Source organism: Streptomyces sp. TRM68416 (assembly GCF_014596915.1).
Lineage (GTDB): Bacteria > Actinomycetota > Actinomycetes > Streptomycetales > Streptomycetaceae > Streptomyces.
Genome location: NZ_JACVWU010000009.1, coordinates 1 through 112,348 on the forward strand (window position 1 = coordinate 1; position 112,348 = coordinate 112,348).

Below are 112,348 nucleotides of genomic sequence, written 5' to 3' on the forward strand. Positions count from 1 at the left end.
TTACTCGGGTCGCGGAAGCACGACACTGACCCAGAAGCGGGCGGCCCACACCGAGACACGGGGCCCCGTAAACGGGGTTCACCGGTCCGGCCAACCCTCCGTTCACCTCCTGATCACCCCTCACATCCCATCCTTAATCGGCAATTGGGTCAGTTCAGGTGTGAACAACCCCCAACCTACCGATCCTTATGACATGAACCTGCCGCTCGGGCGACGGCGACGGCGACGGCGACGGCAACGGGTGGTGGGCAATGGGCAACAGCCTCACGGAGGTGTGGGATGCACCGCAGACTCGGCACCGCACTTGCAACCTCGACCCTGACCCTCGTCACCGTGGTCGCCACGGCGACGGCGGCCGACGCTGCTCCTGCCGACAAGGCGCAGGTGCTCGCGAGCTGGACGCAGACCAGTTCGTCGAGTTACAGCCAGTGGGCCGCGGCTCGGGCCAACCAAGGCGCTTGGGGCGCCTACGGGTTCGACTGGTCCACCGACTACTGCTCCTCCTCGCCGGACAACCCCTTCGGCTTCCCCTTCTCGCTCTCCTGCGCGCGCCACGACTTCGGCTACCGCAACTACAAGGCGACGGGCACGTTCAGCGCCAACAAGTCACGTCTGGACAGCGCCTTCTACGAGGACCTCAAGCGCGTCTGCAACAACTACTCCGGCGCCACCAAGACCGCCTGCAACAGCACCGCCTGGACGTACTACCAGGCCGTCCGCGCCTTCGGGTGAGCCCAGCCGCACGCAACGGCACAACAGGGGCGCCGGTCAGCCGCCAGCGCCCCTCAGCTCCCCCTTCACCACCTTCCCGCTCGCGTTCCGCGGTAGTTCCCCCACGAATTCCACGGCCCTCGGCACCTTGTAGTTGGCCATCTCGCGCCGGGACCATGCGATGAGGTCGTCCGCGGTGAGGACCGAGCCCGGCCGTCGGACCACGTAGGCCTTGCCCACCTCCCCCAGCCGGGCGTCCGGTACGCCGATCACCGCCACGTCCGCCACATCGGGGTGCAGGCCGAGGGTGCGCTCGATTTCCGCCGGGTAGGCGTTGAAGCCGCCGGCGATGAACATGTCCTTGAGGCGGTCGGTGACGCGCAGGTTGCCGGCTTCGTCCAGGACGCCTACGTCGCCCGTGCGGAGCCAGCCGTCCTCCATGACCGTCTCCGCCGTGGCCGCCGGGTCCTCCCAGTAGCCCCGCATGACGTTGAAGCCGCGGACCAGGATCTCGCCCGGGGTGTCGGCCGAAGGGCAATCCACGCGCACCTCCACCCCCGGTATCGCCCGTCCCGACGTCGACGCGATCACCGACGGGTCGTCGCCGCGGCGGCACATCGTCACGATGCCGCTCGCCTCCGAGAGGCCGTAGGCCGTCAGGACCGTGGCGACCCCGAGTTCCGAGCGCAGTCGCTCCACCAGTCGCAGCGGCACCACCGCCGCCCCCGTCACCACCAGCCGGAGTGCCGAGAGGTCGTACGCGGCCCGGCCCGGGTGGTCCAGCAGGGACTGGAGCAGCGTCGGCGGGCCCGGCAGCACCGAGACGCGTTCCGAGGCGACGTTGGCGAGCACGGTGTTCACGTTGAAGACCGGCTGCGGGATCATCGTCGCGCCGCGCGTCAGGCAGGCGATGACGCCGGCCTTGTAGCCGAAGGTGTGGAAGAAGGGGTTGACGATCAGGTAGCGGTCCCCGCGCTCCAGCCCCGCGAGGTCGGACCATGTCTCGTACGCCCGCAGGGTCTGCTCGTGGGTGATCATCGCGCCCTTGGGGCGGCCGGTCGTGCCCGAGGTGTAGATGATGTCCGACAGCGACCCCGGCCCCACCTCCGCCGCCCTCGCCCGCACCTCGACCTCCCCCACGCCGTCCCCGCTCGCGAGGAAGTCCTTCCAGGTGCGGAAGTCCGCGGGGGCGTCGTCGGAGAGGACGACCACGTTCTCCAGTCGGGGCAGCCCCGAACTCCCCGCGGCCCGCCGCAGGGAGGCCACGTAGGACGTGCCCAGGAACGTGCCCGTCACGAACAGCAGCCGTGCGCCGCTGCGGCGCAGTACGTCGGCCGCCTCGGTTCCCTTGAAGCGGGTGTTCAGCGGGACGAGTACCGCACCGGCCGAGACCGCGCCGAGTGCCGCCACGATCCAGTCCAGGGTGTTGGGCGCCCAGATTCCGACGCGGTCGCCCGTGCGTACGCCGTTCGCCAGGCATGCCGCCGCCGAGCGTTCGACCCGGGCGCCGAGTTCCGCGTACGAGATCCGGGTGCGGCCCTCTGCCACCGCCTCGGTGTCCGCGTACCGTTCGGCCGCGTATCGCACGAGTTCCGGAATGCTGCCCCACTCCATGTCACCGCGCACAACAGCCCCCAAACCACTAGCTGACTGTCCGTCAGATTAGCTGTAACCTGACGCCCTGTCAGCCGATGGGGAGGGCAACAGCATGGGTACGAACGGGATCAAGGACGCCACCGCCATCGTCGGAATCGGGCAGACCCCCTTCGCCAGGCACCTCCCCGAGGACGAGCGCACCCTCGCCTGCCGAGCCGTGCTCGCCGCGCTCGACGACGCAGGCATCGCGCCCGGCGAGGTCGACGCGCTCGCCTCCTACACGATGGAGGAGACGGACGAGGTGGAGCTGGCGAAGGCCGTGGGCTTCGGCGACCTGACCTTCTTCAGCAAGGTCGGCTATGGGGGCGGCGGTTCGTGCGCGACGGTCGCTCACCTCGCCGCCGCCGTCGCCTCCGGGCAGGCGACCGTCGGCGTGGCCTGGCGGTCGCGGAAGCGGGGCAGCGGGCCGCGGCCGTGGACCAACACGACCGTCCAACTGCCCACGCCCGCGCAGTGGACCCGGCCCTTCGGGCTGCTCCGGCCCGTCGACGAGATCGCCATGCTGGCCCGCCGTTACATGCACGAGTACGGCGTGACCCGCGACCACCTCTTCAACGTCGCCCTCGCCTGCCGCAACCGGGCCAACCAGAACCCCGCCGCCGTGATGTACGACCGGCCCCTGACCCGCGAGATGTACATGACCTCCCGCTGGATCAGCGAGCCGCTCTGCCTCTTCGACAACTGCCTGGAAACCGACGGGGCGCTGGCCTGTGTGATCACGAGCAGCGAGCGCGCCCGGGACTGCCGCCGCACGCCCGTCTACGTGCACTCCGCCGCCCAGGGGCTGCCCGCCCAGCACCACGGCATGGTCAACTACTGGAACGACGACCCGCTCACCGGCCCCGCCTGGACCGCCGCCCGACACCTGTGGAAACACGCCGACTTCACCCCGCAGGACGTCGACGTCGCCCAGATCTACGACGCGTTCACCTGCCTCGTACCGCTCTCCCTGGAGGGCTACGGCTTCTGCGGACGAGGCGAGGGGGGCGCCTTCACGGAGGGCGGCGCGCTGGAGATCGGCGGCCCGCTCCCCCTCAACACCGGGGGCGGAGGGCTCTCCGAGGCCTACGTCCACGGCTTCAACCTCATCAACGAGGGCGTCCGGCAGCTCCGCGGCAGCAGTACCGCCCAGGTGCCGGGCGCCGCCACCTGCCTCGTCACCGCGGGCGAAGGCGTCCCCACCTCCGCGCTGCTTCTGAGGAGTTGACCGCAGATGCTGTCCCCCGTCACCGATGCCGACGGCGCCCCCTTCTGGCAGTACGCCGCCCGGGGCGAGCTCCGTGTCCAGGCCTGCGCCGACTGCGGCGAGCTCCGCTTTCCGCCCCGCCCGTGCTGTCCGCACTGCCAGTCCTTCGCGAGCGAGTGGCGGCCGGTCAGCGGGCACGGGCGGGTGTGGTCGTACGTCGTGCCGCATCCGCCGCTGCTGCCGGACTACGCCGAGCAGGCGCCGTACGGGGTGATCGTCGTCGAGCTGGCCGACCATCCGCGCATCCGGCTGGTCGGCAACCTCGTCACCGGTCCGGACGCGCCGCTCAACTCCTTCTCCCCGGACCGGATCCGGATCGGTGCCCGGGTGCGTGTCGTCTTCGGCCGGGACGGGCTGCCCCGGTGGATGCTGGAGCGGCCATGAGTCTCGGCGTCGGCAGGGAAGGGGCCGTGGCCGTCGTCACCCTCGACCGGCCGGAGCGGCTCAACGCCATCGACCTGGCCATGGCCGAGGAACTGCGGGAGGTCTGGCGGGAGTTCAGGTTCGACGACTCCGTACGGGCCGTCGTGCTCACCGGCGCCGGGGAGCGGGCGTTCTGCACGGGGATCGACCGGGACGCGGTCGTGGCGCAGCCGAACTCGCCGTACATGCAGGACGATCCGCTGCTGCGGGTGGGGCCGAAGGCCAACGACCTGTGGAAGCCGGTGATAGCGGCCGTGCGCGGGGCGGCCTGCGGCGGGGCCTTCTATCTGCTCGGCGAGTGCGACTTCCTCGTGGCCGAGCCGTCGGCGGTCTTCTTCGATCCGCACACCACCTACGGCATGGTCAGCGCCTACGAGTCGATGCTCATGGCGCTGCGGATGCCGTACGGGGAGGCGGCGCGGATGATGCTCATGGGCACCGCCGAGCGGATGTCGGCGCGACGGGCCCATGAGGTCGGGTTCGTCTCGGAGGTCGCGGAGGACGCGGTGGCGGCGGCCGTGCGCTGCGCGACCGTGATCGCCGGGTGTCCCGCCGAGGCCGTACAGGGGACCGTGCGGTCGCTGTGGGCGGCCCAAGAAGCCGCCCGTGCGCAGGCGTTCGCGCAGGCGCCGCACCTCATCGCCCTGGGGAACCTGCCCGTGGAGCGGCAGGCGGAGTTGTTCGCCGGCCGGCGTTCCGGGGAGTTCCGCGTGAGGTGACCGGTGACCGGCGGTCAGACGGAGGGCATCAGCTCCGCCTCGCAGTGGTCGACCTTGGCCGGGTCGACGTGCTGGGAGAGGTCGACCTGGACGGTCACCGTCCGGTTCGCGGGCACGTGCTCGTCCACCGACTGCATGTCGACGACGGCGGACTGGGCGTCCAGGAAGTGGAAGACGACGGTGACGTCGGTGCCGGTGGTGTTCGGGTTGGTGACCTCGACGGTCGCGTACGGGCTGGTCTCGGTCGCGCAGCTCACCAGCTTGACCGTGGTCTCTCCCTGGAGTTCCGCGGAGCCGTCCGGACCCGGGCCCGAGCCCGAACCGTCGTCGTCATCGTCGTCGTGGCGCGAGCCCGAGGAGCTGTCGTGGTTCTGGCTGGAGCTGCTGCATCCGCCGCCCGAGTCGCCGTCGCCGCTGCCGCCGCCGTGGCCGCGGCCCGTGGAGAAACCGGTCAGGGCCAGGACCACCAATGCGGTTACCGCTGTGAGTTTGAGTTTGCGCCCCCGAAGATCCATAACGCCACCCTAGCGATCACCTGTCACGGTCATGTCACCACGTGGCGACCGGGGCGTCCCCGGCGTAGCGTCTGGGGAGAGAGCACCCCTCGGAGCCCCGTGGGCACGCCTGGGGGGCCGCTCCCCGCACCGGCGGCCGCCGTCCGGAACCCTTCCGTGCCCCGGTACGACGGCCGTCCCCGGATCCGACCTCGGGCGGTCAGGGCCGACCCCCTCAAGCAGTCCGGGCCGTCCCCGTCCCCTTCTCCGCGTCCAGCGCGTACACGCAGCGGTCCTTGCTGCAGGCGTAGACGACGCCGTCCTGGACGACCGGGGAGCCGGTGATCTCGCCGCCGGTCGCGAGCTTCCAGCGGAGTCGGCCGTCGTCGGCCTTCAGGGTGTAGAGCAGGTGGTCGGTGGAGCCGAAGTGGATGCGGCCCTCGGCGACCGCCGGGGCACCGACGATGTCGCCGCCCGCCTGGAAGCGCCACTTGGGCGTGCCGGTGACCGCGTCCAGGGTGTAGAGGCCCTTGCCGCTGCCCACGTGGACGTGGCCGGCGGCGACCAGGACCGGCTCGGTGGAGGAGCGGGCCTCGGTGGCGATGCGCCAGCGGTCGCGGCCGTCGGTGGCGTCGAGGGCGTAGACCGTGCCGAGGTAGTCGGCGAGGTAGACGCCGCCGCCGGTGACCGCGGGGCCGGGGACGAAGGCGGGCGGGCTCAGGAAGGCGGCCGGGGCCTCGAAGTGCCAGCGGACGTGGCCGCCCGCGACGTCGAGGGCGAGGACACGGGTGCCGGCGCAGACGTAGACGTAGCCGTCGGGGGCCTGCGCGACGCGGACCGGGACGCCGCCGCAGGAGGCCGCGTCGCCGATGGGGTACGACCAGCGCTCGTCGCCGGTGCGGGCGTCGAGGGCGCGCAGCCGGGCGTCCTGCCAGACGTAGACCGTGCCGTCGTGCAGGGCGGGTCCGGCCTCGGGGGACTCGAAGTCGGTCTGGGCGCCGGTGATCTCCCACAGCTTCTGGCCGGTGGAGGCCTCCCAGGCCTGGACGCCGCCGCCGCGGGTGCCGGTGACGACCGTGCCGCGCTCGGCCTTGAGGGAGTACACCCAGGCGTCCGTCGGCAGCCGCCACAGGTCGCCGCCCTCGCGGCAGTCCAGGGCGAAGAGAGTGGGCCCGTCGGAGGCGTGGATACGGCCGTCCGCGACCGCCATCGACCAGGCGACGTCCCGCGTCTTGAAGCGGCGCCGGCCGGTGCCGACGTCGAGGGCGTGCACCTCGAAGGAGGTGACGTAGACGAGGTCGCCGGCGACGGCCGGGGTGCCCCACACGTCGTTCGACATGCGGAACCGCCAGGGTCGCCAGCCGCTCGCCGCCTCCGGGGGCGCGGCGGGCGCCGGGGGTACGGCGGGGCCCACGGCGGAGTCGGCGCCGTTGACGCCGGGGCGGGGCTTGGACCAGGAGGCGACCAGGCCGGCCTCCGGGGGCGGCGCCTTCACGGCGGCGGCGCGGGCGTCGGCGACGCGCGGTCCTGGCCCGATCGGCACCTGGGCGCCGGCCAGGCGCACGGGCCCGGTGTCGGGCGCGCCGACGGGGACGGCGGGGGCGGGCGGGGTGGGCACGACGGGGTCGTGCGGGGGCGGGGGCGGTACGGGGGCGCCCCGTCCGCCGCTGCTGCGGCCGGTCTGTCCGGGCTTGGCGGGCGGGCGGCCGTTGCGGCGGCCCTCGATGAGGCTGACCGCCCGCTCGGGCAGCCAGGCGGACGCCGTGCCGCTGTCGTCGGAGCCGGAGCCGAAGAGGTGGGGGGCGAGCTGGGCCTGGAGGTCGGCGGGGTTGGGGCGGGCCGTGGCCTCCATCTGCATGCAGGACTCGATGAGGGGGCGCAGCTCGTCCGGGAGGCCCTCCAGGTCCGGGCCCTCGCGCAGCAGCATGAAGACCGTCTCGACCGGGTTGGCGCCGTGGAAAGGCGGGTGTCCGGTGGCGGCGAAGACGAGCATCGAGCCGAGCGAGAACACGTCGCTGGCGCCGGTGACGCTGCGGGAGTCCTTGGCCTGCTCGGGGGACATGTAGGCGGGGGTGCCGACGGCCACGTTGGTCATCGTCAGACGTGTGTTCGAAACGCCGGACGCGATGCCGAAGTCGATGACGCGGGGACCGTCCTCCACGACGAGGACGTTGGAGGGCTTCAGGTCCCGGTGGACCAGACCCGCGCCGTGGATGGACTGCAGGGCCTCCGCCACGCCGGCCGCCAGCCAGCGCACCGCCTGGGCCGGCAGCGGCCCGCACTCGTTCACTATCTCTTCGAGGGAGGGCGCCGGAACGTAGGCGGTGGCCAGCCACGGCACGGCCGCGCGCGGGTCCGCGTCGACCACGGCCGCCGTGTAGAAGCCGGAGACGGCGCGGGCCGCCTCCACCTCGCGCGTGAAGCGGACCCGGAACAGCTGGTCCTCGGCGAGTTCCGTGCGCACGGTCTTGATCGCCACGCGCCGGCCGGACGCCGACCGCGCGAGATAGACCAGACCCATGCCGCCGGCCCCCAGCCGTCCCAGCACCTCGAACGGCCCGATGCGCCGCGGATCGTGCTGTGTCAGCTGATCCACCACTTGCCTGCCACCTCCCCGTACGGGCCGCGTCACCCACTTATGCACGCGGCCGAAGTGCAGCGTCTCACCACCGCACCGCCATGGCTGCACGCACCCCGATTCTTCCTGTACCGGGGCGCGGTTGCGAACCCGGGGCCGAATCGGGGTGTCTCCGGACAAAAGACCGCCCTGAGTTCCGAGGCGAGCCCGCTACGAGCGTTGCAGCAGGGCGAACGACGCCCCCTGATTGTCCGTGACGACGGCCACAGTGCCGTAGGACGTCTCGAAGGGTGGCACCTGGACGCGTCCGCCGAGCCTGCGGACCGCGGCGAGGGCGCTCTCGCAGTCCTCGACGCCGAAGTGGACGAGGAAGTGCGGGGGCATCACGGCCGGGAAGACGTCGGCGACGGGGGCGCGGCCGAAGTCGGGTTCGGCGTCCTGCCCGAACAGGGCGTCGTGGAAGAGGCCGCCGTAGAAGGCGTTGGCGACCTCGGTGTCCCGGGCGTACAGCTCGGCCCAGGCGAAGGTGCCGGGCTCGTGGCGGCGGCCGAAGCCGGGGTGGGTGCCCGCCTGCCAGAGGCCGAAGACAGCGCCTTCCGGGTCGGTGACCAGGGCGGTCGTCCCCTCGTCCGGGCCGGCCGGCACCGGGGCCGTGACGATCTGGCCGCCCGCCTCCCGGATCCGCCGGACCAGCCCCCCGATGTCCGGGGTGGCGAAGTACACCGTCCAGACGGTCGGCATCCGTCCGTCCGTCTTGGGGACGAGGGCGGCGACCGGCTCCCCGTCCTTCAGCGCGTACAGCGCTCCCCGCTCCTCGAAGGTCCACCCGAAGAGCTCACCGTAGAACCGCCTGCCCGCATCGATGTCGGGGAGCTGTGCGTCCACCCAGCAGGGGACGCCCTCCGCATACCCGGATGCCCTGTTTTCGGCCATGTCGCCAAAGTAACGGCCCCTCACGCACCCCGCAGACCAGGCACACCTGTCCCCGACCCCCCGTGCACCCCATTTGCAGTCGGCCGAATCGCGCTCCGATCACCCCTCGGTAAGCTGACGGCATGACAGGACAAGTGCGTACCGTCGACGGCCGCGTGGCCGGCCGGCGTGGGCAGGCGACGCGGCAGAAGCTGCTGGACTGCCTCAGCGAGATGCTCAGCTCCTCTCCCTACCGGGACGTCAAAGTCATCGATGTCGCCCGGAAGGCGGGCACTTCGCCCGCCACCTTCTACCAGTACTTCCCGGACGTCGAGGGCGCCGTCCTGGAGATCGCCGAGCAAATGGCCGCCGAGGGCGCCGGGTTGACCGAGGTGGTCGCCGGGCGCAGCTGGGTCGGCAAGGCCGGCTGGCAGACCGCTCAGGAACTCGTCGACGGATTCCTGGAGTTCTGGCGCAGGAACGAGGCGATCCTGCGCGTGGTCGACCTCGGGGCGGCCGAGGGCGACAAGCGCTTCTACAAGATCCGCATGAAGATCCTGAACTCGGTGAACAACTCCCTCGCGGACGCGGTGGCGGAGTTGCAGTCCAAGGGCCGGGTCGACAAGGACGTCAACCCGGCGGCCGTGGCGGGTTCGCTCGTCGCGATGCTCGCGGCGGTGGCCTCGCACCAGAAGGGCTTCCAGAGCTGGGGCGTCAAGCAGGCCGAACTCAAGCCGAACCTGGCGCTGTTGGTGCACCTGGGCGTGACGGGCAAGAAGCCGACGAAGTAACGTCCCCGGCTTCTCCGGTCCCGCAAGTCCTGTCTGGCAGGCGGCTGTTCACTCATGTGGGCGGCCGCCTGCCGTGCTATGCGGGCAGCGGACGGTCCTTGACGACGTGCTTCATCACCAGCGTCGAGGTCAGCCGCTGCACGCCCGGCAGCGCGGCGAGCCGTTCGTCGTACAGGCGCTGGAAGGCGGCGAGGTCGGCGGTGGCCACCCGCAGCAGGTAGTCGGGTTCGCCGAAGAGCCGCTCCGCCTCCAGTACGTGGGGGATGTCCGCGAGGGCCCGCTCGAACTCGGCGACCGTGTCCCGGTCCTCCTGCCGCATGGAGACGAAGACCAGCGCCTCGAAGGTCAGCCCGACGGCGGCCGGTTCCACGACGGCCCGGTATCCGCTGATCGCGCCCGACCGCTCCAGCTCCCGCAGCCGCCGGTGGCACGGCGAGACACTCAGCCGCACCCGCGCGGCGAGTTCGGTCACGGTCAGCCGCCCGTCCTGCTGAAGCTCGGCAAGGATTTTCCGGTCCACGTCGTCCATGGGGTAGATCTTCCCCTGAAATCGCTGGTAGAGGGCAAATTCCGGGAACACTTTCGGGCCATTCACGCCTAATGTCCCCTCCATGGACTCCGCGACCCTCCTCTCCTTCCTCGCCATCGACCTGCTGCTGGTCTGCGTACCGGGCGCCGACTGGGCGTACGCGATCTCCGCCGGTCTGCGCGGCGGCTCGGTGGCGGCGGCCGTGAGCGGCCTGGTCAGTGGGTACGCCCTGCACACGGTGCTGGCGGCGGCGGGTCTCGCGGTCCTGGTGGCGGGTTCGCCGACGCTGCTCACCGCGCTGACGGTGGCGGGGGCCGGGTATCTGGTGTGGCTGGGGTGGGGGGTGCTGCGGCGGCCGGGGGTGCCCGGGGCCGGGGAGAGGGTCCAGACGAGTGGCGTACGGGTCTTCCTGCGCGGGGCCACGATCAGCGGCATGAACCCGAAGGGGCTGCTGCTCTACCTCTCCGTACTGCCGCAGTTCCTGACGACGAGGGGCGACCACCTCCCCGTAGCCCTCCAGACCACCGTCCTCGGCCTGCTCCACATGGCGTGCTGCGCGGCCGTCTATCTGGCGGTGGGCGTCGGGGCCCGCGCGGTCCTCGGCGCCCGCCCGGCCGCGGCGCGTGCGGTCACCCGCACCTCGGGCGCGGCGATGCTGGGAATCGGCGCGTTCCTGCTGGTCCAGCGCCTGGCGACGCTGTGAGCGGCGGCCGGGCGCCGGCCACCGCCCGCGGCCCGGCCTTCGCTACGGCCTCCGCACGATCCTGAACAGCCGTATCTCCCGCTCCACCCGCGCCTGGTACGTGGCATACGGCGGCCAGAAGGCCAGGACCGCCTTCCAGGCCGCCGCGCGTTCCTCTCCGGTGAGGAGACGGGCGGTCACCGGGATGTCCTCGCCCTTCCAGTTGATCTCGGCGTCGGGATGGGCGAGCAGGTTGGCGGTCCAGGCGGGGTGGCCGGTGCGGCCGAAGTTGGAGCCGACGAGGATCCAGCTGCCGCCGCCCTCCTCCGGCATGCAGGCGAGCGGTGTACGGCGGGGCAGTCCGCTGCGGGCGCCGGTCGCGGTCAGCACCACGCCGGGCAGCATCTGGGCGCTGAGCAGCACCTTCCCGCGGGTGAGCCGGTGGACGGCCCGGTCGAGGGCGGGGATGACGTACGGGGCCACCTTGGCGAAACCGCGCGTCGACGACACCTTCTGCACCACCCGTACGCCGATCACACCGCCACCTCCGGCGCCAGGAAGAGCCGCGCCGCGTCCGCCGCGTGGGCCCGCAGCCGGTGCACGGGTCCGAACAGCAGCTCGTCCCCGGCGGCCCGCTTGAAGTACAGGTGGGCCTGGTGCTCCCAGGTGAACCCGATGCCGCCGTGCAGCTGGATCGCCTCGCCGGCGGCGGTGCGCAGCGCCTGGAGCGCCTGGGCGAGGGCGAGCCCGCCGACGGTTTCGCGGTGGGCGGTGGCCCAGGCGGCGTAGTAGGCGGCGGAGCGGGCGGCCTGCACCTGGACGTAGACGTCGGCCAGCCGGTGCTTGACGGCCTGGAAGGACCCGACCGGCCGCCCGAACTGCTCGCGCTGCTTCACGTACTCGACGGTCAGCTCCAGTGCCCGGTCGGCGGCGCCGACGGCCTCGCAGGCGAGCACGGCGGCGGCGGTGTTCCCGAGGCGGGCGAGGGCGCCGGGCACGTCCGCGCCCTCCTCGCCCAGCAGCTCGGCCTGGACGTCCCGTAGTTGGAGGCGGGCCCGGGGGCGGGTGGCGTCGAGGGCGGTCTGCCGTGCCCGGACCAGCCCTTCCGCGTCCCCCGGGACGAGGAAGAGGTCGGTGCGGGACCGGGCGAACCCCCCGCTGTGGGCGGCGACGAGCAGGAGCTGCGCGCTGTGCCCGTCGAGGACGTGCGTGACCTCCCCGTAGAGTCGCCAGCCGTCCCCCGCGCGCCGGGCCTGTACGCCTCCGGCCCGCCCGCCGCCGGCCCAGTCGCCGCGGTTGTCGCAGGTGAGGGCGAGGGCGGTGGCGGGTGCGGCGAGGGCGGCGGTGAGGGTGCCCGCGGCGATCCGGGGCAGCAGGTCGGCCCGCTGGGCGTCGGTGCCGAGGGCGAGGATCAGCGGGGCGGCGAGGACGGCGGTGGCGAGCAGCGGGGTCGGTGCGAGGGTGCGGCCCGTCTCCTCGCAGGCGAGGGCGAGTTCGGTGGCGGAGCAGCCGACTCCGCCGTAGGCCTCGGGGAGGGCGAGTCCGGGCAGGCCGAGTTGTTCGGCGAGGGCGGTCCACAGGGCGGGGTCGTGCCCGGCCGGGGTGTCGAGGGCGGCCCGCACTTCCTCCGGTCCGGACCGCTTGTGCAGCAGTTCGCGCAGGGTACGGCGGATCTCGTCCTGTTCGGCGGTGAAGCCGGCGTCCATCGCTACCCCTTCCCTCCAGATCTGACGGTCCGTCATATTAGGAGTCCCGGATCCAGTTGCCCAGAGGGATGAGGCCTGTCATGAGTGCCGGACACCGGAAAGTCGCCGTGGTCGGCGTCGCCCTCTCCGACTGCGGCCGGGTGGACGACGCCACCGCCTACGCCCTGCACGCCCAGGCAGCCCGCCGGGCACTGGCGGACGCGGGGCTGGAGCTGCGGCACGTCGACGGGTTCGCGTCGGCCGGTCTCGGCACCCTCGCGCCCGTGGAGGTGGCCGAGTACCTGGGGCTGCGCCCGACCTGGGTCGACTCCACCTCGGTGGGCGGCTCGACCTGGGAGGTGATGGCCGCCCACGCGGCCGACGCGATCGCCGCCGGGCACGCCAACGCGGTCCTGCTGGCCTACGGCTCGACCGCCCGCGCCGACATCAGGGCGGGCCGGCGGACCGGGAACCTCTCCTTCGGCGCCCGCGGCCCGCTCCAGTTCGAGGTCCCCTACGGCCACACCCTCGTCGCCAAGTACGCGATGGCCGCCCGCCGCCACATGCACGAACACGGCACCACCATCGAGCAGTTGGCCCAGGTCGCGGTGCAGGCTCGGGAGTACGCGGCGCTGAACCCGGAGGCCATGTTCCGGGAGCCGGTCACCGTCGACGACGTGCTGTCCGGCCCGATGATCGCGGACCCCTTCACCAAGCTGCACTGCTGCATCCGCTCCGACGGCGGGGCGGCGGTGCTGCTCGCGGCGGAGGAGTACGTACGGGACTGCCGCACCCGGCCCGTGTGGATCCTCGGCACCGGCGAGCACGTCTCGCACGCCGCGATGTCCGAGTGGCCGGACTTCACGGTGTCCCCGGCGGCCGTGAGCGGGCCGCTGGCGTTCCGGCGGGCGGGGGTGCGGCCGGAGGAGATCGACTTCGCGCAGATCTACGACGCGTTCACCTACATGACCCTGGTGACGCTGGAGGACCTCGGGTTCTGCAAGAAGGGCGAGGGCGGGGCGTACGTGGCGGCCCGCGCGCTGCCGGTCAACACGGACGGCGGCGGCCTGTCGGCCCAGCACCCCGGGATGCGCGGGCTGTTCCTGCTGGTGGAGGCGGTGCGGCAACTGCGGGGCGAGGGCGGGGCGCGGCAAGTGCGCGGGCGGGACGGTGAGCTGCCCCGGTTGGGCGTCGCGTGCGGCACCGGGGGGTGGTTCTGCTCGGCGGGGACGGTGGTGCTGGGCCGGGACTGAGCAGGGGGCCGACCCGGTACGCCCGTCGGGGCCCTGGGGGTGGGGCCGGGAACGCCTGCGCCCGGGTGGGCGTTGTGAGGTTCAGCCGGACTGTCGATGTGGACTGGGAGACCGAGATGGCCCTGAACCGCGAAGAACGTTCCGCATTCCTGGCCGAGCCGCACGTGGCGGCGCTGTCGGTGGACGCGGGAGCCGGGCGCGCCCCGCTCACCGTGCCCATCTGGTACCAGGTCGAGCCCGACGGCACCGTGTGGATCATGACCGGACTGGACTCCCGCAAGCACCGGCTGATCAGCGCCGCGGGACGGTTCACGCTGATGGTGGACCGGCTGGAGCCGACGATCCGGTACGTGTCGGTGGAGGGGCCGGTCATCGGGACCGAACCGGCCTCGATCGAGCAGCTCAGGGAGATGTCCGCGCGCTATCTGCCCGCCGAGAAGGTGGACGGGTACGTCGACTTCGCGTGGAAGAACCACGGGGAGCAGGTGGTCGTACGGATGCGTCCGGAGCGTTGGGTCTCGTCCGACCTGGGAAGCGTCTGACAATCACCGTATGGGAACGGATCTTCATGAGCTGCTGAGGTCGCTGCGGGTGTGGGACCCGGAGGTGACCGCGCTGCCGCCCTTCGACCCGGCGGCGGCCCCGGCGGAGCCGCTGGCGCTGTTCACGGCGTGGTTCGCCGAGGCGGTGGCGGCGGGCCAGCCGGAGCCGCACACCATGTCGCTCGCGACGACGGACGCCGACGGCCTGCCGGACGTGCGGACGGTGATGCTGCACGGCGCCGACGCGGACGGCTGGTCGTTCGCGACGCATGTGACGAGCAGGAAGGGCCGCCAGCTCACCGCCCGCCCGTACGCGGCCCTCGGCTTCTACTGGCCGGCGCAGGGCCGCCAGGTGCGGCTGCGGGGGCCGGTCACGGCGGCGCCGTCCGCGGAGAGCCAGGCCGACCTGCACGCCCGCTCCACGGGTGCGCTGGCGGCCGCCCTGACCGGCCGGCAGAGCGAGGTGCTGGGCTCGGTGGAGGAGCTGCGGGCGGCGTCGGAGGCGGCCTGGGCGCGCGCCGGGAGCGACCCGGACGCACCGGTCCCGACCTGGACCCTCTACCACCTGCGCCCGCAGGAGGTGGAGTTCTTCCAGGGCGACGCCGCGCGCAGACACGTACGGCTGAACTACCGGCGCACGGAGGGAGGCTGGGAGCGGGAGCTGCTCTGGCCCTGACGCCGCCCGGCTAGGAGGCCGTGCCGCCCCGGTAGTCGTAGACCTCGAAGTCGGCCACCGCGCGGTAGCCGAGGCGCTGGTACAGGCCGTTGCTGGTCGGGTTGGAGAGGTCCGTGAACAGCAGGACCTCCTCGGCGCCGGCGCGCAGGGCGGCGCGGCTGATCTCGACCGTCACGGCACCGGCGTAGCCGTGTCCGCGCAGGTGCGCCGGGGTGTAGACGGGAGCGACCCGGACCTGGCCGGCGACCATCGGGGTCACTCCGGCCATGGAGACGGGCGTGCCGTCGGGGCCCTCCCAGAAGGCGATGCCACCGGAGGCGATCTTCTGGTCCGCCCAGGTCTCGGGGTCCGCCGAGGACAGTTCGCCCACGCTCTCGACGTACTCGCCGTACCAGCGCACCAGTTGGTCCCGGTCCTTCTCGTTCGCCATCCTCGCCCGACCCGGCGGGACCGGCTGGGGCATGGTCAACGTGCCGAGGCGGTAGAGCCGTTGACGCTGACGCAGGGTCGCGGTCGCGCCGGTGTGGCGCTGCCAGGAGGTGTTGAAGGCGGCCGCCGTCTCGCGGGTGCCGATCAGGCCCGGCACCGGCTGGCCGGAGGCGACCAGGTGGGCGGCGAGGGCGTCGGTCTCGTCGGCGGTGAGGGGGGTGACGTTCAGCCGGAAGGGCGGGGTGCGGAAGTAGGCGCCGCGCACCTGCCCGTCCCGTTCCATCACGCCGAAGACGGGCGCGCCGTCGCCGTAGGCGCGCAGGCCGCGTGCCCGCAGCGTCTCCGTCACCGTCAGGGCGACAGTGTGCAGATCGGGCCTTGACCGCAGGAATCCTCCCGCGTGGGCGAGGAAGTGTTCGAGGTCTTCCGTGACGTACCAGTCGTCCGAGCGCATGTCTCATGATCCCGCGTCTGTACGGGAGTTGGCCACCGTTATCGCGAGTGAACGCACGGTCGTCACGTAGACGCCTTCTCCTTCATACCGCGTCCGGCGGCTCCGGGTCACCGGCGAGGCGCGCGTGCAGGTGCATGTCCCGGTACGCGTCGTGCCGCCCCGCCTCCCACATCGCGCCGCGCAGGGTCCCCTCGTAACGGAAACCGCAGCGCTCGGCGATGCGACAGGAGGCGTCGTGGCCGACGGCGTGGTCCAGTTCCAGGCGGTGCAGGTGCAGTCCCGGGTCGCCGAGGGCCCAGGGGGCCACCAGGGCGAGCGCGCGGGTGGCGACGCGGTGGCCGCGCGCCTCGGGCAGGACCCAGTAGCCGACGCGGCCGGAGCGCATCACGCGGTTGATGAGGTTGACGCCGATGTGCCCGAGCGGACGGCCGGTCTCCCCGTCGGTGATGCAGTACGGCGCCGACGTCCCCTCCGCCGCACTGCGCGCCGAGCCCAGCAGCGACTCGCGCGCGCTGTCGAGGTCCCTGGTGATGACGAGCGGCGTGTTCCAGCGTTGGAACTCCGGGTCGGTGCGCCCGCGCAGCCAGGCGTCGACGTCCGTCTGCGACCCCGCATCCCAGGGGCGCAGTCGCAGCCCGTGTCCGTGCAGTTCGGGGAGGGGCGGGGCCGGGGGGCTGTCGTGGTCCAGGCGCGTCATGGGGCCATTGAAACCGGGGATCGGCGGTGCCGCTCGTTCCGGTTGCGGCTGGGGGGCGGGGGCTTCTTGTTTCCCCCGCTGCGGTCACCCTCGCACCCGGAACACCGGCATCCCCTCCCGGAAGGTTGCCTCCAGGTCCATCCCGGCCCGCAGCTCCTCCCCCGCACTCCCGACGATCTCCGTCATCATCCGCGGCCCCTCCGCGAGGTCGACCACGGCGGCGACGTACGGAGTGCGCCGGTCGAAGGGCGGGAGGTCGTTGCGGTGGACGACGGACCAGGTGTAGAGGGTGGCGTGGCCGCTGGCGGTCTCCCAGGTGACGTCCTCGCTCCAGCAGTGCGGGCAGAACTCTCGGGGGTAGTGGTGGGCGCGCCCGCAGGCGCCGCAGCGGCGGATGAGCAGGCGGCCGTCGGCCGCCGCGTCCCAGTACGGCCGGGTGAAGGCGTCCGGTTCCGGGAGGTCGTGGCGGCCGTCCATCAGAACAGCCCCAGCGCGCTGTCCAGCGACCAGGTCTGCCAGGACATCCCGAACAGCGCGACGACCGAGATCAGCGCCATCATCGAGTTCTGCCCCTGCTCGGCCCAGTCGTGGATCATGAGCGTGAAGTAGAGGCCGTTGAGGAGCAGCCCGCCGACGAGCGCGACCGGTGTGAGGAAGCCGGCGATCAGGCCGAGGCCCAGGGCGAGTTCCGCGTAGGCGACGAGGTAGGCCATGGCCCGGGGACGGGGCACGACCACGGTCTCGAAGCCGGACCGTACGGCGTTCCAGCGGTGCTTGGCGGCCATGTCGGCCGCCCAGGCGATGCCCGCACCCTCGAACCAGGTCTTCTTGTCCTTGTGCCGCCAGCTCTCCAGCCACCACAGGCCGAGACCTATGCGCAGCACCGCCAGCCACTCCGCACCGCCGAGCCAGACCGTCTCCATGCATCTGACGGTACGTCAGATAATGGGCCCCGGGAAGCCGTCCCTTTCGCCGCCTCCACACAAGCGGGCGGCCTACGTCACCGACCCCACCCACTCCTCCTACAGGCGTGATCAATCCGCAACCAATTCCGGTCTTGACCGAGACCCATCAACGGGGCAGGTGATTACGCTCGCGCACATGGCCGACTCCACAGCGCATTCATCAGCCGCCGCGGACCGCCCCGTGTACGTCATCGGCGGCGGCCCCGGCGGGCTCTCCGTCGCGTACGCACTGCGCGCCCAGGGCATACGCGCGGTCGTCCTGGAGAAGTCCGACCGCGTGGGCGCCTCCTGGCGCCGCCACTACGACCGGCTGCACCTGCACACCACCCGGCGGCTGTCGGGACTGCCCGGGCTGCCGATGCCACGCCGGTTCGGGCGGTGGGTGTCCCGGGACGACGTCGTGCGGTACCTGGAGAAGTACGCCGAGCACCACGAGCTGGAGATCGTCACCGGCGTCGAGGTCTCCCGCGTCGAGCGCACCTCCGACGGCGAGGGCTGGCTGCTGCACGCCACCGGCGGCCGGGAGCTGACCGGCGCCGCGGTCGTGGTCGCCACCGGCTACAACCACACCCCCCTGCTGCCCGACTGGCCCGGCCGCGAGGCCTACACCGGCGAACTGCTGCACGCCTCCGCCTACCGCAACGCCCAGCCCTACGCCGGACGCGACGTCCTGGTCGTCGGGGTCGGCAACACCGGCGCCGAGATCGCCGTGGACCTCGTCGAGGGCGGGGCCGCGCGGGTACGGCTGTCCGTGCGCACCGCCCCGCACATCGTGCGCCGTTCCACCGCGGGCTGGGCCGCCCAGTACACGGGGGTGCTGGTACGGCGGCTGCCGGTCGGCCTGGTCGACCGGCTGGCCCGTCCGCTGGCCAGGGTCAGCGTGCCGGACCTGTCGGCGCACGGGCTGCCCCGCCCCGACACCGGCCTCTACACGCGGGTGACCGAGGGGGCCGTCCCGGTGCAGGACGTGGGCCTGATCGACGCCGTGCGCAAGGGCCGGGTGGAGGTCGTGGCCGCCGTGGACGGCTTCGAGGGCGGCAAGGTGGCCCTCGCCGACGGCAGCCGGATCGAGCCCGACGCCGTCATCGCCGCCACCGGGTACGCCCGCGCCCTGGAGGGCCTCGTCGGCCACCTGGACGTGCTGGACGGGCGGGGCAGGCCGGTGGTGCACGGCGCGCGCACCCCGGCGGGCGCACCCGGCCTGTACTTCACCGGCTTCACCAACCCCATCTCCGGCATGTTCCGGGAGCTGGCGATCGACGCGGAGAAGATCGCCAGGGCCGTCGCGAAGAAGAGCGGGGCCCGGGTGTCCCGGCTGCCGGTGGGCTGAGAGGAGCGCCGCCCCGGGCGTCCCGGCTGCCGGTCGGCCGAGAAGAGCACCGCGCCGGTGCCCCGGCCGCCGGCCGGCCGCGAGGAGCGCCACCCCGGCGTCCCGGCCGCCGGCCGACCGGGAGCAGCCCCGCCCCGGACGCCCCGGCTGCCAGCCGACCAAGAGCAGCCCCGCCCGGCCCGCCGGGCGGTCGCCCGCTCCAACTTTGCGCGCACAGCCGTTCCTGACGTCGCGTCAGTTCAGTAATCTGACAGTGCGTCAGTTAATCGCTGTCACACAGGAGCGGGCGGACCGATGCTTGGATCAACCCGAGGCACCCTTACCACCGACTCCCGCCGGACCCGGGTCCTCGCCTGCGGCGAGCAGCCCGGGCCCGCCGTACACGGTCGGCCGGCCGAGGTCGACGATCTCGACGTCAGCGGCCGGCCGCTCTATGCCGACGTCCCCGATCTGGACCGCTTCTTCCGCCCCGAGTCCGTCGCCGTGATCGGCGCCTCGGACGCCGAGGGGCGGCCGAACACCGGCATCACCCGGCAACTGCTCGCCTGGTCCGAACGGGTCGGGGCCCGGCTGCACCCGGTGCACCCCAGCCGCCCGTCCGTGTTCGGCATCCCCTGCTCCCCTTCCGTCGCCGACCTGCCCGAACAGGTCGATCTCGCCGTACTCCTGGTCGCCGACCCCCTTCCAGTGATCGAGGAACTGGCCGAGGCCAAGGTGAAGTTCGCCGTCGTCTTCGCCTCCGGCTTCGCCGAGACCGGCGAGGAGGGCGCCGCCGCGCAGGCCCGGCTCGCCGCCGCCGTCGGCGAGTCCGGGATGCGGCTGCTGGGGCCCAACACCAACCTCAACGCCTTCGAGGAGTTCCGCACCGACCTCGACGGCCCGGCCATCGCCCTGATCACCCAGTCCGGCCACCAGGGGCGGCCCGTCTTCGCCCTCCAGGAACTCGGCGTCCGCCTCTCCCACTGGGCGCCCACCGGCAACGAGGCCGACCTGGAGACCGCCGACTTCCTGTCCTACTTCGCGCAGCGGCCCGAGGTCGGGGCCATCGCCTGCTATCTGGAAGGCCTCAAGGACGGCCGCTCCTTTCTCCTCGCCGCCGACCGGGCGGCGCGGCGCAAGGTGCCGGTCGTCGCGGTGAAGGTGGGCCGCACCGAGACCGGCGCCCGCACGGCCGCCTCCCACACCGGCAAGCTGACCGGCGCGGACGCGGTGGTGGACGCGGCGATGCGGCAGTACGGGGTGATCCGCGTCGACGGCCTGGACGAACTCCAGGACACCGCCACCCTGCTGGCCCGGGCCCGGCCGCCGCGCGCCGACGGGGTCGCCGTCTGTTCCATCTCGGGCGGCACGGGCGCGCACTTCGCGGACCTGGCGACCGAGGCGGGGCTCAGGCTGCCCACCCTGTCGGCCGCCAAGCAGGCCGAACTGCACCAGTGGATACCCGAGTACCTGAGCGTGGCCAACCCGGTCGACAACGGCGGCCACCCGGTCGGCGACGAGCGCGGCCGGAAGATCATCGACGCGATCCTCGCCGACCCGGAGGTGGGCGTCCTCGTCTGCCCGGTCACCGGGCCCTTCCCCCCGCTGAGCGACCGGCTCGTGCAGGACCTGGTGGACGCCGCCGAGCGGACCGACAAGCTGGTCTGCGTGGTGTGGGGGTCGCCGGTCGGCACCGAGCGGGCCTACCGCGAGGTGCTGCTCGGCTCCTCGCGCGTGGCCACCTTCCGGACCGTCGGCAACTGCATCACCGCCGTCCGTGCCTACCTCGACCACCACCGCTTCGTCACCGGCTACCGCTCCCCCTTCGACCGGGCCCCGCGCCTGCCCTCGCCCTCCTTCCGCAAGGCACAGGCCCTGATGCGGCCGGGGCAGCAGCTGAGCGAGCACGCGGCGAAGCAGTTGCTGCGGGCGTACGGAATCCGCGTACCGCGCGAGCAGTTGGTGAGCAGCGCGGCGGCGGCCGTGCGGGCGGCCGGGCTGGTCGGCTACCCGGTGGTGATGAAGGCGTCTGGCGCGCGGATCGCCCACAAGACCGAGCTGGGTCTGGTGAAGGTCGGCCTGACCTCGGCCAGCCAGGTCCGCGACGCCTACCGGGACCTGACCGACATCGCCCGCTACGAGGACGTCTCCCTGGACGGCGTACTGGTCTGCCAGATGGTCGAGCGGGGTGTGGAGATGGTCGTGGGCGTGACGCACGACGAACTCTTCGGGCCCGCGGTGACGGTCGGGCTCGGCGGTGTGCTGGTCGAGGTGCTGCGCGACACCGCCGTACGCGTGCCGCCGTTCGGCGAGGAGCAGGCGCGGGACATGCTCGCCGAACTGCGCGGGCGGGCCCTCCTCGACGGGGTCAGGGGGCGGCCTCCGGCGGACACGGACGCGCTCGTCGAGGTCATCCTCAGAGTGCAGCGCATGGCGCTGGAACTCGGGGGCGAGCTGGCGGAGTTCGACATCAATCCGCTGATGGTGCTGGAGCGCGGGCAGGGTGCCGTGGCGTTGGACGCGCTGGCGGTGTGCCGCTGACATGAACGTCCCCGACAAGAACGCTCCCGACAAGAACGCAGCTGAAATGAGCATGCCCGATTCCCCCCAAGAGCCGGAAAAATCCGCTGACTCATTGATACGGCACGCCACTGACAATCACGTCTGCCGCATCACCCTCAACCGCCCCGAAGCCCTCAACGCCATCACCCCTGACCAGCGGGAACGCCTCATCCACCTGCTCGGCGACGCCTCCGGCGACCCGGAGGTGCGAGCCGTGCTGCTGACCGGTACCGGCCGCGGGTTCTGCGCAGGCGCGGATCTCCGGGGAGCCGCCGCGGGCGGCGAGAGGATCCCCGGAGACGTGGCCCGCACCATCCGCCTGGGCGCGCAACGCCTGATCGCCGCGGTCCTGGACTGCGAGAAGCCGGTGATCGCGGCGGTGAACGGTACGGCGGCCGGGCTCGGTGCCCATCTCGCCCTCGCCTGCGATCTCGTACTGGCCGCGGAGTCCGCGAGGTTCATCGAGGTGTTCGTCCGTCGCGGGCTGGTCCCCGACGGAGGCGGCGCCTATCTCCTCCCCCGTCTGATCGGCCCCCAGCGCGCCAAGGAGCTGATGTTCTTCGGCGACGCGCTGAGCGCGGCCGACGCCGAACGCCTCGGCCTGGTCAACCGGGTCGTCCCGGACGGCGAGCTGCACAAGACGGCCCGCGAATGGGCGGCCCGCCTCGCCGCGGGCCCGACCCGCACCCTCGCCCTCACCAAGCAGCTCGTCAACGCCTCCCTCGACACCGACCGGGCCACGGCCTTCGCGGCGGAGGCGGCCGCGCAGGAGGTCAACATGACGACCGAGGACGCGCGGGAGGGGGTGGCGAGTTTCGTGGAGCGCAGGAGTGCGGAGTTCAGGGGGCGCTGAACGGGCTCAGTCCCGGGTGAGGATCCGCAGGTCGCCCGCGTCCGGATCGCCGAACAGCACGAACAGCTCGGGGTCGCCCTCCGTACCGCCGATCCTCCAGAGCGTGGGCTGCCCGCATCCGCCGCCGACCGTCAGACCGACGCCGTCGCGCTCGATCTCCTCGCTCTTCCGCACCAGTTCCCAGCTACCGGTGCCCTCGCACACGGTGTAGGGCGGGTCGGCGAACCAGTCGACGGACTCCGACTCGGTGGGCAGCGCGGTCAGTTCGGCCCGACCGCCCGAGTGCAGGCTCAGCACCTCGCCGTCCTCGCCACGCCATACGCCGGTGAGCTGCCCGGCGGACAGCCGCGGAGGCTCGTACTCCTCGACGATCCCGGTCTCGGTGGCCAGGACGGCACCCCCGAAGACGACCACGAGCAGCACGAAGGACAGGCCCGCCGAGACGATCCAGGTTCCCGAGCACCCCCATGCCCGCTCGGGGGACCGGCTGCTGCGCCTGAAGTACGCCACACCGAGGACCGGGAGAACCCCGAGGGCCACGAGGACGGCGGCCGTGGCCCCCAACGGCCACCCCCACAGCACGGCGGCAACCGCTGCCCAGACCACCCCGAGCGCCGCCGCCCACGCCAGGTGCCACACCCACTCGGGTCCCCGCACGCGGCGGATCGTGAGCCGCGCCGGCACGGCGGCCGGCAGTGTCTGCACGCACGCGTGGAGCAGTCCCAGGGCCGGCAGCCACAGCGGCGCGAAGAAGAGCAGGCAGGCCAGTCCCCACGCGCCGCCTCCGGCGCCGTAGTCATCGCCCGTCGTGACGGCGACGTACCAGACCAGACCGGCCGCAGGCAGCTGTGCCGCCCCCACCGCCGCACCCGCGTGGACGGCGACCGAGTCCCAGGCCGACCGGGCGCGCCCGAGCTCCCGCCGTATGTCTCCCCACCCCATGCCGGCAGCGTACGCAGACGCTTTGCCCGCCCCCGCGCACCCCTTCCCATCTGACGAACCGTCAGCTTCAATGGGAATGTGATGGGACAAGCAGGTATGGCCGAAGCCGCCGTCCGCTACCTCAGACTGGTGGACGCACCCCCCGTGCAGGCGCCGCCGCGCCCGCGGTTGCGCTGCGTCCGCGAGGACGAGCGCGCTCCGGTCGGGCAGGCCGAGTTCCGGCGGGTGCTCGGGAACTTCGCGACCGGCGTCACCGTTGTCACCGCCGAAGGCGGTGACGGGGGGCCCGCCGGATTCGCCTGCCAGTCCTTCTCCGCCCTCTCCCTCGACCCGCCCCTGGTCGCCTTCATGGTCGGCCGTACGTCGACGACCTGGCCCCGTATCGCCCGCGCCGGGGCCTTCTGCGTCAACGTCCTCGCCGCCCACCAGGGCGAGCTGTGCCGCGGCTTCGCGGTCAGCGGCGCGGACAAGTTCGCCGGGGTCACGTACGACGCCGCGCCCGTCTCCGGCGCACCGCGTCTCGCGGGCACCCTGGCCTGGATCGACTGCACGATCCAGGCGGTCCACACCGGCGGCGACCACCTCATCGTGGTCGGCCGGGTGGACGCACTCGGCACGGGCGACGAGAACGCCGCCCCGCTGCTGTTCCACAGGGGCCGCTTCCTCTAGCCCGCCACGGGCGCCGCCTCCCGCCCGCGCCGGATCACCAGCGCCATCAGTGCCGCCGCCGCGCACAGCGCGCCGGACGCGTACCAGACCGGGTCGTAGGTGCCGAAGGCATCGCGCGCGACGCCGCCGAGGAAGGCCACCAGCGCGGCGCCGACCTGGTGGGAGGCGAGGACCCAGCCGAAGACGATCGCGCTGTCCTCGCCGTAGTGCTCCCGGCACAGGGCGACGGTGGGCGGGACGGTGGCGACCCAGTCGAGGCCGTAGAAGACGATGAAGAAGAGCATCGGGGGGTGGATGCTCGGCGCGAGCAGGATCGGCAGGAAGAGCAGGGAGACGCCGCGCAGGGCGTAGTAGACGGCGAGCAGGCGGCGGGCGTCGTAGCGGTCGGTGAACCAGCCGGAGGCGATGGTGCCGACGACGTCGAAGACGCCGATGACGGCGAGCAGGGAGGCCGCGGCCGTGACGGGCATGCCGTGGTCGTGGGAGGCGGGCACGAAGTGGGTCTGGATCAGGCCGTTCGTGGAGGCGCCGCAGATCGCGAAGGTGCCGGCCAGCAGCCAGAAGGGGCCGGTGCGGGCGGCGGAGAACAGGACCGTCACCGCCCTGCGCGCGGCGCCCGGCGCGGGGGCGGGCTTGGGCACGAACTCCCGGGATCCGTACGGCTTCAGGCCCACGTCGGCGGGGTGGTCGCGCAGCAGCAGCCAGACGAAGGGGACGACGACGAGGGCGGCGAGCGCCACCGTGACCGCCGCCGGGCGCCAGTCGTGCCGCTCGACCGTCCAGGACAGCACCGGCAGGAAGATCAGCTGGCCGGAGGCGGAGGCGGCGGTGAGGATGCCGGTGACCAGTCCGCGCCGCTCGGTGAACCAGCGGTTGGTGACCGTCGCGGCGAAGGCCAGCGCCATCGAGCCGCTGCCGAGGCCGACCAGCAGGCCCCAGTACAGCATCAGCTGCCAGGCCGCCGTCATCCACACGGTCAGCCCGGCGCCGACCGCGATCATGGTGAGCGCGACGGCGACGACCCGGCGGATGCCGAAACGGTCCATCAGCGCGGCGGCGAAGGGCGCGGTCAGACCGTAGAGCGCCAGGTTGATGGAGACCGCGGCCCCGATCGTGCCGCGTGACCAGCCGAAATCCTGATGCAGCGGGTCGATGAGGAGACCGGGCAGGGAGCGGAAGGCGGCGGCGCCGATGATCGTCACGAAGGTGACGGCGGCGACGAACCACGCCCGGTGGATACGGGGCTGTCTGCGGGTGTCCTCGGCGGCTGCCGTGATCTGGCTTGTCTGGGTCACGCCATAGAGCCTCCAGGCAGCGACCACCTCCATCGAGTGGCCCGAAGGACAGCCTTCGCTAGGATCGGGCCATGACCTCGGAGACCACGGACACGCGCGCGGACGCGGACTTCCGCCCGCACCGCGTCGTAGTCCTCGCCCTCGACGGCCTGCTCCCCTTCGAACTGGGCATCCCGCACCGCATCTTCGGCCGCCCCAAGGACGCCCGGGGGCGGCATCTGTACGAGGTCGTCACCTGCTCGGTCCGCCCGCCGGGCCCGGTCCTGACGGACGCCGACTTCGCCGTCATGGTCGAGAACGGGCCCGAGGCCCTGGCCACCGCCGACACCGTCGTCGTCCCGGCCTCGTACGAGCTCGGCCCGGTCTACGAGCAGGGCCTGCTCACCGACGAACTGGCCGCCGCGCTCGCCCTCGTCCGCCCCGGCACCCGCCTGGCCTCCATCTGCACCGGCGTCTACGTCCTCGCCGCCGCCGGATACCTCGACGGCCGCCCCGCGACCACGCACTGGGCCGACGCGGAGCGCCTCCAGCGGCTCTTCCCGCGGGTCAGGGTCGACGCGGACGTGCTGTTCGTCGACGACGGCGACGTGCTGACCTCCGCGGGCGTCGCGGCCGGCGTCGACCTGTGCCTGCACATGGTGCGCCGGGACCACGGCACCGCGGTCGCCAACGAGGTGGCCCGCCGTACGGTCGTCCCCCCGCACCGCGACGGCGGTCAGGCGCAGTACATCCAGCGGCCGGTCCCCGACCCGCAGCAGGCCACCACGACCGGCGCCCGCGCCTGGGCCCTGGGCCGCCTCCACGAGCCCATCCAGCTACGGGACATGGCCGCTCAGGAAGCCATGTCCGTACGCACCTTCACCCGCCGCTTCCGCGAGGAGGTCGGCGTCAGCCCCGGCCAGTGGCTCACCCAGCAGCGCGTCGAACGCGCCCGCCACCTCCTGGAGTCCACCGACCTCTCCGTCGACCAGGTAGCCCAACACGCCGGCTTCGGCACCGCCCAGTCCATGCGCCAGCACCTCCAGACGGCCCTGGGGGTCACCCCGACGTCGTACCGACGCACGTTCCGCAGCGGGGCGACGGCGGTTCAGTGGCCGTAGAGCCAACTGCCGTAGGACGCGTCGTCGACGAGGTGGTACAGGCCGAAACCGGCGAGACCGACGACAAGGGCGAGCACACCGACGCGCACGAAGGCGGGGCCGGTGATGAACAGCGCGCTGTGCTGGCCGGTGAGGGTCCGCCAATCGCGGAACCGCCGGATGTCCTTCCGGGACAGCGCCCAGAAGAACAGTCCAGCGAGCAGGAACCCCCCGCCGAAGACCAGCGAGAGGCCGCCGAGGACCGCGAGGAAGTCGAGCCGGTCGCCGTGGTCCCCGATGAGGAGCTGTCCGGCGAAGAGGAGCAGGGAGCCCACGAGGCCGAACAGCAGGCCGCGCAGCAGGACATCGCGCAGCCGCAGGCGTGGCGTGATCACTCCGTCTTCGTCCAGGGCCATGGCGGCACCCTAACGGGCGGCAGAACCGGTCCCTTCAGAAGGTGAGCACCCCCCGCGCCACCCGCCCCGCCTCCGCGTCCGCCGCCGCCTTCTCGAAGTCGTCGATCGGGTAGGTGCGGGTCACCAACTCGTCGAGGAGGAGCCGGCCCTCGCGGTAGAGGTCGGCGTACAGGGCGATGTCGCGCTGGGGGCGGGAGGAGCCGTAGCGGCAGCCGAGGACGGACTTGTCGAGGTAGAGGGAGGAGACGCGGAAGGAGGCCTCGGCGGCGGCCGGGGGCACGCCGAGGAGGATCGCCTGGCCGTGGCGGTCGAGCAGGTCGACGGCCTGGCGGATCAGCTCGACGCGGCCGACGCACTCGAAGGCGTGGTCCACGCCGGTGGGCAGGAGGTCCTTCACCGCGTCCGTCGAGGTCAGGAAGTCGGTGGCGCCGAAGCGGCGGGCCGCCTCCTCCTTCGCGGGGTTGGCGTCGACGGCCACGATGCGCAGGGCGCCCGCGATCCGCGCGCCCTGGACGACGTTGAGGCCGATGCCGCCGACGCCGATCACCAGCACGCTGTCCCCGCGCTCCACACGCGCGCGGTTGAGCACCGCCCCCACCCCGGTCAGCACCCCGCAGCCGATCAGCGCCGCGGACGGCAGCGGAACGTCCTTCGGCACACGCACCGCCTGCACGGCCCTGACCACCGTCCGCTCGGCGAAGACGGACGTCGACGCGAACTGGTACACCGGCTCCCCGCCCCGCAGGAACGGCCGCCCCGGCCGCCCGATCGCCCGTCGGCACATCGTCGGGCGCCCCCGGTCGCAGTCGGCGCAGGTGCCGCAGTTGGCCAGCGTGGACAGGGCAACGTGGTCGCCGGGCCGGACGTGCGAGACGCCCGCGCCGACCGCCTCCACCACCCCGGCGCCCTCGTGGCCCAGCACCACGGGAACGGGGAAGGGGATGGTCCCGTCCACCACCGACAGGTCGCTGTGGCACAGCCCGGCCGCCGAGACGGCCACCCGTACCTCCCCCGGCCCCGGTTCCCGTACCTCCAGATCGTCCACGACCCGGACCTGCTTGCCGTCGAACAGCACGCCTCGCATCACACAGCCCCCTTGGGCTCCCTGGGCAGACCGAGCACCCGCTCGGCGATGATCGTGCGCTGGATCTGGTCCGAGCCGCCGTAGATCGTGTCGGCCCGGGAGAACAGGAACAGCCGCTGCGCGGCATCGAGTTCGTACGGTGTCGTGGTCGTCCAGTCCGAGGGGCCCACCGTCGCTCCGGCGCCCCGCACCTCGACCGCCAGTTCCCCGAGGCGCTGGTGCCAGCCGGCCCACAGCAGCTTGGCGACGGCGGCCGCGCCCGGCTGCGCGCCGGTACGGCCCAGGGTGCGCAGGGCGTTCCAGCGCATGGTGCGCAGCTCCGCCCACTGCCGGACGAGCCGGTCGCGCAGTACGGGATCGTCCGCCGCGCCCGTCTCCACGGCCGTGCGCAGCACCTGTCCCAACTCCGCCGCGAAGCCGATCTGCTGGGCCAGCGTGGCGACGCCCCGCTCGAAACCGAGCAGGCTCATCGCGACCTGCCAGCCGCCGCCCTCGTCCCCCACGAGGTGCTCCGCGCGCGCGTGTGCGCCGTCGAAGAACACCTCGTTGAAGTCGCTCGTCCCGGTCAGCTGCCGGATGGGCCGCACCTCGATCCGCCCCGGCTGGTCCATGGGCACGAGCAGGAAGCTCAGGCCGTGATGGCGCCGCGACCCCGCTTGCGTGCGGGCGAGCACGAAGCACCAGTCGGCCTCGTGCGCGAGGGAGGTCCAGATCTTCTGCCCGGTGATCCGGTAGCCGTCGCCGTCCCGTACGGCGGCGGTCCGCACCCCGGCGAGGTCGGAACCGGCTCCGGGCTCGCTGTATCCCTGGCACCACAGCTCCTCGCCGGCGGCGACGGGCGGCAGAAAGCGGGCCTTCTGCTCCTGCGTGCCGTGCGCGATGAGCGTGGGCGCCAGCAGGTTCTCCCCGATGTGCCCGGAGCGCGGCGGCGCCGGCGACCGGGCGTATTCCTCGGCCCAGACGACCTGTTGGGTGAGGGGGACGGTCCGGTTCCCGTACCCGGCCTCCCGCCACCCGAGCCCGATCCATCCGGCGGCCCCGAGGGTGCGTTCCCATTCCCGCCGGTCCGCGTCGGGGTCGGCGTGCGCGGAGAGCCACCCCCGGGCTTCGGAACGGAAGGCTTCGTCTTCGGCGGTGAATCCAAAGTCCACAGGGGGCCTCCTCACAACGCAGGGCAGTCGACCTACTCAGGGGCGCGGGGAACTGCGCGACATGCCACGACGGCCCCGCACCCGCCCATCCACACCCCGCCCCGAGCTATGGGGCGTTCGGCTTCAGCAACGGCATGGGATCCACCCCCACAGACCCCCAGAACACGTCAGCGATCAGCTCCGGAGTCCAAGAGCCGCCGCACGCGTACGCGGCCCGCGCCTCCCTCGGCTGCGCCCACACCGCGATCTTCCGCCCCGCCACGGTGTACACCTGCCCGGTGATGCCCTGCGCCCGGTCGGACAGCAGGTACACCACCATCGCGGCCACGTCCTCCGGCTCCCCGATCTCCGCCAGTTCCGCGGGAACCTTCGCCGACATCCGCGTACGCGCCACCGGCGCGACCGCGTTCGCGCTCACCCCGTACTTGTTCAGGCCCAGCGCGGCGCTCCGCACCAGCGAGATGATGCCGCCCTTGGCGGCGCTGTAGTTGGCCTGCGAGTACGAGCCCTGGTGGTTGCCGCTGGTGAACCCGATCAGCGTCCCGGACCGCTGCTGCCGCATCACCGCGGACGCGGCCCGGAACACGGTGAACGTGCCCTTCAGATGCGTGGCGAGGACCGGGTCCCACTCCTCCTCGGTCATGTTGAACAGCATCCGCTCGCGCAGGATCCCGGCGACGCACACGACCCCGTCGATCCGCCCGTACGAGGACACGGCGACGTCCACGACCCGCTGGCCGCCCGCCATGGTGGAGATGTCGTCGGCCACGGCGACGGCCTCGCCGCCGCCCGCCTCGATCTCCTTGACGACAGCCTCGGCGACCTCGCTGGTCGGTGAGGCGCCGTCGACGGAGACCCCGTAGTCGTTGACGACGACGCGGGCCCCCTGCGCGGCCGCGGCGAGGGCCACCGCCCGTCCGATCCCCCGCCCCGCGCCGGTGACGGCGACGACCTTGCCTGCCAAGAAGTTCCCCACGACCGGCCCCTTCCCGCGGTTTCTGACGGACCGTTAGATTTTATGTCCCGTCGGACAGCCGGAGACAAGCCCCGGGGAGGACCCATGTCGCTGCCGGACGCGTTCCACGAGATCGCCAAGCGCGTCAACAACTGGGGGCGTTGGGGAGCGGACGACGAGATCGGCACCCTCAACCTGATCACCGACGAGGTGGTCCGCGACGCCGCCGCCTGCGTCCGCACCGGGCGCCGCGTCCCGCTCGCGCTGCCGCTGCGGCAGGACGGCGTGCAGACCGGGATGATCCCGGGGCGGATCAACCCGCTGCATGTGATGGTGCAGATCAATCAGGAGCTGTTCGGGCCGGGCACCGTGGCGTGCAGCGACGATGCCGTGACGATGGGACTCCAGGCGGCCACCCACTGGGACGCGCTCACCCATGTCTCGCACTCGGGGCGGCTCTACAACGGCCGTCCGGCGAGCCGTGTCACCGCACACTCCGGCGCCGAGTTCGCGGGGATCGACAAGGCGCGGCACATCGTCTCGCGCGGGGTACTGCTGGACGTGGCACGCGCGCGCGGGGTGGGGCGGCTGGACGGGGGGCACGCCGTGACGCCGGAGGACCTGGAGGCGGCCGAGGAACTCGCGGGCACGCGCGTGCGGGCCGGCGACATCGTGCTCGTACGCACCGGGCAGATGCAGGTGTTTCTCGGCGGGGACAGGCACGGGTACGGCTATCCGTCGCCGGGGCTGTCGATCCGCACGCCGGAGTGGTTCCACGCGCGCGATGTGGCGGCGGTCGCGAACGACACCCTCACGTTTGAGATATTTCCGCCCGAGATCGAGGATTTGTGGCTGCCGGTGCATGCGCTCGATCTGGTGGAGATGGGGATGATGCAGGGGCAGAACTGGAATCTCGAAGAGTTGTCCACAGCCTGTGGAGAAGAGGGACGGTACGCGTTCCTGCTGTCCGCGATGCCGGAGCCGTTCGTCGGCGCGACGGGAACCCCGGTGGCACCGGTGGCCGTTCTGTGAGCGGCCGGCGGCGCGCAACTGCCCGCCCCGAACACGGCAGCGCGCACCGCCATCCCACTTCGGCGTACCCACCCCAGCTCTCCGGGCCCTTGAAGGAGCCCACGCCGAATCACGACCCACACTCGTCGAGGGCCTCCGTCACCGAAACCCTCGTCGTCCCCTCGCGGCGAATCGCTGACCACAAGCGTGATCAAACGGACACGCTTCGTCAACACCCAGTCGGCGATTAATCACTTAAGTCCTGTTTGCAGCAGGCGCACGATGAAGCATGTCCGGGCGCACCGCGCCGCGTCCGGCGCAGGGAACGGCCGGCGCCCTCACACCGCCTCGAAGGCCAGCCCCTCGTACGCCGCGACGCCACCGCCGTAGACCTCGGCCGGCACCTGTCGCTGGGCGCAGCGGTCCAGTTCGCACCAGATGCGCTTGCCGGTTCCGTCGGGGCTCCAGCCCCAGCGGTCGGCGAGGCCGTCGACGAGGGCGAGGCCCCGGCCGCCGGTCTCCTCCTTGTCGGCGCAGCGCGGCACCGGGGCACGGCAGCTGGCGTCGGCCACCTCCAGGCGCACGGTGGCGGGTTCGGACCCGGCCGGCACCAGCGGCAGGAACAGGCGCAGTACGGCCGGACAGCCGGTGTGCACGACCGCGTTGGTGACGAGTTCGGAGACGAGGAGCGTCAGCGTCTCGGCGAGCGACTCGTCGGCGCCCACGCCGGTCCCGGCCAGCCGCGAACGGGCCCATCTCCGGGCACGCCCCACTTCTGCGGGGTCGGGCCGGACCTCCAGCTGCACTTGAAGCACCTGCACCGCTCACACCATCCGAACCGGCGGACACATAGCCCCGCGCCGTGCGAGGGCCACGATCGTAGCCATTTTTTGCATGACCAGGACAATGGCCGGAGCCAGGGTCACGGAATGTGAATCCCTTATGAGAAAGCATGGTTGACGTACAGTCACCCGAACAAGCGCTTCGGGCATATTCCAGCGCGAAGGAGTACCCGTGCGGCATACTGTGCGACGCTCGCGAGGGGAAGTCGAACAGGCGGGGGCCGCAGCCTCTCCCACCCTGCGAGAACGGGCGCGCACCGCCGGATCCGGAGCCGCCTCAAGGGCAACTCCGGCATGGCTCGTGCTCGGAACCACTCGCATCCCACACAAGGTACCGGAGCGGTACGCCGACTCCAGACCGTGACGAGTCACGCCTAGGACACAACCCGATATCAACGCTACGTAGTTCCGGTATGCCACAATCCGCGACACCCGCACCGGCGGGCGGGACGAGCCGCAGGCCAGCGGGCTCTTCGCCCCCTTCGGCCCCTCACGCCACGAGATCGGCCGCGAGCAGCTCCTCGCCCTCCGCACCGCCGCCGCCCCGCCGGGAGCGCACCCACGCCCGCTTCAGATGCAGGTGCACCGAACACTCCCAGGTGAAGCCCATGCCGCCGTGCACCTGGAGGCAGTCGCGGGCGCCGCGCACGGCGGCCTCGTCGGCGAGCAGCCGGGCCGTTGCGATGTCGGCGGGGTCGGCGGTGACCGCGGCGGCGTAGACGGCTGCGCGGGCCGTTTCGGTGCGCACCAGCATCTCGGCGCACAGGTGCTTGACGGCCTGGAAGGCGCCGACCGGCCGGCCGAACTGCTCGCGGGTCCGGGCGTGTTGCACGGCCAGCTCGCCCACGCGCGCGGCTGTGCCGAGCTGCTCGGCGGCGGTGAGGAGGGCGGCGACGGGATCCGGCCGTCCGGGCGCGGGCACCCGGTGCAGCGGCGTGAGAGGGTCCACCGACCGCAGGGGTACGGCTCCGGAGGCGTCCCCGCGTACGAGGTCCGCCTCGGCCAGCCACTCCACCAGCGGGCCGTCCACGGCCGCCACGACCGTCTCTCCGGTGGCCGCGCCCGGCACCGCGCCCGCCGCCAGGTGCGTGGCCACCAGGGGGCCGGGCAGCAGGGCCCGGCCCGCCTCCTCGAACACCAACACCGCTTCGGGCAGCCCGAGTCCGACTCCGCCGTCCGCCTCCGGCAGGCGCAGCGCGAAGAAGCCGGCCCGGCCCAGCTCGCGCCAGAGCCTCCGGTCTAGGCGCGGTGCCGCCACGGCGGCGCGCAGGGCTTCGTCGTCGAAGCGCCGGGCGAGCAGCTCCCGCGTCCCGTCCCGCACGGCCCTTTGGTCATCGGTCAGTTGGAAGCGCACGTCACGGTCCCTTCGGCAGGCCCAGGACCCGTTCGGCCACGATGTTCCGCTGGATCTGCGAGGTGCCGGCCGCGATGGTGTAGGACAGCGACGACAGCCGGTCGAGGACCCAGGGGCGGCCGAGGTCGAGGGCGTCGGGGCCGAGGACGTCGGCGGCGGCGTCGTAGAGCTCCTGGCGGGCGTGTGAAAATCTCAGTTTGAAAATCGAACCCGAGGTTCCGGGCGCCCCGGCGCTGACGTTCCACTGGGTCAGCCGCCACAGGGCGCGGAACTCGGCGTTGAGGCGGCCGAGTCTGCGGCGCAGCGCCGGGTCGTCCCAGCGGCCGTTGTCGCGGGCCTCGGCGGCCAGTGCGCGCAGGGTGCGGCGGCAGGCCACCACCTCGCCGACGAAGGCGGTGCCCCGCTCGAAGGACAGGGTCACCATGGAGACGCGCCAGCCGTCGTTCTCCTCGCCGACCCGGTTGGCGGCCGGCACCCGGGCCTCGTCGAGGAAGACCTCGGCGAACTCGGCGGATCCGGCGAGGGTGCGCAGCGGCCGTACGGTGACGCCCGGGGTGTCCATGGGCAGGGCGAGCCAGGTGATGCCGCGGTGCTTGGGCGCGGCGGGGTCGGTGCGCACCAACAGCTCGCACCAGTCGGCGACTTCGGCGTGCGAGGTCCAGATCTTGGACCCGCTGACCACGTAGTCGTCGCCGTCGCGCCACGCGCGCGTGCGCAGCGCCGCGAGGTCGGACCCGGCGCCGGGTTCGCTGAAGCCCTGGCACCAGACCTCCTCCCCGCGCAGGATCGGCGGCAGCCAGCGGGCCCGCTGTTCCGGGGTTCCCTCGGCGGCGATCGTGGGGCCCGCGTGGAGCAGCCCGACGAAGCCTGCGCCCACGTAGGGGGCGCCCGCGTTCTCGGTCTCCTCCAGGAAGATCAGCCGCACGGTCGGGGAGGCGTCCCAGTGCACCTCGCCGTATCCGGCGTCGTGGAGCATCCGCTGCCAGCCGAGGTCGTAGGCGCGCCGCGCGGGCCAGTCCGCGGGGGACGGCGGGGGCGGCAGCGAGGGGAGGGTCTTGTCGAGCCACTCCCTCAGCCGCGCCCGGAACTCCTCCTCCTCCGGCGTGTACGTGAGGTCCATGCGCCCCCTGTCTGACGATCCGTCAGTTCCCTTCGCAGGCTAGCCCCGCACCCCTGGACCGACAAGGCGTGGCACCCTACGCTCTGGCCACCATCTGACGAGCCGTCAGCAAAAGGGGTAGTCATCGTGAACGACACCGCCCACGCCCTGAGCTCCGCCGGCACCCTGTGGGAGCTGCTCACCCGCCGCGCCGCCCTCACCCCGGACCGCCCGGTCCTCTTCCAGGACGACCGCTCCCTGAGCTTCGGCGAGCTGCACGCGCGCGCGGAGCGGGCCGCGGCGGGCCTGTACGGCATGGGCGTGCGCCCCGGCACGGTCGTCGCCTGGCAACTGCCCACCCGCATCGAGACGGCCGTGCTGTCCTTCGCCCTGGCCCGTCTGGGCGCCGTGCAGAGCCCGGTCATCCCCTTCCACCGGGACCGCGAGGTCGGCTTCGCGCTGCGCGAGTCCAAGGCCGAGTACTTCGCCGTACCCGGCCGGTGGCGCGGCTTCGACCACACGGAGATGGGCCACCGGCTCGGCGCGAAGGGACTCTTCGAGGCCTACGACCGCCTCCCCGACGGCGATCCGGGCGTCCTGCCCGCCCCGCCCGCCGACGGCACCTCCGTCCGCTGGATCTACTGGACCTCGGGCACCACCTCCGACCCCAAGGGCGTGCTGCACACCGACCGTTCGCTCATCGCGGGCGGCTCCTGCCTCGCCCACGCCCTGCGCCCCACACCCGCCGACGTCGGCTCGATCGCCTTCCCCTACGCCCATATCGGCGGCCCGGACTACATGGTGATGCTGCTGCTGTACGGCTTTCCGGCGGTGATGTTCGAGAAGTTCGCGCTGCCGGACGCCCTGGCGGACTACCGCGCGCGCGGGGTGACGATCGCGGGCGGGTCGACGGCGTTCTACTCGATGTTCCTGACCGAGCAGCGCAAGACCCCCGGCACCAAGGTGATCCCGACGCTGCGGCTGCTCGCGGGCGGCGGCGCGCCCAAGCCGCCGGAGGTCTACCACGCGGTCGTACGGGAGCTGGGCGTGCAACTGACCCACGGCTACGGCATGACCGAGGTGCCGATGATCACGATGGGCGACCCGGACGACGGTCCCGAGCTGCTCGCGACCACCGAGGGGCGGCCGCCGGAAGGGATGGAGATCCGGATCGTGGACGGGGAGGTGCGGCTGCGCGGGGAGGCCGTGTGCCGGGGGTACCTGGACCCGGCGCAGACGGCGGAGGCCTTCGACGAGGAGGGTTTCCTGCGCACGGGCGACCTGGGACACCTGACCGCCGGCAGGCATCTGGTGCTCACCGGACGCCTCAAGGACGTGATCATCCGCAAGGGCGAGAACATCTCGGCCAAGGAGATCGAGGACCTGCTGGCCGCCCATCCGGCCGTCGGGGACGTCGCCGTGATCGGCCTGCCGGACGCGGAGCGCGGGGAGCGGGTCTGCGCGGTCGTGGAACAGCCCGCCGGGGCCGGGGAGCTGACCCTTGAGGCGGTGACCGCGTATCTGCGCGCGGAAGGGCTGTCGGTGCACAAGCTGCCGGAGCAGCTGGAGGTGGTGGACGCCCTTCCGCGCAACGACACGCTGCGCAAGGTGCTCAAGTACAAGCTGCGCGAGCGCTATGCGGCGGGGGCTACTCGGGAACGGTGAAGTAGCGGGCGAAGGCGGTCACGATCTCCGTCTCGCCGATGCGTCCGTCGCCGTCCTGGTCGAGCGCGGCGGCCGCGTCCTGCGCGAGGTCCTCGCGCACCCCGAGGGCCTTCAGCACGCGCGCGGTGTCCGCGACGGAGGCCGCTCCGTCCCCGTCCAGGTCGGCGACGACGAGGGCCGCGTGCAGGAAGGGGCGGGCGATCTCGGCGAACCGGTCCGGGTTGTCGCGCAGCCGCTTGACGGCGCCGCCCACGAACTCGTCCCGGCTGATGCGCTGGTCTCCGTCCCGGTCCGCTATGCCCGCCATGCCCTGCCAGAACGCCTCGGCGCCGATGTACAGGGCCTGGCCCTTGTCCGACCGGGCCGCCGTACCGAACTCCGTCAGGACCGCCTTGGCCGCCGCGTTGAAGTCCTCGCGGTCGATGCAGCCGTTGCCGTTCTGGTCGAAGGTGGCGAACCGGGCGGCGATCCTGCGCTCGTACTCGCTGCTCACCATGTCTTTTCTGCCGCCTTTACGTCACGTCGGGGTGCGTCTGGCACGGAGCGTACGACGCCGGCGGCCACCGGGGAGCGGGAAAGCGGCGCTTGTGCCAAGACCGGAGGAATTTTGGGACAACGGTGTGGCGCGGCGGGGTGTCCGCGGTGCTCCCCCAGGGGGGGTACACCCAGCCGTATGGAAACGGTTGCGGCAAGTGTCATCGCGGTGGCGGGAACGCTGCTCGGCGCGGGGGTCACGCACGCGTTCCAGCGGCGCGCGCAGGACCGGACGGAGTCGACGGCGCGGCAGGAGCGGCTGCGGCAGGAGCGCATGGACGCGTACTGCGCGTACGCCGGCCTCCTGGTGAGCCTGCGCCGCGTACTGATGACCCGCTGGTTCTGCGCCCACGAGAACCGCCCCGCCGACGAGGCCGAGCAGGCCCGTCATCATTCCTACAGCCTGCGCAACGAGGCACAGGAGGCCTTGTTCAGGGTCATGATGCTCACGGCCGACGAGAGCCTCGTACGGCAGGCGAAGGCGGCGTTCGACCAGGTGCTGGAGCTGCATCACACGGACGGGGCCGGGGAGTTCGCCGAGCGCCGTCGGGTGACGAAGGAGCTGGTCGAGGCGTTCGTCGTCGGTGCCCGGCGGGATGTCGGCGGGCGCTGAGGGGCGGTTCAGGCGGACAGCGGGCCGGCGTCGTCGACGACGGCGTCCGTGACGTCCGGGTAGATGTCGAACAGCCGACGGACGCCCAGCGCGCCGAGGACCCGGTTGACGTGGGAGCCGTCGGCGGCTCCCCGGGCCGGCAGTATCAGGCGCAGGCTGCCCTGGCAGGAGCGGATGAGCCGACGGGCGGCGATGAGCACGCCGACGCCGCTGGAATCGCAGAACAGGACCTCGGAGAGGTCGAGGACGAGACTGTGGCGGCCCTCGGCCACCGCGTCGTGCACCCGCTGCCGCAGCACCGGCGACGTCACCAGGTCCAGCTCGCCCGACACATGGAGCACGGCCCAACCACCCTGCTCGCCATCGGTCACATTGAGCGCCACCACCAAGCCTTTCATCCGCCGGATCCCAAACGGAAGCCATTCCTTCGCTTCCTTGCAGCGCGGCTGCCCAGCGGCCGTTCCCCGAAACGCGGAGGGAAAAACTGCAATCGATCAGAAAGGGCTTGTTTTCGTCATCTTCGATCCTGTTCGATCGGGGTGCGATCGAGTCTGATCAAGCACAAGGGGGGTAGGCGACGAAAGTCCCCTTATCACCCGGCACATCTCAGGGGGCGCACATTGCAGCAAAGGGGCGTGCGCTGTCAGAGGTGCCGACTACATTCGAGAAGACGGTGGGAGCAGGCTTGACTCGGGCACAGGCACGGTGAGGGGGCCGCATGGCGAAGAAGGACGCACCGCCCCGCTGGGACCGCAAGATGCAGCAGCGGCTCGCGCGCGGTGAGGCCGCGGCCCTCGGCGAGCTCTACGACCGCTTCGCCTCCCTGGTCCACGGCCTGGCCCACACCGTCCTGGGCGACGAACGCGCCGCCGACGGCATCACCCGGGACGTCTTCACGCACGTCTGGGAACACCCCGACACCTACGACCCCAAGCAGGGCCCGCTGCGCTCCTGGGTCGCCGGCCTCGCCCACCGCCTCGCCGTGCAGCGCCTGCGCGCCACCGAGACCGCCGCCCTGGCCCAGGGCGGCCACGGCACCACCGAGGAACTGGAGCGCAAGGTGCGCCACGCCTCGGTCGCCGCCCGCGCCGACTACATCGTCCAGTCCATGCCGGTGCCGCTGCGCGCCGCGCTGGAGCTGGCCTACTTCCAGCGGCGCGACTACCGCCAGACCGCCACCGACCTCGGCGTCACCGAGGACGAGGCCCGCCGCCGCCTCCGCCTCGGCCTGCAACTGCTGTCCACCGCCCACGACGCCGGCACCCCCGGGGGCCCACCCGGATACGGGGGTGCCGTGTGAACGAGGCGGGCCGCTTCGAGGCGTACGACGAACACGACGCAGGGGGTGACGAGGCGAACGAGGAGCACCGGGAGTACGACAGGCCCGGCACGGACGGCCCCGGCCGGGGCGACGGCGCCGGCCGAGGCGACGGCGCGGGCCGAGGCGACGGCATCGGCTCCCGTGGGCCCGGCGGGCCGGACGGGCCGGATGACGGCGGCGGCGACGGCCCGCACCCGGACCCCGACCGGCCGCGCCGCATACCGCTCCCCCGCGCCTCCGTCGAGGACAGCGGCAGGCCCCTGCCCGTCCTCCCCGACCCGCCCCGGTCCGCCCCGCTCGTGCTGGAGCACCGCGTCCTGAAGGCGCTGCTCGGCGCCTGGGCGCTGGCCGCCTGCTCGCCCGAGGAGACCGCGGCCGTCGAGGAGCACCTCGGCGAGTGCGGCTCCTGCGCCGACGAGGCGCTACGGCTGCGCGGCGCCGTAGGCCTGCTGCACCGGGCCGAGACCCTCGACCTCGACCCGGGCCTGCGCACCCGCGTCCTGGAAGGCTGCCTGGAACGACGCCCGCCGCGCATCCCGGTCCCGAACTGGGCGGCGCCCTACGACGCCGAGACCGCGCGCCTCGACGCGCTGCTGCAGGACTTCGGGGACGCCGAATGGCACGCGCCGGTGCGGCTGCGCTGGTTCGAGACCGACGCGGCGACGAGCCGCCGCACGACGGTCGCCGGAGTGATCGCGCACCTGCTGGCCGTCGACGGGCTCGTCGCCGTGGCGCTCGGCCTCGACGACCCGCTCGGCGAGGTACCGGCCGAACGCCCCACGCCGTCCTCCCGGACCGAGGCCTACTGGCGCGCCTCCCACTTCCCGCCCACCCGCTCGGTGCGGGCGCCCTGGCGGGAGCAGAGCCACGACCTGGTGCGGACGGTGTCCTTCACCGGCGGCGGCGCGGGCCGACTGGCCGTCCCCTACGGCGACTTCGAGCTGCCGCTGCACGACGCGATGCTGGACCGGGCGTTCGAGTGCTGGGTGCACGCGGAGGACATCGCCGAGGCGGTGGACTACCCGTACCAGGAGCCCTCCGGACGCCACCTGCACGACATGTTCGACCTCGCGGCCCGCATGCTGCCCGCCGCGCTGGCCCGCCGACGGCGGGCCGGTCTCGCGTCTCCCGCGCGCGGCCGTCATCTGGGGCTGGCCGGTGAGCCCGGCCGCAGCCTGCGCCTGGAGATCGAGGGCCGGGGCGGCGGCGAGTGGCTGATCCCCCTGGACTCCCCCGCCGCGACGGGCTCCGCCGAGTACGAGGTGGCGCACGTGGCGCTGGACGGCGTGGAGTTCTGCCACTTGGCCGCGGGCCACGTGTCTCCTGCGGAGGCGGCCGCCGGTCAAGTGGGGGATCGTGAGGCCATCAAGGACGTGCTGTTCTCGGTGGCGTCGTTGAGCCGGATGTAGGGGTCGGCCGGGCGGTCGTCGGCGGCTGCGGGTGAGTGGGGGCCGGTCGCGCAGTTCCCCGCGCCCCTGCTCAACGCACGTCGATTCCAAGGGGCGCGGAGCTGCATCAGTGTGCGGCTTCGCCGAGCAATCACAAGCCACCCGCGGCCGCCAACGAAACAGCCGCCCCCGAGCTGCTAGGCGAACACGACCGTCCGGCGCCCGTTCAGCAGGATCCGCCGCTCCGCGTGCCACTTCACGGCCCGCGCCAGCGCCTGGCACTCCACGTCCCGCCCGATCGCGACCAGTTGGTCCGGCGTCACGTCATGGGCGACGCGCTCGACCTCCTGCTCGATGATCGGCCCCTCGTCGAGGTCGGCGGTGACGTAGTGCGCCGTCGCGCCGATCAGCTTCACGCCCCGCGCATGCGCCTGGTGGTACGGCTTGGCGCCCTTGAAGCTCGGCAGGAAGGAGTGGTGGATGTTGATGATCCGGCCGCTGAGCTGCTTGCACAGGTCGTCCGAGAGGACCTGCATGTAGCGCGCGAGCACCACCAGCTCGACGTTCTCCTCGCGCACGATCTCCAGCAGCCGCGCCTCGGCCTGCGCCTTGGTGTCCTTGGTCACCGGGATGTGGTGGAAGGGGATGTTGTACGAGCTCACCAGCTCGGCGAAGTCCGTGTGGTTGGACACCACCGCCGCGATCTCCACCGGCAGCGCCCCGATCCGGGCGCGGAACAGCAGGTCGTTCAGGCAGTGGCCGAACTTGCTGACCATCAGGACGATGCGCATCTTCTCGTCGGCCCGGTTGATCTGCCAGTCCATCTGGAAGGAGTCACCGATCGCCGCGAAGCTGGCGCGCAGCTTGTCCACCGTCACCGGCGCGTCCGCCGAGAAGTGGACGCGCATGAAGAACAGACCCGTGTCGTGGTCGCCGAACTGCTGGCTGTCCTCGATGTTGCAGCCGGTCATGAACAGATAGCTGGACACGGCGTGCACGATGCCCTGCTTGTCGGGGCAGGCGATCGTGAGGACGTACTGGTCGGAGGGGACCGCGGCTCGGGTGGACTGCTCGTTCATGCAGGACAGGGTCCCATATCCGGCGCGGCGGCCGGGCCGCCGTCCGTCAGGCGGTCCGGGTCATGATCCGCAGTACTTCGAGCGTGCTCGGCGCCGCGTCCGGGTCGTCCCCGTCGCTCACCGCCATCCGCACATGTGCGTCCCGGGCGGCCCGTACCGCCTCGGGCCACGCCTGGTGGTCGAGGTAGGCCGAGACGGGCGCGTCGGGCCCCACCTGGTGCATGATCCGCAGCACCCGCAGGACGGCGCTGTCGACGAGCGCCGCCTCCTGGGAGTCCCGGAAGATCGTGCCGACGTACTTCTCGGCGGACCAGTTGTCCAGCCAGGTGTCCTCGACCAGCCGGTACACGGCGTCGGTGACGTCTCCGTAACCGTCGACGCCGGCCAGCCAGACGTCCGTCTGGAACACCGGGTCGGAGAGCATGTGCAGCGCGGAGCGCACATTGCTGCGCCAGCGCCACCACGGCATGTCGTTCAGTGGCATGCCGCCCATGGTGGATGAGCGACGCCCGCGACGGGAAGAGTTCTCCGAACCTTGCACGGTCATCGATCGTACGTTCCCCCTCCGGGGCGCTTCACCGCCCCCCGCAATTCACCTTTACGTCACCGGCCAATAACCGTAGGTCACTCCCGGGTTAGTGATGTGACGGAAGCGTGTGGGGACATGACCGGCAAGCGACGCGCCCGCAGCCCCTTCCCTCTCAGGTTCACCAAGCCCCTACAGAGCACGGCGCTCCGTGCGGGAGCACTGTTGGCGTCCGCGTCGCTCACCGCGGGATGCGGGGTCGTCTCCGCCGTCACGGGGGGCGCCGGGGACGACCCGATCACCGTAATGACATGGGCACCACAAGATACCGGCGCCACCAACAAGCCCGGCATGCCCGCCCTCGCACTGGCCTACGCCCGCTGGGTCAACGCCAACGGCGGCCTGGGCGGCCGCAAGCTCAGGGTCCTGAACTGCAACGACCACAACGACCGCGTGTCCGCCGCGAGGTGCGCCAAGCGCGCCGTCGAGGAGAAGGCCGTCGCCGTCGTCGGCTCCTACAGCCAGCACGGGGACTCCTTCTTCCCGACCCTGGAGAGCGCGGGCATCCCCTACATAGGCGGCTACGGCATCACCAAGGCCGAGTTCACCAGCCCGCTCTCCTACCCCGTCAACGGCGGTCAGCACACCCTGCTGGCCGGCCTCGGCCGGGAACTGGCCAAGACCTGCGGGCCCGTCGCGCTGGTCCGCCCCGACAGCATCGCCGGCGACGAACTGCCGCACCTGCTCAACTCCGGCCTGGAGGCGGGCGGCCACGCGAAGGCGGGCGACCAGCTCGCGGCGGAGGACGCCACCGAGTACGCGGGGCAGGCGGACCGCGCCCTGGACTACACGACCTCCGACCCGTCCGGCACCGGCTGCGTGGTGCCCGCCCTCGGCGACCGCACCAGCACCTTCATGGACTCCTTCCGGCGCGTCGGCCAGGGATCCGGCGTGCGCACCGCCACCGTGCTCGGCAGCGTCGACCAGACGGTGATCAATGCCTCCGGCGGCAAGTCCGGCCCGTACGAGGGCGCGTACATCACCGGCTGGTACCCCGTCTCCAGCGACAAGCGCTGGGACGGGATGAAGAAGGTGATCAGCGAGCAGGCCTTCGGCGACAACCGCATCGACCCCTCGGACGCCGGCGTGCAGACCACCTGGATCGCCTACACCGTCCTCAAGGCGGTCGTCGACTCCCTCGACGGCGGCGAGGTCACCGCCCGCACGGTCCGCCGGGCCCTGGACGGCGGGCTCAGGATCGAGACGGGCGGACTCACGCCCACCCTCAGCTGGAAGTTCCGGGAGACCCTCGCCTCCGCAGGCTTCCCGCAGCTGGTCAACGCCGACGTGACCCTCCAGGTGGTACGGGACGGCCGACTCGTCTCGGCCAGGAAGGGCTTCATCGACGTGACGAAGACCCTCCAGGACGCCGACCTGCTCTAGGGCCTGCCGTCAGATTCCCGCCTGCCGGGGCTCCGCGTCCCTAGAGCTGGACCGGCTGCCGCTCGGTCAGGCCGTACGTCTTCGCGATCGTGTTCCACAGGCCCGAGGCCTTGGTCTTCTCGCTGCTGGCGGTGCCACTGGCCTGGTTGCCCGCCTGGGTCTGGCCGGTGCTGCGGGCCTGGCCCTTCCGGCAGAGCTTGCGCTTGTTCTGCGCCACCTGCTCGGCCCAGGCCGCGTAGTGGTTGTCGGCGGAGGCGGACGCCTGCCACGCCTTGGTCAGGGCCTCGGTCAGCGCGACGTGCTCGGGCAGCTCGTCCACGGAGAGCTTGGACAGCTCGGTCACCAGGTCGTTGCGCTGCTTGGCCGCGTCTCTCAGGTCCTTGGCCGCCTGGCCGAGGTTGGTGCAGGACCTCACATTGGACACCGCGTTGATGACCATGGTCCGGCTGTTGCCGCTGACGGCCAGCAGCTTGTCCAGTTCGACGGCCTGCTGCTCGGCCGGATCCACCGACGGCGACGGCGACGGCGAGGCGGACTCGCTCGCGGGGGCCGCGGCCGCGACGGTCTTGTTGTCGTCGCCCTGATCACCCGCGCCGCCCCCGCCCAGCAGCGCGCCCGCCCCGATGCCGACGACCGCGATGGCCACGCCGGCGGCCGCGAACAGCGGCACCCGCGAGCCGGTACGGCCACCGCGCCCGCGCGGCTCCTCGCGGTCCTCCCGCTCGGCACGGCGCGGGATGATCGGGGCCTGCTGGGCGCCGTGGGGAGCGTGCTGCCGGTGCGGCTCGAAGCGCGGCATCTGCTGGGTGGACGCGGCCGGGCTCTCACCGCCCGGGTCGGTCCGGAACAGGTTGTCGAACTCGGCGGGCGTCTGCCGGTCCTGGCCCCCGCCCGTCACCGGCGGGATGTACTGCGTGGCGTCGGCGTCGGAATGCGCGGCCGACGGCATGTCCCCCGGCCCCGGCCGGCGCACCCGCCCGAGCGCCTGCGTGCTCTCGGCGGGCGTCTCCGCCCGCACCTCGGGCGGCAGCGCCCCGCTCCCGACCGGCGGGATGTACTGCGTGGCCCCGTCGTCCACGGGAGCGCCGCCGACGGGCGGAAGGTAGGCGGTCGCCTGATCGCCCGGGGGTGTGTCCGTGACAGGCGGTATGTACTGGGTCGCCTGGTCACCCTGACCCGCGTCCGCCACCGGCGGGATGTACTGAGTCGCCTGATCGCCCGGGGGTGTGTCCATGACCGGCGGTATGTACTGGGTCGCCTGGTCACCCTGACCCGCGTCCACGACCGGCGGGATGTACTGCGTGGCCCCGTCGTCCGCGGCGGCCGTGGCCCCGTAGGGCACGGCGGGCGGCAGCGGGGCGCCTCCGGTGTGCGTGCCGTGGGGCGGCGGCAGCGGGGCGCCCGCACCGCCGTCTCCGGCGCCCTGGGTGCCGTAGCCGTAGCCGTACTGTCCGGCGGCGGGCGGCTGCGCGGTCCCCTGGGAGGGCGGGGCGTACCGGTCCGCGTACGGCGTGTTCTCCGGCGGGAGGGGCTGGGAGGGGGTGCCCCAGGTCTGGGCGGGCGGAGGTGTCCAGCCCTGGCCCTGCGCCGGGGCCTGCTGCTGCTCGGGCCCCCAGGAACCGTCCCAGGCCTGACCGCCGGGCGGCGCCGCCGGGGCGGGCGGCGCCTGGTGGCCGTACCGCTGTCCGCCACCCTGGGTACCCGTCATGCCCGGAAGCAGGGGCTCGCCTCCGTCGGAGGGCAGCACGATGCCTTCGCGCGCGGGTCGCGCCGAGGGCTCCTCGCCCTGTCCACTCTGCGTCACCGGGACTCCTACGAATGGGGGACCTACGGAATCGTCGGCTCACGCTACCGGGTCATGTCAGCCGCATGCCACGCAGCTCAGAACGTGACGCACATCCCTGTGACCGCGGTAACAGAACCGGCCCCCTTCCGCGGACCGTTTCCCCACCTCCCCTTCGCCGGCCGCGTTTTCCGCCCGTTCACGCTCTCGCAGCGGTCTCTTTCACGCCGCCGCCTGAAGATCCATCCGCGCCCCGAACTCCCTTACCACGGGCTCGTCCCGGTACGGCTCCAGCCGCTGCTGGAAGTCCTCCAGGTATTCGGCGCCCCGGTTGGAGCGCAGGGTCTCCAGCAGTTCCACGGCCTTCAGCCCCGTGTGGCAGGCCTGCTCGACCTCACGCTGCTGCACCAGGGCCGTGGCGAGCAGCACATAGCCGATCGCCCGCCGCCGCGCCTTGGTCTCCGGCAGCCCCGCCAGCGACTCCTCCGCGCGCCGCGCCGCCGCCTCGGCCTGCCCCAGGTCGCGGTGGCAGTGTGCCAACTCGTCGGCCAGATAGGCCTCGTCGAAGTGCGTGATCCACGCCGGGTCGTCGCCGGAGGACGGGTCCGCGGACTCCAGCGCGTGCACCGCCCGCCCGGACGCCGCCTGCGCCGCCCGCGCGTCACCCATGAGCGCGTGCCCCCGCGCCTCCGCGGCGAAGAACATCGCTTCCGCGCGCGGGGTGACGCGCCCCCGCGCCCCCTCCTGCGCGGCACGCGCCAACTGCGCGATCTCCCGCGGGTTTCCGAGCTGCGCGGCCAGGTGGCTCATGGAGGCGGCGAGCACGTATCCGCCGTAGCCGCGGTCGCCCGCCGCCTGGGCGAGCCGCAGGGCCTGGATGTAGTACCGCTGGGCCAGGCCGGGTTGGCCGGTGTCGACCGCCATGTAGCCCGCGAGCTCGGTCAGTCGGGCGACCGCGGCGAAGAGTTCGCGCCCGACGGCCTCCCGGTAGGAGCCGGCCAGCAGCCCGGAGACGACGCTGTTGAGGTAGTGCACGACGACCGGGCGCACATGCCCGCTGCCGTACTGGTGGTCCAGGTCGACCAGCGCCTGTGTCATCGCCTTCACGGCCGCGACGTCGGACTGGCCCACGCGCGGCCCCGCCGAACGCGCCACCTGCGAGTCGGGCGACGAGATCAGCCAGTCCCGGCTGGGTTCCACCAGCGCGGACGCGGCGACGGACGAACCGGACAGGAAGTCCCGGCGCCCCACGTCACTGCGCCACAGCTCACACACCTGCTCGATGGCCCCCAGCACGGTCGGCGAGAACTGCAGGCCGACTCCGGAGGCGAGGTTCTTGCCGTTGGCCATGCCGATCTCGTCGATCGTGACCGTACGGCCGAGTTTGCGGCCGAGCGCCTCCGCGATGATCGCCGGGGCGCGTCCGCGCGGCTGCTGTCCGCGGAGCCAACGGGCCACGGACGTCTTGTCGTAGCGCAGGTCGAGGCCGTGCTCGGCGCCGCACATGTTGACCCGGCGGGCCAGCCCGGCGTTCGAGCACCCCGCTTCCTGGATGAGCGCCTGCAGCCGTTCGTTCGGCTGTCGCGCGACGAGAGGCCTTGCGGCCATGGCGTACCCCCTGTGGCTGCGGTGCCTGCCCACGCACCGAGTTGGTTGTGTCTTCCCACCGGTCCCGACGGTCCCACCGGGTTCACCTGTTTCGCCTGTTCCACCGAGGCGAACCGGGGAGAACCGAAAAGATCCGGCCGTGAAGATCAATGCCCCGCCGCCATACCGAAAATGCGGGACATGCGAGGATTGCCGGGGTAAGAGCCTCTTAGGCGGAAGCCGACCCCATTCCTGGCTACCCGCTCCCGCCGCGGATCCTCCCGCGCGCCCCCACACATGCACCCATGCGCCCCAGGTGCCGAATCGATGCTCCTCCCCCGCGCGCGCTACGCCCGTAACCCGAGGTGGGCAGGGGAGTTGTGTTCTTCGTGGAAGAGACGATCCCGGGCACCGAAGCCGCTCAGATTCCGAAGCAGCGCGGGGAATCGCTGCTGGAAAACGCCGTTCGCTATGCCGAGGAGCGCCACTGGGACGTGTTCCCCGGCACCTGGCTGGAAGCCGCCGACGGCGTGCAGCGCTGCTCGTGCGGCGACGCCGGGTGCGGTGCGCCCGGCGCGCATCCCTCGCGCGCGGACTGGGCGACGCAGGCCACAGGCAGTGCGACCGTCGCGCGCCGGCTGTGGTCGAAGCAGCCGCTGGCGTCGATCCTGCTGCCGACGGGGCGCACGTTCGACGCGATCTCCGTCCCGGAGACGGCCGGGTTCCTGGCGCTGGCCCGCATGGAGCGCATGGAGTTGACGCTGGGGCCCGTGACGTTGACGCCGGATCGCCGGATGCACTTCTTCGTGCTGCCGGGGGCCTCGGTGAAGGTTCCCGAGCTGGTCCGCAAGCTCGGCTGGTCGCCCGCCTCGCTCGACCTCACGGCGCTCGGCGAGGGCAGCTATGTGGCTGCGCCGCCCACGCGGTACGGGTCGCAGGGGGCCGTGCAGTGGGCGTGCCGTCCGACTCCGGCGAATCGGTGGCTGCCGGACGCGGAGGAGTTGATCTCGCCGCTGGCCTATGCGTGCGGGCGGGACCGGTAACCTGCGCCAACACCGCGGAACCGTAGGGTTGGCTTCCATGACGTCAGCCGTGAAGGTCCGTGGTCTTTGGAAGCGGTTCGGGCAGCAAGTGGCCGTGGCCGGGGTCGATCTCGACCTGCCTGCCGGGAAGTTCATCGGTCTTGTCGGGCCGAACGGGGCCGGGAAGACCACCACCCTCTCCATGGTGACCGGACTGCTCCGGCCCGATCAGGGGTCGGTCGAGATCGTCGGGCACGACGTGTGGCGCGATCCGGTCGAGGTCAAGGCGCGGATCGGGGTGCTGCCCGAGGGGCTCCGGCTCTTCGAGCGGCTGTCGGGGCGCGAACTGTTGAGCTATTCCGGGCGGTTGCGCGGGCTGCCCGGCGCCGAGGTCGACAAGCGGACCACGCAGCTCCTCGACGTACTGGACCTGGCCGGCGCCCAGCACAAGCTCGTCGTCGACTACTCGACCGGGATGCGGAAGAAGATCGGGCTCGCGGCGGCCCTGCTGCACAATCCCGAAGTGCTCTTCCTGGACGAGCCGTTCGAGGGGGTCGACCCGGTCTCCGCCCAGACCATCCGCGGAGTGCTGGAGCGCTACACCGCCTCCGGTGCCACCGTCGTCTTCTCCTCCCACGTCATGGAGCTGGTGGAGTCGCTGTGCGACTGGGTGGCCGTCATGGCCGCCGGGCGGATCCGGGCGCACGGCCCGCTCACCGAGGTCCGCGGCGACGCACCCTCCCTGCAACAGGCGTTCCTGGAGCTGGTCGGCGCGAACGGACGCGACGCCGCCTCCGACCTCGACTGGCTGGGCGGCGGGGCCCGATGAGCGCTCCCACGATCACCCCCGTCTTCGTCCGGCTGAAGCTGTCCCTGCTGCGCAACGGCCTGCGCCAGTCCACCGGCCGCCGCGCCGCCTACATCGCCTCCGCCGTCGCCGCGCTCCTGTTCGCCGCGTTGCAGCTGATCGGCCTGATCGCGCTGCGCGGCAACGAGCACGCCGAGTCCGTGGTCGTGCTGCTGGTGGGGGTGCTGGCGCTGGGCTGGGCGGTGATGCCGCTGTTCTTCCCCAGCGGCGACGAGACCCTCGACCCGACCCGGCTGGTCATACTGCCGCTGCGCCCCCGCCCCCTGGTGCGTGCGCTCCTCGCGGCCTCCCTGGTCGGCATCGGCCCGCTCTTCACGCTCTGCCTGCTGACCGGCTCGGTGATCGCGGTCGCGCACGGCGGTGCGGCCTACGCGGTGGGCGTCGTCGCGATCCCCCTGGCGCTGCTGGTGTGCGTGGCGCTCGCGCGGGCCGTCGCCGCCGCCAACATCCGGCTGCTGACCAGCCGCAAGGGCCGTGATCTGGCGGTGCTCAGCGGTCTGGTCATCGCCGTCGGGGCGCAGGTCGTCAACTTCGGGGCGCAACGGCTCGGTTCGTCGGGGCTCGGGCAGCTCGATCCGGCGGCGGAGGTGCTGCGCTGGGTGCCGCCCGCGTCGGCGGTCGGGGCGGTGGACGCGGCGAGCGAGGGTGCGTACGGTGCCGCCGTCCTGCAACTGGCGCTGACGGCCGGGGCGCTGGCCGCGCTGCTCGGTGTGTGGTCGCGGCATCTGACGCGGCTGATGACCGCGCCCGACGGTTCCACCCTCCAGGCCGTCACCGCCTCCGCCGTACGGGAGCGGAAGCCGACCGGGCTCGCCCGGCTGCTGCCCGCGGGGCGCACCGGCACGGTGATGGAGCGCAGCCTGCGCTATGTGTGGCGCGATCCGAAGACCAAGGCGGCCTGGGTGACCTCGCTGGCGATCGGCCTGATCGTCCCTGTCTTCAACGCCCTGCAGGGCACCGGCTCGATCTACTTCGCCTGCTTCGCCGCCGGGATGCTCGGCATCCTGATGTACAACCAGTTCGGGCAGGACACCTCCGCGTTCTGGATGGTCGCGATGACCATCTCCTCGCGCCGGGACGCCTACGTCGAGCTGCGCGCCCGGGCGCTGGCCCTGCTGGTGATCACCCTGCCGTACGCCACGCTCGTGACCGTCCTGACGACCGCGCTGCTCGGCGACTGGCCCCGGCTGCCCGAGGTGCTCGGCCTGTCCTTCGCCCTGCTCGGCGCGATGCTGGCCACCGGCGCGTGGAGCTCGGCGCGCTTCCCCTACTCCATCCCGCAGGAGGGCTACAAGAACGTCGCCCCGGGCCAGAGCAGCCTGGCCTTCCTCTCCATCTTCGGCGGCATGGTCGCCGCTTCCCTGCTCTGCGCCCCGGTCATCGCGGTGACCGTCTGGCTGAACGTCACACCGAACGGCGACCACTGGACCTGGATCCTCCTGCCGGCGGGCGCGGCGTACGGGGCGCTGGTCACATGGCTGGGACTACGGCTGGCGGCTCCGAGGACGGCGGAGAGGCTGCCGGAGATCCTCACGGCTGTCAGCAAGGGGTGAGTGAAGGCGCCCCCAAGGGGCGCGGGGAACTGCGCGGGGAACTGCGCGAGCAACCACTACGGGCCCGCAGCCGCCACCAAAGTTCCACCGAGCAGACGAAGGAGGCGGAACCTCACCTCAGCCCGCGAGAACCCCGTCAAGAAACGGCTCGACAGCACCCCGCCAAGCCTCCGGCTGGTCGTAGTGCACCAGATGCCCCGCGTCGGCGACCTCCGCGTACTCCCCCCGGGGAAGGACCCGCACCATCTCCTGCGCCTCGGCCCGCCCCAGCTCCCCGTCCAGCCCGCGCACGACCAGTGCCGGGCACCGGACCTGTGCCAGTTCCTCCCAGTGCGCGTCGTACACCCATGTCTCGCGGGACGTGAGCATCTGCTCCGGCTCGAACACCGGCCGCCACCCGTCCTCGCACTCGTGCATGACCTCGGCGTAGAACGCGCCCCGGGCCGGGTTCGGCCGCTCCACCCAGGGGTCGTCCTCCCCGAACCACTTGCGCACGTCGGCGAGCGTGGCGAACGGGACGGGCCAGGACTTGAACCAGTCCGCCCACTCCCGCTGCGAGGCGGCGCCCAGCGCGGAGGCCCGCATGTCGCAGATGACGACGCCGGCCACCAGGTCGGGCCGTTTCGCGGCGAGCTGCCAGGCGGTGAGCGCTCCCATGGCGTGGCCGATGAGGACGGCCGGGGCGAGCCCGAGCTGTTCGAGGGCGGCCTCGGCGTCCTCGACGTAGGCCTCGCGGGTGAACGCGGCCCGCGCCGGCTTGTCGCTGCGGCCGTGGCCGCGCTGGTCCAGGGCGATGGCGCGGTGGCGCTCGGAGAGCCAGCGGGCGGTGGACGCCCAGTGCGAGGCGCGCCCCATCAGCCCGTGGAGTAACAGCACGCCGTGGCCCGGTTCGGGCTCGGCGGCCGTGGCCGGACCGGGCGGTCCGGACTGTTCGGGTACGAGCTTGGCCGGGTCGGTCTTGGGAGGGTCGCCGAACTCCCAGGCGGCAAGGCGTACGCCGCCCGCCCCGGTCACGTCGATGCGCCGCGCCATAGGTCCTGGCACCCCCCTAGCTCCGCTCGGACCGCTCGCTCCCGCTCGTCGAGTCGGCCGGTCCCGAGAACCGCGTCCTGCCGTGCCGTGCAGTTGCCTTCGCTCACCTGGGCCCCGTCCGTATGCGCCACTTGTGCAGCGCATCTCCCACGTGACCCGTCACTCGCAGAGTATCGAATACAGGTTCGAGGATTCCGTTTCCGCTCTCAACACCCCTCGTTCGAGTGACCCTGCTCAAGGAATGATCGCCGCTGCCGAGGGGAGATCTTCAGCGGGAGGCGGACCGGTCGGGGAAACCGGCCCGAAGGGGATGACCCTGGGAGCTCGGGGCTCCGGGTCAGCACAGGGGAGGACAGGCCCCGGCGCCACACGGCGCCGGGGCCCTCCGCACGTCTACGGCACATCCCACCGGCCCCCTCAGTCAGGTCATATGCCTCACGCGACAGCCTTGCACGCGAAGCGTCGAAGCGCTGCGATTCGGCGGACTGAATCTTGGAAACGACGAGATCCATCCGGGCGCTCAACTGCCTCCGAGACAACGGGAGTTACCGGCCTCTCGGGCTGACCGGGGACGCTCAGCGCTTGGCGACGAACACATGGGAGGCGACGTCCGCCTCCAGCTCGGCCGCCTCACCGCCGCTGCCCACCAGCACCCCGCCCGCCGACTCCGTCACGCTCACCACCGAACCGGGCTGCACACCCGCCCGGCGCAGCGTGTACATCAGCTGCGCGTCCGTCTGGATCGGCTCACCGATCCGGCGGACGACGACCGTCTTGCCCTCCGGGCCCGGGGCCAGCTCGGCCAGCGACACCATGCCCTCGTCGAGGAACGGGTCCGCGCCGTCCTTCTCGCCCAGCTCCTCCAGACCCGGGATCGGGTTGCCGTAGGGCGACTCGGTCGGGTGCCGGAGCAGTTCGAGCACGCGCCGCTCCACGGCCTCGCTCATCACGTGCTCCCAGCGGCAGGCCTCGGCGTGCACCTGCTCCCACTCCAGGCCGATCACGTCGACGAGGAGACACTCCGCGAGGCGGTGCTTGCGCATCACGCGCGTCGCCAGCCGACGGCCCTCGTCCGTGAGCTCCAGGTGCCGGTCGCTGGCGACGGCCACCAGGCCGTCCCGCTCCATCCGCGCCACCGTCTGGCTGACCGTCGGTCCGCTCTGGTCGAGGCGCTCGGCGATCCGGGCGCGCATGGGGACCACACCTTCCTCCTCCAGCTCGAGGATGGTGCGGAGATACATCTCCGTGGTGTCGATCAGTCCGGACATACGTGCCCCTTGATGAGATCTGCCGGAAGCACGACAGCTTCGCGGCGCGTGCGCTGGCCCTGGCCCCAATTCTGACGCATCCCACTGACAACCGTGCCGCGCCGTGGGAACCACGGTGTTACACGGCCCGAACCCGGGGCGCCCGCGGGGCCGGCGCCCCGGCCCCGCGGGCACGGAACGCCGTATTGACACCGCACTGGTCCAGACCGCACGGTGATCCGCGACACGGACACGAACGCCGGGCGGCACAGCACCGTACGCCCGGCGGCTCTGACCCGTCCGCCCGGACGGACACCCACGGCAAAGGGGCCCCGCGCATGAGCGACCGCAAGCTCGCCGGCCAGTTCTTCGACGCCGCGATCGACCTGCTGCAGCGGGTGCGCGACGAGGAGGACGGCACCATCGAGGCGGCCGGGACGCTGCTCGCCGACACCGTCGCCGACGGCGGCCGGCTGTTCGCCTTCGGCGCCGGCCACTCCTCGCTCGCCGCCCAGGACGTCGTATACCGCGCGGGCGGCCTGGCGCTGATGAACCTGCTGGCCGTCCCCGGTGTCGTCGGCGTCGACGTGATGCCGGCGACGCTCGGCTCCGCCCTGGAACGGGTCGACGGGCTCGCGAGCGCCGTACTGGACAGCTCGCCGCTGCGCGCGGGCGACGCCCTCGTGATCATCTCGCTGTCCGGACGCAACGCGCTGCCCGTGGAGATGGCCATGAACGCGCGCGCCCTGGGCGTGAAGGTCATCGGCGTGACCTCCGTGGCGTACGCGTCCGAGACCCGGTCCCGGCATGTCTCCGGCACCCATCTGAAGGACCACTGCGACGTCGTCCTCGACTCCAAGATCGCCGTGGGCGACGCGGAACTCACCCTCGACGCGGTGCCGGCGCCCTTCGCGCCCGCGTCCACCGTCGTCACCGCGGCGCTCATGCAGGCCGTGATGGCGACGGCGGCGGGCACGCTGGCCGAGCGGGGCATCGAACCGCCGCTGCTGCGCTCGGGGAACGTGGACGGCGGCCACGAGTGGAACGGGCGGGTCTTCGAGAAGTACGCCGACCGGATCTTCTACCGCCGCTGAACGACGGCCCTACAGCGCGCTCGCCAGGTCCAGGGCCGCGGCGATCCGTGCCGCCACGTCCTCCGCGTACGTCGCGTCGGAGCGTTCGAAGGGGCTGCGGCCCGCCGCGCGCAGGAACGTCACCACGCCGAGCGTGCGGCCGCGGCTGCGCAACACCGCGCACAGGGCGTGCACCGCGTCCGGCGGCCACTGGCGGGACTCCGCCCAGGAACGGACCTGGTCGGCCGGGACGGAACCCGCACTCGCCCGCACCGAACCGGCCCGCGCCACACACTGCAGCGCCGGATGGTTCTCCGCGTACCGGGTGGGCAGCCCGGCCGCGCCGGTGGACACGCTCGGTCCCGGCGCGCCGGAAGGCGTGGCGGCGATCCGGGCCAGCCGTACCGGCCCGGCCGCGTCCGCGTCGCTCAGCGAGCCGCCCACGACACCGTCGACCAGCGCGTGGTCGGCGAAACCGGCGAGCGCGAAGTCCAGGTGGACGGTCGCCGCCTCCGCCGGGTCCTCGCACTCGGCGGCCGCCCGCGCGGCCCGGTGCAGCTGGTTCGAGCGGAACCGCAGCAGCGCCGCCTCCTGCTCGCCCTGCTTGGCCTCCGTCACGTCCTGGAACAGCCAGCCCACGCCCAACGGCACCGGCTCCTCCGCCAGCGGCGACGCCAGCCGTACGAAGCCGCACCGCCAGCAGCGCCGCTGCTCGCCCTCCGGGGTGCGCACGCTCACCCAGATCTCGGCCGGCGCGGGCGGCGCGCCCTCCGCCAGGACGTGCGTCAGCGCGCTCTCCAGCTCCTCGACGCCCTGCGCGAGCAGCTCCCCCAGCGGCCGGCCCAGCACCGACGTACGCCCGAGGCCCAGGGCACGTGCCGCGTGCGCGTTGACCACCGCGGGCCGCAGATCCGCGTCGACGAGGACGACACCCCAGCTCGCGTCCTCGAACAGCGCCTCGCTCAGCGCGATGGACCGCTCCAGGTCGATCTGCGCGTGCACCTCGCTGAACGCGCAGTACACACCCGCGGGCTTGCCGTCCGGGCCGCGCACGGCCGCGGACTGGGTCCGTACGAGCACCCGCCCGCCGTCCTTGGTGAGCAGCGCGAACTCGTGCACCTGCCGGCCCGGGGCCTGCATCGCGGACAGCAGCCGCCCCTCGACCTCCTCGGCGTCCGCCTTGCGCACCGCCCACCCGGCGAAACCCTGCCGGCCCACCGCCTCGGCCGCGGTCCATCCCAGGATCCGTTCGGCCTCCCGGTTCCAGTGGGTGACGACCCCGTCGGCGTCGAACGCGCACAGCGCCGCGTCCATCCCGTCAAGGAGCGCGGCAAGCAGATCGGAGCCGCCGTCCGAGCCGTCCGGACCCTCCCGCTCGGGTTCGTCCGGCCCCAGCTCGTCGGTGGTCCCACTACGCCGGGAAGCACTCACCTGGACCCCCTGCCAAGCTACGTCCGCACATACGGCGCGTCGGTTCGCTCACTGGTCATCATTCAACTCGAACGTGACGCAGCACACACCGGGTTCCCGCAAGATTGAGGGAATCGTTGTAGGCCGGAGACCCGGCACCGCGCCCGGCCGCACGTCAGGCCGCCCGCCGCAGCGTCAGCCAGACCTCGGTCTCGTCCTCCGGCGCCACATACCGCTCCACCTCGACGAACCCGCGCGCCTCGGCGTACCGCAGCCCGTCCGCGTTCGCCGCCAGAACGACCGTCTGGATCACCCGCGCCCCCATCCCCAGCGCCTGCGCCACCCCCTGCTCGTACAGCGCCGTCCCGAACCCGCGCCCCCGGTACTCGGGCAGCACGCGCGCGATAACGGTCGCCACCCCCTCCTCCCCGCCCGGCGGCCGCACGGTCGAGCACCCGACGAGCACATCCCCGAGATACGCGTTCTCCAGCCGATGCCGCCCACTGCGCTCCCGCACCTCGTCGGCACTCAGCTCGTCCGGCGGAACGATCACGTTGTGCACATACCGCCACTGCTCCAGCATGGCCTCACCGGCCACCGGCGCTATACGAAGATCGGACACAAGAGCCACCTCCCCACCGTGCGCCTACATCAATCTTGATCTTCACACACGGATCCGCGGGCGCCTCTCCCTCCGGCCGGACGAAAAAGCGGTTGATTCCGGGGAGGGCCCGTTCTTAGTGTGTGAGGCACACAGAAGGGAGGTGGTTCGGCAGATGTATGAATACCGGACGCGTGAGGTGGCTGCGGGCTAGCGGCCCGACACCCCACCCAGTGCGGTGCCGGACCAGCACGTGAGAGACGCGTGCAGCCGGCCCAATCCCAAGCAGTCACCCGACCCGTGAGCTCGCCGGTACGTCCGGCCGGCTCCTCGCCGTCAGGCGGGGGACCCGAGCTCGCGGGTCGTCTGCGTTCGTGGGGGAATTCCCGGAGGGGTTCCGGGGTTGTGGAGGGCATGATCACGCTCGTTCGACGCCGCCACGTGGACTACGTCCGCGTCACGAGCATGGGCTGTCGACGCTCCGTCTGAGCATTCCGGCCCTCTCTGTCTTCTCTTTGCGCAGTTACCGCTGCCGTTTCTCTTCATCGCCCATCAGGCGCACGCCCGTGCCCGTACACCACCGCGGACGCATCATGACGAACATGACGGCAAACCCGTCGTACCAGTACCAGCAGCTTCCGATCATCGATCTCTCCGCCGCCGATCGCGGCCCCGAGGCCCGTGCGCTGTTGCATGCGCAGTTGCACGCCGCCGCTCACGACGTGGGGTTCTTCCAGCTCGTGGGGCATGGGGTGACCGCCGGGGAGACCGAGCGGCTCGGGTCCGCCATGCGGCGGTTCTTCCGGCTTCCCGAGGCGGAGCGGCTGGCGCTCGACAACGTCAACTCGCCTCACTTCCGCGGTTACACGCGCACGGGCGACGAGCGGACGGGTGGGGCGCGGGACTGGCGGGACCAGTTGGACATCGGGGCCGAGCGGGCTGCGCGGACACCGGGGCCCGGTGAGCCCGCGTACTGGTGGCTCGAAGGGCCGAACCAGTGGCCGGAGTCGCTGCCGGAGCTGCGGGCCGTCTCGCTGGCCTGGATCGAGCGGCTCAGCGGGGTCGCCGAGCGGCTGCTGCACGAGCTGCTCGCCGCCATCGGGGCGCCGGCCGACTTCTACGACCCGGTCTTCGGTGAGCGGGCCCATCCGCATCTGAAGCTCGTGCGGTATCCCGGGAGCGCCGGGGACGGGGCCGGTCAGGGCGTGGGCGCGCACAAGGACTACGGGTTCCTGACGCTGCTGCTGCAGGACCGGGTGGGGGGCCTTCAGGTGCAGCGCGAGGACGGGCTGTTCCACGACGTGCCGCCGCTGGAGGGGGCGTTCGTGGTCAACCTCGGTGAGCTGCTGGAGGTGGCCACCAACGGGTATCTCGTGGCCACGAACCACCGGGTGGTGTCGCCGGCGGGTGCCACCGAGCGGTTCTCCGTGCCGTTCTTCTACAACCCGCGCCTGGACGCGCGCATTGAGCCCCTGCCCTTCCCGCACGCGTCCGTGGCGCCGGGGGTAACGGACGACCCGGCGAACCCGCTGTTCGCCGAGTACGGCTACAACGAGCTGAAGGGGAAGCTGCGGGCGCATCCGCTGGTGACGGAGCGGCATCACGCCGGGCTGCTGACTCCGGCGTGACCGTGCGGGGCGCGGGTGACCGCGCCCCTCGGGTCAGCGTCTCAGTGGGCGATGTCCTCGTATCCCTCGATCTCCCGCGGGTTGCGCGAGCCGGGGCCGACGTAGCGGGCGGAGGGGCGTACGAGGCGGCCGGTGCGCTTCTGCTCCAGGATGTGCGCCGACCAGCCGGCCGTACGGGCGCAGGTGAACATGGACGTGAACATGTGGGCCGGGACCTCGGCGAAGTCGAGGACGATCGCCGCCCAGAACTCGACGTTGGTCGCCAGGACGCGGTCGGGGCGGCGGGCGTGCAGCTCGGCCAGGGCCGCCTTCTCCAGGGCCTCGGCGACCTCGAAGCGGGGGGCGCCGAGCTCGCGTGCGGTACGCCGCAGCACGCGCGCGCGTGGATCCTCCGCGCGGTACACGCGGTGGCCGAATCCCATCAGCCGCTCGCCCTTGTCGAGGGCCTGCTTGACGTAGGCCTCGGCGTCGCCCGTGCGCTCGATCTCCTCGATCATGTGCAGGACGCGCGAGGGGGCGCCGCCGTGCAGCGGCCCGGACATGGCTCCTACGGCGCCGGAGAGCGCGGCCGCCACGTCCGCGCCGGTGGAGGCGATCACGCGCGCGGTGAAGGTGGAGGCGTTCATGCCGTGCTCGGCGGCGGATGTCCAGTAGGCGTCGACGGCGGCGACGTGCTTGGGGTCGGGCTCGCCGCGCCAGCGGATCATGAAGCGTTCGACGACGGACTGCGCCTTGTCGATCTCGCGCTGCGGGACCATGGGCAGGCCCTGGCCGCGGGCGGACTGGGCGACGTAGGACAGGGCCATGACGGCGGCGCGGGCGAGGTCCTCGCGGGCCTGTTCGGCATCGATGTCGAGCAGGGGTTTGAGGCCCCAGACGGGGGCGAGCATGGCGAGCGCGGACTGGACGTCGACGCGGATGTCGCCGGAGTGCACCGGGATGGGGAACGGCTCGGCGGGCGGCAGGCCGGGGTTGAAGGCGCCGTCCACGAGCAGGCCCCAGACGTTGCCGAACGAGACGTGGCCGACGAGGTCCTCGATGTCGACGCCCCGGTACCTGAGTGCGCCGCCCTCCTTGTCGGGTTCGGCGATCTCCGTCTCGAACGCGACGACTCCTTCGAGTCCGGGTACGAAGTCGGACATCAGGCGGCTCCTCGTGATGTGTGCGACAGATGGTGTTGTGGGGGTGTGGCTCTCGGTGGGACGGACCATGTGTCGAGCGGCAGGGACGGACGCACGCCCCGTGGATCCGCGGTCGTGGCTCGGTTGCGGACTCGCGGTCCCGGGCGGGTATCCCAGTGATGCCCCGTGCGGCCGGCGGTCACCCAACGGGAACGGCACCAGCACGATATCCCCGAGTGCCACCTTTGGGGAGGGATCGCGGCACTGAGTGCCACGCAGTGATGAAGGACACCATGGCGAACGGGCCCCGCGGATACGGCAGGATGACGGCGTGACCGACCGAGACTCCGTGCCACTGGACCCCGCCGCGATGCGCAAGCAGTACCGGGCCGAGGGCCTCGCCGAGACCGACCTGGCCGCCACTCCGGTGGAGCAGTTCGCGCGCTGGTTCAAGCAGGCCGCCACGGAGGCGCACCTGTTCGAACCGAACGCCATGGTGGTCTCCACGGCGGACGCCGCGGGCCGGCCCAGCTCGCGCACGGTGCTGCTGAAGCAGTTCGACGAGCAGGGTTTCGTCTTCTACACCAACTACGACTCCCGCAAGGCCCGTGACCTGGCGGAGAACCCGTACGTCTCGCTGCTGTTCCCCTGGCATCCGATGGCCCGCCAGGTCATCGTCCAGGGCGTCGCGCGGCGCACCGGACGGGACGAGACGGCCGCCTACTTCCGTACCCGGCCGCACGGCTCGCAGCTCGGGGCGTGGGCCAGCGAGCAGTCGGCGGTGGTCGCCACCCGCGCCGACCTCGACGCCTCCTACGCCGAGCTGGCGGCCCGCTATCCCGAGGGCGAGCAGGTGCCCGTACCGCCGCACTGGGGCGGTTTCCGGGTGGCTCCGCAGTCGGTGGAGTTCTGGCAGGGGCGGGAGAACCGGCTGCACGACCGGCTGCGGTACGTGGCGCGGGCGGACGGGAGCTGGCGGGTGGAGCGGCTCAGTCCCTGAGATCGAGGGCGGTGTCCAGCAGGGCCGCCCACTGGGCGACCACCCTTTCCCGGCGCCCGGTGTCGTCGGTGAGCAGGTTGGCCAGGCCGAGTCCCCGGGCCATGTCGAGCAGCCCCTGCACGGTCTCGCGCACGCCCGGCCGCGACTCGTCGGCGCCCAGCAGTTCCACGGCGATGCGGTGGCTCTCGCGGCCGACGCGGGCCTCCAGTTCGGTGACCCGCGCGCGCAGTTGCTCCTCGTTGGAGGCGGCGACCCACAGGTGCAGGGCGGCGCGGAAGAGGGGGCCGGTGTAGAGGTCGACGAGGGCGGCGACCACGGCCCGGCGGTCCCCGGCGGCGCCTTCGGGGAACAGTGCGCGCAGCGCGGTGGAGCGTTCCTCGGCGACGTACTCGACGGCCGCGGTGAACAGGTCCTCGCGGGTGGGGAAGTGGTGCTGGGCGGCGCCCCGGGAGACGCCGGCGCGTTCGGCGACGACGGAGACCGTGGAGCCCGCCCAGCCGTGTTCGGCCAGGCAGGCCACGGCGGCCTCCAGGAGGCGCTGCCGGGTGGCCCGGCTGCGGTCCTGTTTGGGGGTACGTTCCACACGGTCGCCGACCGTGCTCACAGCGCCCATGCGGGATCCCGTCGTTCGAGGAAGGCCGTCATCCCCTCGCGGGCCTGCGGGGAGGAGAACAGCCGGGCCGAGAGCGCGGTGAGGTCGGCCGCGTCCCGGTCGAATGCCTCCAGCACCCTAGCCGTGAGCAGCCGCTTCGTCTCGGCCAGGGCCTCGGGTGCCGCCCTGCGCAGTCCGTCCAGGACGGGTTCGAGTACGGCGTCCACGTCGTCGCCCGCCGCGGTGAGCAGGCCGATGCGGGTGGCCTCGGCGGCGTCGAGGCGCTCGCCGGTGAGGTAGTAGCGGGCGAGGGCGCGCGGGTCCGTGCGGGGCAGCAGGGGCAGGGAGATGACCGCGGGGGCCACGCCGATGCGGACCTCCGTGAACGCGAAGGTGGCCGTGGTGGCGGCGGCCGCGATGTCGCAGGCGGCCAGCAGGCCCAGGCCGCCCGCCCGGACGTGGCCGGTGACCCGGGCGACGACCGGCCGGGGCAGTTCCACGATCTGCCGCAGCAGGCCGACCAGCGCGTCCGGGGCGGGCGGGTCGCGCAGGTCGGCGCCCGCGCAGAAGGTGTTGCCGGTGTGCGTGAGCACGACCGCGCGGACGTCGGCGTCCTCGGCGCAGTCCGTGAGCGCGTCCGCGAGGTCGCCGACGAGCGCGGCCGACAGGGCGTTGCGGGTGTCCGGCGAGTCGAGGCTGAGCGTCTCGACACCCCGCGCGCGTGTGCGGCCGACCGACGTCATGTGTGCTCCCTGAGCTGCCGTTGCAGGGCCTGCCCCGCAGCGGACCGGGGCGCCCCGCTGGCGGTCTCGACGCCCCGCGCGCGCGTGCGGCCGATCGACGTCATGCGTGCCCCCTGAGCTGGCGGCGGAGGATCTTGCCGGAGGCGGCTCGGGGGACTCCGTCGATGAAGGTGACCTGGCGGACGCGCTTGTAGGGGGCGACGCGTTCGGCGACGTACATCATCACCTCTCCTTCGGAGAGTTCGGTGGCGGTGGGCTGGCGGACGACGTACGCGCGCGGGACCTCGTTGCCGTTGTCGTCCTGGACGCCGATGACGGCGGCGTCGGCGATGCCGGGGTGGGTGAGCAGGAGGGCTTCGAGTTCGGCGGGGGCGACCTGGAAGCCCTTGTACTTGATGAGCTCCTTGACGCGGTCGACGACGAAGAGCCAGCCGTCGGCGTCGACATGGCCGACGTCGCCGGTGTGCAGCCAGCCGTCGGTGTCGATCATCGCGGCGGTGGCGTCGGGGCGTCCGAGGTAGCCCTTCATGACCTGGGGGCCGCGGATGAGGATCTCGCCGTCCTCGCCGACGCCGAGGTCCTTGTCGGGGTCGTCGAGGGAGACGATCCGCATCTCGGTGCCGGCGATGAGCCTGCCGACGGTGCCGGGGGGTGCCTCGCGCATGGCGTCCAGGGGGACGACGTGGGTGCCCGGGGACAGTTCGGTCATGCCGTAGGCCTGGCCGACCGGGGGCAGGTTCAGCCGCCGGGAGCAGGCCTCGGCGAGCCGGGCGTCGAGCGGGGCGGCGGCGCTGACGACGTGCCGGAGGGACGACAGGTCGTACTCGGCGACCAGCGGGTGCTTGGCGAGGGCGAGGACGATCGGCGGGGCCACGAACAGGTCGGTGATGCGGTGGTTCTGAACGGCCGCGAGGAAGGTCTCCAGGTCGCAGCGGGGCAGGACGACGACGGTGGCGCCCTGGCGCAGGGGCGCGTTCATCAGGGCGGTGAGGCCGTAGATGTGGAAGAAGGGCAGGACGGCGAGGATGCGGTCGCCGGGTTTCGCGGGCATCGCCGGTTCGAGCTGGGCGAGGTTGGTGGCGATCTGCCGGTGGGTGAGCATCACGCCCTTGGGGATGCCGGTGGTGCCCGAGGAGTAGGGCAGGGCGGCGACGTCCTCGGCGGGGTCGATGTCGATGTGCGGCTCGGGGGCGGTGGAGGCGAGCATGTCGATGAGGGAGCGGTGGCCGGGCGCGCTGTCGCAGACGAAGATCTCCTGGACGCCGCCCGCGAGTTCGGCGGCCCGGCGGGCGGTCTCCAGCAGCGGGGAGACGGTGACGATCCAGCGGGCGCGGCTGTCGCCGAGCTGTTTGGCGAACTCATCGGGCGTGGCGAGCGGGTGCACGGTGGTGACGGAGGCACCCGCGCGCGTGGCGGCGTAGAAGGCGGTCGGGAAGGCGACGGTGTTGGGGCTGTGCAGGGCGAGTACGTCGCCCTTGCGCACGCCCGCCTCGGCGAGCGCGGCGGCGACCCGGCGGTGGAAGCGGTCCACCTGGTCGTAGGTGAGGGTGGTGCCGTCGGTGCCGTCGATCAGGGCGGGCGTGTCGCCGAACTCGGCGGCGCGGCCCAGTACGGCCTCGTGGCTGGGCAGGTCGACGGGCGGGACGTCTGCGTACTCGCTGCGGAACATTCGGTTCCTCCTCGCACAGCGCTGTGCCGGACGCGGTCAGTACGACTTGGGCAGGCCCAAGGTCTGGTGGGAGACGTAGTTCAGAATCATCTCCCGGCTCACCGGAGCAATACGAGCCACGCGCGCGGCAGTTATCAACCGGGCGAGCCCGAACTCGCGCGTGAGGCCGTTTCCGCCGAGGGTGTGCACGGCCTGGTCGACGGCGCGCACGCAGGCCTCACCGGCGGCGTACTTGGCCATGTTGGCGGCCTCCCCGGCGCCGGCGTCGTCGCCCGCGTCGTAGAGATGGGCCGCCTTCTGCATCATCAGGCGGGCCAGTTCCAGGTCGATGTGGGCCTGCGCGAGGGGGTGGGCGATGGCCTGGTGGGCGCCGATGGGGGACTTCCAGACGGTGCGTTCGCGGGCGTAGGCGACCGCTTGGGCGAGGGCGTGCCGGCCCATGCCGATGGCGAAGGCGGCCGTCATGATGCGCTCGGGGTTGAGGCCGGCGAAGAGCTGGAGGAGGCCCGCGTCCTCGTCGCCGACGAGCGCGTCGGCGGGCAGCCGTACGTCGTCCAGGACCAGCTCGAACTGCTTCTCCGCGGCCTGGAGTTCCATGTCGATCTGCCGACGGGTGAAGCCGTCGGCGTCGCGCGGGACGATGAACAGGCAGGGTTTGAGGGTGCCGGTGCGGGCGTCCTCGGTGCGGCCGACGACGAGGGTGGCGTCGGCGATGTCGACGCCGGAGATGAAGACCTTGCGGCCGGTGAGCAGCCAGTCGGCGCCGTCCCTGCGGGCGGTGGTGGTGATGCGGTGGGAGTTGGAGCCGGCGTCGGGTTCGGTGATGCCGAAGGCCATGGTGCGGGTGCCGTTGGCCAGGGCGGGCAGCCACTCGCGTTTCTGTTCCTCGGTCCCGAAGCGGGCGATGACCGTGCCGCAGATGGCCGGGGAGACGACCATCATCAGCAGCGGGCAGCCCGCGGCGCCGAGTTCTTCGAGGACGAGGGAGAGTTCGGCGATGCCGCCGCCTCCGCCGCCGTACGCCTCCGGCAGGTTGACGCCGAGGTAGCCGAGTTTGGCGGCCTCGGTCCAGAGGTCTTCGCGGACGTAGTCGCGGCCGTGGCGTTTGCCGAGGGCGGCTACTGCGGCTCGTAGGGCCTTGTGTTCTTCGGATTCGATGAGGGTGGTCACGGAGCTCCTTCGGACTGCGGGTTGTGTGTGGTTGCTCGCGCAGTTCCGCGCGCCCCTATGGGGCGCGCTCCACTACCGCCAGTAGTGCGCCTGGCTCCACCTGTTGGCCCTGGGTGGCTTCCAGGGCTGCGAGTGTCCCTGTGACGGGCGCCGTGATCCGGTGCTCCATCTTCATCGCCTCCAGCCACAGCAGCGGCTGTCCGGCCGTCACAGCGGCTCCTACGGCCACGTCCTCGGCGATCCTCACCACCGTTCCCGGCATGGGGGCCAGGAGCGAACCCGGGGCGTGTTGTGCGGTGGGGTCGGGGAAGCGGGGCAGGGCGGTGAGGGTGGTGGTGTTGACGTGGACCCGGTCGCCGTAGCGCGCGACCTCGAACCGGCGCTGTATGCCGTCCACTTCCAGGACGACGAGGTCCGCGCCGGCGCGCACGACGCGCACGCCGTCGGCCTCCAGGCCCGCGCGCCCGTGCCGGTAGCGGACCTCGTGCTCCTCGCCCGCCATGGCGTAACGCTTCACCTGCGGCTGCGAGGGAACGTTGCGCCAGCCGCCGAAGCGGGAGCGGGCCGGACCTTGGGCTTCCGCGAGGGCTGCCGCCAGGGGCGCGTACGGGTCGGGGGCGGGCTCGGTCAGGTCGGCGAGGTGGCGGTCGTAGAAGCCCGTGTCCATACGGGCGCCTGTGAACTCCGGGTGCCGCAGGGAGCGGACGAGGAGGTCGCGGTTGGTGGGCGGGCCGTGGAGCGTGGCCCGTTCCAGGGCGCCGGCGAGCTTGCGGGCGGCCTCCGCGCGCGTGGGGGCGTGGGCGACGGCCTTGGCGAGCAGGGGGTCGTAGTGGATGCCGATGGTGTCGCCGTCGCCGTAGCCGGTGTCCAGGCGGACGGTGTCCGGGACGGCCAGGCGGTGCAGGGTGCCCGTCTGGGGCGCCCAGTCGTGCGCCGGGTCCTCGGCGTACAGGCGGGCCTCGATCGCGTGGCCGCGCGCGCATGGGGGGTCGGTTTCGAGGGCGTGGCCCTCGGCGACGCGGATCTGGAGGGCGACCAGGTCGATGCCGAAGACCGCTTCCGTGACGGGGTGTTCGACCTGGAGGCGGGTGTTCATCTCCAGGAAGTGCGCCCTGTCGTCGGCGACGAGGAACTCGACGGTGCCCGCGCCGACGTAGTCGACGGCGCGCGCGGCGCGCACGGCCAGCGCACGCAACTCCTCCGCGAGCCCCTCGGAGAGGCCGGGCGCCGGCGCCTCCTCGATGACCTTCTGGTGGCGGCGCTGGAGGGAGCAGTCGCGCGTGCCCAGCGCCCACACCGTGCCGTGCGCGTCGGCGAGCACCTGCACCTCGACGTGCCGGCCGTGCTCGATGTACGGCTCGACGAACACCTCGCCGTCCCCGAAGGCGCTCGCCGCCTCGGCGCGCGCGCCCTCCAGGGCGGCGCTGAGCTCCTCCAGGCAGCGCACGATCCGCATCCCGCGCCCCCCTCCGCCCGCGGCCGCCTTCACGAGTACCGGCAGGTCGCCCTGCGCGACCTCGCGCAGGGGCGCGAGCCCCATCAGCTCCTTCGCGCGCGTCTTGGACGCCATCGCCTCGATCGCCTCCGGCGGCGGCCCGATCCAGACCAGGCCCGCGTCGAGGACGGCACGCGCGAAGTCGGCGTTCTCGGAGAGGAAGCCGTACCCGGGGTGCACGGCGTCCGCGCCCGCGGCGACGGCCGCCTTCACGATCAGGTCGCCGCGCAGATACGTCTCCGCGGGCGCCGCCCCCGGCAGCCGTACCGCCGTGTCGGCCACGCGCGCGTGGAGGGCGTTGTCGTCGGCGTCCGAGTGCACGGCGACCGTCCGGATCCCCAGCTCGCGGCAGGTGCGGAAGACCCGGCAGGCGATCTCGCCCCGGTTGGCGACGAGGACAGAAGTGATCACAGCAGGTCCCTCACATCCGGAAGACGCCGAAGCCGCCGCGCGCGCCCTCGTAGGGCGCGGTGTGGACGGCGGACAGGCACAGGCCGAGCACGGTGCGGGTGTCGCGCGGGTCGATGACGCCGTCGTCGTAGAGCCGCCCCGACAGGAACATCGGCAGCGACTCGGACTCGATCTGCTGCTCCACCATGGCGCGCAGCGCGGCGTCCGCCTCCTCGTCGTAGGGCAGGCCCTTCGCGGCGGCCGACTGGCGGGCGACGATCGACAGCACGCCCGCGAGCTGCTGCGGCCCCATGACGGCCGACTTGGCGCTCGGCCAGGCAAAGAGGAAGCGCGGGTCGTAGGCGCGCCCGCACATGCCGTAGTGCCCGGCACCGTACGAGGCGCCCATCAGCACCGACAGATGCGGCACCCGGCTGTTGCTGACCGCGTTGATCATCATCGCGCCGTGCTTGATGATGCCGCCCTGCTCGTACTCCTTGCCGACCATGTAGCCGGTGGTGTTGTGCAGGAAGAGCAGCGGGATGTCCCGCTGGTTCGCCAACTGGATGAACTGGGCGGCCTTCTGGGACTCCTCGCTGAACAACACGCCCCGGGCGTTGGCGAGGATGCCGACCGGATAGCCGTGCAGGGTCGCCCAGCCGGTCGCCAGGCTCGTCCCGTACAGCGGCTTGAACTCGTCGAAGTCGGAGGCGTCGACGATCCGGGCGATGACCTCGCGCGGGTCGAACGGCACCTTCAGCTCGCCGGGGACGATCCCGAGCAGCTCCTCCGGGTCGTACTTGGGCGGCTCGGCGGGCCCCGGATCCTCGTACGCCTTGCGGTGGTTGAGCCGGGCCACCACGCGCCGGGCCTGCCACAGGGCGTCCGGCTCGTCCACGGCGAAGTAGTCGGCGAGGCCCGACACGCGCGCGTGCATCTCCGCACCGCCCAGCGACTCGTCGTCGCTCTCCTCGCCGGTGGCCATCTTCACCAGCGGCGGACCGCCGAGGAACACCTTGGCGCGCTCCTTGACCATGATCACGTGGTCGGACATGCCGGGGACGTAGGCCCCTCCGGCGGTGGAGTTCCCGAAAACGACGGCGACGGTCGGGATGCCGGCGGCGGAGAGCCGGGTGAGGTCCCGGAAGATCGCGCCGCCGGGGATGAAGATCTCCTTCTGGGAGGGCAGATCGGCGCCGCCCGACTCCACCAGGCTGATGCAGGGCAGCCGGTTGGCGAGGGCGATGTCGTTCGCGCGCAGGGCCTTCTTCAGTGACCAGGGATTGCTGGCGCCCCCGCGCACGGTCGGGTCGTTGGCGGTGATCAGGCACTCCACGCCCTCGACGACCCCGATACCGGTGACGAGCGAGGCGCCCACGGTGTAGTCGCTCCCCCAGGCCGCCAGCGGCGACAGCTCCAGGAACGGGGTGTCGGGGTCGAGGAGCAGCTCGATGCGCTCGCGGGCGAGCAGCTTGCCCCGCGCGCGGTGCCGTGCGACGTACTTCTCGCCGCCGCCCGCGAGGGCCTTGGCGTGCTCGGCGTCGAGTTCGGCGAGCCTGGCGAGCATGGCCTCGCGGTTGGCCCGGTGGTCGGGGCTCGTCACGTCCAGCGTGGACGTCAGGACGGTCACAGCAGGGCCTCCGGTATGTCCAGGTGGCGGGAGCGCAGCCATTCGCCGAGGGCCTTGGCCTGCGGGTCGAAGCGGTGCTGGGCGGCGACGCCCTCGCCGAGGATTCCGTCGACGACGAAGTTCAGGGCGCGCAGGTTCGGCAGGACGTGCCGGGTGACGGGCAGCGGGCGGCACTCGGGGAGCAGTTCGCGGAAGCGGTCCGCGGTCAGCTCGTGGACGAGCCACCGCCAGGCCTCGTCCGTGCGCACCCATACGCCGACGTTGGCGTTCCCGCCCTTGTCCCCGCTGCGGGCGCCCGCGACGAGGCCGAGGGGGGCGCGGGTCAGCGGCCCCGCGGAGGGCGGTTGCGGCAGCGGTGGTTCCGGTACGTCGTCGAGTACGAGGGTGTCCTGGGGCGGCGCCACGGGGACCCGTCGGCCGCCGTGGAGGACGGCCGCGTGGGCGGCGGCGCCCTGGGGGACGTACACCTCCTCGAAGACGCCGTAGGGCGCGCCCTTTCCCGGGGGAGCGAGCACATGGAAGCCGGGGTAGCTCGCGAGGGCCAGCTCCACGGCGGCGGATCCGATCGCCCGTCCCACGGCGGCCTGGTCGGGGTCGCGGACGACGAGCCGGAGCAGGGCGCTCGCCATCTCCTCCGTCGGCGCGTCGGAGTGGTCGGTGCGGGCCAACTCCCAGCGCACGTCGGCCACTTTGCCCAGCAGGGGGTCCATCTGCTCCCGCACCAGCGCCGCCTTGGCGTCGATGTCGAGGCCGGTGAGGACGAAGGCGACCTCGTTGCGGAAGCCGCCGAGCCGGTTGACGCCGACCTTGAGCGTCGGGGGCGGGGCCTCCCCGCGCACGCCGTCGATCCGGACGCGGTCGGCGCCCTCCTGGGTCAGCCGGACGGTGTCGAGGCGGGCGGTGACGTCGGGTCCGGCGTACCGGGCGCCGGTGGTCTCGTAGAGCAGTTGGGCCGTGACCGTGCCGACGTCGACGAAGCCCCCCGTGCCCGGGTGCTTGGTGATGACGGCGGTGCCGTCCTCGTGGAGTTCGGCGAGCGGGAAGCCGGGCCAGCGTACGTCCCCGTCCCGGAAGAAGGCGTAGTTGCCGCCGGTCGCCTGCGCCCCGCACTCCAGCACGTGCCCGGCGACGACGGCCCCCGCGAGCCGGTCGTACTCCCCCGGGCCCCACCCGAAGTGCGCGGCGGCGGGCCCGGTGACCAGGGCGGCGTCCGTCACCCGGCCGGTGACGACGACGTCCGCGCCCTCCCGCAGACAGGCGGCGATACCGAAGCCGCCGAGGTAGGCGTGCGCGGCGAGGGCGCCGGGGTGGGAGGCGGTGAGGTCGTCGCCCTCGACGTGGGCCACGCGCACCGGGATGCCGAGCCGGTCCGCCAACTGCCGTACGGCGTCGGCGAGTCCGGCCGGATTGAGGCCACCGGCGTTGGCGACGACGCGGACGCCGCGGTCGTGGGCGAGGCCGAGGCACTCCTCCAACTGGCGCAGGAAGGTGCGGGCGTACCCGGCACCGGGATCCTTCAGCCTGTCCCTGCCCAGGATCAGCATGGTCAGCTCGGCGAGGTAGTCGCCGGTGAGGACGTCGAGTTCACCGCCGGTCAGCATCTCCCGCATGGCGTCGAAGCGGTCGCCGTAGAAGCCGGAGGCGTTGCCGATGCGGAGGATCGTCACGGCGTACCGCCCTTGGGCTCGCGTCCGGCGCCGGGCGGGCCCGCGAAGGCCTGGGCGAGGTCGAGCCAGCGGTCGGCGTCGGGGCCGGTGGCGTGGACGGCGAGGTCGGCGCGGTGGGCCCGCCGGGTGACCAGGAGGCAGAAGTCGAGGGCGGGGCCGGTGACGCGCTGCGGGGCGCCCTCGGGTCCGTAGGCCCACAACTCCCCGGATGGGGCGATGAGTTCGACGCGGAACTCCTCGGCGGGCGGGGCCAGCCCCCGTACCCCGTAGGCGTAGTCGCGGGCCCGTACCCCGATGCGTGCCACATGCCGGAGCCGGTCGGTGGGGGTGCGCACCGCGCCGATCGCGTCCGCGATGTCCTGGCCGTGGGCCCAGGTCTCCATGAGGCGGGCGCTCGCCATGGAGGCGGCCGACATGGGCGGGCCGTACCAGGGGAAGCGGGCGCCGTCGGGTGCGGCGCGCAGGGCGTCGGCGAGTGCCTTACGTCCGGCCCGCCACCCGGCGAGGATCTCGGCGGGCGGTTTCCCCGCGCCTTCCTCCGCGCCCTCGTCGACGAAGCGGTCGGGGGCGGCCAGCGCCTTCTCGACCTCGTGGGCGAAGGCGTCGGCATCGGTGACGGCGAGCAGCGCCGCGCGGTCGGTCCAGGCGAGGTGCGCGATCTGGTGCGCGACGGTCCAACCGGGGGCGGGCGTCGGAAGCGACCAGCGTTCCGCTTCCAACTCGGCGACAGTGCGGTCCAGTTCGTCGCTCTCCGCGCGCAGGTCGTCGATGACGGGCGTCGGGTCGGCCATGGGGAGGAGCATGGCAGCGGGCCATAAATCAATCAAGCATGCTTGCATGATTTATTTCCCGGGCGCGTCACGGCCCGCGCGCGGGCCGCGCACAGGGTTCACGTCGCGCGGTTTCAGGAGGAGCGCGCGGTTTCAGGAGGAGGGCGCGGTTTCAGGAGGAGCGCGCGGTTTCAGGAGGAGGGCGCGGTTTCAGGAGGAGCGCGCGGTTTCAGGAGGAGGGCGCCGCCACGCCCTTCGCCCGCCCGCGCCCCACCTGCGTCCGCACCGCGCCCATGCTCGCCGCGATCACGAGGGCGATCGCGAGGGCCTGCACGGGGGACAGCGCCTGCTGGAGGATCAGGAAGCCGGCCGCGGCGGCGATGGCCGGTTCCAGGCTCATCAGGACGGCGAAGGTGGAGGCAGGCAGGCGGCGCAGGGCGAGGAGTTCGAGGGTGTACGGCAGGACGGAGGAGAGCACGGCGACGGCGGCGCCGAGCCCGAGCGTCAGCGGGTCGACGAGCTTGGTCCCGGCCTCCGCGATGCCCAGCGGCAGGAACAGCAGCGCCCCGACCGCCATGGCCAGCGCCAGCCCGTCGGCCTGCGGGAACCGGCGGCCGGTGCGGGCGCTGAAGACGATGTACGCCGCCCACATCGCCCCCGCGCCCAGCGCGAAGGCGGCGCCGACCGGATCGAGGCTGTCGAACCCGCCGCCGCCCAGGAGGAAGACGCCGGCGAGGGCGAGCGCGGCCCAGAGCAGGTTGACCAGGCGCCGGGAGGCCAGGACGGACAGCGCGAGCGGGCCGAGCACCTCCAGGGTGACGGCGGGGCCGAGCGGGATGCGGTCCACGGCCTGGTAGAAGAGGCCGTTCATCGCGGCCATGGTGATGCCGAAGACGACGACCGTCCCCCAGTCGGCGCGGGAGTGGCCGCGCAGCCTGGGGCGGCAGATCAGCAGCAGGACGACGGCGGCCACCGCCAGCCTCAGCGTCACGATGCCGAGCGCGCCCGCGCGGGGCATCAGGCTCACCGCGAGCGCGGCACCGAACTGCACGGACAGACCGCCGGCGAGGACGAGTCCGACGGGACCGAGGGACCCCCGGCGGCCCGGCGCGGGGGTGCGACCGGTGGACTGCTGCGCGGTCGTGGAGGTGCCGGGTGCGGCGCTGGAGGTGCTCACGTAAGGCTCCGGGCGGGTACGGAATCGATTCTGTTCACTACACTGTACGTCGAAGTCCAGAACAATGGACCAGTCAGGTGCATAACCGTCTTACGCAACTGTCGCGTGCCGGGGAGGGGCTGTCAACGCGATTCCGCGGAGTGGACGGCCCCCTGACAAAGGCGTCCCGCACCGACGGGATACGGTCCGCAGCAGCACCCCGCCACGTCCTCCCGGAGACCCCGTGCGACGAACCCTCACCTACGTCTGGCGTCTGCTCCGCCCGGTCCAGAGCCGCGTCATGTGGCTGGTGAACGCGAAGTTCGTGGTCGGCGTGTCGGGTGTCGTCCGCGACGACGAGGGCCGGGTGCTGCTGCTGAGGCACCGGATGTGGCCGCCGGGCCGCCAGTGGGGCCTGCCGAGCGGCTTCGCGCACAAGGGCGAGGACTTCCGGCGCACGCTGGTGCGCGAGGTCAAGGAGGAGACCGGCCTGGACGTGGAGGCAGGCCGCCTGGTCATGCTGAACAGCGGCTTGCGCACCCGCCTGGAGGTCGCCTACGAGGCCCGGCTCCTCGGCGGCGACCTGCGCCTCGACCCGTTCGAGATCACCGAGGCCCGCTGGTGCCACCCCGACGACCTGCCACCGGACGTCCAGCCGGTGTGCCACCCCCTGGTCCGCGGCGAGACGGTGCCGTAGCCGACCCCCACCGCGAGCCACCCTCGCCGAATCGACGTCAGGAGGATCGCCGGGGAGCCTCCGGCCGACGACCGACGGCCAGCAAGTGTGAACTCGCCGCGAGCAGTTCGGGGTAGGGCTCGGCCATGCGAGCCGCCGCGAGGGCCGACTCGAACAGGTCGGATTCCCGGAAGGACCGGCCGGTGTTCCGCTCCGCCGCCGCCAGCAGGGACCAGGCGGGCCCTTCGACCCCCCAGACTTCCGCTTCCGTGAATCCCGCTGCGGCCACCTCGTCGCGCAGTTGTTCACCGCTGTGGAAGTACGCGGTGGTGAACGCCTTCTTCCCGTCGTGGATCTGGCTGGCCAGAATCGTGCCGATGCTTTCCCGCATCGCCTCCCTGTGGAGGTGGGCGTACGCGGTGTGCTCGAACAGCGACGCGTACCTGTTGATACCGGCAACCGCCAGCAGTCCACCGGGCCTGAGCACACGGCGGGCTTCCGCGAGCGCGCGGTCCCGGTCCGCCCGCTCGGGCAGGTGGTACATCGGGCCGAGCATGAGGACGACGTCGTAGCTGCCGTCGCTCGCGGAGAGGTCCCGGGCGTCCCCCAGCTCGACCGTGGCACCCGTGGCCCTGGCCCGCTCGATGTGGCGGGGAATGGGATCGACCAGGTGCACCTCGTACCCGTCCTCGACCAGCCACCGGGCGTGGGTACCAGGCCCGCCGCCGACGTCGAGCAGCCGGGCCGGTGCCGGGGGGAGACGGCGGCGCAGCAACTCCTGCGTGCGCACCATTTCCAGACGTCCGTCGGCGGTGGCGGTCAGCCGGTCCGCCTCGTCGACGGTCTCGCTGTAGAACCTCACGATCTCTGGCGTTACCCCAAGGCTCGTCATCCGTGCATTCTGGAGGCCGACCGGTGGACCAGTCCAGTGATCGGAAACGAGCCATGCCGCTGCTGAAGTACGAGCAGATCGCCGACGATCTGCGCACCCGGATCGCGAACGGCGAGTTCGGGCCGGGTGATCTGCTGCCCTCGGGTCGCGATCTCGCCGAACAGTGGGGGGTGTCCCGGGCGACGGTGGTCAAGGCCTACGACGTCCTGCGCCTGGACGGCATCGTCGCGGCCCGCCAGGGCGCCGGCTTCCTGGTGACCGAGACTCCCGTCGCCCGGTCGGCAGGTGGACGCCGCGTGGGATCGACGCGGCTGTCGGGCGGCGCGCCGTACCGCCGCCTCGGTGCACCCGACCGTACGGTGCCGCCTGCCCGTGTCGCCGACGCTCTCGGGCTGGCACCGGGTGAGAAGGCACTGCGTCGTGTCCGGCTGACACTCCTCGAAGACGGCTCACCGGACAGCCTGGTGACCGCCTGGTTCCCACCCTCGATCGCGGACGCGGCACCACGCCTGTCGGCCAAGGGGCCGATCGTCGAAGGCACTACGCACTACGTCCGGCGCCAGACGGGCCGCTCTCCCGTGGAGGGCGTCGATGTGACCACCGTCCGCCTGGCCACCGAGGAGGAGGCGCGGCTTCTGGAGGTGGAGCGGCCCGCAGCGGTGGCAGTTGTCCTGCACACAGCGTTCGACGAGCGGCAGCAGGCGTTGGTGTGCGAGGAGGGCGTCACCGCGTCGCACACCTTTGAACAGACCGACAACTACCCGATGGGGCAAGCAAACTGACGTTCCCCTTGACTGGACCGGTCCACCGGTCCAGTCTGGTCGCGCTGGCGCGCGCCGATGCCGTCGCATCGCCGCACTCACGCCAAGCCGTGAACGCCGACATGGCAAAGCCCCGGCGGCCGTCCGACCGGTCCCGGGGCACGGCCACCAGCCGAACCAGAACGGAGCTGATGACATGACCGGTCTCGTCCGCCGTCTCATGACATCGGTGGGCGTGTTACTCGTCCCCCGAGGCACGCACCGCCGCACCGGCCCCCGCCCATCGCACAGCCGCACCGGCCCCGGCCCCGGCCCCGGCCCATCGCAACGCCCCACTCCTCCCCCGCCGCCCGCTGTCGACATCGCCCCTCTCCCCTCCCGCCGCAGCCCCTACGGCCTGCCCACCCCCCTGGACGGCACCGAGACCGCGACAGTACGGCCCTACGTCACAGCGCACCGGCCGCACCGGATGCGGGAGGCGGCATGAACGCACCGCGTGAACCACGGCTGCTCCCGTGGTCCAGCCCCGAGGGCAAGCCCTGCTACTTGATCACCGACAACGCCGCCGGCCCCGTCTCCCGCCTCGCCGACACCACGGAGGCCACGCAGCTCGCCATGGGCACCGAGCTCCTCGCCCACGCCCGCGGGCTGCTCCCCGACGCCCCGCACGGCGAACTCCGCTACCTCGCCGAGCGCCTGACCGAGGCCCTCGCGGACGCGCTGCGGGTGGCCGAGAGCCGAGGGCGCAGATCCCACTAGGGCGCCGCCGGGGTGTGGCCTCCCGGCGCCGTGCGGTGAGACGAGGGTGCCCGGGCCGGCCGGGAGGGCTCAGCGCCGCGCCATGTACAGGTCCAGCGCCTTGTGCAGCAGCCGGTTCAGCGGGAAGTCCCACTCCCCGAGGTACTCCACGGCCTGACCGCCCGTGCCCACCTTGAACCGCAGCAGCCCCAGCAGATGGTTGGCGTCCTCCAGGGTGTCGGTGATGCCGCGCAGGTCGTAGACGGCGGCGCCGCGTTCGTGAGCGTCGCACATCATGCGCCACTGCATGGCGTTGTTGGGCTGGACCTCGCGTCTGCGGGAGGTGGAGGCGCCGTAGGAGTACCAGACGTGGTCGCCGACGGTCAGCATGGTGGCCGCGGCGAGGACGTCACCGTCGTGGAGGGCGAGGTAGAGCCGCATGCGGTCGGGATCCTCGGCGGTGAGGGCGGTCCACATGCGCTGGAAGTAGGGCAGGGGGCGCGGGATGAAGCGGTCGCGCTCGGCCGTCTCGGCGTACAGCTCGTAGAACGCGGGCAGATCCTCGTAGCCGCCGCGCACGACCGTCACCCCGGCCTTGTCCGCCTTCTTGATGTTGCGGCGCCACTGCTGGTTGAGGCCGCGGTGCACGTCCGGGAGCGACCGTCCCGCGAACGGCACCTGGAAGACGTACCGGGGTTGTCCGGCCGCGAACCCGCCGTCCTCGCCGCCCGCCTCCGTCTGCTGCCAGCCCGCGCGCCGCAGCCTTTCGGCCACGTCGAAGGCACGCGGTTCGTACGAGGTCGCCGCCGCGTCCTGCAGCCGGGCGGCCGCCGGGTCGGCGATCGCGGCCTTCACCGCGTCCGCGCTCCACCGCCGTACGACGACCGGCGGGCCCATCTTCACCGAGAACGCGCCCCGCGCCTTCAGGTACCCGAGCATCGGCTCCAGCCAGCGCTCGCAGAGATCCGGCGCGTCCCAGTCGATCAGCGGCCCCTCGGGCAGGTACGCGAGGTACTTCTTCAGCTTCGGCAGCGGCCGGAACAGCACCAGGCCCGCCCCGACGACCCGTCCCTCCTCGTCGAACCACCCCACGCTCTCCGCCCGCCAGTCCGGTTTCACGTCGCCCCAGGACGGGACCTGCATATGGCTGGCGGAGGGGCGGGCCGCGACGAACGCCAGGTGTTCCTCGCGGGTGAGAGGGTCAGGTGGAGGGGCATAAGGGCTCCCGGAGAGAGATCGTTCTCGTACAGGAGTCTCTACGCCGGGCTCAGGCACCCGGTTCCCCCTCCGCCCTGTCCAGCCCCTCCGCCAACACCTCCGCCAAGTGCCGCCCCCGCACCCCCGCCAGCTGCTCCAGCTGGGTCCGGCAGGAGAAGCCGTCCGCGAGGATCACCGTGCCCTCCTCGGCCACACGTACCGAGGGGAGGAGTTGTTCCTCCGCGCAGGCCTTGGAGACCTCGAAGTGGCCTTTCTCGAAGCCGAAGTTGCCCGCGAGGCCGCAGCAGCCGCCGGAGAGGTCGCCGGTGAGGCCGGCGGCTGCGCGCAGGCGGCGGTCGGCCGTGTCGCCCAGTACGGCGTGCTGGTGGCAGTGGGTCTGGCCGGTGACGGGGCGGTCGAGGCGCGGGGGTGTCCAGTGGGGGGCCAGGCGCTCCAGCGCCTCCGCGAACGTCGTCACGCGGTCCGCCAGGCGGCCCGCGCGCGGGTCGTCGTGCAGCAGTTCCGGCAGGTCCGCGCGGAGGGCGGCCGCGCAGCTCGGTTCCAGGACGACCACGGGGGCGCCCGCTTCCAGGACCGGTTCCATCAGGTCCAGCGTGCGGCGGAGCACCGCGCGGGCCCGGTCGAGCTGGCCGGTGGAGAGGTACGTCAGTCCGCAGCAGACCCGGCCCCGGCCGGCCCCCGGCAGCAGCGCGGTCGCCGCCTTCGTCCTGCCGTCCCCCACCGGGCGCGCCCGCATCCGCAGTGTCGGCGGCAGCGCCACCCGTAGCCCCGCCGCCTCCAGGACCCGTACGGCCGCCCGGCCCACCGCGGGCGAGAGGTGCTCGGTGAAGGTGTCCGGCCAGAGCACCACCAGATCGCCGCCGCCGGTACCGGGCTTCCGCCGCCTGTGCCACCACCGGCTGAACGTCTCCGGCGCCACCCGCGGAAGCTCCCGCTCCGCCGCGACACCCCCCAGCCGCTTGCCCACCGAGGCGAGGACCGGCACGGACGCGAGGGAGTTGACCGCGCCCGCCGCCCGCAGCCGCGCCACCCACCGCAGCCACACCGGCAGCCAGCCCATCGCGTAGTGCGCGGCGGGCCTGCGCCGTCCCGCGTAGTGGTGGTGCAGGAACTCCGCCTTGTACGTGGCCATGTCGACGCCGACCGGGCAGTCGGACCGGCAGCCCTTGCAGGACAGGCACAGGTCGAGGGCGTCGCGTACCTCCGTCGACCGCCAGCCGTCGGTGACCGGGTCGCCCGCGAGCATCTCGTGCAGCAGGCGGGCACGCCCGCGCGTGGAGTGCTCCTCCTCGCCCGTCGCGCGGAAGGAGGGGCACATGACGGCGGGCCCGGACACCGTCGTCGTACGGCACTTGGCGACGCCCACGCACCGGCGGACCGCGGCCGAGAAGTCGCCGCCGTCCGCCGGGTAGCCGAAGGCGACGTCGACCGGGCGGCGCGGGAGGACGGCAAAGCGCAGGTTCGTGTCGAGGGGGGCGGGGCGCACCAGCATGCCCGGGTTCAGCAGGTCGTCCGGGTCCCAGACCGCCTTGGCCCGCTCGAAGAGGGACACCATCTCCTGCCCGTACATCCTCGGCAGCAGTTCCGCGCGCGCCTGGCCGTCCCCGTGTTCCCCGGACAGCGAGCCGCCGTGCGCCACGACCAGCTCGGCCAGCTCCTCCGAGAAGCGGCGGAAGCGGCGGACGCCCTCTTCGGTGATCAGGTCGAAGTCGATACGGACGTGGATGCAGCCGTCGCCGAAGTGGCCGTAGGGCGTGCCGCGCAGGCCGTGGGCGGTGAGCAGGGCGCGGAAGTCCCGCAGGTACGGCCCGAGTCGTGCCGGCGGCACCGCGCAGTCCTCCCAGCCCGGCCACGCTTCGCTGCCGTCCGGCATCCGTGTCGCCGTACCGCTGGCGTCCTCGCGGACGCGCCACAGCGCCCGCTGGCCGGCCGCGTCCGTGACCACCAGGGAGTCGACGACATCGGCGGCCCGCACCATCGCCTCCGCACGCGCGCGTGCCTCCTGCGGTGAATCCCCGCCGGTCTCCACGAAGAGCCAGGCCGCGCCCCGGGGCAGCGCGACCGCCGAGGGCACCAGGTCGGCCGCCATGCCCTCCACCGTCAAAGGACCGAACGGCAGCAGCCCGGACGCGGCTTCGGCGGCCGCGCCTTCGTCCGCGTACCCCAGCACCGCGAGCGCACGCGCGCGCGGCGCCGCCACGAGCCGTACGACGGCCTGCGTCAACACGCCGAGCGTGCCTTCACTCCCGCAGAAGGAACGGGCCACGTCGGCGCCCTTCTCCGGCAGCAGCGCGTCCAGGGCGTAGCCGGAGATACGGCGGGGCAGCTCGGGAAATCCGGTGCGCAGCCGGGCCAGGTCCCCCTCCACCAGCTCCCGCAGCCCCTCCGGCGCCCCCGCCCAGCCCTGCCCGAGCCGCAGCCGCCGCCCGCGCGCGGTGACGACGTCCAGCTCGCGCACGCTGTCCGCGGTCGTCCCCCAGGCCACCGAGTGGGAGCCGCAGGAGTTGTTGCCGATCATTCCGCCGAGGGTGCAGCGGCTGTGGGTGGACGGGTCGGGGCCGAAGCGCAGGCCGTGCGGCGCGGCGGCCTCCTGGAGCCGGTCCAGGACGAGTCCGGGCTGGACCACGGCGGTGCGCGCCGACGGGTCGAGCGCGAGCAGTCGGTTCATGTGGCGGGTGAAGTCCAGCACCACGCCGGTGCCGGTGGCCTGCCCGGCGATCGACGTCCCGCCACCGCGCGGCACGACCGGCACGCCGTGCGCCCGGCACACCTCCAGTACGGCGGCCACGTCGTCGGCGTCCCTCGGTGCCACCACGCCCAGCGGGACCCGCCGGTAGTTGGACGCGTCCATGGTGGTCAGGGCCCGGGAGGTGACGTCGAACCCGACCTCGCCCCGGACGGCCGCCCGCAGTTCCGCTTCCAGATCCGCATCCGTCATGTGTTCCAGGAAATCAAAGACGGTCTCCAGGAGGCCCGGTGCTCCGTCTCAGGTGTCCAGGAAATCCAAGAATCCCGTCTCAGCCGACGGACTTCATTTCGACCACGTTTCCCGCACCGGCTAACCTCACTGCGTGGCTGAGATCCAGATTCCCGCTGACATCAAGCCCGCCGACGGACGTTTCGGCGCGGGCCCCTCCAAGGTGCGGACGGAAGCGCTGGACGCGCTGGCCGCGACCGGTACCTCCCTGCTCGGCACCTCCCACCGCCAGGCCCCGGTGAAGAACCTGGTCGGCCAGGTGCGCGAGGGCATCAGTGAGCTGTTCTCCCTCCCCGAGGGGTACGAGGTCGTCCTCGGCAACGGCGGCTCCACCGCGTTCTGGGACATCGCGACGCACGGTCTGATCGAGAACAAGTCGCAGCACCTGAACTTCGGCGAGTTCAGCTCGAAGTTCGCCAAGGCCGCCAAGCTCGCCCCCTGGCTGGCCGAGCCGACGGTCATCGCGAGCGAGCCGGGCACCCACCCGGAGCCGCGGGCCGAGGCGGGCGTCGACGTGTACGCCTTCACCCACAACGAGACCTCCACCGGTGTCGCCGCCCCGATCAAGCGCGTGGCCGGTGCCGACGAGGGCTCCCTCGTCCTGGTCGACGCCACCTCCGGCGCGGGCGGCCTGCCGGTCGACATCGCCGAGACGGACGTCTACTACTTCGCCCCGCAGAAGTCCTTCGCCTCCGACGGCGGCCTGTGGATCGGCGTCTTCTCCCCGGCCGCGATCGAGCGCGCCGAGCGCGTCCACGCCTCCGGCCGTCACGTGCCAGAGTTCTTCAGCCTCCCCACGGCGATCTACAACTCCCGCAAGAACCAGACGTACAACACCCCGGCCCTCGCCACCCTCTTCCTGCTCAACCAGCAGCTGGAGTGGATCAACGGCCAGGGCGGCCTCGCCTGGTCCACGGCCCGTACGAAGGACTCCTCGACCCGCCTGTACGGCTGGGCGGAGGAGAGCAAGTACGCGACCCCGTTCGTCACCGACCCGGCCAAGCGCTCCCAGGTCATCGGCACGATCGACTTCTCCGACGAGATCGACGCCGCGGCCGTCGCCAAGGTCCTGCGCGCCAACGGCATCGTCGACACCGAGCCGTACCGCAAGCTGGGCCGCAACCAGCTCCGTATCGCGATGTTCCCGGCGATCGACCCGGCGGACGTCGAGGCGCTGACGAAGTGCGTCGACTACGTGATCGAGAAGCTGTAGCAGCAGCCTTGCGGGAGGGCGCCCGGCCGTCGTGGCCGGGCGCCCTTTCCCATGCGACGCCCCGGTCACCTGCCGAGCTTCTGGAAGCGGCGCACCGCGAGCGGCAGGAAGATCGCCGTCAGGACGACCGGCCACACGCCCGCCATCAGCAGCGCGTGCTCCTCCACCCACGAGTCGCCGCCGCCGACCGGGGTGCCGAACAGGTCGCGGGTGGCCGCGGCCGTAGAGGAGATGGGGTTCCAGGCGGCGACCCAGCCCAGCCAGTCGGGCATCAGCTGCGGCGCGACGAAGATGCTGGAGATCATCGTCAGCGGGAAGGCCACCGCGAACAGCCCGCCCGCCGCCTCCGGGTTGGGCACGAGCAGCCCCAGCCACACGCCGATCCAGATCAGCGCGAACCGCAGCCACAGCAGCAGCCCGAACGCGGCGAGGAAGCCGAGCCCGCCGTCCGGCCGCCAGCCCATCGCGACCGCCGTGAGCATCATGATCGCCAACTCGGCGCAGGCGACGAGCAGATCGGTCACCCCGCGCCCGGCGACCACCGCCGAGGAGGCCATGGGCATGGAGCGGAACCGGTCGATGACGCCCTTGGTGGAGTCGTAGACGACGAGCGTGGCGGTGTTGATGAAGCCGAAGGCCATGGTCATCACGAACATGCCGGGCATCAGGAAGTCCCGGTAGTCCCCGCCGCCGGGTACCTGCATGGCGCTGCCGAAGACATAGCCGTAGAGCAGCACGGAGAGGATCGGGAAGCCCAACTGCCAGGCGATGTTGACCGGTTGGCGCTGGTAGTGGGTGAGACCGCGGCGCACGATGTTCCAGCAGTCGGCGAGCAGCCAGTACGTACGGCCGCGCTCGGCCCCGGTGTTCAGGTCCACGGCGCTCATGCCGCCGCCTCCTTCTCGGTGCGGTGTCCGGTCAGGCGCAGGAAGACGTCGTCGAGGCTCGGCCTGCGCAGCCCGATGTCCTCCACCGGGACACCCTCGTCCTGGAGGGTGCGCGCCACCTCGGTGAGCGCGGCGACCCGGTCGGTCACCGGGGCGTGCACCCGCAACTCCCCTTCGTCCGCATCGGGTTCGCCGTCCGAGACCCGGGCCACGACCTTCACCACCCGGGGGATGTCGGACCGGTCGGCGACGACGACCTCGACGCGGTCGCCGCCGACGAGGCTCTTCAGCCCGTCCGGCGTGTCGTCGGCGATGGCCCGTCCCTGGTCGATGACGGTGATCCGGGAGGCCAGCTTGTCGGCCTCCTCCAGATACTGCGTGGTCAGCAGCACGGTGGTGCCGCTCGCCACCAACGCCCTTACGGACTCCCAGACTTCGCCGCGGCTGCGCGGGTCGAGCCCGGTCGTCGGCTCGTCCAGGAAGAGCACCGCGGGGGCGAGGATCATCGAGGCGGCCAGGTCCAGGCGGCGCCGCATGCCGCCGCTGTACTTGCCGACGCCCTTCTCGGCGGCGTCGGTCAGGTCGAACTGCTCCAGCAGCTCGGCCGCGCGCGCCTTGGCCCGCCTGCCGCCCAGGTGGAACAGGCGGCCGAACATCTCCAGGTTCTGCCGGCCGGTGAGCACCTCGTCCACTGCGGCGTACTGCCCGGTGAGCCCGATACGGGCCCGTACCTCGCGCGGCTGCCGGGCCACGTCGAGACCGGCCACCGTCGCCTCTCCGCCGTCCAGCTTCAGCAGCGTGGCCAGGATGCGGACGGCTGTGGTCTTGCCCGCGCCGTTCGGGCCGAGCAGTCCGTGCACCGTGCCCTCGCGGACGTCCAGGTCGAAGCCGTCGAGGGCGCGCTTCTCGCCGTAGCGCTTCTCCAGGCCCCGCGCCCGGACCGCGTATCCGTCGCTCATGGGTCCCCCTTCCCTTCTCGTTAACTGAGTACACCGTACCCGATTGCGCGTACGCCGTACCCAGTTTTTTCGGGAGGTTCTAAACTGAGCACCATGGCGAGCGGCAAGGACGGCACCGAGACCAGTGGCAGCGGAGACATCGGCCGCACCATGATGCTGCTGTGGGACACCGGCAGGCGGCGCAGCCGCGGCCCCAAACCAACCCTCACCCTCGACCGGATCGTGGAAGCCGCCGTCCGGGTCGCGGACACCGAAGGGCTGGAGGCGGTCTCCATGCGGCGCGTCGCCGCGGAGCTCGGCACCGGCACGATGTCCCTCTACCGGTACGTCCCCGGCAAGGGCGAGCTGCTCGACCTGATGCTGGACCGCGTACAGCGACCCTCGGAGAACCCGGCCGACCTGGGCGACGGCGGGTGGCGGGCCGCCCTGGAGGCCCTGGGGCGGGCGACGCTCGCGCTCTACCGCCGGCACCCGTGGCTGCTCCACGTCAACCAGTCACGGCCGATCCTCGGCCCCAGCGCGCTGGACGGCATGGAGAGGGTGCTCGCGCTGATCAAGCCGATGGGGTTGAGCGACGTCGAGCTGGTCTCCGCGGTCATCGCGGTCGACGGGTACGTGGTGGGCGCGGCGCGGACGCAGTTGTACGCGCAGGAGGCCGAGCGGCGGACCGGGCTGACCGACACGGAGTTCTGGGAGGCGCAGGCGCCGGTGCTGGAGAAGGTGATGGCGTCCGGGCGGTATCCGCTGCTGGCCGCGCTGGACGAGGAAGCGTGGGGGCCCGGCTTTGATCATTTTGAGTTTGGGTTGCAGCGGTTGCTGGATGGGCTGGAGGTTTTTGTCGCCCAGAGGGGTGGGGGTGAGGGTTGAGTGGCGGGTGCGGGTGCGGGTGCGTTGCGGCTGGTCCCTCAGCCCTTTCTGAACACGCGCCGGACGCCGAAGACCACCGCGCACGCCACCGCCACGATCAGCGCGCCCCGCTTGATGTTGCCGCCGCCGGAGTCGTCGCCTCCGTCGGACGATGAACTGCCGGTCCCTGACGGGGACTTGGAGCCGCTCCCCCCGCCCCCCTCCGGCGCGTCCTGCGGCTCCACGGAACTTCGCGAACCCTCGGCCCCGTACATGAGTTTCGTGCCGGCGGCGGTGTAGGTGACGGACTCGCCCTGGCCGAGGAAGGGGACGCGGAGGCGGTCGGTCTTCTTGATGTCGCCGCCGTTCCAGTCGTAGGCGTAGGCGCCGAAGTAGCTGCGGATGACCAGCTTTTCGCCGTTGGGGGAGAGGGCAGCGTCGGTGGCCTGGAGGTTGTCGACGGGGGCGATGGGCTTGAAGACGTTGGTGCCGGAGGGGGAGAGCTCGGCGGGGCCCTCGTACAGTTGCCCGCCCTCCTCCTTCTTGTCGACGATGTAGACGCGCCCGGTCTTGGGGTGCACGACGAGCGACTCGGCGTCACGGGCGCCGTCGGAGTACTTCACGACGTACTGGGTGGCCTTGATCGTCTGGTCGCGCAGTTGCTCGGGCTCGGGCAGGCGGTAGATCCACACATACGGCCAGGTGCCGCCGAGGTTGTCGCCGATGTCGCCGACCCACAGCTCGTTGCCGGGACCGATGGAGATGGCCTCGACATCGCGTGGTTCGCCCACGCCGGTCATGGTGATGGTCGCGACGGTCTCGCCGGTGGCGCTGTCGACGGCGTAGAGGTAGGCGCCGTCGTCGCTGTCGTTGTGGGTCCAGTAGATGCCCGGGTGCTGGCGGGAGGCGGCCAGGCCGCTGGACTCGGTGATGCGCGGGTCCTTGATCGTGAAGCCGTCGTTCTCGTCGGCGGATGCGGGCACGGCGAACGCGCCCACGAGGAGGGCGGCGGCGAGGACGGCGAAGGGTCGGCGCATGTCACCAAGACTGCCATCCCGCCTGCTGATTGGCGGGGCGTGTCCGGCCTCACACCCCACCCGCCCCGCCGATCGTCCATCATGAGCGGATGCTCAGGTTCATGCCCGTCGGCGACTCCCAGACGATCGGAAGCGCGGGCGAACACACATGGCGTTACCGGCTGTGGCAGCACCTGCGCGAGACGTACGGCGGCCCCTTCGCCGTCGTCGGCCCGCGCGAGACGCTCTACGACAAGGCGACCGACGCGCCCACCTCGTACGAGTACGCCGACCCCGACTTCCCCCGCGGCCACCTCGCCGGCTGGGGCGAGGGCTGGCTGCACATGGCCCCGCTGATCGGCGACGCGGTCCGGGAGCACCGGGCGGACGTCCTGCTGGTCGCCCTCGGCCTGATCGACCTGGGCTTCTACACGAACGCCGAGCAGACGGCGGAGAACGTCCGGTCCTTCGTGGCGCAGGCGCGGGCGGCCCGGCCGCGGGTGCGGATGGTGATCCTGCCGGTCATCCCGAACGTCCGCGCGGAACAGGATCCGCCCTTCGCCGCCCAGGTGACCCTCTTCAACGAGCTGCTCGCCAAGGCGGTGGCCGACCTGGACGAGCCCCGGTCGCCCCTGCTGCTGGCGTCGCCTCCGGCCGCGTACGACATCAACTTCGACACGTACGACGGCACGCATCCGAACGCCAGCGGCGAGCACAAGATCGCCGGGGCCTTCGCGGAGGCGATGTGGCAGGGGTGGGGAATCGGGCACACGTACGCGGTCTGAACAGGTTGACCGAATCCGGGCGTCTCCTGGTCACCGTGCGTATCGTTGTACTGCGCGGCTGCCCCTGCCCGTGGGAGCAGCCGGGGAGGAGCGCCACGATGACCGTCTGTGACGACAGGATCGAGATGGCCGAAGCCAGCGACGAGCTCACTCTGGACATCATGTTCGAGTGGCTTGAGAAGATGCCCATCCCCGAGGGAACAAAGATCGAGATCGTCGGGGGGAACATCTTCATGTCGCCGCAGCGGCACACTCACTTCCAGATCATCTTCGACGTCTTGGAGCAGCTGCGCACCAGGTACCCGCGCAATCGGCTGGCGTCGGACGTAAGGATCGATTTCCCCGGGCACCTGAACGGCTTCGCGTGTGACGTAGCAGCAGTGGCCGAGCGCTCGGTGAAGGACGAAAAGGGGCGCTGGCGCTATCAGGACGTCGAGTTTGTGGCAGAGGTCATCTCCAAGGACACCGCCGCCAACGGCTACGGCCCCAAGAAGACTGCCTACGCCGTCGCCAAAGTCCCCGTCTACCTCATCGCCGATCCCTACCAGGGAAAGTGCCACCTCTACACCCAGCCCAAGGACGGGGAGTACATCGCCAAACTCTCCGTCAGCTTCGGGGCGGACGTCGACATGACCACCACCCACCTCGAACTCACCCTCAAGACCGATGAGTTCCCCCGCGACTGACTGACAGAATCCGATCGCATGGCGATCATCCACCACACCACCCTCAAGCCCACCAAGCTCGAACTCCTCACCGACTGGCTCCCCACCCGCCCCTGGTACGTCGGCGACGGCACACCGGAGTTGACGAAGTCCGGGGGCTTCCGGCTGGACGACCCGGCGGGTGAGGTCGGGATCGAGTTCATGGTGGTGACCGATGGTGACGGGGTCGCCTACCTCGTCCCCCTCACGTACCGCGGCGCCCCCCTCCCCGGCGCCGAGGACGCCCTCGTAGGCACCATGGAGCACGGAGTGCTGGGCAAGCGCTGGGCCTACGACGGCTGCCACGACCCGGTGCTGGTCGCCGAGTTGTTCGCCCTGGTCGAGGGACGCGCCCAGGCGCAGGCGCAGAGCGTCGACAACACACCCGACCACGAGATCACCCGTTCCTGCGCCTACGACGGACCCGGCGGCCTGCGCGCGCACGGCCCCGCCGTGGACGACGAGGCCGGCACCCTGCTCCCCGCCGCCCCGGACGGCACCACCCTGTACCTCCACCGCCGCCCCGCCCTCCCCGACACCCCTCCCCCGGGCGCGGCGGGCCACCTCGCCGGGCACTGGACCACCCCCGACGGCACCCGCACCCGCGCCCTCTTCGCCGACCTGCGCACCCCCACCGGCTGACACCGGTATCCCCTTGCTTAGAGTCCACTCCACGCCGTTGGCTGGTGAACCATGAAGTACACGCAGCTCGGACGCACGGGACTCAAGGTCAGCCGACTCGTCCTCGGCACCATGAACTTCGGTCCGCAGACAGACGAGGCCGACAGCCACGCGATCATGGACGCGGCGCTGGACGCGGGCATCAACTTCTTCGACACCGCCAACGTGTACGGCTGGGGCGAGAACAAGGGCCGTACCGAGTCGATCATCGGCAGTTGGTTCGCCCAGGGTGGCGAGCGCCGCGACAAGGTGGTGCTCGCCACCAAGGTGTACGGCAACATGGGCGCCGACGGCGCGGCGGCCTGGCCGAACCACGACAAGCTGTCGGCGGTCAACATCCGCCGGGCGGTCGACGCCTCGCTCAAGCGGCTCGGCACCGACTACATCGACGTCTATCAGTTCCACCACATCGACCGGAACACGCCGTTCGAGGAGATCTGGCAGGCCATCGACGTCCTGGTCCAGCAGGGCAAGATCCTCTACGCCGGTTCCAGCAACTTCCCCGGCTACAAGATCGCCCAGGCCAACGAGACCGCCGCCCGGCGCGGCTCCTTCGGTCTGGTCAGCGAGCAGTGCCTGTACAACCTCTACGAGCGCCGCGCCGAGATGGAGGTCATCCCGGCCGCGCAGGACTACGGTCTGGGCGTCATCCCCTGGTCGCCGCTGCACGGCGGGCTGCTCGGCGGGGTCATCAGGAAGGAGGCGGAGGGCGGCCGCCGCGCTTCGGGACGCGCGGCCGAGACGCTCGCGGACCCGGCGGCCCGTGCCCGTCTCCAGTCCTACGAGGACCTGCTCGACAAGCACGGCGTCGAGCCCGGCGAGGCCGCCCTGGCCTGGCTGCTCACCCGCCCTGGCGTGACGGGCCCGATCGTCGGTCCGAGGACGCAGGAGCAGCTGGACTCGGCGGTGCGGGCGGTGGAGCTGGAGCTGAGCGAGGAGCTGCTGGCGGGCCTGGAGGAGGTCTTCCCGGGGCCGGGTCCGTCTCCGGAGGCGTTCGCCTGGTAGCGGCTCGGCCGGGGCACGGGGAACTGTGCGGCCGGACGCCGGCCGTCGGTTCCCCGGCCCTCACCTGCCGATCGCCGACGCGAGAGCCACCACGACGAACATCAGCACGAGCGCACCGGCCATGATCCGGTTCCGAGTTTTCGGGTCCACGGGAACGAGCCTAACCGCCCGCCCCGAACGCCCACCGGGCGGCCGCCTCGTACCGCGGCTGTTCCCCCGGTACGCCGGACTTCGGCAGGCGGCTGCGGACCAGCGCCAGCTCCTGCACCGTCCAGCGTGCGCCGGTGAAGTCGTCCAGCGCCGCCAGGCACTCCCGCACGTCCGCCGGCTGCCGGCTCCGGGCCAGCGTCAGGTGGGCCTTGTAGCGCCGGTGCTCGCCCATCGGCACGCCCGCCTTGCGTCCGGCCGCCTCCGCGCGCTCGGCCAGCAGCCGCAGGGCGTCGAGGTCGCCCTCGGCCCCGGCCCACAGGGCCCTGCCGTGGCCGAACTGCCCGCCGCCGCGCAGGGCCAGCGCGAAGGGCGCGGTGCGGTGCGCGGCCCGCTCCAGCCGTGCCGACAGGTCCGGTACGCGTTCGTCGTCGACGTCTCCGTAGAAGGCGAGGGTGAGGTGCCAGCCGGGGCGGCCGGTCCAGCGGAGCGTGTCCGAGCCGGGCAGCCGCCGCAACCCGTCCACCGCGCGGGCGAGTTCGCGGACCGCCTCCTCGGGCGGCAGCACGGCCGCGAAGAGTCTCATGGAACCCAGCCTGCCACCATGGGCGCATGAAGATCACGATCAGGGACGGCGGGCCCGCCGACATTCCCGCGATACTCGGCATGCTCGACAGCTGCGTGGAGTGGCTGGTCGCGCAGGGGCGCACCGGCCAGTGGGGGACGCGGCCGCTGTCGGGGCAGGCGAAGACGGTGGAGTCGGTCACCCGGTACATGACGGAGGGCCGTACGTTCATCGCCGAGGCCGACGGGGTGCCGGCCGGCACCCTCAGCCTCACCGACGGGCCCGGCGCCTATCTGGCCCACCTCCCGCCGGCCGGCGAGCCCGAGCGGTACATCCACTGGCTCGCCTCCGACCGCCGCTTCAAGGGCCACGGCGTGGGCAGCGCCCTCCTCGCGCACGCCGCCGAGGTGACCCGGCAGGCGGGCGTGGGACTGCTGCGCGTGGACTGCTACGCGGGCGGCGACCGCCGGCTCGTGGCGTACTACGAGGCGAACGGCTTCACCCCGACACAGACGTACACCGCCGGGACGGACGGCGACTGGCCGGGCCAGGTGCTGGCCAGGCGCGTCTGAGCGACCCGGCGCATACGACTGCGGCGCGACAGCGCTCCAGAGGGGCGCGGGGAACTGCGCGAGCAGCCACGACGAGCCCTCAGCCGAACGACACGGGACCTGCCGAAGCGGCCGGGGGCGACCCGCCCCCGCCGCTTCGGCACCCGTCATGCCGCGGCCGCGACCCGTTCCCGTTCCCTCGGTACGAAGCGGACCACCGGGTGGCCGCGGTGCCAGCCCACCGAGAGGCGCAGGTTGCCGACGCGGGCGAGGACGAGGCCGATCACGACCGCCGCGGCCGCGGCGACGGCTCCGCCCGCGGCCAGGCCCGCCCGGACGCCGTAGGCGTCGGTGATCCAGCCGGCGATCGGGGCGCCGAGCGGTGCGCCGCCCATGAAGACCATCATGTAGAGGGACATCACGCGGCCGCGCATGGCCGGGTCGGTGCTCATCTGGACGCTGCTGTTGGCGGTGACGTTGACGGTCATGCCGAACATGCCGATCGGGATCATGAGCAGGGCGAACAGCCACAGCGAGGGGGCCGCGGAGGCCACCAGCTCCAGCACCCCGAAGGCCACCGCGCCCACGACCAGTACCCGCATCCGGGCGGTGCCGCGCCGGGCGGCGAGCAGGGCGCCGGCGAGGGAGCCGACGGCCATCAGGGTGTTGAAGAGGCTGTAGGAGCCGGCGCCCGCGTGGAAGACGTCGTCGGCGAAGGCCGACAGGTACACGGGGAAGTTGAAGCCGAAGGTGCTGACGAACCCGACCAGGACGATGGTCCAGATCAGGTCGGGGCGGTCGGCGACGTACCGCAGGCCTTCCCGCAGCTGGCCCTTGCCGCGCGGTGCGCGCTCCACGGTGTGCAGTTCGCGGGACCGCATGAGCAGCAGTCCGGCGATGGGTGCGACGAAGGAGAGGCCGTTGAAGAGGAACGCCCAGCCGGTGCCGACGCCGGTGATCATCAGGCCGGCGACGGCCGGGCCGACGAGCCGGGCGGACTGGAAGTTGGCCGAGTTCAGGCTGACGGCGTTCTGGAGCTGGGCCGGACCGACCATCTCGCTGACGAAGGTCTGGCGGGCCGGGTTGTCGACGACCGTGGCGAGGCCCACGGCGAGGGCGGCGAGGTAGACGTGCCAGACCTGGACGTGTCCGGTCAGGGTGAGGAAGGCGAGCGCGAGGCCGGTGAGGGCCATCGCGGACTGGGTGACCAGGAGCGTGGGCCGCTTGGGCAGCCGGTCGACGAGGACACCGCCGTAGAGGCCGAAGAGGAGCATCGGCAGGAACTGGAGTGCCGTGGTGACGCCGACGGCGGTCGCGGAGCCGGTGAGGCTGAGGACCAGCCAGTCCTGGGCGATGCGCTGCATCCAGGTGCCGGTGTTGGAGACGACCTGTCCGGCGAAGAACAGGCGGTAGTTGCGGATGCGCAGCGAGCTGAACATCGAGGACGTGCGGGGGGAATCGGGGGTGGTCGGTGCGGGGGCGGAAGCTGCTCCGGATCCCGTACTCAAAGTGGGTTCGCCTCCTTACAGACGCTGCTTACAGGTGTGCGAGCTTCTCCAGCACGGGGGCGGCGGCGCGCAGTTTCGCCCACTCGTCCTCGTCGAGGCCGTCGACCAGGGTGGCCAGGAAGGCGTTCCGCTTGGCGCGGCTCTCGGCGAGCATGGTCTCGGCCAGCTCGGTCTTGGTGACGACCTTCTGGCGCCGGTCCTCGGGGTGCGGCTCGAGACGGACCAGTCCCTTGGCCTCCAGCAGGGCGACGATGCGGGTCATCGACGGCGGCTGGACGTGCTCCTTGCGGGCGAGTTCGCCCGGGGTGGCCTTGCCGCAGAGGGACAGGGTGCCGAGCACCGACATCTCGGTGGGGCTCAGCGATTCGTCGACCCGCTGGTGCTTGAGGCGACGGGACAACCGCATGACAGCGGATCGCAGGGAGTTCACGGCGGCAGCGTCGTCGCCATGGCTAAGGTCCGACATGTTCTTTAGGTTAACTCATTACCCTTACTAAGGACCACTCGTGTCACGACCTGTGCCCGTGACTCCGGCCACCGAATCCTGGCGTCACCCATATGAGTGAGCCAAATCCGGAAAGTGACGCGCGCTCCGGCCGTCTGAGGTGACCCTCGTGTGCATGGGGACCAGCGTGCTCAGCCTGCGGATAGACGGGGAGCTGCTCGAACGGCTCCGGCACCATGCGGCGAAAAGAGGAATGAGCGTCCAGGACTACGTGGTCCGGACGCTCATTCGGGACGACTTCGACGAGCGGTTCCAGACCGCGGTCGAGGAGACGGAGAAGTTCTACGGCGTCACGTGAGGCCGAGCAGCGTCTACGTGAGGCCGAGCAGCGTCTACGTGAGTCCGAGCGCCGGCATCAGGTAGTAGAAGCCGAAGACGGCGGCGACGACGTACATCGCGGCGGGGACCTCCTTGCCCCGCCCGGCCGCCAGCCGCAGCACCACGAACGTGATGAAGCCCATGCCGATGCCGTTGGTGATCGAGTAGGTGAACGGCATCATCACCATCGTCACGAAGGCCGGGATCGCGATCGTGTGGTCGGCCCAGTCGATCTGCGTGACGGAGTTGGCCAGGATCAGGAAGCCGACCGCGAGCAGCGCCGGCGTGGCCGCCTGGGACGGGACCATGGTGGCGACGGGGGTCAGGAAGAGCGCCACGGTGAACAGGCCGCCGGTGACGAGGTTGGCGAAGCCGGTCCGGGCGCCCTCGCCGACGCCGGCCGTGGACTCCACGAACGCGGTGGTGGCCGAGGAGGAGCTGGCGCCGCCCGCGGCGACCGCGAGACCGTCGACGAAGAGGACCTTGTTGATGCCGGGCATCTGGCCCTGGGCGTCGGTCAGCTTGGCCTCGTCGCTGACGCCCATGATCGTGCCCATCGCGTCGAAGAAGCACGACAGCAGCACGGTGAAGACGAACAGCACGCCGGTCAGTACGCCGACCTTCGCGAAGCCGCCGAACAGGCTGACCTCGCCGAGCAGTCCGAAGTCGGGGGTGGCGACGGGGCTGCCGGGCCACTTCGGGGTGGTCAGGCCCCAGGCGGGGACGTTCGCGACCGCGTCGATGACCACCGCGAGGACGGTCATCGCGACGATCGAGATCAGGATGGCGCCGGACACCCTGCGGACGATCAGGGCCAGGGTGAGCAGCGCGCCCAGGACGAAGACGAGGACCGGCCAGCCGTTGAGGTGACCGTCGCCGCCGAGCTGGAGCGGGACCGTGGTGTGGGCGGCGTCCGGGATGCGGGAGACGAAGCCGGAGTCGACCAGACCGATCAGCATGATGAACAGGCCGATACCGATCGAGATCGCCTTGCGCAGGCCGAAGGGCACGGCGTTCATCACACGCTCACGCAGGCCCGTGGCGACCAGCAGCATCACGACGAAGCCCGCGAGGACGACCATGCCCATCGCGTCCGGCCAGGACATCCGCGGGGCGAGCTGGAGCGCGACGACGGAGTTGACGCCGAGACCGGCGGCCAGCGCGATCGGCACGTTGCCGATGACACCCATGAGCAGGGTGGTGAACGCGGCCGTCACCACCGTCGCCGTGACCAGCTGGCCGCCGTCCAGCTGGTGGCCGTACATGTCCTTCGCGCTGCCCAGGATGATCGGGTTCAGCACGATGATGTAGGCCATCGCGAAGAAGGTGGCGAAGCCACCACGGACCTCCCGCGCGAGCGTGCTGCCCCGCTCCGAGATCTTGAAGTAGCGGTCGAGGGCGCCGTGCGCGGGGGCGCCGCCGGGCTGCTCGGGGGTGGGGACCTTGGCGGGGGCCGAGGTGGACATTGGCGTTTCCTACGAACAGAAGTGGTCAAAGACAAACGGTTTCAGTATGAACATATGAGGGTCCGATCGCTATCTCCGCGCGTAGACCCCCGGCGCTCCCCCGCGCTCCCCCGCCGTTTCCGACCGCCTCGTAAGCTGTCCCCATGGCCGGTCTTTTTTCGGGAACCCCCAAGCACGAGGCGCCGGAGCCCCTGGAGGGCCCCGTGGTCGCCACCGTCACCGGCGGCACGATCATCTGGTTCGTCCTCTTCCTGGTCCAGCTCCCCTTCTACGGCTGGTTCGACGACCACGGGCACCTGTGGTGGCTGTGGACCTGCCTGGCCGGCGCCGGGCTCGGCCTGATCGGCATCTGGTACGTCCGCAAGCGCGACGCCGCCCTCAAGCGGGCCGCGGCCGCGGAACAGTAGACCCCTCGTACAACCACGGCACCATTTCGTCCCGTTCCCCGTCCTCCCCAGGTCGGATCTTCCGCGCACTCGGCGGGTGAACCCGCACGTCCGCACGTACCGTCGAAGGCATGACGCACCTCGACGCGGGCACCGAAGTCGATCCCGGCCACCCCCTGCCCGCCCCGGTGGGCACGGGCGGGCTCAGCTCCGCCGAGGTGGCCGAGCGGGTCGCACGCGGGCAGGTCAACGACGTACCGGTGCGCAGCAGCCGCTCCGTGGCCGACATCGTCCGCGCCAACGTGTTCACCCGGTTCAACGCGATCATCGGCGTGCTCTGGCTGATCATGCTGTTCGTCGCGCCGGTCCAGGACAGCCTGTTCGGCTATGTGATCCTCGCCAACACCGGCATCGGCATCATCCAGGAGTGGCGGGCGAAGAAGACCCTGGACTCCCTCGCCGTCATCGGCGAGGCGAAGCCCACCGTGCGGCGGGACGGGACCGCCGTCGAGGTCAGCACCTCCGAGATCGTGCTCGACGACCTCATCGAGATCGGACCCGGCGACAAGGCCGTCGTCGACGGCGTCTGCGTCGAGGCCGACGGCCTGGAGATCGACGAGTCGCTGCTCACCGGCGAGGCCGACCCGGTCGTCAAACGGCCCGGGGACCGCGTGCTGTCCGGCAGCTTCGTCGTCGCGGGCGGCGGCGCCTTCCAGGCCACCAAGGTCGGCCGCGAGGCCTACGCCGCCCAGCTCGCCGAGGAGGCCTCCCGGTTCACCCTGGTCCACTCCGAGCTGCGCTCCGGCATCTCCACGATCCTCAAGTACGTGACGTGGATGATGATCCCGGCCGCGACCGGCCTGATCATCACGCAGCTCTTCGTCAAGGAGAACGCCCTCGACGACTCCATCGCCCGGACCGTCGGCGGCATCGTCCCCATGGTCCCCGAGGGGCTGGTGCTGCTCACCTCCGTCGCCTTCGCGATCGGCGTCATCCGGCTGGGCCGCAAGCAGTGCCTGGTCCAGGAACTCCCGGCCATCGAGGGCCTCGCCCGCGTCGACACCGTCTGCCTCGACAAGACCGGCACCCTCACCGAGGGCGGCATGGACGTCACCGAGCTGCGGATACTGGGCGGCAACGACGAGGAGTACGCACGGAAGGTGCTGGGCGCCCTCGGCGAGTCCGACCCGCGCCCCAACGCCTCCCTCCAGGCCGTCATCGACGCCTACCCCGACGCCGAGGACTGGCGCTGCACCGAGTCCCTGCCGTTTTCCTCCGCCCGCAAGTACAGCGGCGCCTCCTTCAGCGAGGGCGACGGCGAGTCCAGCACCTGGCTGCTCGGGGCGCCGGACGTGCTGCTGGCCCCCGGCGACCCCGCCCTCGCCGAGACCGAGTCCCTCAACGAACAGGGCCTGCGCGTCCTGCTGCTGGCCCGCACCGGTCGCGAGCTGGACGACCCCCGCGTGGCCGAGGACGCCAAACCGGCCGCGCTGGTGGTGCTGGAGCAGCGGCTGCGGCCCGACGCCGCCGACACCCTGCGCTACTTCGCCGAGCAGAACGTCCGCGCCAAGGTCATCTCCGGCGACAACGCGGTCTCCGTGGGCGCGGTCGCCGCCAAGCTCGGCCTGGAGGGCACCACCGTCGACGCCCGGCTGCTGCCCCACGACAAGGACGGCATGGCCGAGGCCCTCGACGAGGGCACGGTGTTCGGACGGGTCACCCCGCAGCAGAAGCGGGACATGGTGGGCGCGCTCCAGGCGCACGGCCACACGGTCGCGATGACCGGCGACGGCGTGAACGACGTACTGGCGCTGAAGGACGCCGACATCGGCGTCTCGATGGGCTCCGGCTCGGAGGCGACGCGGGCGGTCGCGCAGATCGTGCTGCTGAACAACAGCTTCGCGACGCTGCCCTCGGTGGTCGCCGAGGGCCGGCGGGTCATCGGGAACATCACCCGGGTCGCCACGCTGTTCCTGGTGAAGACCGTGTACTCGGTGCTGCTGGCGGTGATGGTGGTGTGCTGGCAGGTGGAGTACCCGTTCCTGCCGCGCCACCTGACCCTGCTGTCGACGCTGACGATCGGCGTCCCGGCCTTCTTCCTCGCCCTCGCGCCCAACAAGGAGCGGGCCAAACCCCACTTCGTACGGCGGGTGATGCGGTACGCGATCCCGGGCGGGGTGGTGGCCGCGCTGGCGACCTTCGCGACGTATCTGATCGCCCGGCACCACTACACGGGCGAGGGCTCCCTGGACGCGGAGACCAGCGTGGCGACGCTGACGCTGTTCCTGATCTCGATGTGGGTGCTGGCGATCATCGCCCGCCCCTACACCTGGTGGCGGGTGCTGCTGGTGGCCTCGATGGGCGCGGGCTTCCTGCTGGTGCTGGTCGTGCCGTGGCTGCAGGAGTTCTTCGCGCTGCGGCTGGTCGGGGTCACGATGCCGTGGGTCGCCGTGGGCATCGCGGCGGGGGCGGCGGCCACCCTGGAGCTGGTGTGGAAGTGGGTCGACCGCCGGTTCCCCGCGTAGGCGCTCCGCTGGGCGGGCCGCGGCGGGGTGCGGTTCCCCGCGCCCCCTTCAGGGCGCGGGGAACCGTGCCGGAACTACTGCACGTCGACGAAGTCACCGGCGGCGGTGACCGCCGGGGTGGTCTTCGTGCCCTTGAAGACGAAGCGGTAGTAGCCGTCCTGGGAGGCCTTCACCGTGGTCTTCAGCTCGCCCTTGGCGTTGGACTTGATGCCCTTGACGTTGGTGTACGCCGAGGAGCCCTTCTTGCGGAACTGGAGGGTCACCGGCTGGCCGGCGTAGCCCGCGTACTTGCGGGTCTCCCAGTTGGCGCGGCTCAGCTTGCCGGTGACGGTGAGGGTCTTGCCCTTCTTCACCGGCTCCGGGGAGGCGTCCACCGTCAGCTTGGAGTTGCGCTGGAGCACCGTCGAGCCGAGGCCGCCCTGGTCGGCGTAACCGACCTTGGTGATGTCGTAGTCCACGCCGTCCGGGTCCTGGCCGTTCTGCGCGAGGGCCAGGGCGGCGCCCTTCCAGGTGCCGGCGTCGGAGTTCACCAGCTCGCGGTCGCCCGGGTAGATGTCGATCTTGCCGGTGCAGGTGGCGGTGGTGGGCGAGGTGGAGGTGCAGGTGGCCGGCTTGTCGCCGAACAGCATGCCGTCGGGGCCGGTGTAGGCGCCCTTGTAGAGGTACGGGCCGGTGACGAAGTCCCTGGCCTTGATCTTGACGTCGGCGCCGTGGGTCATCGTGTACGTGACCGTCCGCGCGACGTGCCCCGTCGTACCGACCTTGATCGCCTTGGCGACCTTGAAGTCGGAGAAGGTCACGTCCAGGTCGTACGGGGCGTCGGCGCGGGTGCCCTGGGCGATACGGGCCTTCGCCACGTCGGCGCGGTAGGCGGAGCCGGAGTCGTCGGCCTGCGCGGCCGGCACGGCGAAGGCGGACAGGACCAGGGCGCCGGAGACGGCGGCCACGGTGGCACGTATACGCATGCGTTCCCCAAAATGGTCGTGAATGGAGCCTGGATGCTCCACATGATCAGAGGGGCCCGGGAAGGTTTGGGTTGCCTGCCCGCCCCGAATACACCGACGCCCGCCCCCGGACGGCTTCCGGGACCGGGCGTCGAGGAGGTGTCGCCGCTTACTGCACGTCGACGTAGTCACCCGCGGCCGTGGACGACGCGGTGTTGGAGATGCCCGCGTACTTGAAGCGCCAGTAGCCGTCGGTGGAGGCCGTGACCGTGGTCTTCAGGTAGCCGCCCGAGGCGGTCTTGACGCCCTTGACGTTGGTGTACGTCGTGCTGCCCTTCTTGCGGAACTGGAGCGTCACCGACTGGCCGCTGGGCAGGCCGGTGTAGGTGTTGGTGTCCCAGTTGGCGCGCTTCAGCTTGCCGGTGACGGTGAGGGTCTTGCCCTTCTTCACCGGCTCCGGGGAGGCGTTCACCGTCACCGCGGACCGGCGCTTGAGCTTGGTGGTGCCCAGGCTGTCCTGCACGGCGAAGCCGACGTTGTCCCAGTTGACGTCCGGGGAGTTGGTGTCCTCGCCGTTGTAGTCGATGGCCCAGCCGCCGATCTTCCACGTGGTGGCGTCGGCGTTCGACAGCTCGTCCTTGGGGAAGATGTCGATCTGCCCCTTGCAGTCGAACGTGGTGCCCGAGGTCGCCCAGCAGTCGGGCCCCTCCTCGCCCCACAGGTTGTTGACCGGGTCGCCGTAGCTGCCGCCGCGCCAGATGTCGACGTCGAAGAAGAGCTCCGGGTCGCTCAGGTCGACGGTCCCGTCGTGCGTGACGGTGTAGGTGACCGGCACGGTCTTGCGGTCCTGCAGACCGACGACGATCGGCTTGCCGTTGTTGACCTTCACGTTGGAGAAGGCGAAGGGGAGCTCGTACGGGGTGCCGGTGTCGGCGGCGGCGAAGGTGCTGCGGGCGTCGGCGGCCTGCTTCGCGGCCTGCACGGACTGCCTGACGTCATCGGGGCTGTGCGAAGAGCCGTCGGCCTGCGCGAGCGGCGCGGCGACGGCGGACAGGACGAGGGCGCCGGAGACGGCGGCCACGGTGGCGCGTATACGCATGCGTTCTCCAGTGTGGAGAGGGACCCCGGCGATGGTCGTTCCCTACGGCTCGTCGTCGGCCGGGGTCCAAGTGATCGTGGAGCCTGTTGGCTCGCATGATCAGATTCGCGACGCGTGCGAATGGTTGTACGGAAGAGGGGATTCGGGCGCGGGAGGTTGCGCCCCTCCGTGTGAGCCCCGTCTCGTTCCCAGTCCCAGTCCCAGTGCCAGTGCCAGTGCCAATGCCAGTCTCAGTCGAACCACCGGTCCCGCGCCAACTCCCGCGTTCGCGACGGGTCCTCCAGCAGCGCGGCCACCTCGAAGCGCCGCGGCCACTGTCCCGCCGCCCAGGCGAGACCGGCCGCGACCCCTTCCAGGGTGGCGGCGTGCAGGACGCCGTCGTCGGTGAGGCGCCAGTCGATCTCCACGCCGTCGACGAAGAGTTCCTCGTGTTCGAGGTACGAGGACGGGGTCCGCGGGCCCAGCAGCGCCCGCACCGACTCCGGTACGTCGTGCTCGGTGCCCTCGGAGTCGACCCGGCCCGTCACCGACTCGCTCAGCCGCCGCACCTGGAACAGTTCGGCGAGTTCGGCGGCGCGCGCCGGGCGGACCGGCAGCAGGGGGACGCCCTCGGTGAAGGGCAGCAGGTCGGGCGAGTCGACGACCACGGCCTCGGCCGCGTCCACCACCTCCACCCGCCCGTCGACGACGGCCCGCAGCTCGTCCGGCAGGGTCACCTGCTCGGGGTCCAGCTCGGCCAGCGCGCCGTACAGGGCGTGCAGTTGGGCGCCGGTCACCGCCCGCTCGGGGTCGGCGAGCCGGTCAAGCAGTTCGGCGGCGCCGCCTGGCTCGTCGAGCAGGGCGGCAACGGAGGTGCGCACGCCGAGCGCCCGGAGTACCTGCTCGTCGTCGAACCCGGTCGCGTCGGCCTCGTCGTACAGGCCCCGCAGGAGCGGGTCGCCGCCGGCGGCCAGCAGACCGGCCGGGCGCCGCCCGTCGAGCACCGGGTGCCCGCGCAGCCACCAGGCCGTGTAGGGCCGTACGACCTCGTGGGTGCCGTCGGGCAGCAGGATCCGCACCTGCTGGGTGAGCGCGTCCCGCAGCGGCGGCTGGGCGAGCAGGGCGAGGGCCTGCGGCCACTTGTCGTCGTCGACGAGGTCCAGGTCGCGTACGGCGACCAGCTCGGTGGCGACCGGCGGCACCGGGGTGTCCGGGAAGCGGTCGAGGATGTCCTCGCACCACACGTCCACCGCGTCCAGCAGCCCGGCGTCGTCCGGTTCGGCGAAGTCCCCTTCGCGGGGCTCCAGTTCGTCGGGGTCGAGGACGACGTCGGTGGCCCGCACGAGCGCGAAGCCGGCCAGCACCCCGCAGGCCGCCAGCGGCTGTTCGCCCCACTTCTCGGCCAGCTCGGCGTCGACCGCGGCGAGTTCGCCCTCACGGATGACGGACGCGAACGGGCTGCCGGGCAGGACGAGTTCACCGGCGGGCGCGAGTTCCCCCTCCTCGTCGGGCAGGGCGAGGGCGCCGAGCCAGGGCTCGTCCCCCGGCTCCAGGTCCGCGTCCCGGACGAGCGCGAGGACGGTGTCGGCGAGTTCCTCGGCGTCGGGGGTGTCCGCCTCCCAGTCGAGGCCGCCGTCGTCGTCCAGGGAGGCGGCGACAGCCGCCCGCACCTGCGGGGTGGTGAGCACGGCCCGCGGGGTGCCGGGCAGCGCGCCCAGCTTCTCCAGCAGCGGGTGCGCGGCATCCGGGTGGGCAACCTTCAGGCCGAGCCGGGTGAGCACCTCCGGGTCGACCCGGGAGGCGTCGGGGGCGGGCAGCAGCACCTGCCGGGGCCCGATGGTGGTCCGCCCGTCGGCCAGCGGCACGGGCAGCCCGGAGAGCCGGTCGGGGTCGACGCCGGCGAGGCTGTCGTAGAGCCGCCGCCACCAGCCCGGGTCCTTCTCCAGGCCCGCGAGCCGGTCGACCGCGTCGGTCAGCGGCACCCGCGCCACGCCCAACGTCCGCAGCTCCACGCGCCGTTCGAGGCCGGCCGGGAGGAGGGTGGGCAGCACCTCGGCGAGCACCCGCACGGTGTCGCTCCCGGCGCCCTCCACCACCTCGGCGTCCCGCGGCCGCAGCGCCTCGGGCAGTTCGTCGTCGTCGCCGGCCTCGAGGGCGGGCGGCAGGAACGCGGTGCGCGGCAGCCGCTCCAGGATCGCCGCCCGCAGCGCACCGTCCAGCTCGCCCTTGCCCAGCGGGCCGGGCACGAGATCGATGACGCCCGCGGTCACCGGCCGCCAGTCGGCGAGGAGTTCGGCGTAGGCGTCCGCCGCCCGCTGGACGAGGAAGTCGGTCAGCGGGCCCGGGGCGGCGTGCCGGCGGGTGGTGTCCAGCGGGAACGACCCGATGAGCAGGGCGGGCACGCCGAGGGGCTCGTCGCTGGGCGTGGGCGCGTGCACGACGGGGCTGGTACGGGGCCGGGCCGGGGCCTGCGTGTCGTCCACCGGTACGGCCCAGGTGAGCGACCAGTGGGGGCGCAGCCGCTCCTCCACGGGCCGGTCGGCGAGCAGTTCGGGCGTCAGCGGCCCGTGCGCGGACGCGGTACGCCAGCGGGTGGCGCCGTCCCGGGAGTCCTCCACGACGGTGAAGGCGCCGTCGGTGCGCCGGGTGATCGTGCGCACGGTGTCCGTCTCGACCACGACCTCCTCCAGCCCCGGCAGGGCGAGGAGCAGGGCGTCGTCGACGGCGTTCAGCAGCCGCTCGGCGAGGTCGGCGGCGGGCGTGTCCCGCAGGGGCAGGATGACGGCCGTGTCGTAGGGGGCGGGGGCGGTGCCCTCGGCGGCGAACGGGAGCCGCAGCAGGGGCACATGGCCGTCCCGGCGCCGGATCTCGTCCCCGAGCCCGGGGCTGTGCCGGGCGGTGTCGGCGGCGAGGTCCCGGGCCTCGGCGAGGGACCACCGGACACCGCCGTGCCGCCCCACGACCGCGGGCTCGTCGGTGACGGACAGCACGGCCGCGAACCCGACGCCGAACCGCCCGACGGACGGCGTGTCCCGCTTCGCCGACGCCCTCAGCGTGGCGAGGGACTCGACCCCGGCCGCGTCCAGCGGGGCGCCGGTGTTGGCGGCGACGAGGACGCCGTCGCGCAGCGTGAGCCGGAGCCGGCCGGGCACGCCCGCGCGGGCGGCGGCGTCGGCGGCGTTCTGCGCCAGCTCGACGACCAGGCGGTCCCGGTAGCCGCCGAGAACGAGGTCCTCCTCGGCGTTGGCGTCCTCCCGGAACCGGGCGGGGCTGGTGGCCCACGCGTCCAGCACCCCACGCCGCAGCCGGGCGGTCCCGAACGGATCAGCCCCCTCGGCTGCGGGCCGCACGAACTTGCTCACGTTCATTCTCCTCGTCGACGTGAGGACGAAGGTACCCCCTGGTGCCGAACATGAGCGCGCGGGACCGCGGCCGCCTCAGCGGGCCGCGGGCCGGTAGCCGCCGATGACGTACTCGGCCTCGTCGTCGATGGCGTTCTCGTCCCAGTCCAGGGTGATCCGCGTGGGGCGCCCGTCCGCCGCGTACTCCGCCTCCGCGGTGTCGGCCCGCTCCTGGCGCGCCTGCTCCAGCAGCTCCACCAGCCCGCCGATGGTCGGGACGCGGTCCGGCCGCTCGGGCAGGTCCCTCAGCACCCGCCGGCTGTCGTCGTCCAGCCCGACGGCCTCGACGACCTCGCCGTCCCGCACGGTCACCCGGAAGGTGCCCCACAGCACCTGGGTCGCGGAGGTGAGCGTGTACGCGTAGGAGCCGGGCTCCTTCCACACCGGCGCGGACACCTCCGGCTCCCCGCCCCCGCCACCGCACCCGGCGGCCAGCACGGCCCCCACGACAACGAACCCCAGCCTGCGACCCACGACACCCCTCCACAGACGACTACGCCTGTGACGCGGCACCCCGCGGGAACGTTCAGCCGAGGGAAGGCGGCGGAGGCGGCGGCCCCACCCGCCCGCCCCGCTCCTGGTCGTAGCGCCGCACGAGCTGCCGGTTCCGCTCGTACCAGCGCCTCATCCGTCGAGGGATCACGAAGGCAGCCACGGCGCACGGAACACCGAGGCCCAGCACGACACCGGCGGCCGCACCGGGGTCGTCGCGCAGCGCCCACGCGACGAGCAGGCTGCCCAGACCGAGCAGCGTGAAGAGCACGACGAGGCTCCTGATCCCGCCGTTCCCCCACTCCTCGTGGGCGTCGAGTTGCTGCCGTCTCGTCGCCATTTCGACGCCGCCGGGCGGCAGCAGCGCCCCGCCCGTCCGCAGCCGGTCCAGGGTCTGCCCGGCGCGGCGGCGGGCGAGCGGGGAGTCGTCGCGCACGTAGACCAGGCGCGCGACGCTTCTGCCGCGGATCTCGGTCGACTTGAGCGCGTAGCCCAGCTCATGGCCGATCGCGGTGATCCTGGCGGTGTGCCGCCCCTCGAAGCCGCCCAGCACGAACTCGGCACGGCCCCGCCCGTCGAAGTGGGCCAGGATCTCCGGGTCCCGCACCGCTACGAGTGCCCGAGGTCCGCCGCGTCCTCGTCGGAGACGTCCGGTACGGAGCCGGAGTCGGCGGCCGGGCGCAGGGGGAAGGGGTCGACGCGGGTCTCGTCGATGACCGGCGGGGCCGGCTGCGGGGGCTTGGGCATGACCGCAGCCTCCGAGTGGCCGCCGCAGCCGTAGGTCAGGGAGACGACACGGCCGTCGGCGGGGGCGAACTCGTTGGCGCAGACGCCGAAGGCCTGGCCCAGGGAGCCGCCGATGGGCATCAGGAAGCCGCAGCTGACGCAGGAGGCGGGGGCGGCCTGTGCCATCGGGGTCTTGGCGCCGTACGACTCCTCCCAGCGGTCCGCGGCGACATGGAGGCCGTAGCGGGACAGGACGCGGGCGCGGCGCATGCCCAGTTCCTCGGCGACCGCGGCGATCGAGCCCCGGGTGGGAACCTCCGGGAGGCTGGCGGGGGTGCCCGGTGTGACCTCGGCGTCCTCGGCCTCCACCAGCTCGGCCATCTCGTGGGAGACGACGGAGTTCGGCGCGGGCTCGTCCTCGCCGGTGTAGCCGGGCTCCAGGCGCAGGTCCTCGGCGTCGGTGGGGAGCAGGTCGCCCGGGCCCATGTCGCCGGGGCGCAGCCGCTCGCTCCACGGCACCCACTCGGGGGCCAGGAGCGCGTCCGGGCCCGGCAGCAGGACCACCTCGTCCAGCGTCACGACCTTCGCGCGGGACGCCCGGGCCACCGTGACCGCCCAGCGCCAGCCGCGGTACCCGAGTTCCTTGCACTCGAAGAAGTGCGTGACAACGCGGTCGCCCTCGGACACAAGGCCCACATGCTCGCCGACCACTCCGGGCGCGGCAGCCTCCTCGGCTGCGGTGCGGGCGAGGTCGACCGCCTCGGCGCACAGGCGGTCGGGGGTGCGGCTTCGCGTTGTCGCTGCGCTCACAGGTATCGCTTCTCTCCTACGCCGTCTCTCGGGTGCGGCCGCCTGAAGGCTTAAGGGGCGGGCAGACGGAGCGGACCTGTGGACCGCGTCGACGTCCGCGCCCCCTCGCACTCGGGCGCACCTGACACATCCATTCTGCGGGATGGCCGAGATACGCACGCTACCTGCTTGCGTGCGCTTGGCCTACACCGACGGTCGCAAACCACTGACAAAGGCACAGCCATACGTGCGGGAACCGCACTACGTACGGCCATCTCGGGGCACTATGGCGTCGTGGCAGCCGCGAGGACGCCCCAGGGAGCCACCGGTGTCGGCGGGGACAGGGGCAGTGAGAACGGCGGTACGGGCCGGATGCGCGGCGCCGTCCGCTCCGTCGGGCGTGCCCTGCACTTCCCCCTCACGGGCCCCGCGCGCGGCATCCGAAAGGCGACCCACGCGCACGGGGCGGGCGAGTCCGGCCTCGGCAAGCTGATCGAGCTGCATGGCGTGAACGGTGCGGGCGACGTCATGATCACCGTCGCGCTCGCCTCCACGGTGTTCTTCTCGGTGCCCACCGACGAGGCCCGCGGCCGGGTCGCGCTCTACCTCGGCATCACCATGGCGCCCTTCACGCTCCTCGCCCCGGTGATCGGCCCCCTCCTCGACCGCCTCCCGCACGGCCGCCGGGCCGCGATGGCGGGCGCCATGCTGGCCCGGGCCTTCCTCGCGCTGATCCTGGCCGGGGCCGTCAGCACCGGCAGCATCGAGCTGTACCCGGCCGCGCTCGGCGTCCTCGTCGCCTCCAAGGCCTACGGGGTGGTCAGGAGCGCGGTCGTGCCACGACTGCTGCCACCACGGTTCTCGCTGGTGAAGGCCAATTCCAGAGTGACCCTCGGGGGGCTGCTGGCCACCGGGGTGGCCGCCCCGGTCGGCGCCGGGCTCCAGACGCTGGGCCCGCGCTGGCCGCTCTACGGCGCTTTCGTGATCTTCGTCGTGGGGACGTTCCTGTCGTTCACGCTGCCGCCGAAGGTCGACTCGGCCAAGGGCGAGGACACCGCGCTGCTGGCGGCGGACGAGGAGCACCTGCACGGGCCGCACCTGAAGCCCGTCAAGCGGCCGGGCCTGAGAACGGTCGGCCCCGCCGTCACCCACGCCCTGGGGGCCAACGCCTCCCTGCGCTGCCTGTCCGGCTTCCTGATCTTCTTCCTGGCGTTCCTGCTGCGCGAGCACCCCATGTCCGGCCAGAGCGCCGCGGTGTCGCTCGGCATCGTGGCCGTCTCGGCGGGGGTGGGCAACGCCTGCGGTACGGCGGTGGGGGCGTGGCTGCGGTCACGGGCGCCGGAGGTCATCATCGTGACCGTGGTGGCCTGCGTGCTGGGCGCGGCGATCACCGCCGCGATCTTCTTCAGCGCGGCCGTGGTGGCCTGCCTCGCGGCCGTCGCCGGGTTCGCGCAGGCGCTGGCCAAGCTGTCGCTGGATGCGCTGATCCAGCGGGACGTGCCGGAACTGGTGCGCACCTCCGCCTTCGCCCGCTCCGAGACACTGCTCCAGGTGTCCTGGGTGTTCGGCGGCGCGGTCGGCATCGTCCTGCCGCTGAACGGCGCCCTCGGCCTGTCGATCGGCGCCACGATCGTGGCCGTCGGCTGGCTGGGCACGGTCCGCGGTCTGATCGCATCGGCCCGGCACGGGGGCCCTGCCCACACGCGCGTGACATAGGACCGGAGGGGCCCTCCCCGCACGGCACGCCGTACCCCACGTAGAGAGAGCGCTGGACGGGCCCGATAGCCTTCGCCCATGACCATGCAATCCGCTGTGCGACGCCGCCGCGCCGTCGCCGCCGCCGGCGCCGTATCCGCCGGACTGCTCGTCCTGTCGGCCTGCGACAAGCCGACGCCGATGTCCACGATCACCGTCGGGTCGTCCTCGGTCAGCGAGGAGGCCACCTGTGGTGGTGAGGGCGAGACCCTCAAGGCGGCGGACCTGGCGAAGTGCCTGAAGGAAAAGGACATCAAGTCCATCACCGTCGACCCGGAAGAGACCGTCCGCTTCGGTGTCGACCCGGAGATCGCCGACGAGGGCTGGACGATCCTGATGAACGGCCAGCCGCTGACCGACTCCAGCAAGAAGACGTACCGCACCATCCCGGGCAGCGTGTTCTTCAACGCCCAGTACGGCGCCCAGGGCAACTCCACCCTGGTGTCGATCAAGGGCGGCGAGAAGGAGCCGACCGGCCTGTGGTCCTTCAAGCTGAAGAAGGACGACTGACCACGTCCGGCGCACGCATCCTCGTAGCCACCGCCGTCCCCGCCGAACGGGACGCGGTGGCGCGGGCGTTCACCGGTGAGGTACTGGCCGTCGGAGCAGGCCCCGCCCGCGCCGCCGCCGGTACCGCCACGGCCCTCGCCACGGCCCCCTACGACCTCGTCGTCTCCGCCGGTATCGCCGGCGGCTTCCAGCCGTACGCCCCAGTCGGCTCCCTCGTCGTCGCCGACGAGATCACCGCCGCCGACCTGGGCGCCGAAACGCCCGACGGGTTCCTGCCGGTCACCGAACTCGGTTTCGGGACGGTCACCCACCGCCCGCCCGAGGCACTCGTACGGGAGATCGCGGCCGCCACCGGCGCCCGCCCCGGCACCGTCCTCACCGTCTCCACCGTGACGGGGACGGCCGAGCGCCGGGACGAACTGCGCGAGCGCCACCCCACCGCCCTCGCCGAGGGCATGGAGGGCTTCGGGGTCGCCGAGGCCGCCGCCATGCACGGAGTGCCGGTGCTGGAGATCCGCGCGATCTCCAACCCCGTCGGCCCCCGCGACCGCGCCGCCTGGCGCATCGGCGACGCGCTGGAGGCGCTCACCGAGGGCTTCGGGAAGCTCGCACCCGTCCTGGAGAGTTGGAACACGGCATGAGCCTGCAGATCGCGTACTCCCCCTGCCCGAACGACACGTTCGTCTTCGACGCCCTCGCCCACGGCCGCGTCCCCGGCGCGCCCGCGCTGGACGTGACCTTCGCGGACATCGACATCACCAACGGCATGGCCGAGCGCGGCGAGTTCGACGTGCTGAAGGTGTCGTACGCCGTCCTGCCGTACGTCCTCGACGAGTACGCGCTGCTGCCCTGCGGGGGCGCGCTGGGGCGGGGCTGCGGGCCGCTGGTGCTGACCCGGGAGGCGGGCGCGGACCTGACCGGCCGTACGGTCGCCGTGCCGAGCGAGAAGTCGACGGCCTACCTGCTGTTCCGGCTCTGGGCGGCGGACACGCTGCCCGCCGGGGTCGGCGAGATCGTGGTCATGCCCTTCCACGAGATCATGCCCGCCGTACGGGACGGGAAGGTCGACGCCGGACTCGTCATCCACGAGGCCCGCTTCACGTACCGCACCTACGGCCTGCACAAGCTCGCGGACATGGGCGAGCACTGGGAGGACACCACCGGGCTGCCCATCCCGCTCGGCGCGATCATCGCGAAGCGGTCCCTGGGGGCGCAGACGCTGACCGGCCTCGCCGACGCCATCCGTACGTCCGTGCGCGCCGCCTGGGACGACCCCGAGGCCTCCCGCCCGTACGTCATGCAGCACGCCCAGGAGATGGACCCGGCCGTCGCCGACCAGCACATCGGGCTGTACGTCAACGAGTTCACGGCGGAACTGGGCGAGGACGGCTACGCCGCCGTCCGCGGCCTGCTCACGCGCGCGGCGGCCGAGGGGCTGCTGCCGCCCCTCGGCCCGGATGCGCTGAAGTTCCCCTGAGAGGTCCCTGCCTGGACGGGGGTGCCTATACGTCGAGCTGGTCGGCCACCGCGCGCAGCAGACCGGCGATCTTCTTGCCGGAGGCCTTGTCGGGGTAACGGCCCTTCTCCAGCATCGGTGTGATGTTCTCCAGCAGAGTCGTCAGGTCCTGCACGATGGAGGCCAGTTCGTCCGGCTTCTTGCGCTGCGCCGCCGCGACCGAGGGGGTCGGGTCGAGAATCGTGACGGAAAGGGCCTGGTCACCGCGTTGACCGGCGACGACCCCGAACTCCACCCGCTGCCCCGGCTTCAGGGTCTCGACTCCGGCGGGGAGGACCGAGGAATGCACGAAGACGTCACCGCCGTCGTCGCGGGAGAGAAAGCCGAAGCCCTTCTCACTGTTGAACCACTTGACCTTGCCGGTAGGCACGTCTGTCCTCGTCCTCGTACTCGTCGGAAAACTGCTTCTGAAAACGGCTCTTGATAGCACTCGGGCGGGTCGACCATGACCCGCCGGTACCAAGGCTAATGGTCTTCGGGCGGGTGACAAGACGTCCCCCGGTTGTTCCTTCGGGCAGGGAACTACCCTGGTCCGGTGCGTGACAAAACCCAAACGAATTCCGCCTCGCCCGGTGACCGACTGATCCGAGCCGGAGCGATCGTCTTCCTCGTCGGTACCGTGGCCACTCTCGTCACCGTGGCCCCGCTGCTGCTCGGAACGACGCCTTTTCCGACGTACATGTTCGTGCTGAGCATGCTCATGGGAGTCGGTTTCCTGATCGCGGGCGCGGGCGTGCTCCAGTCGATCGCGGCCGGAAGGCGGCAGGCGCGGGCCGGACGTCAGGCGCTGTAGCCCGCCAGCCAGGCCGGGAAGTGCGTGAGGTCGGGCAGGACCACGTCCGCGCCCGCCGCGCTCAGCTCCTCGGCCGCGCAGGGGCCGGTCGCCACGGCCACCGACAGGGCCTGCGCCGTCCGGGCCCCGCGCACGTCACCGACGTGGTCGCCGACGTAGACGCCCGCGCCGTACTCGCGCAGCGCCTCGGCCTTCTGCTCGGCCCACAGGTCGCCGACGACCGCGTCGGGCTCGATGCCGAGGTGCTCCAGGTGCAGCTTGGCATTGGGCTCGTACTTGGCCGTCACGACGACGGCCCGTCCGCCCGCCGCGCGCACGGCCGCGATCGCCTCGGCCGCCCCGGCCATCGCGAGCGAGGGGGCGATGGCGTACTCCGGGTACATCGACCGGTACAGGTCGGCGATCTCCGCCACCCGCTCCGCCGGGAACCAGTGCGCCAGCTCCTGCGCCAGCGGCGGCCCCAGCCGCGAGACCGCCAGGTCCGCGTCGACATAGGTCCCCGTGCGCTCGGTGAGCGCCGTGAAGGCGGCGTGGATGCCGGGGCGCGAGTCGATCAGGGTCATGTCGAGATCGAAACCGACGGTCAGCGGGCGTACGGACGCGGAGCGGGTCGTGGTGGCCATATGGGCCATTGTGCCCAGGCGCCCGGCCACGGCTGCGGCTGGGGATCTCCGACCGGGCAAGCCGGGCACGCCCTCACCGCTGCCGCTGCGATCTCCACACCAGGTACAGCGCCGACGCCACCGCCGCGCCCCGCACCACCCACGGCCAGGTTCCGGCGACCGCGTCGCCCATCCCGTCCTCGGGGATCGGCGTGCCCCAGCGGCCGTCGGTGCGCCCCCACAGCCACACGACGCCCGCGGTGACGGCGAGGCCGGGGAGGACCAGGACCGCGCCCTTCTTCTCGGCGTCGGTCAGCCGCCGGGAGCCGTAGGCGATGAGCCAGCCGAGGATCAGGACCAGCAGGTTGCCGAGGACCGCGCCGGCGAGGAGGAGGGCGGCGGCCAGCAGCAGGAGCGGGTTGTTCCACCCCTTCAGGCCGGCGGCCGACCGCGGGAGCAGCCTGCGGCGCCTGACGGGCTCGGCCTCCTCCTCGACGACGGCCGAGGGCTCCGGCGCCTTCGGCGTCTCCGGCTTCGGCTCCTCCCGCTGCTCCTTCGGCGGCGGAGGCTTGAGCAGCTCCGGGATCTCCACGCCGCCGACGAACCCCGGCACCTCGTCCCGGATCCCGCCCCCGCCCCCGCCCCCGAACGGGCTGCCGTCCACCCGCCACCAGTCCGGCTGCGCCGCGCTGTCGCCCAGCTCGTCCGCCTTGGCGAGATGCGGCGGCGACGGCGCGTCGGCGGGCGACGCGGTGTCCTCGGCCGGCCGCGGCCTCGGCACGATCCGCCGCAGCCCCTTGCGCTCCCCCTGCGCGGCAGGCTGTACGGGTACGGAGGCGGCCGGTGTCACGGGCGCAGCGCCGCCGCTCCCCCCGGCCGCCGTGACGACGTCGTCGGGGCTGCCCAGGCGGTCGATGATCCGGCGGACGGCGGCGGGACTGTCGACGGCCACCTTCGCGCGACGCCGGTCGATCTCATTGCGCAGCTCCGACACCAGCCGCATCCGCGTGGCCGACGGCAACTGCCGCTGCTGCGCCACGTCACCGACGCGGCTGAGATACTCGTAGACGACCTGATCGCTCTCAATACCCACGAAGTCCCTCCGGGGGTCGGTGCGTTGAAATCCCGCCGGATGACGGTATCGCGTCGACGCGGGTGGCTTGTTCGGTGCAGGGCCGCATTACTCAGCCCGTCCGGCGTTTGAGGACGAGGCCGTTCAGGCCGAAGCGGGGGTCTGGGGGCGCAGCCCCCAGGGACGCGCACGCACCCCCGCCCGGCCGCACCGCACCACGGCCGACCCGTCGGAGACAACCCGCTACCGTGGGTCGGATGAGCGACCCGGCACCCCCGCCCCGTTCCCTCGCGGAAGCGCTCCGCGCGCGGGACGACGCCTCCCTGGCCGTGCTGCTGCGCAGCCGCCCCGACCTCATCACCCCCGTCCCGACGGACCTGACGCAGCTCGCGACGCGCGCCGGCACGCGCGCGTCGGTCGTGCGGGCGCTGGAGCGGCTGGACCGGTTCGCCGTGCAGACGGCGGAGGCGCTGGCCGTGGCGCCGGACCCGGCGACGTACGAGGAGCTGCTCGGCCTGATGGCGGGCGACGAGGGCGACGCCACCGTCACCGGAGCGCTCCCGCACGCCCTGGGCACCCTCCGCGCGCAGGCCCTCGTCTGGGGTGCCGACGACCGCCTGCGCCTCGTCCGCACCGCCCGCGAACTGCTGGCGCCCTCGCCGCAGCACCCGTCCCCGACGGGGCTCGGGCCGACGGTGCAGGAGGCGACGGCGGGCATGTCGCCGGGGCGGGTGCAGGAGATCGTCGCCGCGGCCGGGCTGCCCTCGACGCACGACGCCGTGTCCGCCGTGGCCTCGCTCACCGGCCTCTTCACCGACCGGCGGCGCATGACGGCACTGCTCGCCGACGCCCCCGAGGAGTCCCTGGAGGCGCTGTCGCGGCTGGTCTGGGGGCCGCCGTACGGGCAGGTCACCGCCGATCCGGCACCCCGGCTGCGCTGGCTGCTGGACCGCGGTCTGCTGCTGCCGACGACGCCCGGCACGGTCGTACTGCCCCGTGAGGTGGCCCTGCATCTGCGGGCCGGCCGCGCGCACCGGACGACCGAGCCGTTGCCGCCCGCCGTGGAGGTCGCGGCGACCCACCGTCCACAGGCTGTGGACGCGACGGCGGCCGGGCAGGCCTTCACCGCGCTGGCGACCGTCGAGGAGCTGCTGAAGGACTGGGACGAGGGCGGCCCCGCGGTGCTGCGGGCGGGCGGGCTGAGCGTCCGCGACCTCAAGCGCACCGCCGTCGCCCTGGACGTCGCCGAGCCGGTGGCCGCGTTCTGGGTCGAGCTCGCCTACGCGGCCGGCCTGATCGCCTCCGACGGCGAGGCCGACGAGCGGTACGCGGCCACCCCCGCCTACGACGAGTGGCTGGAGCAGCCCCCGGACCGGCGCTGGGCGCGGCTGGCGGAGGCCTGGCTGACCGCGACGCGGACGGCCGGACTGGTCGGCGGCCGGGACGCCAAGGACCGCACGCTGTCGGCGCTCGGCCCCGGCCTCGACCGCTCCGCCGCACCCGAGGTACGGCACCGGGTACTGACGCTGCTGGCCGGGCTGCCGGAGGGCGCGGCCCCGGCCGCCGAGTCCGTGCAGGCCCGCCTGCACTGGGAACGCCCGCAGCGCCGCGAGGAGGACCTGCGCTCCCGGCTCGCCCGGTGGACGCTGGACGAGGCCGAGCTGCTGGGCGTCACGGGCCGCGGCGCGCTCTCGTCCCACGGGCGGGCGCTGCTCGGGGCCCCCGCCGCGCGCACCGCGGACGAGACCCCGAAGGACGGCCCCGGCGACAAACTCCCCGTCCACCACGTGCCGCACCGCATGCCGCCCCACCCGCAACCCCTGTCACCCCCCGAGCAGGCCGCCGCCACCGCCGCCCGGCTGCTCGCCCCCCTCCTGCCCGAACCCCTCGACCACGTCCTGCTCCAGGCCGACCTGACGGCGGTCGCCCCCGGCCCGCTCAAGCGCCCGTTGGCCGCCGTGCTGGGCGTGCTCGCGGACGTGGAGTCCAAGGGCGGCGCGACGGTGTACCGCTTCACGCCCGGTTCGGTACGGCGTGCCCTGGACGCCGGCCAGTCCGCGTCCGACCTGCACGCCTTCCTCGCCGCGCACTCCCGTACGCCGGTCCCGCAGCCGCTGTCGTACCTGATCGACGACGTGGCCCGCAGGCACGGCCATCTGCGCGTGGGCGCGGCCTCCGCGTACGTCCGCTGCGACGACGACGCGATGCTGAACGAGATCCTCGCCGACAAGCGCGCCGCCGGCCTGCGCCTGCGCCGGCTGGCCCCGACCGTGCTGGCCGCGCAGGCCGACCCGGCGGCCCTGCTGGAGGGCCTGCGCGCGATGGGCTTCGCGCCGGCCGCCGAGTCCGCCGAGGGCGACGTCCTGATCACCCGCGCCCACGCCCACCGCACCCCGCCGCGCACGCCCCCCGAGCCCGTCCCCGACGGCCCGCCGGTCCCGGACGCCACGCTCCTGACGGCCGCGATCCGCGCCATCCGCGCGGGCGACGCCGCCTCCACCACCCCCCGCAAGGAGACGACCCCCGCCCGCACGGACGGCGCCCTCCCCCGCACCAGCCCCGCCGAGACCCTCGCCACCATGCAGGCCGCCGTCCTGACCGGCGAGCCGGTCTGGATCGGCTACGTCAACGCCGAGGGCGCCGCCAGCCAGCGCGTCATCGCCCCCGTCCGCGTCGAGGGCGGCTTCGTCACGGCCTACGACCACACGGCGGACGAGGTACGGACGTATCCCCTGCACCGGATCACGGGGGTGGCGGAGCTGGCGGACGACTGAGGGCCTGCCCGGCAGGTGACCTGCCCGACAGGTCTCCGGCGACGGGGAGCCCGCCGCCCAGCCGGGCATCCTTGCCCGGGCGACCCTGGCCGACGGCCCCGTGTCAGCAGGCGCCGACCGGGGCGTTCGCCGGTAGCCGGAAATGGGCTCGGGCCGCCGCCTCCAAGGTTTCGGACGACATCGGGTCCTCGGCCGCGGACTCGGCGAGGAGACCGAAGCGGGACCGGGTCCACTCCGCGTATCCGGCGCCGTCGGGCGGCTGCTCCCGCGAGACGACCCGGTAGCCGCCGTCGGCCGCCCGCTCAAGCCGCACGACCTGCGGATACCGCCCGCCGCTGCACTCCACCAGGGCCTCGTCCCGCGCCCCGTACTCCATGCACAGCGTGTTGACGCCCGCCCGCACCTGCCCGTCGCGCTCGTCCAGCTGCAGGGCCTCCGCCCGGCAGAACCAGCGCGCCCCGATCCCCGGCACGGTCTCCCCGTACCCGCTCCCCCGCGAGTCCGCGGCGAGCCGCGCCTCTATCACCGGCCGCACCTCGCCCCACAACCGCTCGTCGACCCCGGCGGCCGACCACATCGCCCAGGCCCCGGCCGCCACGAGCACCCCCACCGCTCCCCCACCGGTCACCCAGCCGCGCACCGACAGCCCCGCCATACCGCCCACCGCCCCTCCCCGCACCACACCCCCGTGTGCCGCTCGTCCGATCAGACGGTCGAGGACTGCCCGGGGTTGCCCCCGCCGCACCTCAGCGCTGAACCGGGTTCCCGTGGGTCGCGGAGCTCACGGACGCCTGAGCCCGATCGGCCGCGGTTGAGGCACACTGGACGTTTGGCCGTGCGGAAGGGATGCGTACGTGAACGGACCGCTGATCGTCCAGTCGGACAAGACCCTGCTCCTGGAGGTCGACCACGAGCAGGCCGACGAGTGCCGTCGGGCCATCGCGCCGTTCGCGGAGCTGGAGCGGGCGCCCGAGCACATCCACACCTACCGGGTGACCCCGCTGGGGCTGTGGAACGCGCGGGCGGCCGGGCACGACGCCGAGCAGGTCGTGGACGCGCTCGTGCAGTTCAGCCGGTATCCGGTGCCGCACGCGCTGCTGGTCGACATCGCCGAGACGATGGACCGGTACGGCAGGCTGACCCTGTCCAAGCACCCCGCGCACGGGCTGGTGCTGACCACCACCGACCGGCCGGTGCTGGAGGAGGTGCTGCGGTCCAAGCGGATCGCGCCGCTCGTGGGCGCCCGGATCGATCCGGACACGGTCGTCGTGCACCCCTCCGAGCGCGGGCAGATCAAGCAGACCCTGCTGAAGCTGGGCTGGCCCGCCGAGGACCTCGCCGGGTACGTCGACGGCGAGGCGCACCCGATCGAGCTGGCCGAGGACGGCTGGGCGCTCCGGCCGTACCAGAAACAGGCCGTGGAGAACTTCTGGCACGGCGGCAGCGGGGTCGTGGTCCTGCCCTGCGGTGCCGGGAAGACGCTGGTCGGGGCCGGTTCCATGGCCCAGGCCAAGTCGACGACGCTCATCCTCGTCACCAACACCGTCTCCGCGCGGCAGTGGAAGCACGAGCTGGTGAAGCGGACCTCGCTGACCGAGGACGAGATCGGCGAGTACAGCGGGACGAAGAAGGAGATCCGGCCCGTCACCATCGCCACCTACCAGGTGCTGACGACCCGGCGGAAGGGCGTCTACCCGCACCTGGAGCTGTTCGACTCCCGGGACTGGGGGCTGATCGTCTACGACGAGGTGCACCTGCTGCCCGCGCCCGTGTTCAAGTTCACGGCGGACCTCCAGGCCCGGCGGCGGCTGGGGCTCACGGCGACCCTGGTGCGGGAGGACGGGCGGGAGTCCGACGTGTTCTCGCTCATCGGGCCCAAGCGGTTCGACGCGCCCTGGAAGGAGATCGAGGCGCAGGGGTACATCGCGCCCGCCGACTGCGTCGAGGTCCGGGTGAACCTGACGGACTCCGAGCGGCTGGCGTACGCCACCGCCGAGGCCGAGGAGAAGTACCGCTTCTGTGCCACGACCGCGACGAAGCGGAAGGTCACGGAGGCGATCGTGCGGCGGTTCGCGGGCCAGCAGATCCTCGTCATCGGGCAGTACATCGACCAGCTCGACGAACTGGGCGAGCATCTGAACGCCCCCGTCATCAAGGGCGAGACCTCCAACGCCCAGCGCGAGAGGCTCTTCGACGCCTTCCGTGAGGGCGAGATCAGTGTGCTGGTCGTGTCGAAGGTGGCGAACTTCTCCATCGACCTGCCGGAGGCGACGGTCGCCGTCCAGGTGTCGGGCACCTTCGGGTCACGCCAGGAGGAGGCCCAGCGGCTGGGACGGGTGCTGCGGCCGAAGTCGGACGGCCACCAGGCGCACTTCTACTCCGTCGTCGCCCGGGACACCATCGACCAGGACTTCGCCGCCCATCGCCAGCGCTTCCTGGCGGAGCAGGGGTACGCGTACCGGATCATGGACGCGGACGAGCTCCTCGCGGAGAGCTGAGGCGACGACGCCCGGGGCGTCACTCGCGAGGGCTGGGGCTACGACGCCCGGGGCGTCACTTGCGGCGCACGCCCGCTTCCTCGGCGTACTCGCCGAGGACGACTACGTCGAAGGCGGCGCCGACGAAGACGCGGATCGCACGCACGGCGTCGCCCAGGCGGTGGTGGTGGCTGCCGAGGACCGGGCTGGCGCCGGAGGCCGGGCGGCCGGGGGCTGGGTTGATGGTTGCT

Annotated in this window: 107 protein-coding genes (1 of these 107 cut by a window edge); 46 read left to right on the top strand and 61 right to left on the bottom strand. The window is 72.4% G+C overall.

The window, feature by feature from the left end:
• Positions 1-279: 279 nt before the first annotated feature.
• Positions 280-732 carry a phospholipase gene (locus ICC28_RS15975; RefSeq protein WP_188289233.1) on the top strand — a complete coding sequence of 151 codons (453 nt, stop codon included), beginning with the start codon at positions 280-282 and terminating at the stop codon, positions 730-732.
• 36 nt (positions 733-768) lie between these two features.
• On the opposite strand, the gene ICC28_RS15980 is transcribed toward ICC28_RS15975, so the two are convergent.
• Positions 769-2,325: a FadD3 family acyl-CoA ligase gene (locus tag ICC28_RS15980; RefSeq protein ID WP_188289234.1), complete on the bottom strand. Its 1,557-nt coding sequence runs from the start codon at positions 2,323-2,325 to the stop codon at positions 769-771.
• 94 nt (positions 2,326-2,419) lie between these two features.
• Between ICC28_RS15980 and ICC28_RS15985 the strand changes: the two genes are divergently transcribed.
• Genes ICC28_RS15985 through ICC28_RS15995 form a run of 3 tightly spaced genes read left to right on the top strand, consistent with a single transcriptional unit; the run spans position 2,420 to position 4,755 of the window.
• On the top strand, positions 2,420-3,574 hold the full coding sequence (locus ICC28_RS15985; protein WP_188289235.1) for a lipid-transfer protein: 1,155 nt from the start codon (positions 2,420-2,422) through the stop codon (positions 3,572-3,574).
• Between the two features lie 6 nt (positions 3,575-3,580).
• Positions 3,581-3,997, top strand: a complete 417-nt coding sequence (locus tag ICC28_RS15990; RefSeq protein ID WP_188289236.1) for a Zn-ribbon domain-containing OB-fold protein — start codon at positions 3,581-3,583, stop codon at positions 3,995-3,997.
• Positions 3,994-4,755, top strand: coding sequence for an enoyl-CoA hydratase/isomerase family protein (locus ICC28_RS15995; RefSeq protein ID WP_188289237.1), 762 nt, complete (start codon positions 3,994-3,996; stop codon positions 4,753-4,755). Before ICC28_RS15990 ends, ICC28_RS15995 begins: the two co-directional genes overlap by 4 nt.
• Before the next feature lie 14 nt (positions 4,756-4,769).
• Here the strand turns inward: ICC28_RS15995 and ICC28_RS16000 are convergent, their stop codons facing one another.
• The 3 genes from ICC28_RS16000 to ICC28_RS16010 form a co-directional block, all read right to left on the bottom strand.
• Positions 4,770-5,270: a hypothetical protein gene (locus ICC28_RS16000; protein WP_188289238.1), complete on the bottom strand. Its 501-nt coding sequence runs from the start codon at positions 5,268-5,270 to the stop codon at positions 4,770-4,772.
• Positions 5,271-5,484: 214 nt separating this feature from the next.
• Positions 5,485-7,848, bottom strand: a complete 2,364-nt coding sequence (locus tag ICC28_RS16005; RefSeq protein WP_188289239.1) for a PQQ-binding-like beta-propeller repeat protein — start codon at positions 7,846-7,848, stop codon at positions 5,485-5,487.
• 189 nt (positions 7,849-8,037) lie between these two features.
• Positions 8,038-8,760, bottom strand: a complete 723-nt coding sequence (locus tag ICC28_RS16010; RefSeq protein ID WP_188289240.1) for a VOC family protein — start codon at positions 8,758-8,760, stop codon at positions 8,038-8,040.
• Positions 8,761-8,894: 134 nt separating this feature from the next.
• Between ICC28_RS16010 and ICC28_RS16015 the strand changes: the two genes are divergently transcribed.
• On the top strand, positions 8,895-9,530 hold the full coding sequence (locus ICC28_RS16015) for a TetR family transcriptional regulator (RefSeq protein WP_188289483.1): 636 nt from the start codon (positions 8,895-8,897) through the stop codon (positions 9,528-9,530).
• 76 nt (positions 9,531-9,606) lie between these two features.
• Here ICC28_RS16015 and ICC28_RS16020 read toward each other — a convergent pair whose 3' ends face one another.
• Positions 9,607-10,059 carry an Lrp/AsnC family transcriptional regulator gene (locus ICC28_RS16020; protein ID WP_188289241.1) on the bottom strand — a complete coding sequence of 151 codons (453 nt, stop codon included), beginning with the start codon at positions 10,057-10,059 and terminating at the stop codon, positions 9,607-9,609.
• An 82-nt stretch (positions 10,060-10,141) separates the two neighbouring features.
• Between ICC28_RS16020 and ICC28_RS16025 the strand changes: the two genes are divergently transcribed.
• Entirely contained in the window at positions 10,142-10,762 is a 621-nt protein-coding gene (locus ICC28_RS16025) for a LysE family translocator (RefSeq protein ID WP_188289242.1), read from the top strand.
• Positions 10,763-10,804: 42 nt separating this feature from the next.
• On the opposite strand, the gene ICC28_RS16030 is transcribed toward ICC28_RS16025, so the two are convergent.
• Complete coding sequence (locus ICC28_RS16030; RefSeq protein ID WP_188289243.1) at positions 10,805-11,278, bottom strand: nitroreductase/quinone reductase family protein; 474 nt, start codon at positions 11,276-11,278, stop codon at positions 10,805-10,807.
• Positions 11,275-12,447 carry an acyl-CoA dehydrogenase family protein gene (locus ICC28_RS16035; protein WP_188289244.1) on the bottom strand — a complete coding sequence of 391 codons (1,173 nt, stop codon included), beginning with the start codon at positions 12,445-12,447 and terminating at the stop codon, positions 11,275-11,277. The genes ICC28_RS16030 and ICC28_RS16035 overlap by 4 nt, the downstream gene beginning before the upstream one ends.
• Before the next feature lie 80 nt (positions 12,448-12,527).
• Between ICC28_RS16035 and ICC28_RS16040 the strand changes: the two genes are divergently transcribed.
• From ICC28_RS16040 to ICC28_RS16050, 3 genes are all read left to right on the top strand, one after another.
• The gene (locus ICC28_RS16040) at positions 12,528-13,679 is read left to right on the top strand and encodes a thiolase C-terminal domain-containing protein (RefSeq protein ID WP_188289245.1); all 1,152 of its coding nucleotides are present in this window, start codon (positions 12,528-12,530) and stop codon (positions 13,677-13,679) included.
• A 116-nt stretch (positions 13,680-13,795) separates the two neighbouring features.
• Entirely contained in the window at positions 13,796-14,221 is a 426-nt protein-coding gene (locus tag ICC28_RS16045; RefSeq protein ID WP_188289246.1) for a pyridoxamine 5'-phosphate oxidase family protein, read from the top strand.
• A 10-nt stretch (positions 14,222-14,231) separates the two neighbouring features.
• Entirely contained in the window at positions 14,232-14,897 is a 666-nt protein-coding gene (locus ICC28_RS16050; protein ID WP_188289247.1) for a pyridoxal 5'-phosphate synthase, read from the top strand.
• A 10-nt stretch (positions 14,898-14,907) separates the two neighbouring features.
• On the opposite strand, the gene ICC28_RS16055 is transcribed toward ICC28_RS16050, so the two are convergent.
• The 4 genes from ICC28_RS16055 to ICC28_RS16070 all read right to left on the bottom strand — a co-directional run bounded on the left by ICC28_RS16055 (position 14,908) and on the right by ICC28_RS16070 (position 17,400).
• A complete protein-coding gene (locus tag ICC28_RS16055; protein ID WP_188289248.1) occupies positions 14,908-15,780 on the bottom strand; it encodes a GNAT family N-acetyltransferase in 873 nt (290 codons plus the stop codon).
• A gap of 82 nt (positions 15,781-15,862) precedes the next feature.
• A complete protein-coding gene (locus ICC28_RS16060; protein ID WP_188289249.1) occupies positions 15,863-16,477 on the bottom strand; it encodes a GNAT family N-acetyltransferase in 615 nt (204 codons plus the stop codon).
• Between the two features lie 84 nt (positions 16,478-16,561).
• The gene (locus ICC28_RS16065) at positions 16,562-16,954 is read right to left on the bottom strand and encodes a Zn-ribbon domain-containing OB-fold protein (protein WP_188289250.1); all 393 of its coding nucleotides are present in this window, start codon (positions 16,952-16,954) and stop codon (positions 16,562-16,564) included.
• On the bottom strand, positions 16,954-17,400 hold the full coding sequence (locus ICC28_RS16070; protein ID WP_188289251.1) for a DoxX family membrane protein: 447 nt from the start codon (positions 17,398-17,400) through the stop codon (positions 16,954-16,956). The genes ICC28_RS16065 and ICC28_RS16070 overlap by 1 nt, the downstream gene beginning before the upstream one ends.
• Positions 17,401-17,578: 178 nt before the next feature.
• Here ICC28_RS16070 and ICC28_RS16075 point away from each other — a divergent pair, with 178 nt between their 5' ends.
• The 3 genes from ICC28_RS16075 (at position 17,579) to ICC28_RS16085 (ending at position 22,166) form a co-directional block, all read left to right on the top strand.
• Positions 17,579-18,772, top strand: coding sequence for a flavin-containing monooxygenase (locus tag ICC28_RS16075; protein ID WP_188289252.1), 1,194 nt, complete (start codon positions 17,579-17,581; stop codon positions 18,770-18,772).
• A 294-nt stretch (positions 18,773-19,066) separates the two neighbouring features.
• Positions 19,067-21,292 carry an acetate--CoA ligase family protein gene (locus tag ICC28_RS16080; RefSeq protein WP_188289253.1) on the top strand — a complete coding sequence of 742 codons (2,226 nt, stop codon included), beginning with the start codon at positions 19,067-19,069 and terminating at the stop codon, positions 21,290-21,292.
• 52 nt (positions 21,293-21,344) lie between these two features.
• Positions 21,345-22,166, top strand: a complete 822-nt coding sequence (locus ICC28_RS16085) for an enoyl-CoA hydratase/isomerase family protein (RefSeq protein ID WP_188289484.1) — start codon at positions 21,345-21,347, stop codon at positions 22,164-22,166.
• A 6-nt stretch (positions 22,167-22,172) separates the two neighbouring features.
• Here the strand turns inward: ICC28_RS16085 and ICC28_RS16090 are convergent, their stop codons facing one another.
• Positions 22,173-23,108, bottom strand: a complete 936-nt coding sequence (locus tag ICC28_RS16090; protein WP_223188947.1) for a hypothetical protein — start codon at positions 23,106-23,108, stop codon at positions 22,173-22,175.
• Positions 23,109-23,189: 81 nt separating this feature from the next.
• Here ICC28_RS16090 and ICC28_RS16095 point away from each other — a divergent pair, with 81 nt between their 5' ends.
• Complete coding sequence (locus tag ICC28_RS16095) at positions 23,190-23,777, top strand: flavin reductase family protein (protein ID WP_188289254.1); 588 nt, start codon at positions 23,190-23,192, stop codon at positions 23,775-23,777.
• On the opposite strand, the gene ICC28_RS16100 is transcribed toward ICC28_RS16095, so the two are convergent.
• Positions 23,774-25,072 carry an MFS transporter gene (locus ICC28_RS16100; RefSeq protein WP_188289255.1) on the bottom strand — a complete coding sequence of 433 codons (1,299 nt, stop codon included), beginning with the start codon at positions 25,070-25,072 and terminating at the stop codon, positions 23,774-23,776. The two genes, ICC28_RS16095 and ICC28_RS16100, sit on opposite strands and share 4 nt — an antisense overlap.
• 71 nt (positions 25,073-25,143) lie before the next feature.
• Here ICC28_RS16100 and ICC28_RS16105 point away from each other — a divergent pair, with 71 nt between their 5' ends.
• Entirely contained in the window at positions 25,144-26,172 is a 1,029-nt protein-coding gene (locus ICC28_RS16105; RefSeq protein WP_188289256.1) for a GlxA family transcriptional regulator, read from the top strand.
• On the opposite strand, the gene ICC28_RS16110 is transcribed toward ICC28_RS16105, so the two are convergent.
• The 4 genes from ICC28_RS16110 to ICC28_RS16125 all read right to left on the bottom strand — a co-directional run bounded on the left by ICC28_RS16110 (position 26,160) and on the right by ICC28_RS16125 (position 29,778).
• The gene (locus ICC28_RS16110; protein ID WP_188289257.1) at positions 26,160-26,567 is read right to left on the bottom strand and encodes a DUF6336 family protein; all 408 of its coding nucleotides are present in this window, start codon (positions 26,565-26,567) and stop codon (positions 26,160-26,162) included. The two genes, ICC28_RS16105 and ICC28_RS16110, sit on opposite strands and share 13 nt — an antisense overlap.
• A gap of 34 nt (positions 26,568-26,601) precedes the next feature.
• A complete protein-coding gene (locus ICC28_RS16115) occupies positions 26,602-27,651 on the bottom strand; it encodes a Zn-dependent alcohol dehydrogenase (protein WP_188289258.1) in 1,050 nt (349 codons plus the stop codon).
• On the bottom strand, positions 27,651-28,802 hold the full coding sequence (locus tag ICC28_RS16120; protein ID WP_188289259.1) for an acyl-CoA dehydrogenase family protein: 1,152 nt from the start codon (positions 28,800-28,802) through the stop codon (positions 27,651-27,653). The genes ICC28_RS16115 and ICC28_RS16120 overlap by 1 nt, the downstream gene beginning before the upstream one ends.
• A gap of 106 nt (positions 28,803-28,908) precedes the next feature.
• A complete protein-coding gene (locus ICC28_RS16125) occupies positions 28,909-29,778 on the bottom strand; it encodes an SDR family oxidoreductase (protein WP_188289260.1) in 870 nt (289 codons plus the stop codon).
• An 84-nt stretch (positions 29,779-29,862) separates the two neighbouring features.
• Here ICC28_RS16125 and ICC28_RS16130 point away from each other — a divergent pair, with 84 nt between their 5' ends.
• Positions 29,863-30,789: a cyclase family protein gene (locus tag ICC28_RS16130; RefSeq protein WP_188289261.1), complete on the top strand. Its 927-nt coding sequence runs from the start codon at positions 29,863-29,865 to the stop codon at positions 30,787-30,789.
• 317 nt (positions 30,790-31,106) lie between these two features.
• Here the strand turns inward: ICC28_RS16130 and ICC28_RS16135 are convergent, their stop codons facing one another.
• From ICC28_RS16135 to ICC28_RS16145, 3 genes are all read right to left on the bottom strand, one after another.
• Positions 31,107-31,574 carry an ATP-binding protein gene (locus tag ICC28_RS16135; protein ID WP_188289486.1) on the bottom strand — a complete coding sequence of 156 codons (468 nt, stop codon included), beginning with the start codon at positions 31,572-31,574 and terminating at the stop codon, positions 31,107-31,109.
• 526 nt (positions 31,575-32,100) lie between these two features.
• Positions 32,101-32,964 (bottom strand): acyl-CoA dehydrogenase family protein, encoded by an 864-nt coding sequence (locus tag ICC28_RS16140; RefSeq protein WP_188289262.1) that lies wholly within the window; start codon positions 32,962-32,964, stop codon positions 32,101-32,103.
• Position 32,965: 1 nt separating this feature from the next.
• Entirely contained in the window at positions 32,966-34,084 is a 1,119-nt protein-coding gene (locus tag ICC28_RS16145; protein WP_188289263.1) for an acyl-CoA dehydrogenase family protein, read from the bottom strand.
• A gap of 126 nt (positions 34,085-34,210) precedes the next feature.
• Between ICC28_RS16145 and ICC28_RS16150 the strand changes: the two genes are divergently transcribed.
• Positions 34,211-35,728 carry a class I adenylate-forming enzyme family protein gene (locus tag ICC28_RS16150; RefSeq protein ID WP_188289264.1) on the top strand — a complete coding sequence of 506 codons (1,518 nt, stop codon included), beginning with the start codon at positions 34,211-34,213 and terminating at the stop codon, positions 35,726-35,728.
• Here the strand turns inward: ICC28_RS16150 and ICC28_RS16155 are convergent.
• On the bottom strand, positions 35,712-36,224 hold the full coding sequence (locus ICC28_RS16155) for an EF-hand domain-containing protein (RefSeq protein ID WP_188289265.1): 513 nt from the start codon (positions 36,222-36,224) through the stop codon (positions 35,712-35,714). The genes ICC28_RS16150 and ICC28_RS16155 overlap by 17 nt on opposite strands.
• Before the next feature lie 177 nt (positions 36,225-36,401).
• Here ICC28_RS16155 and ICC28_RS16160 point away from each other — a divergent pair, with 177 nt between their 5' ends.
• Positions 36,402-36,875 carry a hypothetical protein gene (locus ICC28_RS16160; RefSeq protein ID WP_188289266.1) on the top strand — a complete coding sequence of 158 codons (474 nt, stop codon included), beginning with the start codon at positions 36,402-36,404 and terminating at the stop codon, positions 36,873-36,875.
• Between the two features lie 8 nt (positions 36,876-36,883).
• Here ICC28_RS16160 and ICC28_RS16165 read toward each other — a convergent pair whose 3' ends face one another.
• On the bottom strand, positions 36,884-37,264 hold the full coding sequence (locus ICC28_RS16165) for an STAS domain-containing protein (RefSeq protein ID WP_188289487.1): 381 nt from the start codon (positions 37,262-37,264) through the stop codon (positions 36,884-36,886).
• Positions 37,265-37,593: 329 nt separating this feature from the next.
• Between ICC28_RS16165 and ICC28_RS16170 the strand changes: the two genes are divergently transcribed.
• Together ICC28_RS16170 and ICC28_RS16175 are read left to right on the top strand one after the other, a co-directional pair.
• Positions 37,594-38,175, top strand: coding sequence for a sigma-70 family RNA polymerase sigma factor (locus tag ICC28_RS16170; RefSeq protein ID WP_188289267.1), 582 nt, complete (start codon positions 37,594-37,596; stop codon positions 38,173-38,175).
• Positions 38,172-39,605: a maleylpyruvate isomerase N-terminal domain-containing protein gene (locus tag ICC28_RS16175; RefSeq protein WP_317454026.1), complete on the top strand. Its 1,434-nt coding sequence runs from the start codon at positions 38,172-38,174 to the stop codon at positions 39,603-39,605. Before ICC28_RS16170 ends, ICC28_RS16175 begins: the two co-directional genes overlap by 4 nt.
• Before the next feature lie 176 nt (positions 39,606-39,781).
• Here the strand turns inward: ICC28_RS16175 and purU are convergent, their stop codons facing one another.
• Together purU and ICC28_RS16185 are read right to left on the bottom strand one after the other, a co-directional pair.
• Positions 39,782-40,663, bottom strand: a complete 882-nt coding sequence (purU, locus tag ICC28_RS16180; protein WP_188289268.1) for a formyltetrahydrofolate deformylase — start codon at positions 40,661-40,663, stop codon at positions 39,782-39,784.
• A 46-nt stretch (positions 40,664-40,709) separates the two neighbouring features.
• The gene (locus tag ICC28_RS16185) at positions 40,710-41,210 is read right to left on the bottom strand and encodes an SCO4402 family protein (protein WP_188289269.1); all 501 of its coding nucleotides are present in this window, start codon (positions 41,208-41,210) and stop codon (positions 40,710-40,712) included.
• Positions 41,211-41,327: 117 nt separating this feature from the next.
• Here ICC28_RS16185 and ICC28_RS16190 point away from each other — a divergent pair, with 117 nt between their 5' ends.
• Positions 41,328-42,632, top strand: a complete 1,305-nt coding sequence (locus ICC28_RS16190) for an ABC transporter substrate-binding protein (protein WP_188289270.1) — start codon at positions 41,328-41,330, stop codon at positions 42,630-42,632.
• A 40-nt stretch (positions 42,633-42,672) separates the two neighbouring features.
• Here ICC28_RS16190 and ICC28_RS16195 read toward each other — a convergent pair whose 3' ends face one another.
• Together ICC28_RS16195 and ICC28_RS16200 are read right to left on the bottom strand one after the other, a co-directional pair.
• Complete coding sequence (locus ICC28_RS16195) at positions 42,673-44,436, bottom strand: hypothetical protein (RefSeq protein WP_188289271.1); 1,764 nt, start codon at positions 44,434-44,436, stop codon at positions 42,673-42,675.
• A 201-nt stretch (positions 44,437-44,637) separates the two neighbouring features.
• Positions 44,638-46,023, bottom strand: a complete 1,386-nt coding sequence (locus ICC28_RS16200) for a transcriptional regulator (protein WP_188289272.1) — start codon at positions 46,021-46,023, stop codon at positions 44,638-44,640.
• Positions 46,024-46,382: 359 nt separating this feature from the next.
• Between ICC28_RS16200 and ICC28_RS16205 the strand changes: the two genes are divergently transcribed.
• From ICC28_RS16205 to ICC28_RS16215, 3 genes are read left to right on the top strand one after another with little or no spacing between them, the layout of a single operon-like run.
• Positions 46,383-47,045, top strand: coding sequence for a bifunctional DNA primase/polymerase (locus tag ICC28_RS16205; protein ID WP_188289273.1), 663 nt, complete (start codon positions 46,383-46,385; stop codon positions 47,043-47,045).
• A 37-nt stretch (positions 47,046-47,082) separates the two neighbouring features.
• Positions 47,083-47,853, top strand: coding sequence for an ABC transporter ATP-binding protein (locus ICC28_RS16210; protein ID WP_188289274.1), 771 nt, complete (start codon positions 47,083-47,085; stop codon positions 47,851-47,853).
• Positions 47,850-49,445, top strand: a complete 1,596-nt coding sequence (locus ICC28_RS16215) for a transporter (protein WP_188289275.1) — start codon at positions 47,850-47,852, stop codon at positions 49,443-49,445. Before ICC28_RS16210 ends, ICC28_RS16215 begins: the two co-directional genes overlap by 4 nt.
• A gap of 117 nt (positions 49,446-49,562) precedes the next feature.
• Here the strand turns inward: ICC28_RS16215 and ICC28_RS16220 are convergent, their stop codons facing one another.
• Both ICC28_RS16220 and ICC28_RS16225 read right to left on the bottom strand, forming a co-directional pair.
• Positions 49,563-50,477, bottom strand: coding sequence for an alpha/beta fold hydrolase (locus ICC28_RS16220; RefSeq protein ID WP_188289276.1), 915 nt, complete (start codon positions 50,475-50,477; stop codon positions 49,563-49,565).
• A gap of 575 nt (positions 50,478-51,052) precedes the next feature.
• Positions 51,053-51,745 (bottom strand): metal-dependent transcriptional regulator, encoded by a 693-nt coding sequence (locus ICC28_RS16225; protein ID WP_188289277.1) that lies wholly within the window; start codon positions 51,743-51,745, stop codon positions 51,053-51,055.
• A gap of 317 nt (positions 51,746-52,062) precedes the next feature.
• Here ICC28_RS16225 and ICC28_RS16230 point away from each other — a divergent pair, with 317 nt between their 5' ends.
• On the top strand, positions 52,063-52,818 hold the full coding sequence (locus ICC28_RS16230) for an SIS domain-containing protein (RefSeq protein ID WP_188289278.1): 756 nt from the start codon (positions 52,063-52,065) through the stop codon (positions 52,816-52,818).
• Between the two features lie 9 nt (positions 52,819-52,827).
• On the opposite strand, the gene ICC28_RS16235 is transcribed toward ICC28_RS16230, so the two are convergent.
• Together ICC28_RS16235 and ICC28_RS16240 are read right to left on the bottom strand one after the other, a co-directional pair.
• The gene (locus ICC28_RS16235) at positions 52,828-54,228 is read right to left on the bottom strand and encodes a PAS domain-containing protein (protein WP_188289279.1); all 1,401 of its coding nucleotides are present in this window, start codon (positions 54,226-54,228) and stop codon (positions 52,828-52,830) included.
• 154 nt (positions 54,229-54,382) lie between these two features.
• Entirely contained in the window at positions 54,383-54,829 is a 447-nt protein-coding gene (locus ICC28_RS16240; RefSeq protein WP_317454027.1) for a GNAT family N-acetyltransferase, read from the bottom strand.
• A gap of 572 nt (positions 54,830-55,401) precedes the next feature.
• Between ICC28_RS16240 and ICC28_RS16245 the strand changes: the two genes are divergently transcribed.
• The gene (locus ICC28_RS16245) at positions 55,402-56,436 is read left to right on the top strand and encodes an isopenicillin N synthase family dioxygenase (RefSeq protein WP_188289280.1); all 1,035 of its coding nucleotides are present in this window, start codon (positions 55,402-55,404) and stop codon (positions 56,434-56,436) included.
• A gap of 41 nt (positions 56,437-56,477) precedes the next feature.
• Here the strand turns inward: ICC28_RS16245 and ICC28_RS16250 are convergent, their stop codons facing one another.
• Positions 56,478-57,578, bottom strand: coding sequence for a citrate synthase 2 (locus ICC28_RS16250; protein WP_188289281.1), 1,101 nt, complete (start codon positions 57,576-57,578; stop codon positions 56,478-56,480).
• 310 nt (positions 57,579-57,888) lie between these two features.
• Between ICC28_RS16250 and pdxH the strand changes: the two genes are divergently transcribed.
• Positions 57,889-58,557, top strand: a complete 669-nt coding sequence (gene pdxH / locus ICC28_RS16255; protein ID WP_188289282.1) for a pyridoxamine 5'-phosphate oxidase — start codon at positions 57,889-57,891, stop codon at positions 58,555-58,557.
• Here pdxH and ICC28_RS16260 read toward each other — a convergent pair.
• The 9 genes from ICC28_RS16260 to ICC28_RS16300 all read right to left on the bottom strand — a co-directional run bounded on the left by ICC28_RS16260 (position 58,547) and on the right by ICC28_RS16300 (position 69,860).
• Positions 58,547-59,170 (bottom strand): TetR/AcrR family transcriptional regulator, encoded by a 624-nt coding sequence (locus tag ICC28_RS16260; RefSeq protein ID WP_188289283.1) that lies wholly within the window; start codon positions 59,168-59,170, stop codon positions 58,547-58,549. The genes pdxH and ICC28_RS16260 overlap by 11 nt on opposite strands.
• The gene (locus ICC28_RS16265; RefSeq protein ID WP_188289284.1) at positions 59,158-59,892 is read right to left on the bottom strand and encodes an enoyl-CoA hydratase family protein; all 735 of its coding nucleotides are present in this window, start codon (positions 59,890-59,892) and stop codon (positions 59,158-59,160) included. The genes ICC28_RS16260 and ICC28_RS16265 overlap by 13 nt, the downstream gene beginning before the upstream one ends.
• A gap of 100 nt (positions 59,893-59,992) precedes the next feature.
• Complete coding sequence (locus tag ICC28_RS16270) at positions 59,993-61,561, bottom strand: 4-coumarate--CoA ligase family protein (RefSeq protein ID WP_188289285.1); 1,569 nt, start codon at positions 61,559-61,561, stop codon at positions 59,993-59,995.
• Positions 61,562-61,597: 36 nt separating this feature from the next.
• Positions 61,598-62,731 carry an acyl-CoA dehydrogenase family protein gene (locus ICC28_RS16275; protein WP_188289286.1) on the bottom strand — a complete coding sequence of 378 codons (1,134 nt, stop codon included), beginning with the start codon at positions 62,729-62,731 and terminating at the stop codon, positions 61,598-61,600.
• A 55-nt stretch (positions 62,732-62,786) separates the two neighbouring features.
• On the bottom strand, positions 62,787-64,637 hold the full coding sequence (locus ICC28_RS16280; RefSeq protein ID WP_188289287.1) for an acetyl/propionyl/methylcrotonyl-CoA carboxylase subunit alpha: 1,851 nt from the start codon (positions 64,635-64,637) through the stop codon (positions 62,787-62,789).
• 10 nt (positions 64,638-64,647) lie between these two features.
• Positions 64,648-66,246 (bottom strand): acyl-CoA carboxylase subunit beta, encoded by a 1,599-nt coding sequence (locus ICC28_RS16285; RefSeq protein ID WP_188289288.1) that lies wholly within the window; start codon positions 66,244-66,246, stop codon positions 64,648-64,650.
• Positions 66,243-67,913, bottom strand: a complete 1,671-nt coding sequence (locus ICC28_RS16290) for an acyclic terpene utilization AtuA family protein (protein ID WP_188289289.1) — start codon at positions 67,911-67,913, stop codon at positions 66,243-66,245. Before ICC28_RS16290 ends, ICC28_RS16285 begins: the two co-directional genes overlap by 4 nt.
• A complete protein-coding gene (locus ICC28_RS16295; RefSeq protein ID WP_188289290.1) occupies positions 67,910-68,704 on the bottom strand; it encodes a TIGR03084 family metal-binding protein in 795 nt (264 codons plus the stop codon). The genes ICC28_RS16290 and ICC28_RS16295 overlap by 4 nt, the downstream gene beginning before the upstream one ends.
• A gap of 208 nt (positions 68,705-68,912) precedes the next feature.
• The gene (locus ICC28_RS16300) at positions 68,913-69,860 is read right to left on the bottom strand and encodes an EamA family transporter (RefSeq protein ID WP_188289291.1); all 948 of its coding nucleotides are present in this window, start codon (positions 69,858-69,860) and stop codon (positions 68,913-68,915) included.
• 223 nt (positions 69,861-70,083) lie between these two features.
• Between ICC28_RS16300 and ICC28_RS16305 the strand changes: the two genes are divergently transcribed.
• Complete coding sequence (locus tag ICC28_RS16305; RefSeq protein WP_188289292.1) at positions 70,084-70,536, top strand: NUDIX hydrolase; 453 nt, start codon at positions 70,084-70,086, stop codon at positions 70,534-70,536.
• Between the two features lie 37 nt (positions 70,537-70,573).
• On the opposite strand, the gene ICC28_RS16310 is transcribed toward ICC28_RS16305, so the two are convergent.
• Positions 70,574-71,407 carry a class I SAM-dependent methyltransferase gene (locus tag ICC28_RS16310; protein WP_188289293.1) on the bottom strand — a complete coding sequence of 278 codons (834 nt, stop codon included), beginning with the start codon at positions 71,405-71,407 and terminating at the stop codon, positions 70,574-70,576.
• Between the two features lie 53 nt (positions 71,408-71,460).
• Between ICC28_RS16310 and ICC28_RS16315 the strand changes: the two genes are divergently transcribed.
• A complete protein-coding gene (locus ICC28_RS16315; protein WP_188289294.1) occupies positions 71,461-72,189 on the top strand; it encodes a GntR family transcriptional regulator in 729 nt (242 codons plus the stop codon).
• Positions 72,190-72,651: 462 nt separating this feature from the next.
• Positions 72,652-72,927: a hypothetical protein gene (locus ICC28_RS16320; protein ID WP_188289295.1), complete on the top strand. Its 276-nt coding sequence runs from the start codon at positions 72,652-72,654 to the stop codon at positions 72,925-72,927.
• 69 nt (positions 72,928-72,996) lie between these two features.
• Here ICC28_RS16320 and ICC28_RS16325 read toward each other — a convergent pair whose 3' ends face one another.
• Positions 72,997-74,049: a lipid II:glycine glycyltransferase FemX gene (locus ICC28_RS16325; protein ID WP_411158601.1), complete on the bottom strand. Its 1,053-nt coding sequence runs from the start codon at positions 74,047-74,049 to the stop codon at positions 72,997-72,999.
• Positions 74,050-74,173: 124 nt separating this feature from the next.
• A complete protein-coding gene (locus ICC28_RS16330) occupies positions 74,174-77,062 on the bottom strand; it encodes an FAD-binding and (Fe-S)-binding domain-containing protein (RefSeq protein ID WP_188289297.1) in 2,889 nt (962 codons plus the stop codon).
• A gap of 133 nt (positions 77,063-77,195) precedes the next feature.
• On the opposite strand from ICC28_RS16330, the gene serC reads away from it, so the two are divergent.
• Positions 77,196-78,314 carry a phosphoserine transaminase gene (serC, locus tag ICC28_RS16335; RefSeq protein WP_188289298.1) on the top strand — a complete coding sequence of 373 codons (1,119 nt, stop codon included), beginning with the start codon at positions 77,196-77,198 and terminating at the stop codon, positions 78,312-78,314.
• A gap of 65 nt (positions 78,315-78,379) precedes the next feature.
• Here serC and ICC28_RS16340 read toward each other — a convergent pair whose 3' ends face one another.
• On the bottom strand, positions 78,380-79,201 hold the full coding sequence (locus ICC28_RS16340) for an ABC transporter permease (protein WP_188289299.1): 822 nt from the start codon (positions 79,199-79,201) through the stop codon (positions 78,380-78,382).
• Entirely contained in the window at positions 79,198-80,160 is a 963-nt protein-coding gene (locus tag ICC28_RS16345; RefSeq protein WP_188289300.1) for an ATP-binding cassette domain-containing protein, read from the bottom strand. Before ICC28_RS16345 ends, ICC28_RS16340 begins: the two co-directional genes overlap by 4 nt.
• Before the next feature lie 93 nt (positions 80,161-80,253).
• Between ICC28_RS16345 and ICC28_RS16350 the strand changes: the two genes are divergently transcribed.
• Complete coding sequence (locus ICC28_RS16350; protein ID WP_188289301.1) at positions 80,254-81,027, top strand: TetR/AcrR family transcriptional regulator; 774 nt, start codon at positions 80,254-80,256, stop codon at positions 81,025-81,027.
• A gap of 38 nt (positions 81,028-81,065) precedes the next feature.
• Here the strand turns inward: ICC28_RS16350 and ICC28_RS16355 are convergent, their stop codons facing one another.
• Positions 81,066-82,043, bottom strand: coding sequence for a WD40 repeat domain-containing protein (locus tag ICC28_RS16355; protein ID WP_188289302.1), 978 nt, complete (start codon positions 82,041-82,043; stop codon positions 81,066-81,068).
• 89 nt (positions 82,044-82,132) lie between these two features.
• Between ICC28_RS16355 and ICC28_RS16360 the strand changes: the two genes are divergently transcribed.
• The 4 genes from ICC28_RS16360 to ICC28_RS16375 all read left to right on the top strand — a co-directional run bounded on the left by ICC28_RS16360 (position 82,133) and on the right by ICC28_RS16375 (position 85,197).
• Positions 82,133-82,807 (top strand): SGNH/GDSL hydrolase family protein, encoded by a 675-nt coding sequence (locus ICC28_RS16360; RefSeq protein WP_188289303.1) that lies wholly within the window; start codon positions 82,133-82,135, stop codon positions 82,805-82,807.
• 98 nt (positions 82,808-82,905) lie between these two features.
• The gene (locus ICC28_RS16365; RefSeq protein WP_188289304.1) at positions 82,906-83,493 is read left to right on the top strand and encodes a Uma2 family endonuclease; all 588 of its coding nucleotides are present in this window, start codon (positions 82,906-82,908) and stop codon (positions 83,491-83,493) included.
• A gap of 18 nt (positions 83,494-83,511) precedes the next feature.
• Entirely contained in the window at positions 83,512-84,153 is a 642-nt protein-coding gene (locus tag ICC28_RS16370) for a maltokinase N-terminal cap-like domain-containing protein (RefSeq protein WP_188289305.1), read from the top strand.
• 51 nt (positions 84,154-84,204) lie between these two features.
• The gene (locus ICC28_RS16375) at positions 84,205-85,197 is read left to right on the top strand and encodes an aldo/keto reductase (protein WP_188289306.1); all 993 of its coding nucleotides are present in this window, start codon (positions 84,205-84,207) and stop codon (positions 85,195-85,197) included.
• Positions 85,198-85,357: 160 nt separating this feature from the next.
• Here ICC28_RS16375 and thpR read toward each other — a convergent pair whose 3' ends face one another.
• The gene (gene thpR / locus ICC28_RS16380; protein ID WP_188289307.1) at positions 85,358-85,930 is read right to left on the bottom strand and encodes an RNA 2',3'-cyclic phosphodiesterase; all 573 of its coding nucleotides are present in this window, start codon (positions 85,928-85,930) and stop codon (positions 85,358-85,360) included.
• Between the two features lie 26 nt (positions 85,931-85,956).
• Between thpR and ICC28_RS16385 the strand changes: the two genes are divergently transcribed.
• Positions 85,957-86,481, top strand: a complete 525-nt coding sequence (locus ICC28_RS16385) for a GNAT family N-acetyltransferase (protein WP_188289308.1) — start codon at positions 85,957-85,959, stop codon at positions 86,479-86,481.
• A gap of 146 nt (positions 86,482-86,627) precedes the next feature.
• On the opposite strand, the gene ICC28_RS16390 is transcribed toward ICC28_RS16385, so the two are convergent.
• Together ICC28_RS16390 and ICC28_RS16395 are read right to left on the bottom strand one after the other, a co-directional pair.
• On the bottom strand, positions 86,628-87,968 hold the full coding sequence (locus ICC28_RS16390; protein ID WP_188289309.1) for an MFS transporter: 1,341 nt from the start codon (positions 87,966-87,968) through the stop codon (positions 86,628-86,630).
• Positions 87,969-87,996: 28 nt separating this feature from the next.
• Positions 87,997-88,434, bottom strand: a complete 438-nt coding sequence (locus ICC28_RS16395) for a MarR family winged helix-turn-helix transcriptional regulator (RefSeq protein WP_188289310.1) — start codon at positions 88,432-88,434, stop codon at positions 87,997-87,999.
• Between the two features lie 154 nt (positions 88,435-88,588).
• Here ICC28_RS16395 and ICC28_RS16400 point away from each other — a divergent pair, with 154 nt between their 5' ends.
• The gene (locus ICC28_RS16400; RefSeq protein ID WP_015659639.1) at positions 88,589-88,771 is read left to right on the top strand and encodes a ribbon-helix-helix protein, CopG family; all 183 of its coding nucleotides are present in this window, start codon (positions 88,589-88,591) and stop codon (positions 88,769-88,771) included.
• 34 nt (positions 88,772-88,805) lie between these two features.
• Here the strand turns inward: ICC28_RS16400 and ICC28_RS16405 are convergent, their stop codons facing one another.
• On the bottom strand, positions 88,806-90,257 hold the full coding sequence (locus ICC28_RS16405; RefSeq protein ID WP_188289311.1) for an NCS2 family permease: 1,452 nt from the start codon (positions 90,255-90,257) through the stop codon (positions 88,806-88,808).
• A gap of 143 nt (positions 90,258-90,400) precedes the next feature.
• Here ICC28_RS16405 and ICC28_RS16410 point away from each other — a divergent pair, with 143 nt between their 5' ends.
• Together ICC28_RS16410 and ICC28_RS16415 are read left to right on the top strand one after the other, a co-directional pair.
• Positions 90,401-90,664, top strand: coding sequence for a DUF2530 domain-containing protein (locus tag ICC28_RS16410; RefSeq protein ID WP_188289312.1), 264 nt, complete (start codon positions 90,401-90,403; stop codon positions 90,662-90,664).
• Between the two features lie 110 nt (positions 90,665-90,774).
• Positions 90,775-93,168, top strand: a complete 2,394-nt coding sequence (locus ICC28_RS16415; RefSeq protein WP_188289313.1) for an HAD-IC family P-type ATPase — start codon at positions 90,775-90,777, stop codon at positions 93,166-93,168.
• 74 nt (positions 93,169-93,242) lie between these two features.
• Here the strand turns inward: ICC28_RS16415 and ICC28_RS16420 are convergent, their stop codons facing one another.
• The 6 genes from ICC28_RS16420 to ICC28_RS16445 all read right to left on the bottom strand — a co-directional run bounded on the left by ICC28_RS16420 (position 93,243) and on the right by ICC28_RS16445 (position 100,619).
• Complete coding sequence (locus tag ICC28_RS16420; protein ID WP_188289314.1) at positions 93,243-94,133, bottom strand: hypothetical protein; 891 nt, start codon at positions 94,131-94,133, stop codon at positions 93,243-93,245.
• Between the two features lie 148 nt (positions 94,134-94,281).
• Positions 94,282-95,211, bottom strand: coding sequence for a hypothetical protein (locus ICC28_RS16425; protein ID WP_188289315.1), 930 nt, complete (start codon positions 95,209-95,211; stop codon positions 94,282-94,284).
• 230 nt (positions 95,212-95,441) lie between these two features.
• Positions 95,442-98,552: a sacsin N-terminal ATP-binding-like domain-containing protein gene (locus ICC28_RS16430; protein WP_188289316.1), complete on the bottom strand. Its 3,111-nt coding sequence runs from the start codon at positions 98,550-98,552 to the stop codon at positions 95,442-95,444.
• Between the two features lie 75 nt (positions 98,553-98,627).
• Positions 98,628-99,065 (bottom strand): DUF6174 domain-containing protein, encoded by a 438-nt coding sequence (locus ICC28_RS16435; RefSeq protein WP_317454028.1) that lies wholly within the window; start codon positions 99,063-99,065, stop codon positions 98,628-98,630.
• A gap of 52 nt (positions 99,066-99,117) precedes the next feature.
• Complete coding sequence (locus ICC28_RS16440) at positions 99,118-99,690, bottom strand: hypothetical protein (protein WP_188289317.1); 573 nt, start codon at positions 99,688-99,690, stop codon at positions 99,118-99,120.
• Positions 99,691-99,692: 2 nt separating this feature from the next.
• Entirely contained in the window at positions 99,693-100,619 is a 927-nt protein-coding gene (locus ICC28_RS16445) for a DUF3027 domain-containing protein (RefSeq protein WP_188289318.1), read from the bottom strand.
• Between the two features lie 273 nt (positions 100,620-100,892).
• Here ICC28_RS16445 and ICC28_RS16450 point away from each other — a divergent pair, with 273 nt between their 5' ends.
• From ICC28_RS16450 to ICC28_RS16465, 4 genes are all read left to right on the top strand, one after another.
• The gene (locus ICC28_RS16450; protein ID WP_188289319.1) at positions 100,893-102,314 is read left to right on the top strand and encodes an MFS transporter; all 1,422 of its coding nucleotides are present in this window, start codon (positions 100,893-100,895) and stop codon (positions 102,312-102,314) included.
• A gap of 78 nt (positions 102,315-102,392) precedes the next feature.
• Positions 102,393-102,863: a DUF2771 domain-containing protein gene (locus ICC28_RS16455; protein WP_188289320.1), complete on the top strand. Its 471-nt coding sequence runs from the start codon at positions 102,393-102,395 to the stop codon at positions 102,861-102,863.
• Positions 102,833-103,504, top strand: coding sequence for a futalosine hydrolase (locus ICC28_RS16460; RefSeq protein ID WP_188289321.1), 672 nt, complete (start codon positions 102,833-102,835; stop codon positions 103,502-103,504). The genes ICC28_RS16455 and ICC28_RS16460 overlap by 31 nt, the downstream gene beginning before the upstream one ends.
• A complete protein-coding gene (locus ICC28_RS16465; RefSeq protein ID WP_188289322.1) occupies positions 103,501-104,340 on the top strand; it encodes a 1,4-dihydroxy-6-naphthoate synthase in 840 nt (279 codons plus the stop codon). The genes ICC28_RS16460 and ICC28_RS16465 overlap by 4 nt, the downstream gene beginning before the upstream one ends.
• A gap of 25 nt (positions 104,341-104,365) precedes the next feature.
• Here the strand turns inward: ICC28_RS16465 and ICC28_RS41255 are convergent, their stop codons facing one another.
• A complete protein-coding gene (locus ICC28_RS41255) occupies positions 104,366-104,749 on the bottom strand; it encodes a cold-shock protein (RefSeq protein ID WP_186284442.1) in 384 nt (127 codons plus the stop codon).
• Between the two features lie 165 nt (positions 104,750-104,914).
• Between ICC28_RS41255 and ICC28_RS16475 the strand changes: the two genes are divergently transcribed.
• Complete coding sequence (locus tag ICC28_RS16475; RefSeq protein WP_188289323.1) at positions 104,915-105,172, top strand: hypothetical protein; 258 nt, start codon at positions 104,915-104,917, stop codon at positions 105,170-105,172.
• Here ICC28_RS16475 and ICC28_RS16480 read toward each other — a convergent pair.
• Together ICC28_RS16480 and ICC28_RS16485 are read right to left on the bottom strand one after the other, a co-directional pair.
• Entirely contained in the window at positions 105,160-105,804 is a 645-nt protein-coding gene (locus ICC28_RS16480) for an HAD family hydrolase (RefSeq protein WP_188289324.1), read from the bottom strand. The two genes, ICC28_RS16475 and ICC28_RS16480, sit on opposite strands and share 13 nt — an antisense overlap.
• Positions 105,805-105,868: 64 nt before the next feature.
• A complete protein-coding gene (locus tag ICC28_RS16485; protein WP_188289325.1) occupies positions 105,869-106,867 on the bottom strand; it encodes a hypothetical protein in 999 nt (332 codons plus the stop codon).
• Between the two features lie 236 nt (positions 106,868-107,103).
• On the opposite strand from ICC28_RS16485, the gene ICC28_RS16490 reads away from it, so the two are divergent.
• Positions 107,104-109,620, top strand: a complete 2,517-nt coding sequence (locus ICC28_RS16490; protein ID WP_188289326.1) for a helicase C-terminal domain-containing protein — start codon at positions 107,104-107,106, stop codon at positions 109,618-109,620.
• A 103-nt stretch (positions 109,621-109,723) separates the two neighbouring features.
• Here ICC28_RS16490 and ICC28_RS16495 read toward each other — a convergent pair whose 3' ends face one another.
• Positions 109,724-110,275: a hypothetical protein gene (locus tag ICC28_RS16495; RefSeq protein WP_188289491.1), complete on the bottom strand. Its 552-nt coding sequence runs from the start codon at positions 110,273-110,275 to the stop codon at positions 109,724-109,726.
• Between the two features lie 199 nt (positions 110,276-110,474).
• On the opposite strand from ICC28_RS16495, the gene ICC28_RS16500 reads away from it, so the two are divergent.
• Positions 110,475-112,118 carry a DNA repair helicase XPB gene (locus ICC28_RS16500; RefSeq protein ID WP_188289327.1) on the top strand — a complete coding sequence of 548 codons (1,644 nt, stop codon included), beginning with the start codon at positions 110,475-110,477 and terminating at the stop codon, positions 112,116-112,118.
• 55 nt (positions 112,119-112,173) lie between these two features.
• Here ICC28_RS16500 and ICC28_RS16505 read toward each other — a convergent pair whose 3' ends face one another.
• Positions 112,174-112,348: the 3' portion of a hypothetical protein gene (locus ICC28_RS16505; protein ID WP_188289328.1), read on the bottom strand. The gene runs 8 nt beyond the window's last position; the window shows 175 of its 183 coding nt (coding positions 9-183); its start codon lies beyond the right edge, outside the window; its stop codon occupies positions 112,174-112,176.

Coding starts and splice junctions, on each gene's coding strand:
- ICC28_RS15975 (WP_188289233.1), top strand. CDS start 280: ATGCACCGCAGACTCGGCACCGCACTTGCAACCTCGACCCTGACCCTC.
- ICC28_RS15980 (WP_188289234.1), bottom strand. CDS start 2,325: ATGGAGTGGGGCAGCATTCCGGAACTCGTGCGATACGCGGCCGAACGG.
- ICC28_RS15985 (WP_188289235.1), top strand. CDS start 2,420: ATGGGTACGAACGGGATCAAGGACGCCACCGCCATCGTCGGAATCGGG.
- ICC28_RS15990 (WP_188289236.1), top strand. CDS start 3,581: ATGCTGTCCCCCGTCACCGATGCCGACGGCGCCCCCTTCTGGCAGTAC.
- ICC28_RS15995 (WP_188289237.1), top strand. CDS start 3,994: ATGAGTCTCGGCGTCGGCAGGGAAGGGGCCGTGGCCGTCGTCACCCTC.
- ICC28_RS16000 (WP_188289238.1), bottom strand. CDS start 5,270: ATGGATCTTCGGGGGCGCAAACTCAAACTCACAGCGGTAACCGCATTG.
- ICC28_RS16010 (WP_188289240.1), bottom strand. CDS start 8,760: ATGGCCGAAAACAGGGCATCCGGGTATGCGGAGGGCGTCCCCTGCTGG.
- ICC28_RS16020 (WP_188289241.1), bottom strand. CDS start 10,059: ATGGACGACGTGGACCGGAAAATCCTTGCCGAGCTTCAGCAGGACGGG.
- ICC28_RS16025 (WP_188289242.1), top strand. CDS start 10,142: ATGGACTCCGCGACCCTCCTCTCCTTCCTCGCCATCGACCTGCTGCTG.
- ICC28_RS16035 (WP_188289244.1), bottom strand. CDS start 12,447: ATGGACGCCGGCTTCACCGCCGAACAGGACGAGATCCGCCGTACCCTG.
- ICC28_RS16040 (WP_188289245.1), top strand. CDS start 12,528: ATGAGTGCCGGACACCGGAAAGTCGCCGTGGTCGGCGTCGCCCTCTCC.
- ICC28_RS16045 (WP_188289246.1), top strand. CDS start 13,796: ATGGCCCTGAACCGCGAAGAACGTTCCGCATTCCTGGCCGAGCCGCAC.
- ICC28_RS16050 (WP_188289247.1), top strand. CDS start 14,232: ATGGGAACGGATCTTCATGAGCTGCTGAGGTCGCTGCGGGTGTGGGAC.
- ICC28_RS16055 (WP_188289248.1), bottom strand. CDS start 15,780: ATGCGCTCGGACGACTGGTACGTCACGGAAGACCTCGAACACTTCCTC.
- ICC28_RS16060 (WP_188289249.1), bottom strand. CDS start 16,477: ATGACGCGCCTGGACCACGACAGCCCCCCGGCCCCGCCCCTCCCCGAA.
- ICC28_RS16065 (WP_188289250.1), bottom strand. CDS start 16,954: ATGGACGGCCGCCACGACCTCCCGGAACCGGACGCCTTCACCCGGCCG.
- ICC28_RS16070 (WP_188289251.1), bottom strand. CDS start 17,400: ATGGAGACGGTCTGGCTCGGCGGTGCGGAGTGGCTGGCGGTGCTGCGC.
- ICC28_RS16075 (WP_188289252.1), top strand. CDS start 17,579: ATGGCCGACTCCACAGCGCATTCATCAGCCGCCGCGGACCGCCCCGTG.
- ICC28_RS16080 (WP_188289253.1), top strand. CDS start 19,067: ATGCTTGGATCAACCCGAGGCACCCTTACCACCGACTCCCGCCGGACC.
- ICC28_RS16085 (WP_188289484.1), top strand. CDS start 21,345: ATGCCCGATTCCCCCCAAGAGCCGGAAAAATCCGCTGACTCATTGATA.
- ICC28_RS16090 (WP_223188947.1), bottom strand. CDS start 23,108: ATGGGGTGGGGAGACATACGGCGGGAGCTCGGGCGCGCCCGGTCGGCC.
- ICC28_RS16095 (WP_188289254.1), top strand. CDS start 23,190: ATGGGACAAGCAGGTATGGCCGAAGCCGCCGTCCGCTACCTCAGACTG.
- ICC28_RS16105 (WP_188289256.1), top strand. CDS start 25,144: ATGACCTCGGAGACCACGGACACGCGCGCGGACGCGGACTTCCGCCCG.
- ICC28_RS16110 (WP_188289257.1), bottom strand. CDS start 26,567: ATGGCCCTGGACGAAGACGGAGTGATCACGCCACGCCTGCGGCTGCGC.
- ICC28_RS16115 (WP_188289258.1), bottom strand. CDS start 27,651: ATGCGAGGCGTGCTGTTCGACGGCAAGCAGGTCCGGGTCGTGGACGAT.
- ICC28_RS16130 (WP_188289261.1), top strand. CDS start 29,863: ATGTCGCTGCCGGACGCGTTCCACGAGATCGCCAAGCGCGTCAACAAC.
- ICC28_RS16145 (WP_188289263.1), bottom strand. CDS start 34,084: ATGGACCTCACGTACACGCCGGAGGAGGAGGAGTTCCGGGCGCGGCTG.
- ICC28_RS16155 (WP_188289265.1), bottom strand. CDS start 36,224: ATGGTGAGCAGCGAGTACGAGCGCAGGATCGCCGCCCGGTTCGCCACC.
- ICC28_RS16160 (WP_188289266.1), top strand. CDS start 36,402: ATGGAAACGGTTGCGGCAAGTGTCATCGCGGTGGCGGGAACGCTGCTC.
- ICC28_RS16170 (WP_188289267.1), top strand. CDS start 37,594: ATGGCGAAGAAGGACGCACCGCCCCGCTGGGACCGCAAGATGCAGCAG.
- purU (WP_188289268.1), bottom strand. CDS start 40,663: ATGAACGAGCAGTCCACCCGAGCCGCGGTCCCCTCCGACCAGTACGTC.
- ICC28_RS16185 (WP_188289269.1), bottom strand. CDS start 41,210: ATGACCGTGCAAGGTTCGGAGAACTCTTCCCGTCGCGGGCGTCGCTCA.
- ICC28_RS16190 (WP_188289270.1), top strand. CDS start 41,328: ATGACCGGCAAGCGACGCGCCCGCAGCCCCTTCCCTCTCAGGTTCACC.
- ICC28_RS16200 (WP_188289272.1), bottom strand. CDS start 46,023: ATGGCCGCAAGGCCTCTCGTCGCGCGACAGCCGAACGAACGGCTGCAG.
- ICC28_RS16210 (WP_188289274.1), top strand. CDS start 47,083: ATGACGTCAGCCGTGAAGGTCCGTGGTCTTTGGAAGCGGTTCGGGCAG.
- ICC28_RS16215 (WP_188289275.1), top strand. CDS start 47,850: ATGAGCGCTCCCACGATCACCCCCGTCTTCGTCCGGCTGAAGCTGTCC.
- ICC28_RS16220 (WP_188289276.1), bottom strand. CDS start 50,477: ATGGCGCGGCGCATCGACGTGACCGGGGCGGGCGGCGTACGCCTTGCC.
- ICC28_RS16225 (WP_188289277.1), bottom strand. CDS start 51,745: ATGTCCGGACTGATCGACACCACGGAGATGTATCTCCGCACCATCCTC.
- ICC28_RS16230 (WP_188289278.1), top strand. CDS start 52,063: ATGAGCGACCGCAAGCTCGCCGGCCAGTTCTTCGACGCCGCGATCGAC.
- ICC28_RS16245 (WP_188289280.1), top strand. CDS start 55,402: ATGACGAACATGACGGCAAACCCGTCGTACCAGTACCAGCAGCTTCCG.
- ICC28_RS16250 (WP_188289281.1), bottom strand. CDS start 57,578: ATGTCCGACTTCGTACCCGGACTCGAAGGAGTCGTCGCGTTCGAGACG.
- ICC28_RS16260 (WP_188289283.1), bottom strand. CDS start 59,170: ATGGGCGCTGTGAGCACGGTCGGCGACCGTGTGGAACGTACCCCCAAA.
- ICC28_RS16265 (WP_188289284.1), bottom strand. CDS start 59,892: ATGACGTCGGTCGGCCGCACACGCGCGCGGGGTGTCGAGACGCTCAGC.
- ICC28_RS16270 (WP_188289285.1), bottom strand. CDS start 61,561: ATGTTCCGCAGCGAGTACGCAGACGTCCCGCCCGTCGACCTGCCCAGC.
- ICC28_RS16295 (WP_188289290.1), bottom strand. CDS start 68,704: ATGGCCGACCCGACGCCCGTCATCGACGACCTGCGCGCGGAGAGCGAC.
- ICC28_RS16310 (WP_188289293.1), bottom strand. CDS start 71,407: ATGACGAGCCTTGGGGTAACGCCAGAGATCGTGAGGTTCTACAGCGAG.
- ICC28_RS16315 (WP_188289294.1), top strand. CDS start 71,461: ATGCCGCTGCTGAAGTACGAGCAGATCGCCGACGATCTGCGCACCCGG.
- ICC28_RS16320 (WP_188289295.1), top strand. CDS start 72,652: ATGAACGCACCGCGTGAACCACGGCTGCTCCCGTGGTCCAGCCCCGAG.
- ICC28_RS16325 (WP_411158601.1), bottom strand. CDS start 74,049: ATGCAGGTCCCGTCCTGGGGCGACGTGAAACCGGACTGGCGGGCGGAG.
- ICC28_RS16330 (WP_188289297.1), bottom strand. CDS start 77,062: ATGACGGATGCGGATCTGGAAGCGGAACTGCGGGCGGCCGTCCGGGGC.
- ICC28_RS16340 (WP_188289299.1), bottom strand. CDS start 79,201: ATGAGCGCCGTGGACCTGAACACCGGGGCCGAGCGCGGCCGTACGTAC.
- ICC28_RS16345 (WP_188289300.1), bottom strand. CDS start 80,160: ATGAGCGACGGATACGCGGTCCGGGCGCGGGGCCTGGAGAAGCGCTAC.
- ICC28_RS16350 (WP_188289301.1), top strand. CDS start 80,254: ATGGCGAGCGGCAAGGACGGCACCGAGACCAGTGGCAGCGGAGACATC.
- ICC28_RS16355 (WP_188289302.1), bottom strand. CDS start 82,043: ATGCGCCGACCCTTCGCCGTCCTCGCCGCCGCCCTCCTCGTGGGCGCG.
- ICC28_RS16360 (WP_188289303.1), top strand. CDS start 82,133: ATGCTCAGGTTCATGCCCGTCGGCGACTCCCAGACGATCGGAAGCGCG.
- ICC28_RS16365 (WP_188289304.1), top strand. CDS start 82,906: ATGACCGTCTGTGACGACAGGATCGAGATGGCCGAAGCCAGCGACGAG.
- ICC28_RS16370 (WP_188289305.1), top strand. CDS start 83,512: ATGGCGATCATCCACCACACCACCCTCAAGCCCACCAAGCTCGAACTC.
- ICC28_RS16375 (WP_188289306.1), top strand. CDS start 84,205: ATGAAGTACACGCAGCTCGGACGCACGGGACTCAAGGTCAGCCGACTC.
- thpR (WP_188289307.1), bottom strand. CDS start 85,930: ATGAGACTCTTCGCGGCCGTGCTGCCGCCCGAGGAGGCGGTCCGCGAA.
- ICC28_RS16385 (WP_188289308.1), top strand. CDS start 85,957: ATGAAGATCACGATCAGGGACGGCGGGCCCGCCGACATTCCCGCGATA.
- ICC28_RS16395 (WP_188289310.1), bottom strand. CDS start 88,434: ATGTCGGACCTTAGCCATGGCGACGACGCTGCCGCCGTGAACTCCCTG.
- ICC28_RS16400 (WP_015659639.1), top strand. CDS start 88,589: ATGGGGACCAGCGTGCTCAGCCTGCGGATAGACGGGGAGCTGCTCGAA.
- ICC28_RS16405 (WP_188289311.1), bottom strand. CDS start 90,257: ATGTCCACCTCGGCCCCCGCCAAGGTCCCCACCCCCGAGCAGCCCGGC.
- ICC28_RS16410 (WP_188289312.1), top strand. CDS start 90,401: ATGGCCGGTCTTTTTTCGGGAACCCCCAAGCACGAGGCGCCGGAGCCC.
- ICC28_RS16415 (WP_188289313.1), top strand. CDS start 90,775: ATGACGCACCTCGACGCGGGCACCGAAGTCGATCCCGGCCACCCCCTG.
- ICC28_RS16420 (WP_188289314.1), bottom strand. CDS start 94,133: ATGCGTATACGTGCCACCGTGGCCGCCGTCTCCGGCGCCCTGGTCCTG.
- ICC28_RS16425 (WP_188289315.1), bottom strand. CDS start 95,211: ATGCGTATACGCGCCACCGTGGCCGCCGTCTCCGGCGCCCTCGTCCTG.
- ICC28_RS16455 (WP_188289320.1), top strand. CDS start 102,393: ATGACCATGCAATCCGCTGTGCGACGCCGCCGCGCCGTCGCCGCCGCC.
- ICC28_RS16465 (WP_188289322.1), top strand. CDS start 103,501: ATGAGCCTGCAGATCGCGTACTCCCCCTGCCCGAACGACACGTTCGTC.
- ICC28_RS16480 (WP_188289324.1), bottom strand. CDS start 105,804: ATGGCCCATATGGCCACCACGACCCGCTCCGCGTCCGTACGCCCGCTG.
- ICC28_RS16490 (WP_188289326.1), top strand. CDS start 107,104: ATGAGCGACCCGGCACCCCCGCCCCGTTCCCTCGCGGAAGCGCTCCGC.
- ICC28_RS16495 (WP_188289491.1), bottom strand. CDS start 110,275: ATGGCGGGGCTGTCGGTGCGCGGCTGGGTGACCGGTGGGGGAGCGGTG.